Annotated in this window: 80 protein-coding genes, 4 tRNA genes and 1 CRISPR repeat array (1 of these 85 cut by a window edge); of the genes, 31 read left to right on the top strand and 53 right to left on the bottom strand. The window is 42.0% G+C overall.

What is annotated here, in order from left to right:
* Positions 1–5,556: direct repeats of the CRISPR family, unit length 28 nt; unit sequence GTTCGCTGCCGCACAGGCAGCTTAGAAA; it reaches 4,616 nt to the left of the window's first position.
* Positions 5,557–5,718: 162 nt separating this feature from the next.
* A complete protein-coding gene (locus B9T19_RS08145; RefSeq protein ID WP_094568128.1) occupies positions 5,719–7,110 on the bottom strand; it encodes an NAD-dependent succinate-semialdehyde dehydrogenase in 1,392 nt (463 codons plus the stop codon).
* 370 nt (positions 7,111–7,480) lie between these two features.
* On the opposite strand from B9T19_RS08145, the gene B9T19_RS08140 reads away from it, so the two are divergent.
* Positions 7,481–8,296 carry a class I SAM-dependent methyltransferase gene (locus B9T19_RS08140; RefSeq protein ID WP_094568127.1) on the top strand — a complete coding sequence of 272 codons (816 nt, stop codon included), beginning with the start codon at positions 7,481–7,483 and terminating at the stop codon, positions 8,294–8,296.
* Positions 8,297–8,411: 115 nt separating this feature from the next.
* On the opposite strand, the gene B9T19_RS08135 is transcribed toward B9T19_RS08140, so the two are convergent.
* Positions 8,412–9,113 (bottom strand): 5'-methylthioadenosine/adenosylhomocysteine nucleosidase, encoded by a 702-nt coding sequence (locus tag B9T19_RS08135; RefSeq protein WP_094568126.1) that lies wholly within the window; start codon positions 9,111–9,113, stop codon positions 8,412–8,414.
* Between the two features lie 427 nt (positions 9,114–9,540).
* Between B9T19_RS08135 and B9T19_RS08130 the strand changes: the two genes are divergently transcribed.
* Complete coding sequence (locus B9T19_RS08130; protein WP_094568125.1) at positions 9,541–10,926, top strand: amino acid permease; 1,386 nt, start codon at positions 9,541–9,543, stop codon at positions 10,924–10,926.
* A 978-nt stretch (positions 10,927–11,904) separates the two neighbouring features.
* Here the strand turns inward: B9T19_RS08130 and B9T19_RS08125 are convergent.
* The 3 genes from B9T19_RS08125 to B9T19_RS08115 form a co-directional block, all read right to left on the bottom strand.
* On the bottom strand, positions 11,905–12,525 hold the full coding sequence (locus tag B9T19_RS08125) for a DUF805 domain-containing protein (RefSeq protein WP_094568124.1): 621 nt from the start codon (positions 12,523–12,525) through the stop codon (positions 11,905–11,907).
* 127 nt (positions 12,526–12,652) lie between these two features.
* The gene (locus B9T19_RS08120; RefSeq protein WP_094568123.1) at positions 12,653–12,991 is read right to left on the bottom strand and encodes a hypothetical protein; all 339 of its coding nucleotides are present in this window, start codon (positions 12,989–12,991) and stop codon (positions 12,653–12,655) included.
* Between the two features lie 52 nt (positions 12,992–13,043).
* Positions 13,044–13,712 carry a DsbA family oxidoreductase gene (locus B9T19_RS08115; protein WP_094568122.1) on the bottom strand — a complete coding sequence of 223 codons (669 nt, stop codon included), beginning with the start codon at positions 13,710–13,712 and terminating at the stop codon, positions 13,044–13,046.
* A 94-nt stretch (positions 13,713–13,806) separates the two neighbouring features.
* Between B9T19_RS08115 and B9T19_RS08110 the strand changes: the two genes are divergently transcribed.
* Complete coding sequence (locus B9T19_RS08110) at positions 13,807–14,250, top strand: PaaI family thioesterase (RefSeq protein ID WP_094568121.1); 444 nt, start codon at positions 13,807–13,809, stop codon at positions 14,248–14,250.
* Between the two features lie 451 nt (positions 14,251–14,701).
* Here B9T19_RS08110 and rpsU read toward each other — a convergent pair whose 3' ends face one another.
* From rpsU to B9T19_RS08095, 3 genes are all read right to left on the bottom strand, one after another.
* Positions 14,702–14,917 (bottom strand): 30S ribosomal protein S21, encoded by a 216-nt coding sequence (rpsU, locus tag B9T19_RS08105; RefSeq protein ID WP_094568120.1) that lies wholly within the window; start codon positions 14,915–14,917, stop codon positions 14,702–14,704.
* A 133-nt stretch (positions 14,918–15,050) separates the two neighbouring features.
* The gene (gene tig, locus B9T19_RS08100; protein WP_233146824.1) at positions 15,051–16,349 is read right to left on the bottom strand and encodes a trigger factor; all 1,299 of its coding nucleotides are present in this window, start codon (positions 16,347–16,349) and stop codon (positions 15,051–15,053) included.
* Between the two features lie 113 nt (positions 16,350–16,462).
* Positions 16,463–16,546: transfer RNA gene (locus tag B9T19_RS08095), tRNA-Leu, on the bottom strand.
* Between the two features lie 649 nt (positions 16,547–17,195).
* Between B9T19_RS08095 and B9T19_RS08090 the strand changes: the two genes are divergently transcribed.
* Together B9T19_RS08090 and B9T19_RS08085 are read left to right on the top strand one after the other, a co-directional pair.
* Entirely contained in the window at positions 17,196–17,612 is a 417-nt protein-coding gene (locus tag B9T19_RS08090; RefSeq protein WP_094568118.1) for a DUF4878 domain-containing protein, read from the top strand.
* A gap of 296 nt (positions 17,613–17,908) precedes the next feature.
* Positions 17,909–18,565, top strand: coding sequence for a YiiX/YebB-like N1pC/P60 family cysteine hydrolase (locus B9T19_RS08085; RefSeq protein ID WP_158214386.1), 657 nt, complete (start codon positions 17,909–17,911; stop codon positions 18,563–18,565).
* A gap of 217 nt (positions 18,566–18,782) precedes the next feature.
* Here the strand turns inward: B9T19_RS08085 and B9T19_RS08080 are convergent, their stop codons facing one another.
* Entirely contained in the window at positions 18,783–19,682 is a 900-nt protein-coding gene (locus tag B9T19_RS08080) for an HRDC domain-containing protein (RefSeq protein WP_094568116.1), read from the bottom strand.
* 320 nt (positions 19,683–20,002) lie between these two features.
* Here B9T19_RS08080 and thiM point away from each other — a divergent pair, with 320 nt between their 5' ends.
* From thiM to B9T19_RS08060, 4 genes are all read left to right on the top strand, one after another.
* Positions 20,003–20,824 (top strand): hydroxyethylthiazole kinase, encoded by an 822-nt coding sequence (thiM, locus tag B9T19_RS08075; protein WP_094568115.1) that lies wholly within the window; start codon positions 20,003–20,005, stop codon positions 20,822–20,824.
* A 157-nt stretch (positions 20,825–20,981) separates the two neighbouring features.
* Positions 20,982–21,656 carry a thiamine phosphate synthase gene (gene thiE, locus B9T19_RS08070; RefSeq protein ID WP_094568114.1) on the top strand — a complete coding sequence of 225 codons (675 nt, stop codon included), beginning with the start codon at positions 20,982–20,984 and terminating at the stop codon, positions 21,654–21,656.
* Positions 21,649–22,440 (top strand): bifunctional hydroxymethylpyrimidine kinase/phosphomethylpyrimidine kinase, encoded by a 792-nt coding sequence (thiD, locus tag B9T19_RS08065; RefSeq protein ID WP_094568113.1) that lies wholly within the window; start codon positions 21,649–21,651, stop codon positions 22,438–22,440. The genes thiE and thiD overlap by 8 nt, the downstream gene beginning before the upstream one ends.
* 118 nt (positions 22,441–22,558) lie before the next feature.
* On the top strand, positions 22,559–23,179 hold the full coding sequence (locus B9T19_RS08060) for a flavin reductase family protein (RefSeq protein WP_094568112.1): 621 nt from the start codon (positions 22,559–22,561) through the stop codon (positions 23,177–23,179).
* Here the strand turns inward: B9T19_RS08060 and rsgA are convergent.
* From rsgA to serS, 6 genes are all read right to left on the bottom strand, one after another.
* On the bottom strand, positions 23,176–24,168 hold the full coding sequence (rsgA, locus tag B9T19_RS08055) for a ribosome small subunit-dependent GTPase A (RefSeq protein WP_094568111.1): 993 nt from the start codon (positions 24,166–24,168) through the stop codon (positions 23,176–23,178). The genes B9T19_RS08060 and rsgA overlap by 4 nt on opposite strands.
* A gap of 16 nt (positions 24,169–24,184) precedes the next feature.
* Positions 24,185–24,508 carry a ferredoxin FdxA gene (gene fdxA, locus B9T19_RS08050; RefSeq protein WP_094568110.1) on the bottom strand — a complete coding sequence of 108 codons (324 nt, stop codon included), beginning with the start codon at positions 24,506–24,508 and terminating at the stop codon, positions 24,185–24,187.
* A 263-nt stretch (positions 24,509–24,771) separates the two neighbouring features.
* Positions 24,772–25,974: a tyrosine--tRNA ligase gene (gene tyrS, locus B9T19_RS08045; protein ID WP_094568109.1), complete on the bottom strand. Its 1,203-nt coding sequence runs from the start codon at positions 25,972–25,974 to the stop codon at positions 24,772–24,774.
* A gap of 135 nt (positions 25,975–26,109) precedes the next feature.
* On the bottom strand, positions 26,110–27,423 hold the full coding sequence (locus B9T19_RS08040) for a L,D-transpeptidase family protein (protein WP_094568108.1): 1,314 nt from the start codon (positions 27,421–27,423) through the stop codon (positions 26,110–26,112).
* 41 nt (positions 27,424–27,464) lie between these two features.
* Positions 27,465–27,710 carry a YfhL family 4Fe-4S dicluster ferredoxin gene (locus B9T19_RS08035; protein ID WP_094568107.1) on the bottom strand — a complete coding sequence of 82 codons (246 nt, stop codon included), beginning with the start codon at positions 27,708–27,710 and terminating at the stop codon, positions 27,465–27,467.
* Positions 27,711–27,965: 255 nt separating this feature from the next.
* Positions 27,966–29,234 carry a serine--tRNA ligase gene (gene serS / locus B9T19_RS08030; protein WP_094568106.1) on the bottom strand — a complete coding sequence of 423 codons (1,269 nt, stop codon included), beginning with the start codon at positions 29,232–29,234 and terminating at the stop codon, positions 27,966–27,968.
* Between the two features lie 393 nt (positions 29,235–29,627).
* Here serS and B9T19_RS08025 point away from each other — a divergent pair, with 393 nt between their 5' ends.
* Positions 29,628–30,152, top strand: a complete 525-nt coding sequence (locus B9T19_RS08025; RefSeq protein WP_094568105.1) for a hypothetical protein — start codon at positions 29,628–29,630, stop codon at positions 30,150–30,152.
* A gap of 32 nt (positions 30,153–30,184) precedes the next feature.
* On the opposite strand, the gene B9T19_RS08020 is transcribed toward B9T19_RS08025, so the two are convergent.
* Both B9T19_RS08020 and B9T19_RS08015 read right to left on the bottom strand, forming a co-directional pair.
* On the bottom strand, positions 30,185–30,916 hold the full coding sequence (locus B9T19_RS08020) for a hypothetical protein (RefSeq protein ID WP_094568104.1): 732 nt from the start codon (positions 30,914–30,916) through the stop codon (positions 30,185–30,187).
* A 401-nt stretch (positions 30,917–31,317) separates the two neighbouring features.
* On the bottom strand, positions 31,318–32,757 hold the full coding sequence (locus tag B9T19_RS08015; RefSeq protein WP_094568103.1) for a cation:dicarboxylate symporter family transporter: 1,440 nt from the start codon (positions 32,755–32,757) through the stop codon (positions 31,318–31,320).
* 365 nt (positions 32,758–33,122) lie between these two features.
* Here B9T19_RS08015 and B9T19_RS08010 point away from each other — a divergent pair, with 365 nt between their 5' ends.
* Positions 33,123–36,572, top strand: a complete 3,450-nt coding sequence (locus B9T19_RS08010) for an AAA family ATPase (protein WP_094568102.1) — start codon at positions 33,123–33,125, stop codon at positions 36,570–36,572.
* A 24-nt stretch (positions 36,573–36,596) separates the two neighbouring features.
* On the top strand, positions 36,597–37,544 hold the full coding sequence (locus B9T19_RS08005; RefSeq protein WP_094568101.1) for an RNA methyltransferase: 948 nt from the start codon (positions 36,597–36,599) through the stop codon (positions 37,542–37,544).
* Here B9T19_RS08005 and B9T19_RS08000 read toward each other — a convergent pair.
* The 9 genes from B9T19_RS08000 to fumC all read right to left on the bottom strand — a co-directional run bounded on the left by B9T19_RS08000 (position 37,518) and on the right by fumC (position 51,274).
* Positions 37,518–38,429 carry a PfkB family carbohydrate kinase gene (locus B9T19_RS08000; protein WP_158214385.1) on the bottom strand — a complete coding sequence of 304 codons (912 nt, stop codon included), beginning with the start codon at positions 38,427–38,429 and terminating at the stop codon, positions 37,518–37,520. The two genes, B9T19_RS08005 and B9T19_RS08000, sit on opposite strands and share 27 nt — an antisense overlap.
* Positions 38,401–40,596 carry a pentapeptide repeat-containing protein gene (locus B9T19_RS07995; protein ID WP_094568099.1) on the bottom strand — a complete coding sequence of 732 codons (2,196 nt, stop codon included), beginning with the start codon at positions 40,594–40,596 and terminating at the stop codon, positions 38,401–38,403. The genes B9T19_RS08000 and B9T19_RS07995 overlap by 29 nt, the downstream gene beginning before the upstream one ends.
* Before the next feature lie 210 nt (positions 40,597–40,806).
* On the bottom strand, positions 40,807–41,997 hold the full coding sequence (locus B9T19_RS07990; protein ID WP_094568098.1) for an MFS transporter: 1,191 nt from the start codon (positions 41,995–41,997) through the stop codon (positions 40,807–40,809).
* A gap of 249 nt (positions 41,998–42,246) precedes the next feature.
* Positions 42,247–42,477 carry a hypothetical protein gene (locus tag B9T19_RS07985; RefSeq protein WP_094568097.1) on the bottom strand — a complete coding sequence of 77 codons (231 nt, stop codon included), beginning with the start codon at positions 42,475–42,477 and terminating at the stop codon, positions 42,247–42,249.
* A 363-nt stretch (positions 42,478–42,840) separates the two neighbouring features.
* Positions 42,841–43,104 (bottom strand): Txe/YoeB family addiction module toxin, encoded by a 264-nt coding sequence (locus B9T19_RS07980; protein WP_094568096.1) that lies wholly within the window; start codon positions 43,102–43,104, stop codon positions 42,841–42,843.
* Positions 43,097–43,354, bottom strand: coding sequence for a type II toxin-antitoxin system Phd/YefM family antitoxin (locus tag B9T19_RS07975; RefSeq protein WP_094568095.1), 258 nt, complete (start codon positions 43,352–43,354; stop codon positions 43,097–43,099). The genes B9T19_RS07980 and B9T19_RS07975 overlap by 8 nt, the downstream gene beginning before the upstream one ends.
* A gap of 625 nt (positions 43,355–43,979) precedes the next feature.
* The gene (gene putP / locus B9T19_RS07970; protein WP_094568094.1) at positions 43,980–45,575 is read right to left on the bottom strand and encodes a sodium/proline symporter PutP; all 1,596 of its coding nucleotides are present in this window, start codon (positions 45,573–45,575) and stop codon (positions 43,980–43,982) included.
* 334 nt (positions 45,576–45,909) lie between these two features.
* The gene (gene putA, locus B9T19_RS07965; RefSeq protein ID WP_094568093.1) at positions 45,910–49,113 is read right to left on the bottom strand and encodes a bifunctional proline dehydrogenase/L-glutamate gamma-semialdehyde dehydrogenase PutA; all 3,204 of its coding nucleotides are present in this window, start codon (positions 49,111–49,113) and stop codon (positions 45,910–45,912) included.
* Between the two features lie 766 nt (positions 49,114–49,879).
* Complete coding sequence (gene fumC / locus B9T19_RS07960; RefSeq protein ID WP_094568092.1) at positions 49,880–51,274, bottom strand: class II fumarate hydratase; 1,395 nt, start codon at positions 51,272–51,274, stop codon at positions 49,880–49,882.
* Positions 51,275–51,812: 538 nt separating this feature from the next.
* On the opposite strand from fumC, the gene B9T19_RS07955 reads away from it, so the two are divergent.
* Positions 51,813–52,367 (top strand): class I SAM-dependent methyltransferase, encoded by a 555-nt coding sequence (locus B9T19_RS07955; protein WP_094568091.1) that lies wholly within the window; start codon positions 51,813–51,815, stop codon positions 52,365–52,367.
* Here B9T19_RS07955 and lplT read toward each other — a convergent pair.
* Both lplT and aas read right to left on the bottom strand, forming a co-directional pair.
* Positions 52,343–53,590, bottom strand: a complete 1,248-nt coding sequence (gene lplT, locus B9T19_RS07950) for a lysophospholipid transporter LplT (RefSeq protein ID WP_233146823.1) — start codon at positions 53,588–53,590, stop codon at positions 52,343–52,345. The two genes, B9T19_RS07955 and lplT, sit on opposite strands and share 25 nt — an antisense overlap.
* Complete coding sequence (gene aas / locus B9T19_RS07945; protein WP_094568090.1) at positions 53,587–55,749, bottom strand: bifunctional acyl-ACP--phospholipid O-acyltransferase/long-chain-fatty-acid--ACP ligase; 2,163 nt, start codon at positions 55,747–55,749, stop codon at positions 53,587–53,589. The genes lplT and aas overlap by 4 nt, the downstream gene beginning before the upstream one ends.
* A 388-nt stretch (positions 55,750–56,137) precedes the next feature.
* Here aas and B9T19_RS07940 point away from each other — a divergent pair, with 388 nt between their 5' ends.
* Positions 56,138–56,722 (top strand): TetR/AcrR family transcriptional regulator, encoded by a 585-nt coding sequence (locus B9T19_RS07940; protein ID WP_094568089.1) that lies wholly within the window; start codon positions 56,138–56,140, stop codon positions 56,720–56,722.
* Positions 56,723–56,792: 70 nt separating this feature from the next.
* The gene (locus B9T19_RS07935) at positions 56,793–57,413 is read left to right on the top strand and encodes an outer membrane protein (RefSeq protein ID WP_094568088.1); all 621 of its coding nucleotides are present in this window, start codon (positions 56,793–56,795) and stop codon (positions 57,411–57,413) included.
* 129 nt (positions 57,414–57,542) lie between these two features.
* Here B9T19_RS07935 and B9T19_RS07930 read toward each other — a convergent pair whose 3' ends face one another.
* The 7 genes from B9T19_RS07930 to leuC all read right to left on the bottom strand — a co-directional run bounded on the left by B9T19_RS07930 (position 57,543) and on the right by leuC (position 69,588).
* Positions 57,543–58,670: an ABC transporter permease gene (locus B9T19_RS07930; protein WP_094568087.1), complete on the bottom strand. Its 1,128-nt coding sequence runs from the start codon at positions 58,668–58,670 to the stop codon at positions 57,543–57,545.
* 3 nt (positions 58,671–58,673) lie between these two features.
* Positions 58,674–61,424: a ribosome-associated ATPase/putative transporter RbbA gene (gene rbbA, locus B9T19_RS07925; RefSeq protein ID WP_094568142.1), complete on the bottom strand. Its 2,751-nt coding sequence runs from the start codon at positions 61,422–61,424 to the stop codon at positions 58,674–58,676.
* 107 nt (positions 61,425–61,531) lie between these two features.
* Positions 61,532–62,635, bottom strand: a complete 1,104-nt coding sequence (locus B9T19_RS07920; RefSeq protein ID WP_094568086.1) for an HlyD family secretion protein — start codon at positions 62,633–62,635, stop codon at positions 61,532–61,534.
* Between the two features lie 304 nt (positions 62,636–62,939).
* Positions 62,940–64,139, bottom strand: coding sequence for an amidohydrolase (locus B9T19_RS07915; protein WP_094568085.1), 1,200 nt, complete (start codon positions 64,137–64,139; stop codon positions 62,940–62,942).
* Between the two features lie 340 nt (positions 64,140–64,479).
* Positions 64,480–67,086 carry an alanine--tRNA ligase gene (alaS, locus tag B9T19_RS07910; RefSeq protein ID WP_094568084.1) on the bottom strand — a complete coding sequence of 869 codons (2,607 nt, stop codon included), beginning with the start codon at positions 67,084–67,086 and terminating at the stop codon, positions 64,480–64,482.
* Between the two features lie 420 nt (positions 67,087–67,506).
* Positions 67,507–68,163 carry a 3-isopropylmalate dehydratase small subunit gene (gene leuD / locus B9T19_RS07905; RefSeq protein ID WP_094568083.1) on the bottom strand — a complete coding sequence of 219 codons (657 nt, stop codon included), beginning with the start codon at positions 68,161–68,163 and terminating at the stop codon, positions 67,507–67,509.
* 18 nt (positions 68,164–68,181) lie between these two features.
* Positions 68,182–69,588: a 3-isopropylmalate dehydratase large subunit gene (leuC, locus tag B9T19_RS07900; RefSeq protein WP_094568082.1), complete on the bottom strand. Its 1,407-nt coding sequence runs from the start codon at positions 69,586–69,588 to the stop codon at positions 68,182–68,184.
* Between the two features lie 735 nt (positions 69,589–70,323).
* On the opposite strand from leuC, the gene proB reads away from it, so the two are divergent.
* The gene (proB, locus tag B9T19_RS07895; RefSeq protein WP_094568141.1) at positions 70,324–71,472 is read left to right on the top strand and encodes a glutamate 5-kinase; all 1,149 of its coding nucleotides are present in this window, start codon (positions 70,324–70,326) and stop codon (positions 71,470–71,472) included.
* A gap of 218 nt (positions 71,473–71,690) precedes the next feature.
* On the top strand, positions 71,691–74,459 hold the full coding sequence (gene secA / locus B9T19_RS07890) for a preprotein translocase subunit SecA (RefSeq protein ID WP_094568081.1): 2,769 nt from the start codon (positions 71,691–71,693) through the stop codon (positions 74,457–74,459).
* A gap of 168 nt (positions 74,460–74,627) precedes the next feature.
* On the opposite strand, the gene B9T19_RS07885 is transcribed toward secA, so the two are convergent.
* The gene (locus B9T19_RS07885) at positions 74,628–75,530 is read right to left on the bottom strand and encodes a hypothetical protein (RefSeq protein ID WP_094568080.1); all 903 of its coding nucleotides are present in this window, start codon (positions 75,528–75,530) and stop codon (positions 74,628–74,630) included.
* 533 nt (positions 75,531–76,063) lie between these two features.
* Here B9T19_RS07885 and B9T19_RS07880 point away from each other — a divergent pair.
* The 6 genes from B9T19_RS07880 (at position 76,064) to B9T19_RS07855 (ending at position 82,924) form a co-directional block, all read left to right on the top strand.
* The gene (locus B9T19_RS07880) at positions 76,064–77,263 is read left to right on the top strand and encodes an efflux RND transporter periplasmic adaptor subunit (RefSeq protein WP_094568079.1); all 1,200 of its coding nucleotides are present in this window, start codon (positions 76,064–76,066) and stop codon (positions 77,261–77,263) included.
* The gene (locus B9T19_RS07875; protein WP_094568078.1) at positions 77,263–79,275 is read left to right on the top strand and encodes a MacB family efflux pump subunit; all 2,013 of its coding nucleotides are present in this window, start codon (positions 77,263–77,265) and stop codon (positions 79,273–79,275) included. The genes B9T19_RS07880 and B9T19_RS07875 overlap by 1 nt, the downstream gene beginning before the upstream one ends.
* Before the next feature lie 147 nt (positions 79,276–79,422).
* Complete coding sequence (gene sdhC, locus B9T19_RS07870; RefSeq protein WP_094568077.1) at positions 79,423–79,812, top strand: succinate dehydrogenase, cytochrome b556 subunit; 390 nt, start codon at positions 79,423–79,425, stop codon at positions 79,810–79,812.
* A 9-nt stretch (positions 79,813–79,821) separates the two neighbouring features.
* Positions 79,822–80,223, top strand: a complete 402-nt coding sequence (gene sdhD / locus B9T19_RS07865; RefSeq protein ID WP_094568076.1) for a succinate dehydrogenase, hydrophobic membrane anchor protein — start codon at positions 79,822–79,824, stop codon at positions 80,221–80,223.
* A gap of 76 nt (positions 80,224–80,299) precedes the next feature.
* Positions 80,300–82,102 carry a succinate dehydrogenase flavoprotein subunit gene (gene sdhA / locus B9T19_RS07860; RefSeq protein ID WP_094568075.1) on the top strand — a complete coding sequence of 601 codons (1,803 nt, stop codon included), beginning with the start codon at positions 80,300–80,302 and terminating at the stop codon, positions 82,100–82,102.
* A 45-nt stretch (positions 82,103–82,147) separates the two neighbouring features.
* Positions 82,148–82,924, top strand: coding sequence for a succinate dehydrogenase iron-sulfur subunit (locus tag B9T19_RS07855; protein ID WP_094568074.1), 777 nt, complete (start codon positions 82,148–82,150; stop codon positions 82,922–82,924).
* A gap of 257 nt (positions 82,925–83,181) precedes the next feature.
* Here the strand turns inward: B9T19_RS07855 and B9T19_RS07850 are convergent, their stop codons facing one another.
* Positions 83,182–84,855 (bottom strand): hypothetical protein, encoded by a 1,674-nt coding sequence (locus B9T19_RS07850; protein ID WP_143436871.1) that lies wholly within the window; start codon positions 84,853–84,855, stop codon positions 83,182–83,184.
* 565 nt (positions 84,856–85,420) lie between these two features.
* On the opposite strand from B9T19_RS07850, the gene B9T19_RS07845 reads away from it, so the two are divergent.
* Both B9T19_RS07845 and murA read left to right on the top strand, forming a co-directional pair.
* Entirely contained in the window at positions 85,421–85,660 is a 240-nt protein-coding gene (locus tag B9T19_RS07845) for a BolA family protein (RefSeq protein ID WP_094568072.1), read from the top strand.
* Entirely contained in the window at positions 85,660–86,934 is a 1,275-nt protein-coding gene (murA, locus tag B9T19_RS07840) for a UDP-N-acetylglucosamine 1-carboxyvinyltransferase (RefSeq protein WP_094568071.1), read from the top strand. Before B9T19_RS07845 ends, murA begins: the two co-directional genes overlap by 1 nt.
* Before the next feature lie 155 nt (positions 86,935–87,089).
* On the opposite strand, the gene dsbD is transcribed toward murA, so the two are convergent.
* Positions 87,090–88,925 (bottom strand): protein-disulfide reductase DsbD, encoded by a 1,836-nt coding sequence (gene dsbD, locus B9T19_RS07835; RefSeq protein ID WP_094568070.1) that lies wholly within the window; start codon positions 88,923–88,925, stop codon positions 87,090–87,092.
* 336 nt (positions 88,926–89,261) lie between these two features.
* Between dsbD and B9T19_RS07830 the strand changes: the two genes are divergently transcribed.
* A tRNA-Gly gene (locus tag B9T19_RS07830) sits at positions 89,262–89,337 on the top strand.
* 152 nt (positions 89,338–89,489) lie between these two features.
* A tRNA-Gly gene (locus B9T19_RS07825) sits at positions 89,490–89,565 on the top strand.
* A 44-nt stretch (positions 89,566–89,609) separates the two neighbouring features.
* Here B9T19_RS07825 and B9T19_RS07820 read toward each other — a convergent pair.
* The gene (locus B9T19_RS07820; RefSeq protein ID WP_094568069.1) at positions 89,610–90,494 is read right to left on the bottom strand and encodes a class II glutamine amidotransferase; all 885 of its coding nucleotides are present in this window, start codon (positions 90,492–90,494) and stop codon (positions 89,610–89,612) included.
* 363 nt (positions 90,495–90,857) lie between these two features.
* Between B9T19_RS07820 and B9T19_RS07815 the strand changes: the two genes are divergently transcribed.
* The 4 genes from B9T19_RS07815 to B9T19_RS07800 all read left to right on the top strand — a co-directional run bounded on the left by B9T19_RS07815 (position 90,858) and on the right by B9T19_RS07800 (position 97,653).
* Positions 90,858–90,933, top strand: a tRNA-Gly gene (locus B9T19_RS07815).
* A 132-nt stretch (positions 90,934–91,065) separates the two neighbouring features.
* Positions 91,066–91,344, top strand: coding sequence for a SlyX family protein (locus B9T19_RS07810; RefSeq protein ID WP_094568068.1), 279 nt, complete (start codon positions 91,066–91,068; stop codon positions 91,342–91,344).
* 105 nt (positions 91,345–91,449) lie between these two features.
* On the top strand, positions 91,450–95,526 hold the full coding sequence (gene hrpA, locus B9T19_RS07805) for an ATP-dependent RNA helicase HrpA (RefSeq protein ID WP_094568067.1): 4,077 nt from the start codon (positions 91,450–91,452) through the stop codon (positions 95,524–95,526).
* Between the two features lie 657 nt (positions 95,527–96,183).
* Positions 96,184–97,653, top strand: coding sequence for a DEAD/DEAH box helicase (locus B9T19_RS07800; protein WP_094568066.1), 1,470 nt, complete (start codon positions 96,184–96,186; stop codon positions 97,651–97,653).
* A 536-nt stretch (positions 97,654–98,189) separates the two neighbouring features.
* On the opposite strand, the gene sstT is transcribed toward B9T19_RS07800, so the two are convergent.
* The 14 genes from sstT to clpP form a co-directional block, all read right to left on the bottom strand.
* Entirely contained in the window at positions 98,190–99,428 is a 1,239-nt protein-coding gene (gene sstT, locus B9T19_RS07795; protein ID WP_094568065.1) for a serine/threonine transporter SstT, read from the bottom strand.
* A 75-nt stretch (positions 99,429–99,503) separates the two neighbouring features.
* Positions 99,504–100,016, bottom strand: a complete 513-nt coding sequence (ruvX, locus tag B9T19_RS07790; protein WP_094568064.1) for a Holliday junction resolvase RuvX — start codon at positions 100,014–100,016, stop codon at positions 99,504–99,506.
* Between the two features lie 134 nt (positions 100,017–100,150).
* A complete protein-coding gene (locus B9T19_RS07785; RefSeq protein ID WP_094568063.1) occupies positions 100,151–100,798 on the bottom strand; it encodes a nitroreductase family protein in 648 nt (215 codons plus the stop codon).
* Positions 100,795–103,353, bottom strand: coding sequence for an aminopeptidase N (pepN, locus tag B9T19_RS07780; RefSeq protein ID WP_094568062.1), 2,559 nt, complete (start codon positions 103,351–103,353; stop codon positions 100,795–100,797). The genes B9T19_RS07785 and pepN overlap by 4 nt, the downstream gene beginning before the upstream one ends.
* Positions 103,354–103,714: 361 nt before the next feature.
* The gene (locus B9T19_RS07775; protein WP_094568061.1) at positions 103,715–104,248 is read right to left on the bottom strand and encodes a hypothetical protein; all 534 of its coding nucleotides are present in this window, start codon (positions 104,246–104,248) and stop codon (positions 103,715–103,717) included.
* Positions 104,249–104,309: 61 nt separating this feature from the next.
* On the bottom strand, positions 104,310–105,176 hold the full coding sequence (gene murI / locus B9T19_RS07770) for a glutamate racemase (protein WP_158214384.1): 867 nt from the start codon (positions 105,174–105,176) through the stop codon (positions 104,310–104,312).
* 26 nt (positions 105,177–105,202) lie between these two features.
* Complete coding sequence (gene mraZ / locus B9T19_RS07765; protein ID WP_094568059.1) at positions 105,203–105,703, bottom strand: division/cell wall cluster transcriptional repressor MraZ; 501 nt, start codon at positions 105,701–105,703, stop codon at positions 105,203–105,205.
* A 261-nt stretch (positions 105,704–105,964) separates the two neighbouring features.
* Complete coding sequence (locus tag B9T19_RS07760) at positions 105,965–108,031, bottom strand: FUSC family membrane protein (RefSeq protein WP_158214383.1); 2,067 nt, start codon at positions 108,029–108,031, stop codon at positions 105,965–105,967.
* 121 nt (positions 108,032–108,152) lie between these two features.
* Positions 108,153–109,472 (bottom strand): NCS2 family permease, encoded by a 1,320-nt coding sequence (locus tag B9T19_RS07755; protein WP_094568057.1) that lies wholly within the window; start codon positions 109,470–109,472, stop codon positions 108,153–108,155.
* Between the two features lie 62 nt (positions 109,473–109,534).
* Complete coding sequence (locus B9T19_RS07750; protein ID WP_304441098.1) at positions 109,535–110,584, bottom strand: TerC family protein; 1,050 nt, start codon at positions 110,582–110,584, stop codon at positions 109,535–109,537.
* Between the two features lie 257 nt (positions 110,585–110,841).
* Positions 110,842–112,410: a glutamate--cysteine ligase gene (gene gshA / locus B9T19_RS07745; RefSeq protein ID WP_094568056.1), complete on the bottom strand. Its 1,569-nt coding sequence runs from the start codon at positions 112,408–112,410 to the stop codon at positions 110,842–110,844.
* Positions 112,411–112,472: 62 nt separating this feature from the next.
* Entirely contained in the window at positions 112,473–113,144 is a 672-nt protein-coding gene (gene rnt, locus B9T19_RS07740; protein ID WP_094568055.1) for a ribonuclease T, read from the bottom strand.
* A 98-nt stretch (positions 113,145–113,242) separates the two neighbouring features.
* Entirely contained in the window at positions 113,243–114,556 is a 1,314-nt protein-coding gene (clpX, locus tag B9T19_RS07735) for an ATP-dependent Clp protease ATP-binding subunit ClpX (RefSeq protein ID WP_094568054.1), read from the bottom strand.
* A 165-nt stretch (positions 114,557–114,721) separates the two neighbouring features.
* Positions 114,722–115,330 carry an ATP-dependent Clp endopeptidase proteolytic subunit ClpP gene (gene clpP, locus B9T19_RS07730; RefSeq protein WP_094568053.1) on the bottom strand — a complete coding sequence of 203 codons (609 nt, stop codon included), beginning with the start codon at positions 115,328–115,330 and terminating at the stop codon, positions 114,722–114,724.
* Between the last annotated feature and the right edge of the window lie 13 nt (positions 115,331–115,343).

Raw genomic sequence — 115,343 nt, 5'->3', positions numbered from 1 at the left:
GATGAGGTTCGCTGCCGCACAGGCAGCTTAGAAATTTCTAATCCAACCGTTGCGCTCGTACATGCAGTTCGCTGCCGCACAGGCAGCTTAGAAATGATTTATTAACACTCTCAAGTTTACCCTTCCGTTCGCTGCCGCACAGGCAGCTTAGAAAAGTGACCGTTATTATAAGCATATCGTAATGTTGTTCGCTGCCGCACAGGCAGCTTAGAAATGATGTGAGAGTTATAAAGAAAGGCACGACAAGTTCGCTGCCGCACAGGCAGCTTAGAAATTTCTCATTATCCTCCTAAATCTCTTATGTAGGTTCGCTGCCGCACAGGCAGCTTAGAAATTTTACGGCGTGAAGCAGTTTTCAAAAGATGAGTTCGCTGCCGCACAGGCAGCTTAGAAAGTATATTATAAAGACAGACTTCATGACGTGTTGTTCGCTGCCGCACAGGCAGCTTAGAAATTGATAACAAGCTTCGCGTACGGTTCATTATTGTTCGCTGCCGCACAGGCAGCTTAGAAATGATGTAGTGGGTGATTTAAAAGAAGGGGAAAGTTCGCTGCCGCACAGGCAGCTTAGAAAATATCGTCATTCAAAATGAATTAAGAACCGTCGTTCGCTGCCGCACAGGCAGCTTAGAAAAGAAGTGGTGTATATCATAGTGCTGTAGACGAGTTCGCTGCCGCACAGGCAGCTTAGAAAAGTAAGCTCATTACGTACATTGCTGAATTTATGTTCGCTGCCGCACAGGCAGCTTAGAAAGATCAGCGCATTCCCGTCAACCTGTGTGATAAGTTCGCTGCCGCACAGGCAGCTTAGAAACGCTGACAAGTTTGTTTTAGATATGATTAGCTGTTCGCTGCCGCACAGGCAGCTTAGAAATTACTCATTGATAATACTCCTGCTACTTTTACGTTCGCTGCCGCACAGGCAGCTTAGAAAAAAGAAACCTGTGGGTTCGCTCGTCGGTACTTGTTCGCTGCCGCACAGGCAGCTTAGAAACTCTGCCTAATTTTGGAAGTTGTGTCGCAATGGTTCGCTGCCGCACAGGCAGCTTAGAAAGTTCAGATACCAGACAATCGCCGCCAATCCCAGTTCGCTGCCGCACAGGCAGCTTAGAAATTATATCTTCCCGAAAGCTTCTCTTTGACCTGGTTCGCTGCCGCACAGGCAGCTTAGAAAATCTTTAAACCGCCTGTGCGGCGAATCAACAAGTTCGCTGCCGCACAGGCAGCTTAGAAAAAATAACTCACGATCTCGATCGTTAGTTAAAAGTTCGCTGCCGCACAGGCAGCTTAGAAAAATTGGGTAAAAAACCAAAAAAAAAAATAATCGTTCGCTGCCGCACAGGCAGCTTAGAAATTTCAATTTCTCTTAATTAGGGAGTGCTTATAGTTCGCTGCCGCACAGGCAGCTTAGAAATTATTGATTTTGATTTATCTAGCGAGCGAGGAGTTCGCTGCCGCACAGGCAGCTTAGAAAGCTGTTAATATTGTTACTACTTGGAACCCTTAGTTCGCTGCCGCACAGGCAGCTTAGAAAAAAGGCGCAGAGCACGCCGGCTATGGTGCCTAGTTCGCTGCCGCACAGGCAGCTTAGAAATAAATAATTTTTAAGATCTGAAATTGTGAATTGTTCGCTGCCGCACAGGCAGCTTAGAAAAACAAAATTTAAAAAACGCAAGGTCGCTACTTGTTCGCTGCCGCACAGGCAGCTTAGAAATTGCAACTCAATTTCATTATCGAGTATTATTTGTTCGCTGCCGCACAGGCAGCTTAGAAATAACGTCAGAGTACTTCAAACACCTCAGTTTGGTTCGCTGCCGCACAGGCAGCTTAGAAAATCTTTACATGCGAACTCTTTCTTCTTAAAGTGTTCGCTGCCGCACAGGCAGCTTAGAAATCTTAAAAAATCTTCAATCTCTTTTTCTGTGAGTTCGCTGCCGCACAGGCAGCTTAGAAATTTTCAACAATTCTCTTCATGATCTTCTTTTGGTTCGCTGCCGCACAGGCAGCTTAGAAATTCTTTCATAGGAATTGATAATGGCATTACACGTTCGCTGCCGCACAGGCAGCTTAGAAATTGATGATTTCTTAAGCGATTATATGGAGCATGTTCGCTGCCGCACAGGCAGCTTAGAAATCGAGATTGTCAAGAATAAATGAGAGGGATTCGTTCGCTGCCGCACAGGCAGCTTAGAAATTTGGAGAATCTCATATAATCACCCCAAATCAGTTCGCTGCCGCACAGGCAGCTTAGAAAATTTGTATATTACTTAAACTCATTTATTATAAGTTCGCTGCCGCACAGGCAGCTTAGAAAATAATGCAAGAATTCAAAGAGATAACTAAAGAGTTCGCTGCCGCACAGGCAGCTTAGAAATAAAAAATTATTTTCTTTAAATCTTAAAACCAGTTCGCTGCCGCACAGGCAGCTTAGAAATTTCTATCTTTATAAAGTTTAAAAGCAGTGTAGTTCGCTGCCGCACAGGCAGCTTAGAAATTGATATACTGATTAGAGACAAACACCAGAAGGTTCGCTGCCGCACAGGCAGCTTAGAAAATAGAAGCAATCTTCACTGGCGTTTATAGCTTGTTCGCTGCCGCACAGGCAGCTTAGAAATTCTTGATCTGCTACGCTATAGCAAGCGATACGTTCGCTGCCGCACAGGCAGCTTAGAAAGTTTTCGTCTTTCTTCCACATATAAATAGCCTGTTCGCTGCCGCACAGGCAGCTTAGAAATTTTTTAGATGTTCGCTTACTTTCTGTATTGTGTTCGCTGCCGCACAGGCAGCTTAGAAAAAAAGCACGGGGCACGGAATAGTGTATGAGGCGTTCGCTGCCGCACAGGCAGCTTAGAAAATCACTAAAAAAGAGTTGTTGAGGGTATAAACGTTCGCTGCCGCACAGGCAGCTTAGAAATGATCAGGTTGGTGCGGTTGGTAAAATTGGTCGTTCGCTGCCGCACAGGCAGCTTAGAAAAAAGATTGTGGATGGTTAGATAAAAAAGCAATGTTCGCTGCCGCACAGGCAGCTTAGAAATGCCACACCTTTGGTTTCTTTAATATTAATGAGTTCGCTGCCGCACAGGCAGCTTAGAAAAAAATTGGCAGGTTAGTATTTCTCTTATGATCGTTCGCTGCCGCACAGGCAGCTTAGAAAAAAGCGAAATAAAAGAAATTAGAGAAAAGTGGGTTCGCTGCCGCACAGGCAGCTTAGAAATGTTTGTAACTGTGTGATAGATAAGCCTCGCAGTTCGCTGCCGCACAGGCAGCTTAGAAATTATGGGAAAAGATCGACAGCGAGAGGGCGCTGTTCGCTGCCGCACAGGCAGCTTAGAAAATTGATCCTGCTCGACCACTTCAAACTCTGGTGTTCGCTGCCGCACAGGCAGCTTAGAAATCGTTCTCCTGCTGTGTCTCCGTCTAGCCATATGTTCGCTGCCGCACAGGCAGCTTAGAAAATAGTTTGTTCGACTAGCTCATAGATAAAGTCGTTCGCTGCCGCACAGGCAGCTTAGAAAAATGTGTCGATAATCTCATCATCATCATTAAAGTTCGCTGCCGCACAGGCAGCTTAGAAATAAACCATCAGGCGATAATCCAAGATATATCGGTTCGCTGCCGCACAGGCAGCTTAGAAATGTAGTAAGACCTAGACCAGAGATATTAGGGGGTTCGCTGCCGCACAGGCAGCTTAGAAAAGTTCATGCGGTAAAGCAATTACAAATTCTCTGTTCGCTGCCGCACAGGCAGCTTAGAAATTTTTGATAACGCCGATAATTTGCTTTATCCCGTTCGCTGCCGCACAGGCAGCTTAGAAAACAAAACATGAAGGACCGATTGTTACTGAAGCGTTCGCTGCCGCACAGGCAGCTTAGAAAAGAAAAGTATAGTAATAAAGTCGATAAGGTTAGTTCGCTGCCGCACAGGCAGCTTAGAAAGTTCATTAATTTAATCATTTTTTCTCCTTACAGTTCGCTGCCGCACAGGCAGCTTAGAAACGCTCACCGGGTACGAATCAAAATAGACCACTTGTTCGCTGCCGCACAGGCAGCTTAGAAATTCGATATAGACTTGCGCCCCTTTTTTGAGATGTTCGCTGCCGCACAGGCAGCTTAGAAAAGTCTCTTACGTCAATGTGAGTGAAGTTTTTGGTTCGCTGCCGCACAGGCAGCTTAGAAAATGATGTCTTTAGCTTCGTTAGAGAATATTCGGTTCGCTGCCGCACAGGCAGCTTAGAAAATAATAACATCGCGAGGAGTAACACCAGATCTGTTCGCTGCCGCACAGGCAGCTTAGAAATCTGGTTTAGAATAAACCGAATAATAAGCCATGTTCGCTGCCGCACAGGCAGCTTAGAAAATGATTTCAAAAACGATACTAATTCTTTGTCGGTTCGCTGCCGCACAGGCAGCTTAGAAAATGGTGAAGCCATCCAGCTCCCCCGTGTAATAGTTCGCTGCCGCACAGGCAGCTTAGAAAAATATGTTGAAGCCGTTACCTCTCACAATATCGTTCGCTGCCGCACAGGCAGCTTAGAAAAATCAAGCGGCCGGCAGTGTAGAACGACTCCAGTTCGCTGCCGCACAGGCAGCTTAGAAATTGCCCGGCTCCTTGCCTAAGGCCGCGCTGTAGTTCGCTGCCGCACAGGCAGCTTAGAAAGTCGATAGTTTTAACTTACGCTTTCACAATGTGTTCGCTGCCGCACAGGCAGCTTAGAAATGACTATACAGTTGAATTAGATGAAAAAGAGAGTTCGCTGCCGCACAGGCAGCTTAGAAATACACACTTGACAATTGTTAATAAATGTGATAGTTCGCTGCCGCACAGGCAGCTTAGAAAACACTAAGATCGCAGGCTCTTTTTTTATATGAGTTCGCTGCCGCACAGGCAGCTTAGAAATTCCAGTTAATACGTCGACTTGCTAATAAGCGGTTCGCTGCCGCACAGGCAGCTTAGAAATATCAAATAAAGCTTGCGAATATCGAGGCGGCGTTCGCTGCCGCACAGGCAGCTTAGAAAAAAATTGGGATGGGTGGTCTCGTAATTAGCGAGTTCGCTGCCGCACAGGCAGCTTAGAAAAGTTGCATACTTCAAAAGTGTCTGCTTTAGGTGTTCGCTGCCGCACAGGCAGCTTAGAAATTTAGCCACCCCTGTAATTTTTCGATTTAACTGTTCGCTGCCGCACAGGCAGCTTAGAAAATTTTTGGTCCTTGTAAGATGATTCCCTCTTTGTTCGCTGCCGCACAGGCAGCTTAGAAACACTCTTGGAGCTTCTGGTAGATCGCTTCGTAGTTCGCTGCCGCACAGGCAGCTTAGAAATCAGATAAGATTCAAAACGCAACAATCTTCCCGTTCGCTGCCGCACAGGCGGCTTAGAAATGATAAGGCTACTACTTCCATCATATCTTGAGGTTAACCGTCGCACAGACAGCTTAGAAAACTGTTAGCTTCCTGTAATGACTGTAGATATAGTTAACCGCCGCATAGGCGGCTTAGAAATTCTATATTCTCTTTACGTTCCTTCTACAATTGTTCACTGCCGTATAGGCAGTTTAAAGTTTCGGCGGAAAAGGAGTCCGTAGATGCTTTGGTACAGTAGCATTTGGGGTAGCAGGTAGATAGAAAAAAGGCCGTTAATATAACGGCCTTCTTTTTAGGTTTAATCTGATATTTTTTATCAGAGATCAAGTCTTAATCAGTTATTAAATGATTAATGCTTGATTAGAATGGAGCGTCGATATCGACAACGTCAACGAGTTTGATATTAACGAACTCTTTAAGACCTAAGTCGATCAATTCACGACCATATCCTGAACGGCGGATACCACCGAATGGAAGGTCTGCTTTAACCATGGTTGGGTGGTTAACAAATACCATTCCTGTTGAGATTTGGTTTGCAACACGACGGCCACGCTCATTATCTGAAGTGAATACTGAGCCACCTAAACCAAATGGTGAGTCATTAGCAATGCGAATCGCATCAGCTTCATCTTCTGCTTTAATGATCATCGATACAGGACCGAAGAACTCTTGGTAGTATGCTGGGTTATCAGGCGTTACATTTGTTAAGATTGTTGGTTGAATGAAACAGCCTTGTTCTGGTACTTTCGGACCTACTTCAGTTGCAATCGCACCATGTTTTACCGCCTCTTCGATCTGTTTTAAAAGACCATCTTTCGCACGCTGTGAAGAGAGTGGTGCAAGTTGAGTTTCAGGGTCCATCGGATCACCAGCTTTTAATGCGGCAACGCCGGCAGTATATTTCTCTAAATACTCATCATAGATTTTTGCATCAAGAATCATACGTTTTGAAGAGACACAAACTTGGCCTGCATTCCAGTGACGACCAAATACACCCCAAGCAACAGTCTTATCGATATCTGCATCATCTAATACAACAAATGCATCAGCGCCACCTAATTCCATAATCGCTTTTTTAAGATGTTTGCCGGCAACTTGAGCCACCGCAGAACCTGCAAATTCAGAACCGGTTAAAGCAACACCACAAACGCGAGGATCTGCTAATACAAGCTCAACGTCATCATGTTCGATAAAGAGATTTTGGAAAACACCTTCAGGAAGACCAGCATCTTTCATCAATTGTTCAAATGCTAAAGCACATTGTGGAATATTCGATGCATGTTTGAGGATAAGCGTATTACCCGCAGAGAGTTGCGGTGCGAGAATACGTGCAACTTGATAGAAAGGGAAGTTCCAAGGCTCGATAGCAAGAAGAACACCTAATGGCTCATATACTAATTCTGCATCACCTTCTGCAGGATCCATAACAGGTAATTTACGTGGTTGTAATTGCTCTTCAGCATGACGGACATAATATTCTAAGATCTGTGCAGAGAGCTCAACTTCACCTTTTGCTTCTGCAAAGATTTTACCCATCTCAAGAGTGATCACTTTCGCATATTCATCAGCATTTGTACGAAGAAGATCAGCCGCTTTTTGAAGATAGACAACGCGCTCAGAGACCGGAAGTTTTTTCCAGTTTTGAAACGCTTGATCCGCAACGCCGATTGCCGAAACAATCTCTTCACGCGTTGCACTTTCGAAAGTTTTAATCACTTCATTGGTATAAGGGTTTACAGTTTGAAATGCCATAATTAATGATTCCTAATAAATTTTGAATGTAAAATCATTATAGACCTCGTCTCTATGCAATGCACCCATTTTACCAATAGGAATGAATAACATTTGGGCGGTTGTGAATCTTGATTTTTTATAACTTATTGATTCTATTCTTGTAAATAACAATTAAAGAATTTGTAAAATGTTGATCAATTTCTACCCAAGCTGATTTAGCTCACAAATTTTTATCTTTTCATAAAGTTATCTCCATCTGTTTTGCGCAAAAAATGTTGAATTTTGCAATTGCCATTTATGCTTATTGGTCTTTCTTGGGGCTATGTTAGGGTAGAGTCTGTACTAGATTGTTTGTATGAGATTTTTGATAGCAGGAGATAAGTGAGAGATGGATAAAGTGATGATGATTGATGAGATCGATTTTGGTGCGCTCTATAGGCAGCATGCGAAAGCTTCATTGCGCCGGCCTAAAACAGCAGCTGACTGGGATGCTCGGGCAGAGAAGTTGGCGGTGGAAGGAGAGGGTAGTAGTAGTGACTATGCAACAGTCTTTTTAGATCGGATGGAGCTCTCCGGCGTTAAAACGGTATTAGATGTTGGCTCTGGTAGTGGCACGATCGCGCTTGCAATTGCGCCTTATGTTGAACGAGTCTACGCACTTGATCATAGCCCCAAGATGTTGGCGCTTTTAGCGGAGAAGGCAGAAGTTGCCGGCATCGATAATATTGAAACGATTCTCCTTTCGTGGGAGGATGATTGGTCTGATGTGCCGGTCTGTGATGTTGCGCTCTCTTCTCGCTCTTCGATGGTCTCTGATCTTGAGGCAGCACTCGATAAGCTCAATAGTCGTGCAAAAAAGGCGGTCTATATGACAATGACGATGCGTCAAGGTTACATCAATCGGGAGTTTCTCGATCTTTTAGAGCGTGAATATATTGGATTTCCAACCTATATCTATGCCCTCAATCTTCTCTATCAACAAGGCTATAATGTTGGTGTTGATTTTATTACGGCAGATCATCGCCGGGAAAGAGAGGCCCCCTCTTTAGCACAGTTTATCGAAGAGATTGATCACGCTTTAGGGCCACTCTCACCTTTGGAAAAAGAGCGAGTTGAGCATTACTATTGGGCTAATCATGAGCGTCTTTTGCAACTTTATCACGATATCCGACCATGGGCTTTTCTCCATTGGGATCGTCGCTAATTGATTGCCGAAGAGAGACTCAAGGTGGATTAAGATTGATTCTTAATGTCTATTTTTAATACCTAAATGATTATTTTGATGTGCTATTTTCGGAGCTATTTCTGATAATCTTTTTCTAACCCTGAGCAGGAAGCGCCTCTAAGACTTTAAGGACGATCTGACTAGAGTTTTTAGCAGCAAGATCGAGATATTCAACAAAGCTCATCGGCATCTCCTTATCAGGAAGATCAGAGAGTGCGCGCATCACGATGAAGGGGGTTTGATAGAGATGAGCGACTTGTGCGATGGCGGCAGCTTCCATCTCTACCGCTAAAACATTGGGAAAGATCTCTTTAATCATAGCGACCTGTTTTTGATCCGCGATAAAGGCATCTCCTGTGGCAATAAGACCAATTTTAGAATTGATATTGAGCTCTGTAAGAACCTTTTCTACCAATGCGACAAGTTCAGGATCGGAGGGAAATGTTTTAGGGAGATCGGGAAGTACTGCAGGCTCTAAACCGATAGGGGAGAGATCGACATCATGATGCCCACTTTCACTAGAGATAATAATATCACCAATTTCCATCCCAGAAATGAGGCCACCGGCAGAACCGATATTGATAATCATCGATGGATGGTAGTGTTCATGAAGAAGCGTCGTTGCCATTGCGGCTTGCACCTTGCCTACGCCGGAGCGAAGAAGAACGACTTGATGACCTTGTAGCTCTCCCTGAATAAATTCAACGCCGGCAATAATGCGTTTTTCTGGGGAATTGATCATACTTGCTAAGAGAGCAACTTCTTGTGCCATCGCACCAATGATTCCGATCATGATATCTCTTCTATCCTCTTATCTAATGCTATTTTTTAAGTGGGCTTTACAGTTAACTTGTACAGTTAATTTGTACAGATGATTATTTCACAGATGATTATTTTATAACGATCCTCTATTTTTCGATTCTCTATTTTATATTGTGATGAATGGGAATGATAGGGGTATTGGTGACTTACTCATAATGATACATCGAGATATCAATGCTAGATCAAGATGACTCATGACTATCGTGACTGCCGGGAATGTGGATTCATATTTTGAAGTGCTTATTTTGAAAAGAGCGTCAAAAAAGTGGCAATTCTTCTCTTAGAAAGAAGCTTACACTCAGGCAAGGTAAAGTTGATATACTACCTAAGATTTAGCCCCATTCTCGATCAAGAAGAGATGGTGGCACTTAACATTGGGCATCAATTGAAGAGAGAAGGTCATGAGCCAAGTAGCAGGAAAGGAAGAAACAAAGTTAAAGCGGGGGCTTAAGAATCGTCATATACAGATGATCGCTTTAGGCGGTGCAATCGGTACTGGGTTATTTTATGGATCAGCTGAGTCGATTGCTTTGGTCGGACCGGCGATTCTACTCGCTTATCTATTGGGTGGATTTATTATCTATCTTATTATGACGATGATGGGAGAGATGTCGACTCATGAGCCTGTTGCCGGCGCATTTAGTCACTTTTCTTATAAATATTGGGGCGAATTCCCGGGCTTTTTAGCAGGTTGGAACTATTGGTTTCTCTATATATTGGTGAGCATGGCAGAACTTTCGGTGATTGGAATCTATATACAGGTCTGGTTTCCGGAGATTCCGCTTTGGGTCTCCTCATTGACGGTATTGATCATCATCACCATTATCAATCTCTTCTCGATTCGTATCTATGGTGAGTTTGAGTTTTGGTTTGCATTGGTAAAAGTATTGGCCATTATGCTTCTTATCGCTCTAGGTGCTTATCTTATTATCACCGGCACCGATGGTGCTTCCATTGCTAATCTTTGGCAGCATGGTGGATTCTTCCCTTATGGTGTTAAAGAGTTTCTTCTCTCTTTAGTCATTGTGATGTTCTCCTTTGGAGGGACAGAGCTTATCGGTATAACGGCAGGGGAGGCAGATGATCCTAAAAAGTCGATTCCTAAAGCGATCAAGCAGGTGATTTGGCGTATTCTTCTCTTCTATATCTTATCGATTGCCGTATTGATGATTTTGCACCCTTGGAATGAGATCGGAACGGATGGTAGCCCCTTTGTGATTATCTTTAAAGAGATGGGCTTTGGTATTGTGAATACCCCATTGGGTGAGATCAATATCCCGGCGACTTTCTTCAACATTGTCGTATTGTCGGCGGCGATCTCTGTTTACAATAGCGGGATCTATAGTAATGGGCGGATGCTCTTTGGATTAGCAGAGCAGGGCAATGCGCCTAAATTCTTTATGAAGCTCAATCGTAATTCCGCGCCGGTGGTGGCTATTCTCTTCTCATCACTTTGTACCTTGATTGCTGTTGTCATCAACTTCTTAGTGCCGGAGGGAGCATTTATGCGCATTATGTCTCTTGCGGTAGCGGCTGCAACTATCACATGGGGATTGATTGTGATTGTGCAATATAAGTTTAGAAAGCAGGTAGATGAGAAGAGCTTAACCTTCAAAGTCCCTTTCTATCCGATCAGTAACTTTATTGCATTAGCTTTCTTGGCGTTGCTTCTTGTGATGATGACGCAATCGGGCAGTATGGTTTATGCTGTGATTGTTATTCCGATCTGGATTATCGTGCTCTATATTGGTTTTAGGGTGAAAAAACGATTAGAGAAGCGTACGTGAGCATAAGCGTTGTTGAATGAGATTGAGTTAATGTCGGTTGATAGATAACAATTTAATAATCAGAACAGTCGCGTAACTTCTACTGAGTAGAGTGAGGCTGATATTTTAAGGGGTTATTCTCTTGAGATATCAGCTTTTTTATTTCAGAAGGATTAACCGTTCAGGTAGCGATACTTGCCGGCATGTAACTTTTGGAAGAATGCAGTGGTAATCTCCGGCAACTCATTAACCTTTGTTGTTTTAACAAACAAGAAGGATTATGGAAGGGCGGGAATCGACCATTCCGCTCTTTTCACCGGTGTATGCCCGTAGGTCGGCATCGATGATGCCGAGAAAATAGTATTAAATTGATGTTATTTGCCGGCGTGAGATCATCAACTGCCGGCGCATGATTTATGGAAGTACGAGATAGTAAGATCCGGCACCGTATCAGCTTTTTTATTTCAGAAGGACTAATCGTTCAGGTAGCGATACTTGCCGGCATGTAACTTTTGGAAGAACGCAGTGGTAATCTCCGGCAACTCATTAACCTTTGTTGTTTTAACAAATAAGAAAGATTATGGAAGGGCGGGAATCGACCATTTCGCTCTTTTCACCGGTGCATACCCGCCATTTGGTATTTTTAATGCCGAAAGTGATTCTCTTATAGATAAGAAGTGCCGGGACAATAATTAAATAGGGTTTAAACAGATCTTAAACAGTCTTTCAATATTATGTGAAGGCGATAAGAGATCGTCCATTGCCGGCGCGAGATTTATGAAAGTGCGAGATAGTGAGGGCCGGCAGTGTTCAGCCTATTTCTTTTGATTATTCATTCTTAAGAGGTTTATTGAAGGGCGAGAACCGACCATTTCCTTCTTTTCCATGATCGGGCATCAATGATGCTCATTGCCGGCACGCAACTTCTGAAAGAACGAGATAGTGAGATCCGGCAGCGCATCAGCCTTTTTTCTATTAATAAGCTATTAAACCGAGTTATTAAACCGCGGCATAGAGGAAAGTGATAGTGATTGTCTGGAGCGTAATATATTGATAGAGGAAATAACTCCCGATAGTCACAAAGAGGAGTAGGAGAATGAGTCCATAAGGCTTTCCTCGTGGAATCGGCATTCCATAACGATTAGCAACAGCACTTCCCGGCATAATAAAGGGGAAGAGTCGAATTAAGAGTGCTAAAGAGATTAGGATAAAGAAGAGTGTATAGTAGACCATTTTATCTAATGTCATCGGCATCATAATAATAATGAGTTCTAATGAGTAGGGGAATATAAAGAGGAGCGTCGCCCACCATCCCGAGAGATTGATATCATGCAGACGCATTACAACGGCACGAATATTAAGCAGAATAACCGCCCCAATAAAGCCGGCATGAAAGATAATTCGTCCTAATGTTTGTGTCATATCGATCGATTTATCCGCTGATTCCGTCAGTGAAAAGATCCCCTGTTCAATCACAAAGTAGTAGAAACAGTAGATAATAATCGCCAAAACGAGATAGGTTGCAAAACGGTTTGCGAACTCGAGTCGCCCAATTCTACCAGTGAAATTGATTGCAAAATAAGCAGGTGCCTTCTGCATCTTTTCATGGGATTTACTCATAGATCTCCCTCTACCTTCTATTAGTGTCGATATTATAAAGTAGAAAACCGAGATAATAATTTCTCGGCTTCTATTTTATGGTTAGTTCTTGAGATTTTACATCTCTTGCTAATTGAATCTACAGAATCTATTTTTTCTTCTCTTGATCGGCAGTGTCAGCAAATGTGAGATCTTTACCTCTAAAGACACGAATGATAACACCTTTGAAGACCCAGATATTGATAAGCCCCAAAAGAAGAAGAATGGTGATCACAGAGTAAGCAAAGTAGAGCTCTGACATATCTTTGATAGATGCGAGTAATCCGGTCTTAAAGTGAAGCACAATCAATGCAATGACGGCGACGACATAGACAAGAAGAAAGAGTGACATCCACAACTTTTTAACGCCCTCTTTCGTGAGAAGGAAGAGCGAAACGATGTAACAGATAATGAGAAGCGCTAATAAACCGATTAAAACTATTTCCATGTTATAAACTCCTTATAAGAGGTCTGTTGTATCAGATCGATATCGATTTTGCCTAAGCATCTAAAGGTTTGTTCTTTTTCTCTTCAAGATATTTCACAATAAAATCATGAAAATCCTCTACTTTTTGTGCGCCTTGAATCGCGATCTCATTATCGATCACAAAGAAAGGAACGCTCTGAATATTGATGCGATGTGCGATCTTTTCATCATCACGAACGGCATTTACATAAGTCTCATCATCTAAAGCTTTCTTCACATCGGTAAGATCGAGTTTTAGTTTATCGGCAATCTCAATCAGGGCAACGATATCACTCAGGTTAACGCCCTCCTGAAAGTAAGCCTTAAAGAGAAGATCCGCACAAGCCTTAATTTTACTAGGTGCTCTATTGGCAACATAGTGAAGAAGCTGATGTGCTAAAAATGTGCTTGTAGGAATGATTTTATCATTATTGATCGTAAGGCCAACGGTTGCAGCCATTCCCGCGGTATTGACCGTCATCTCTTTCGCTTTTTCAACCGTTGTTTGGTAGCGTTCAGCTAATACTTCAGCTAGAGATTCTTCAGTATAGAGTGGCGCATCAGGCGCAAGTTCAAAGCTACGATACTGAATTTTGATCATCGCCATCTCCTCTTCACTCAATTGCATGATGGCTTGTTCTAAATTGTGTTTACCGATATAACAAAATGGGCATGAAAAATCAGACCAAATTTGGATATTCATACGGGACCTTTCCTTGATCGACAAAAAATGAGATTATAAAACTTCTTGTTATTATAACAAACAAGTATCAAACAAGCAGATAAAAGGAGTAAATATGACTGGGGAAAGAACCGTAGAGAGTGTTAATGGCTATCAAGGTAAGAATCTATTAAAGACACTCGGTATCGAGATGGTTGAGCTAAGTGAGAAGTATGCTGAGGCAAAGATGCCGGTGACAGAGGCACTTCAACAGACGATGGGCTATCTCCATGGCGGTGCAACAATTGCATTGGCGGAAACTGTTGGAGGGATCGGCTCTTTTGCCATACTACCTCTTGATGAAGCTTGTGTCGGAATGCAGATTAGTGCAAGTCATCTCTCTTCGGCAAGTATAGGTGATACGGTGATCGCGAAAGCTGATCTGCTCCATAAAGGGCGTCGAAGTCATGTTTGGGATGTGAATATCTACTCAGAAAAGAGTGGTAAGTTAATCTCAACAATTAAAGTGACAAATGCGATTGTTCCGATCCAGAAAGCAAGACCCCAAAAAGAGGATTAGATAGAGTATCCAACGCCGATACGACCGTATAGATGGGGGCCAGCATCATTTCTCCCTTGGATAGATGCGCTCCCACCACTTGCAGCGCAGCCACTCAAGATAAGTAGGGTAACTATCATCATTACGGGAAACATTCGTTTGCTCTGCTTAATCCATTTAATCATTCTATCTCCACAATTAATGTCGGTGAGTTTTCAGTATTAACACTTCCAATATTAACATTTTTAATATTTTAGCCCTTTGTTCAATTCTCTCTGCTCAATTAGAGTATTATAACGACTTTTTAGTGCTCAATATCAAATAAATTTAAGTGATTTCAGCGATTTTAGCAGTTCAAGTTGATTATTTAAGTTGTAAAAAAGCCCTAGATAAAATATCTAGGGCTTTATCGTTACTCGATAATTTATAATATTGCTCTACTAGAGATCACTCTTTAGTAATGCATCATCAATTAGTAGTAACGGATTCTACGGTTAGATTCGCGCATTATACGTTTGTAATGGCGTTTCTGAGCCGCAGCCTTCTTGCGCTTTCTTTCAGCGGTCGGTTTTTCATAGTACTCACGTGCACGCACCTCAGATACGATACCTGCTTTTTCGCAAGACCGTCTAAAACGACGCATAGCAACGTCAAATGGTTCATTCTCACGAATTTTGACGGAAGGCATTGAACATCACCTCAATTATTAATAGGTTAAAATAAATTGCTCTTATACTGAATGTAGTCAGAGCACCAATCCACTAGTATAACCCCAGTTATGAAGAATTTCAATAATAGGGGCTATTTCATGAATGTGTTACTTATCTTTGAGCTTGATTCATAAGCTCATCGAAAGTTTTCTTCTCAGTAACAATCGCCGCTTTCTCTGCTAAGAGATCTACAACTTGATCTTCTAAAGCGATATTACGGATATTTTGCATACTGTTTTTATCTTTTTTGAAGTGTTCGATCACTTCTGCTGGATCTTCATAAGTTGAAGCAATAAGTTCTAAACGTTTATCAACGTAGCTCTCATCCGGCGTAATTTTGTTATCTTCAATAAATTTGCTAACAAGAAGGCTTAAACGAACTTTTTGTTCAGCTTGTTTTGAGAAGATTTGTGTGATCAATTCCATTAATTGATTCGCTTCTTCTTGGCTACGTGGCTGAGGGAAGTTTGATTGTTGCGCCATCGCTTGTGCTTCAGATACAACCATCACTTGTGGAACTTCTAATTCGTGATTTTTCTCAAGTGATTCTAAAACTGAAGATTTAAAGCGGTTATGGATAACGTTATTTAATTCACGCTCCATATTTTTGCGTAACTCTGAACGAAGTTTTTCAACATCGCCGTCAGCAATACCGAAACGCTCTGCAAATTGAGCATCGATCTCTGGTAATTCACCAACTTCTACACTGTTAACAGTGATATCGAACTCAGCTTCTTTACCTGCAAGATGTTCTGCTTGATAATCATCAGGGAAGGTGACCTTAATTGTTTTAGTCTCACCTTTTTTCATTCCAACGATCTGATCTTCAAATCCAGGGATCATGCTGTTAGAACCTAAAATTAATGGTGTGTTTTCAGCTTTACCACCTTCAAACTCTTCACCATCAACACGACCTACAAAGTTGATGTTGACGCGATCTTCAACTTTTGCTGCTTCATCGCTCTCTTTCCAAGTTTGGCTCTGCTTTTGAAGCGTTGTGAGCATATTTTCAAGATCAGCATCTGTTACTTCAGCTTCAAACTTAACCGCTTCGAGCTTGTCAAGGTTGTCTAATTTAACTTCGGGCATCACTTCAAACTCAGCGGTAAAAGAGTATTTGTTCTCTTCTGATGGGCGATCAATCACCGGTTGACCTGCTGGCTCTAGCTTAAGTTCAGTAATCGTTGCTTGATATTTTTTGCCAATCGCTTCGCCGATCACTTCATTTTCAACTTCAGCGCCATGCATATTGCGAACAACTTTAACTGGAACTTTACCAGGGCGGAATCCATCAACGCGAACGCGACGAGCTAACTCTTTAAGACGCGACTCAATATCTTTCTCAACTTGCTCTGCATCAAGCTCAATAACGACGCGGCGTTTGAGGCCTTCTAATGTTTCTACTGACATAATTATATACCCGATTCTAAGATTGAATTCTAAAATTGAAAATATAAAAAAAGGTGCTCATGCAAGCACCTTCTTCAACTTATTAAGGTGATCTCTATCACCATAACTCAATATGGTGCGAGCGGAGAGACTCGAACTCTCACGGATGAACCACTAGATCCTAAGTCTAGCGCGTATACCAATTTCGCCACGCTCGCATAAGCCGTAAATTATACATTGTCTTTATTGCTTGTCAAGACTTTTTGAGTTGCCTATTTTGCCTCTCTTGCTGCTTGAGCAATGCAATGAACTATGAGAAAAGATGATAATCTATTTCTGTAAAAACACAAGCATTTTTATTGCTAAAAAAATGAGCGTATCATTTATTACATTGATTCTTATCCATTTTAAGGGAGGGATCACTGAACGATAACTGTGTGATTACCTTTAAGTTACCACCCTGCAGTTATTATCTTTAAAAATGGTGTTTAAAAAATGGAGATAGTAAATAATCAGCTGATAGGAAGGTTTATAGAGGGCGCCATCGAGAAGATACTATAGCGGGCAGATTCTATATCGAGAAGATGCTATTAGAAAAGTGTCTATTATATTGACAATCTAAATTTTAAAGATCAGGCTATAATTGAAAATCAGTATGATATTTGCCCAAAGCAGAGCACTCTATACCTTCTATGTTGAGATACTGGTATTGAGTAACTTGATGTTAAATATATGTTAAGTATTAAATAATTCATGTTGAGTAATATTTTTACCATAGTGTGGTTCTTTGGCATCATCTAGAGATATCAATAAAAGGTCTATAACGATCTGCTTAATTTCTTTACCTTAATATTAAGGATTAATTTTATGAAAAAACTGAAGTATTTTTTTACTGCGCTGATTGTTGCACTCGTTGTGACCGCATGTTCTGCCGATAAAGATTCACCAGAAGGTGCTGTGCGTCAATTTGTTGAGATGTTTGCAACGGGTGATGCTTCTAATTGGACCAATGTTGTCTATATTCCTGATGAAGCTAATACGCCGGAAGAGGCGCTCGGCAAAGCTGTTGTTCAAGAGAAGTTATCACTTCTTGCGGAAGAGGGGAAAAACTATTATGACTCACAAGGTGGGCTTAAAGATATTACCTTCGATAATGTAGAGTATAATAAGAGCAAGACAGAGGCTACAGTACTTTTCCAAGTTCATTATAAAAATGGCACAAGTGAAGATCCAGAAGAGATCGAAACAATGAAAGGGAAAGAGGGTTGGAGAGTAAAGTTCTAATTGTTGATCTAATTGTTGAGCTTTCATCCAATTCATTCTAGATCTCTCATTTAGGTGATGTTGACATTTGATGTTGAGATTAATCTGAGAGATCAATAGAAGATCGATAGAGAAGAAGAACGTTAACAGCGTTCTTTTTTTATATGCTTTAGAAGCTTAGACTTATCCATTTTTTAGGGCGATCATTTATGCGCAATTATCCTAAACGCAATTATTTTAAAACTTTTCGCCCATTATCTGCTCTCTTATCGTTTGGGCGATTAGCTCAAGGGTATGTCAGAAGTATCAATCGGCGTGTGAGATTATTCCTTATTGTGCTATCTCTCTTCTGTATAACATTATTGATAGCGCTTATTGTCGTCTTAGAGATTGATCTCAATCCTTTTAGTGATCAGGAGTATTACCAACCGTGGGATTCGACCTATCGTGACCAATTAGCTGTAGGCGATATTGTCTTTCGTACGGCATATGGGAAGGAGAGTCGCTTTGTGCAGTGGATCAGTGGTGGGGAGTTTTCCCATATAGCGCTGATTACCGCTACAACGCCTGAGATTATTGTGACTCATGCCACAACAAATGATGAAGAGGCGCTTCCTAATCAAGTTTTAGCAACACCGATTGAGAAATTTCTCTCCCCAACATTTGCTAAAACTTATCTGATTGCGCGACCAGAATTTCTGCCTGATATCGATCGACTCTATTTTGCAGAGATGGTTGCAGCTAGGGTAGGAGAGCCTTATATCTTAAAGGGGCGTGAGGAGGAGAATCTCTACTGCACAACACTTTTAGAGATTCCATTACAACAATTTGCGCCACATCTTGCCACTCAGTTGAGTTGGCAGGTACTATCTTTGCCAGGAGTTGCCGGGGAATATCTCTTTCCAGATGCTTTTTTATCATTACCTGATATGCGACCGCTTCTGATTGATGATCAGTGGATAGAGGATCTGTGAAGCAATAAGGTAATAAAGCAATAAGAGAAGTTTGTAAAAAGTATTGAAGGTAAGCAATGTAGAAGAAGCAGTGCAGGAGAAGCAGAGTCAGTGATATAGAGTAATATTAATAAAGTGATCCTCTGATGAATCTGCTAAATTTATCCACTAAATCTATCTACCTATTTCACTTAATCCACTCAATCTTCAATCCACTCAATCTACTTAAACTGACTCATCACTCTTCATCCCCCTCTTCAGACTGAGATGTGGCGCCTTGCTGCCAGAAATTTTCAATTGTTCGAATTAATCTCTCCTGAATCTCTTCAGAATAGGAGCTGACAGCATAGTCGCTATAGAGCTTGTGATCCTTTTTGGCATAACTTTCAGCAATACGAATTAAAATATCATCCTTAATAATCCAACGTTTAGGGAGATTTTTCTGAATTGCGATCAATTCACGCATCTTCGCTAAAGCTTTTAGGAGCTGTTTAGATGCGCCTCTTAAACGCTTATATCCCTTCACTTTACGCCATGCTTGTTCTGGTTGTGGCTCATATCGTTCCCGTTCAGTTAGGGGGGTGAAATGGGAGCGTAGCTCTCCCTCTTTGCCGGCATCACAGATCTCTTTTTGAAGTTTATGATATGTCGGAATAAGGTAGTGAACATCATCGTAAGCATACTTTAGCTGTTCGCTCGTTAGAGGACGAAGATCCCACTGTGTACGGGTCTGATCGCGAATAAGATCAACATTACAATAGTGAAGAACAAGGTCATGATAGCTCATGCCGACCTTCTGCTGTTGTGTGATCTGAGCTGCAATCTGGGTATCGAATACCGGCGCGGGAAGAATATCGAGCGCATGAAGAATCGCCTCAAGATCTTGGCTCGCAGAATGGATAATTTTCGTAATATGTTCTGCTGTTAAGAGTGCTTTGAGGTGGGTAAAATCTTGAAGCGCTAAAGGATCGATACAGACTGCTTCTGTCTCTGTTGCAAGTTGAATAAGGCAGAGCTTCGGGAAATAGGTTTTAACCCGAAGAAACTCTGTATCGAGCGCTAACAGTTCAATCTCCTGGAGCTGCTTTTGGCACCACTGATCTAAGGCTTCTTGAGTATCGATGTAGAGGTCTTTCATATCTTATTCCGCAATATAGTGAGGGTCTTATTATACGGATTTCTTCTCTTTTTGGGTGAAATTGGTTAGAAATCGGGAACGAGATTGAATAATTGATGCAAAAATCGCTACTTTTTGTCCGATTTTTCACTGATGATTATCATGTTTACTTGGTACTTTCAGTGTAAGATAGAGAGTTTAAGCGTCAGCAGAGAGAAGAGAGTTGAAGTGAGATTGATTGACGTAAAACGTTTATGAAAAACGTTGATAAAGAGCGTCAATGAAGAATGCGAATAAAGAACGCGAATAAAGAACAGATTAAGATAAGTGAGGAGTTTTATATGGTTCCCTTTTCCGCCTTAAATGCGATCCCCTACTTGATGGAGTATCAAGAGAAATCACCATTAGTTCATTGTATGACAAATGATGTTGTCCAAAATTTTACGGCAAATCTACTCTTAGCGACGGGGGGAAGTCCGGCAATGATTCCTGATATTCAGGAGTGTGCAGAATTTACAGAGATCTCTAGCTCACTTCTAATCAATGTGGGAACTTTAACGCAGATACGAGCAGAAGCGATGCTCCATTCAGCAAAGCAGGCAATGGTTACGGGAACACCTTGGGTATTAGACCCTGTAGGGATTGGTTCAGCGCTCTATTTTCGTACGAAGATAGTGCATGAGTTACTCGCTTATCGTCCTACTGTGATTCGGGGAAATATTGCCGAAATAATGGTATTAGCCGGCATTGATGCTGTTGCTAAAGGTGTTGACTCCCATGAGTCGGGCAGTGATGTGGCTCAATATGCAGAGATGGTTGCCAGAGAATTTCAGACAATAGTGGTGATGACTGGCGAGGTAGATTATATTACCGATGGCAGTCGAGGTTATACCATCTCTGCTGGAACGACACTCTTAACGCGAGTGACCGGGACAGGCTGTTCGCTCTCTGCGCTTGTTGCCGGAATGATCGGTTCAACACCAGATACGCTAGAAGCCGCTGCGACAGCTTGCTATTTAGTTGCACTTGCCGGCGAATTTGCTGCTGAAAAAGCGACAGGAATGGGTTCATTCGCCCTTCAATATCTCGATGAGATCTCTAATATGACTCCTGAGAGATTATTAGAGATTGCAAAAAGGGAAGCCCCCGAGATTCAGTTTTAATAATTGAGTATTGAGTATTGAGTATTGAGTATTGGACAATCAAACGATCAAATGCCGTGCTTTAGGGCTTCAAAGTTTTAAGGCTATAGGATGAAATGACTATTAAGATGAGATGGTCACATTATTGATCGGTTAGTGAATATATAAAGGAGAAAGGATGGGATATCCGAAAATTCGTCGGGAGTTGAGCCGTACCTCATTTGATCTATCGCTCTATCTTGTGCTCGACCCTGAGCTCTGTGGTGGTATTGCAGGTATGGTCTCAACGGTTTATGAGGCCGTTGAACGAGGTGTTACCTGTGTGCAGCTTCGCTCAGAAAAAGAGGTTGATAAGCGTTATTGGTATGATGCGGGATTATTACTGAAAGCGCTTTTAGAAGATTATGATGTGCCGCTCATTGTGAATGATCATATCGATGTGGCGCTAGCTATTGATGCAGATGGAGTCCATGTAGGGCAGAAGGATTTGCCGGCAGATGTTGCACGTCGATTGTTAGGTCCTAACAAAATTTTAGGACTCTCTGTCGGCTCAATCTATGAGATGGAGCAGGTCAAACTGCAAGATGTCGATTATGTTGGAATTGGCCCTGTCTTTACAACCTCAACAAAAAAGGATGCGCGAAAGGCTCTTGGAGTTGAAGGATTGAGTATAATTGCCGCGCAGAGAGATATTCCTAAGGTTGCGATCGGTGGAATCAATATTGATAATGCCGCAAGTGTTATGAAGAGTGGAGTTGATGGGATTGCCGTTGTTTCTGCTATCTGTGGACAGGCAGATATTGCATCAGTTACAAGACGATTGGCATCGATTGTACGAGGTGAGAATGAATAAGATCTTAACAATTGCCGGATCAGATCCTAGCGGTGGTGCCGGTATTCAGGCAGATTTGAAGACTTTTTCAGCACTTGGGTGCTACGGGATGGCAATTCTCTCGGCATTGACGGCTCAATCTACACAAGGTGTTACCGGTGTTTTGCCGGTTCCTACAGAGTTTATTGAGAAGCAGTATCATACATTGATGGATGATATCGATGTTGATGCCGTTAAAATGGGGGCACTTGTCAATAGTGAGATTATTACAACGGTTGCAAAATTATTAACGGAGCGACCGATCCCTTTTGTTGTTTTAGATACGGTGATGATTGCAAAAGGTGGGCATCCACTATTAGTTGAGGAGGCCGTGACCGCTATTCGTGAAGCGTTACTTCCTTTAGCAGATATTATTACGCCCAATCTACCCGAAGCTGCGGCGCTTTTAGGGGTGAAGGAGGCGCAAGATCTTGAAGAGATGGCTGAGCAGGGAAGAGCGCTTCTCTCTTTAGGACCTAAAGCAGTCTTGATGAAAGGTGGGCATCTTGAGAGTGAGGAGAGTCCCGATCTTCTTGTAACCGCGACGGGAGTTGAGCTCTTTAATGCAACGCGTATTGCAACTAAAAATACGCATGGCACTGGATGCACACTCTCTGCTGCAATTGCCGCACTCTATCCTTCTCATGGATTAAAAAATGGTGTTCGTTTAGCAAAAGCCTATATTGAAGGGGCGATTGAGCATGCCGATCGACTAGATGTTGGGAAAGGTATTGGGCCAACACACCATTTTTACCGTTGGTGGTAATTTCGAAAGGTATCATAAGGTGTGCGATAAAGCGTCATAATATGTTGCGTCATAAGATGTTGTTTTATGCAGCGGCCTCTATTAGTGTGAGTGGTGAGATAAAAGGTGGGCGGTAGAGATGAAATATCATTTTCAAAATAGAGATCCTCAGTTGATCTATAAACTTTTAGCCTCTACGATTGTCCCGAGGCCGATTGCTTGGGTGACAACAGTTGATCAAATGGGTATATCTAATGCCGCTCCTTTTAGTTTCTTCAATATGATGGGGAGCGAACCACCGATTGTCGCACTCGGGATTCAACATTCGGCAGATGGTGGCGCTAAAGACACATTGCGTAATATTCGTGAACAAAAAATTTTTGGCATCAATCTGGTCAATAGAGAGGATGCTGAGCTGATGAATTTAACTAGTAGAGATTATGATGCAAGCGTTGATGAGCTCAAAGAGCATCAAATTGAAGTAATAGCCGGAGATCTCCTTCCTATCCCGCTGATCGCAACTTCACCTGTTAAGATGGAGTGTCGACTCTATCAAGAGATCCCCACGGGGGAGAATCAAGCAGTTATTCTCGGCGAAGTGGTGATGCTTCACTTGATTGACGAAGCTTTAATAGATGCTGATGCCGGCTACGTAGATGCAACGAAGTTAAATCTAGTCGCCAGAATGCATGGTAGAGGGTGGTATAGTGAGCCGGATAATCTCTTTGAGATGTTGCGTCCTGACTCTGAAACGCGCTAACGACGTCTTTTCCCACGACTTTGTCGCTCTTGCATCTCCGCAATACTTGTGCGAATTTGAAGATAACTCTCTAAACGTCGCGGAGAGATCAATCCTTCATGAATCGCATCTTGATAACGGCAACCGGGATCATCGGTATGGCTGCAGTTACTAAAACGGCAGGGTGTTGTAATCGCTTTTAGCTCAGGAAAGCCTTCATCAATTGCAGCGAGTGGGAGATGTTCTATATTGAAACTACGAACGCCGGGAGAATCGATAAGATAGCTCTCTGTCATCGGCAGATGGTAGAGGGTGGTTGTTGACGTTGTGTGATTCCCTAATCCCGTGGAGGCATTAATTTTTTGTGTTTGTAGCGCTAAAGAGGGGATGAGGTGATTTGTCAGTGAAGATTTACCGACGCCAGATTGGCCGACAAAGATCGATGTTTTCCCCTCTAACTCCTCTTCTAATTGAGTGATCAATTCGGGCTGGTAGATAGAGGTCTCAAAAATAGGAATAGAGAGCTTGCGGTAATCCTCTAAGAAGGAGAGATCGATAGAATTATCAATTTGGTCGATCTTATTGAGAATAAAGGAGACTTCAATGCCGAAGTAGTAGGCAGCGATCAGATATCGATCGATCAGTGAAGGGCTTGGCTCAGGTTTAGGGGCGATCACAATATAGAGTTGATCAATATTAGCGGCTAAAATCTTTTCAGCCCCGCCAAAAGCGATCCGTGAGAAGTGGTTTTCTCGTGGTAGACGAGCGATCACAACCGGTTCACTCTGCTCTAATTGATAGTAGACATAATCCCCACAAACAATGGTTCCAAGGCTCTGTCTGACAGCTGCTTTATGGAGATTTAGCTCGCCATCTTCGAGTGTCACATGTTGACCATGTTGTGCAATCACCCGACCGGGCGTTGCATTTTGTAGCTCTTCATTAGAGAGAAGCGCTTGTTGACGCGCTTCAATCACCCTTTTTTGTTGATTCGTAAGGCGGCGGCTCATCTTTTATTATCGCTCTCTATTTTTCAAGATGGGGGAGTTTATTAGGAACACCATCCCACTTCTCTGCATCGGGAAGAGGCGGTTTCTGTTCTGTAATAACAGGCCACTTACGTGCTAATTCCGCATTGAGTTCTAGGAAGACCATCTGATCTTCACTCAGATCATCATCTGCAAGGATCGCGCCAGCGGGGCACTCAGGTTCACAAAGTGTGCAATCGATACACTCATCAGGATCGATTACAAGAAAGTTTGGGCCTTCATGGAAGCAGTCAACAGGACATACCTCTACACAGTCGGTATATTTACATAAGATACAATTATCTGTGACGACAAATGTCATTTATAACTCTCCAAAGATCAGTTCGATTGTAGATTGATAAGGTGTTTGTAATTATGTTTGTAGTTAGTTAGCTTGAAATAGCTTTCTTTAAAACTTATTTAAGACTTATTGTGACGCTATTGAGAGATGATTACAAGTGGTAATCGCTAGCAAGTCTGATCGAAAGAAGAGCCCAGTTTCGATTAAGAGTAACATTGATCTCCTAACTCAACTGAGCTTCTTCTATCTGAGTCCTTCTAACTTTTTTCTAACTTTTTGCTAATCTATTTTACAATCACATTAGCAATACGACGTTTACCAACTTGGATAATGACATTATCCCCTTTAGCAAGCGTTAAGCCTTTATCTTCGATACGCTCTTGATTGATGCGAACCGCTCCTTCAGTAATCATTCTAAACCCTTCAGAGTTAGAGCTAACAAGGCCAGCATCTCGCATTGCTTGTGCAATACCGATAACACCATCCGTAGAAGTGACTACTTTCTCTTCAATATTTTCAGGCAGATTACCTTTCTGGAATCGCTCAATAAAGTTGCGCTGTGCTGAAGCCGCTGCTTCGGCATTATGATAACGGGTGATCAATTCATCACAGAGTTCAAACTTAACATCGCGAGGGTTACGTCCTGCAGCGACTTCTGCTTTTAGACGCTCGATCTCAGCATTTGAGCGGAAGCTTAGGAGTTCGAAATAGTTCCACATAAGATCATCTGAGATCGACATCAATTTACCAAATTGTTCATCTGGCGCTTCATCAACCCCGACATAGTTGCCGAGAGATTTAGACATCTTATTGACGCCATCAAGACCTACAAGAAGTGGCATAGTGATAGCACATTGTGGTTTGCTATTTCCATAAGCACGCTGAAGATCACGCCCCATTAAGAGGTTGAACTTCTGGTCTGTCCCGCCGATCTCAACATCCGTCTGAAGATGAACGGAGTCATATCCTTGCAATAATGGGTAGATAAACTCATGAATCGCAATCGGTTGTTGAGCTTTATAACGCTTTTCAAAGTCATCACGCTCTAACATGCGCGCAACTGTGTGGCGTGATGCTAATTGAATCATGCCAGCTGTACCAAGCTCGCCTAACCATTGGGAGTTGAAGACAACTTTGGTTAACTTAGGATCGAGCACTTTAAAGATCTGCTCTTCATAGGTTTTAGCATTTGCTAAGACCTGCTCACGAGTGAGCGGCTTACGAGTAACATCTTTGCCTGAAGGGTCACCGATCATGCCGGTGAAGTCACCGATTAGAAAGTTTACTTCATGACCGAGATCTTGAAAATGACGCATCTTATTGATAACGACGGTATGTCCGAGATGTAGATCTGGAGCTGTAGGGTCAAATCCTACTTTAATGCGGAGCTGACGATTCTCTTTCAATTTAGCGGTTAAATCTTCAATGGAGATCACTTCATCAGTACCACGTTGAATAATCTCTAGACTCTCTTCTATGGTTGCCATACTTTTATCCTAAATATTCTTAATATGCTTAAATGAGTTGTGAGTCATCTGCTCAATCCTTCAAGGGATGATTAATGACTTGTTAATAATGACGTCTCGCGACGTCTGTCATACTTTTACTATTCACTTATTTCATTATTGAAATGAGTTATTTTGCTGGCGCCGCTCTTCTGCTGAAGGGGGAAAGACAATCTCCTCCATCTCAATGGTCGGCTCACCTAAGCGACTCTCTTGAATGATCGTTCTCTTTTTCATCTTGAGGGTCGATTCTGGCTTATAAGTCTCATCGCGACGCTCTTTTGCAAGCTCTTCAGCTGTTGGCTGGAGGGGATTGCTGCTTGGTGTACTATTTAGTGTACTGTTGGGTGTCGCATTACTATATTCTGTATTGATACGAGTGCCGATACCATCGCTTCCTAAGCTACTCACCACTGGTGGCGCAACTTCTATCACCGGCATCTCAGGGCTAGACATCAGCTCAATAGAGCTGCTTGTTCCAGCGATATTTGCAGGTGATTTTGTCGGTATATGGGAGACTTTCTCACCGATGATAATGGGGATACCGGTCTGTTGCTGAACTGCTAAGTTCACCATATCGTAGTTGATCGATGCATTAGGATAGGGTTTGATAAACTCAGCAAGCTGCTTGAGTGCCTGCTCTTTAAGGGCGGGAACCGAGAGATTATCTTCCTCTAAAGGAGGATGAACCTCGATCATAATATCATTGCCCGAAAAGCCATATTTCACCGGCTGATTGAGGAAGGTGACCATGGTATTGGTGGGAACCATATCGTAAAGATGCTCGATATGTTGTGGATAGAAACGCATACAGCCATGGGTAACACGCATACCGATACCGGTTTCATCATTGGTTCCATGGAGCAGATAGCTAGGAAGGGCAAGGCGTAAAACGCGAGTCCCTAAGGGATTGTCTGGGCCTGCCGGAACAACACTAGGAAGAGTGCCACGCCCCATCTCGACATGCTCTCTACGAATTGATTCTGGTGGATACCATGCGGGATTCTCCTGTTTACGGGTAATCGACCAGGAGCCTAATGGTGTTTTCCAATCCATCCGACCAACGCCTACGGGGTAGACATAGACCTTATCTGAACCTTCTAAGAAGTAATAGGTTCGCATTTCAGGAATATTGGAGACAATTCCCGAACGTTTACCTTCTGGTAAGATAAATTGGGTGGGCAGTACAAGGGGTTGGTTCTCATTGAGCATCCAGGCATTAATCCCGGGATTTGCCCAGCGCAACTCATCGTAACCCATCTCATGACGAATCGTAAGATCCACAAGTGACTCATGTTTTTTAGGGGTGACATAGACGAGCTCACCAATAACATCATCACCCGCTTTGGGCTTTTGGTACTCAACATACTTTTGGGCGTATGCAGAGGATACGAGGAAACCAACGGCTAATAATATGCGCTTCAATTTCATATATTACTTCTCAGCAAGGTTAGATCGTGGAGGAAATCCTACTATCCCTGAAGCTTATGGAATTTCTCCATGAGCTCTTCTTGCGTCTCGACGCGATCAGGGTTTTTAGGGATACATTCAACCGGGCAGACTTCAACACATTGTGGTGTATCGAAGTGACCGACACATTCTGTACATTTATCGGGATCGATCACATAGATCTCAGGTCCCATTGAGATTGCCTCATTAGGGCACTCAGGTTCACATACATCACAGTTAATGCACTCATCAGTAATCATTAATGCCATTGCTTTTCTCCTAAAATGACAACGTTATTATGGGCTAATCATTATAGCTTCTCTACTCACTCTACGATAGAAAAATAGGGTGGTAGATCTCGGATTATAGATCTCACATTATAGATATCGATCAGATAACCATTAGAATTCTATTTGTGATCTCTTCACGATCTATTAGAGATCGATCGTAGAGGAGGTAAGAAGCTATCATATATATCATATATAAATAGATGGTAGATGAAGATAGATTGTATCCGATTGTAGTTATAGATACTCTCTATTTTGCATATAGGGTTTAAGTACTTCAGGGATGCGAATACGACCATCTGCTTCTTGGTAATTCTCTAATACCGCTACTAATGTACGTCCAACCGCAAGACCGGAGCCATTAAGTGTATGGATTAACTCAGGTTTGCCACTTTCGCTATTGCGGAAGCGCGCTTTTAGACGACGCGCTTGGAAATCTTCACAGTTTGAGCAGGAAGAGATCTCACGATATTTCTGTTGTCCCGGCAACCAAACTTCTAAATCATAAGTTTTTGCCGCAGAAAAACCCATATCTCCGGTACAAAGGACGACGCGGCGGTAGGGGAGTTCTAATTTCTCTAAGATCACCTCAGCATGGCGAACAAGACGTTCTAATGCATCGTAAGAATCTTCTGGTTTTGTGAAGTGAACCAATTCAACCTTCTCAAATTGATGTTGGCGAATCATGCCGCGTGTATCTCTACCATAACTTCCCGCCTCAGAACGGAAACAGTTACTATGTGCTACTAATTGCGTCGGAAGCGCACTCTCTTCTAAGATCATATCTTGCGCTAGATTTGAGAGAGGAACCTCAGCCGTTGGGATAAGATAGAAATTGCGCTCATCTTCTAACTTAAAGAGATCTTCAGAAAATTTTGGTAATTGTGCCGTACCATAAAGACTCTTTTGATTGACGACAACAGGGACATTCACCTCCATATAGTTATGCTCTTCAGTATGTGTATCGAGCATAAATTGCGCTAATGCGCGGTGAAGTTTTGCCATATTTGATTTAAGAACAACAAAGCGTGAGCCACTAATTTTAGCCGCTGCTTCAAAATCCATTCCTAAAGATTCCCCTAAAGCGACATGGTCTTTCGGCTCAAAATCAAATTCACGAGGCGTTCCCCAGCGTTTAATTTCAACATTATCATCCTCATCTTTACCGACCGGCACATCATTGTGTGGAAGATTGGGCATATCGAGGAAAATCTTTTCTAACTCTTCGCTGACAACATTGAGTTCAGCCTCAATTTTCGAGAGTTGATTACCTAAATCCGCTACAGAAGCCAAGATCTCAGAGGCATCTTCCCCTTTCGATTTTGCGATACCGATCTCTTTTGAGCGTTTATTGCGCTCATTTTGTAGTTCTTGAAGTGAGATCTGCAATGTGCGACGACTCTCTTCAAGTTTATTGAATTGCTCCGTGTCTAAGTTGTAGCCACGTTTTGCAAGTAGAGTAACAACATCATCTAAATTCTGTCTTAATAAGCGTGGATCAATCACTTGTATATCCTTCATGAAGAGTGAAAATTAACCCCATATTATATACGAAAAATGGTATGGCTTCCAAAGTAATATCAGTTCTCCTACCCGTTGAGAAGATTAGCGCTCTATTCCCATTACTTTAACAAGCTCAGGTAAGTAATTCAGGTAAGTAATAGCGTGAGATGATAAGAGGCTTCGATGAACTTCGATGAGCTTGATGGGAGTAGTGATATGATAGAGGGCGCTAATGGCGCGGAGGCATAGTCGATGGTAATAATCGATAGTAATGTATCGATAATAGCAATGGATCGATAGTCAATAATCGTGACTAATGACCGCTGATGATAACAGATGATATTATCTCCTAATGATGTTATATCGATCTTATATCGAGAGAAGGAATTGAGATAGATGAATAGAGAAGAGAGAGGAGAGGGGCGAGTTAAGCGCTTTCGCCGACTATTAATTGCTTGCACACTGCTGTTGACGGGATGTAGCTCTGTGATGCATTCTCAAAATGAGGCGATGGATCATTATCGATCAATAATCCTTGAAGAGGCGAAACTCGATGCTAAAGAGCGTGAGAAGCTCTATCAAACGGAAGGATGGTATCAAGAGAAAGTTTGGCAAAAGGGAAGTAACAGAGAGGAGATCCACCTCACTCCCGAAGCTTCAGCATTACGAACCCGGGACTTTGTAGAGTGTTTAGATGCGGCAAATGCGATTGAGTCAGGAATTAGTGAACGAATGGGGGGAAGAGATCCCATTCAGGTTATTCATGGCAGAGCGACGGTTGAGGTCTGTATGGTATCGCGAGGATATCATCTTCTTCCTTATACAACGCCCTTGATCTGTGAAACAGATCATTATGATGTTTTGCCAGTCTGCCATTTTGCGCGCCATGAGATCCTCAATTATCGGGATCAGCGGCGCTAAGAGCGCCGAAGAGCTCTTTTTAAGAACTCTTTTTAAGAAAAAGAGATTACGCGATATTTTTGTGCTAGAAAGATCGCGCTCTCCATCGATTTTTTAATAAGTGGCTGAAGATAGGCAAAGTTTTCATCTTCTAGTTTAAGGCAGTTGATAACCCGTAGAAGCGAAGCGAGCTCTGCTGTTACCGAAAGGGTGAGAAGATAGAGTGCCGGCGAGTGCTCTTTATCATCAAAACTATAATGTTGATCATAGTAGTAGAGAAGATCATTAAAGACTTTAATGGCATTGAGTCGCTCGGGGGTAAACTTCTCAATAAATTGCGTTTCAGAGAGAATAATTCGCTCTTTTGGGGCGGTAAGATTTAGATCCGCAAGATACTCTTCAGTCAGATAATGTTCTGATAAAAGATCAACTTTTCGGGAAAAGGTGAGCAACATCATCTGAAAGTGTTGGTTAAAGAGCTGCCTTTTCGCTTCCTCTTTCTGTTCCCGCATCTCCTCTCGCGTTCTCCCTAGTTCCTCACGATTAATAGCTAACTCTTCGCGATTGAGTTGTAAGTCCTCCCGCTGTAGGTGGAGAGAGTAGAGGACGCCGGTAAAAGCAACGCCGGTAAAGAGCGCCACAATCGCATCGAAAAAGATACTCTCATTGTTAGGGCTCTTAAGTGTTAGATAGATTGCGATTAACCAAGTCATTACAATAAAGGAGATGGTAATAACAAATAACCAATTGAAGGGTTCGCGTTGTTCACGTTTTTTGCGGCGCATAAGTTTTAGCTCCTAAAGAGTGTGACGTAATAGGATCAGTTTATTGATAGATGCTTCTTAGATACTCTGTCTGATAGAGGTTTGCTTTTGATATCTCTCTTTAGCCCTCTATTTAAGTTCTTTGATGGAGATCTTTTCTTAGGAGTCTCTCTAAATCTGCCTCTATTTTAGTCATTTTATAAAAAGAAGCTATAGCCGATCTTATATAAAAGAGTGTATAAAAGAGTGGATATAAAAAAGCGCTAGAATCTTTAGCATATTCTGCTTGAAAATCTAGCGCTTTTACTGATTTGAGCTGATGGTTGAGATCGTTGAGATCATTGAGATCTACCTGAATTCTTAATGATTGAATCGATCGAATAGTTCGAATAGATCAAAATAATCAGACGATCTTCTGTAGGTTATGATGCTTGCTCACCACTTTCTAAAAAGGCATTAGGATCTTGGAATCGCTCCTGATTGAGTAATCCTAACTCCTTATCGGTCACTACTGAAGCGGTTAGCGCACCTGAGATATTGGTCATTGTTCTACCCATATCGATCATAGGGTCGATAGCAAGCACCATACCGATTAAGGGGAAATATTCTCCCATTCCCATCCCTGAGAGAGCAATGGTTGCAGCAATCGTTGCCGTTCCTGGGACGCCGGCAATCCCGATCGATCCAATGACGATCACAATCAATAACATGATATAGAATTGAAGATCTGTCTCAATACCTACCATATGCGCTACCATCATCACTAATAGTGCAGGGAAGAAGCCGGCACAACCATTCATCCCCATTGTTGTTCCAAGGGAGGGGATTAAGTTTGCGGTACTACCAGAAACCCCCATTCGCTCTGTCAGAGTGGAGATTGCAAGGGGTAGTGTTCCTACAGATGAGCGGCTAGAGAAAGCCATCACTAATGTATCGCGTGATTTACGGAGAAACATTAATGGGGAGAGACCATGGCCGGCAACGATTAAGAGATGAATCATAATCATAATAAATGTCGCAACATAGATCGCAATAACAAAGCTTGAAACCTTGATCACGGCAGGAATACCATTTGTCATAATAGTACCGGCAAGTAGTGCGATAATTGCGTAGGGCATATATTTAATAATAGTCATGGTGATGCTCATAACGATTTTATGAAGTGCATCGATCAATTTTTGGAAAATTGCGATCGCTTCAACCGCTTTCGGGCGCATACGATTAGCTGCAACTCCCACTAGCGCCGAGAAGATCACAAGCCCAATGATATTGTTATTATTCATTGCCGAGATAATATTATTGGGTACAAGATTGACAAAAGTATCAACCAAAGTGGTATATTCACGCTCTTTTGCCGCCGTCTCAACTAATGCATCGCCATAACCTAAATTCATAATATTGGCGATAAAGATCCCTAGTAGGGCTGCAATACCTGTTGTAAAGAGCAGCCAGAATATTCCGCGACGCGCCACTTTTGTCAGGCGCTGATCTCCACCAAAATCTAAAATCACCTTAACAATGGAGACAAAAACAAGCGGAATAACGAGCATACGAATAAAGGCGATAAAGGTCCGACCAAAGAGTCCATACCATGTTGCCGTCTCTTTTAAGACAATATTGGCTTGATCGGGAAAGCCTTGCCATGCCTGAATTCCTAAACCAATGAGGGCGCCAAAGATGAGCCCAACAGACATGCGCATAAAGAAGCTTGATTTACGCTTCTGTAGACGGTAGATAATCCAAAAGGCGATCGCTAATATCAGTAGACCGATGATCGTCTCATAGCGGGAGATCGCTAAGAAGTTTTCAAAGAAAGCCCCTTGAAAAAGCGGGGTTTGTGGGGTGCCGATACTCTCAGGCATGATCTGCTCCTTCTCTTATAAGAATTGAATTGAGTACGCTTTATAGTTGCTTTTTTAGTCACTTTTTGTGATCGATTAGTGATCGATCAGATCATCTACTGCTCATTCATTTTGAGGAATCGATTCTTTTGACTGACTCTACTCTATGGTTAGCTTAAGATTAATTGTTATGAATCACAAGTTATGAATTATAATGGAAACTGATTATATATGATAAGTATGTTTTTGTCTTTCTCTTTTATTCATCTACTTTTCATCAATAAACGCTCACCAATAAGCGGGTAAAGAGGGAGTAAAGCGAGTAAAATTGTGCTAGATTATATCCTTTTTATTATTCCCCCAACTGAGTACGGAAAGAGTCACTTATGCGCTTAAAGAAAGTTAAACTCTCTGGTTTTAAATCGTTTGTTGAGCCGACAACTTTTGTTTTAACGAGCAAGCTAAATGGTATCGTCGGTCCTAATGGCTGTGGTAAATCCAATATAATCGATGCCGTTCGTTGGGTCATGGGAGAATCTTCCGCTAAACAGCTACGTGGGGAGTCGATGAGTGATGTCATATTCAATGGCTCTGAGCGTAGAAAACCTGCCGGCATGGCCTCTATAGAGTTGATCTTTGAAAATGATCAGGGGCGTTTAGGAGGCAAATGGTCAGAGTATCGAGAGATTAGTATTAGAAGAACACTCGATCGGGATGGAAAGAGTCAATATTTTTTAAACAATACTCGCTGTCGTCGACGCGATATTACCGATATCTTTTTAGGGACCGGATTGGGACCTCGCTCCTATGCCATTATTGAGCAGGGAATGATCTCTCGTATTGTTGAATCAAAACCCGATGAATTACGTATCTTTTTTGAAGAAGCAGCTAATATCTCAAAGTATAAGGAACGCCGGCATGAGACAGAGCAGAGGATAGAGCATACACGCGAGAATTTAGAGCGACTTAACGATATCCGCCTAGAGCTCGGAAAACAGCTCACAAAATTGGAGCGGCAAGCAGATGCGGCAAGACGTTATCAAGCCTTAAGAGAGCAAGAGCGAACGATTCGTTACTCGCAAGTGACGGAGCAGAAGAGAGCGATCGAGGCAGATATTGAGAAGCTTCATCAGGATCATGTTGGGGAGTATGAGCAGTTTCAAACGGTTTTAGCGCAATATCAGGAGATCAGTGCAGAAATCGTGGTACAAAAAGAGCACTTTGAAACACTTGAGGCGACTCTTGCGGAACGAAATCGTGAACTCTATCCCTATAAACAGGCGGTAGATCATCTTAATCATGAGCAGATAAGACTTCAAGATCTTCAAAAACAGGCGTTAGAGTCACAATCGGAATGGCAGGAGAATGGCGAGCGACTCTCTCAAGAGTTAGAGGTGACCACTACTGAACTTGCCACATTGGAGGAGAATCTAACGGAAGAGAAACTGACCTTAGAGTCCCTCGAAGAGCAGCTTTGGCAAGAGCGTGATCAGTTAATGACATTAGAGCAGTCGCTCGAGTCGGCAGAGAAGCGAACACAACAACTGCGTGATCAAGTAAAGCAGTTAGAGCAGAAGCTTCAATTGGCAAGACAGAGCCGGCAATTTCATCAAGAGCGCTTAACGCAAGTGATCGCAGAGCGTGAAACTTTAGAATTGCAAGATCTCTCTGAAGAGGCGCCGGAAGCTTCAGAAGAGTCTCGAGTGCTAGAAGCCTCATTAGTGACCTATCGTAAAGAGCAGAGTGAACTCAATACTCAAATAGAGGTTGGGGATAGTGAGCTTATTACCTTAAAGGCTGAGATTCGCGGTTTACAAGATCAGCAGCGACAAGAATTAGCCACAAGAAACCAACTTGCCGGCGAAATTAGCATGTTGCAGAAGATGCTCAATCAAGATGAGCAGAAATCACGCTCTCCACTCTTTGAACATCTCGTTGTTAAAGAGGGATGGAATAGTGCGGTGGATACTGTTTTACAACAATTTTTAATGGTAGAGACAGAGAAGCAGCGGGGAAGTAGCTATATGATTGGGGAGCATCCCTATCAATATGATTCTCATCAACTGGGATACTATATTGAGAGTGATATTGCGATGGGCTCACTGCTCTCACATCTCTATATCTTTGATGACTCCCATCTCGATCCTCTTGCGGTAGAGAAAGATGCCGGCTTCATGGCCCGTAGAGAAAAGTTAGCACTCTATGAGATGATCGTAACAAAATCGGGATTACTCTTCGGTCCTGATTGGGCGCTCTACAATACACAAGATGCCCAATTTGGGATCTTAGCACGGCAACGTTCTTTAGAGAATGCGATCTCGGAGCGTCAAGCGATCGATCAAAAATTGGAATTTCTCGATGAAACCCTCTATGAGAAAGAGGAGGCGTTGAAAGCGCGTCAACAGCTTCTTGATAGAGCGCGTATAGCGTTACAAAAAGTTAATCGGGAATATTATGATCTTGAGAAAAAATTGAGTCTGCTGCTACAAGCTGAGAGTCATCAAGCAGAGGTGCGTCATCGGGCAAAACGCCGCTTTGATGAGTTAGTTGAAGAGGAGCGTAAGCATCAAACACAACTTGCTCATCTTGCTACCGAAATAAGAGTTGCAGAAGAGGAGCAGATGCTTCTCCAAGAGCAGTTTGAAGAATCATTGCTTCAATATGAGATGCAGAAGAGTCACTATAGTGAGCAGAAACAGCAGATGGAGCAGTTGCGTGAAAGTCATCGCGCACGAAAAGGGCAAGTTGATCAATTAGAGCATCACTTTGTTCGTCTTAAAGAGCGTCACAATAGAGCTGAAGAGGAGTTAACGCTACTGCAGAAACGTTTAAAATCTCAAGAGAAAGTGGGAGATTATCAGGATCAAATCGCCGATCTTGAGGTGGAAAAGGTGATCGCCATTGAGCGACTTGTCACCTTTGAATCTGAGCTTAAAGCTTTAGAGCATGAGGTAGAGAAGGGGCGTATTGCACTCACCACACTTGAAGAGCGTCGCGATATCTTCAATAGCTCTTTAGAAGCGTTGAAGAAAAAGATGAATCAATTTTCGATCCGAGAGGCGGAGTTCAATACAAAACGCGCCATCATATTAGAGCAGTGGGAAAAGATTGTTTCGGAGATCTCAGATGAAGAGCTATTAATAGCGAAAGAGCATTATCAATCTGAAAAAGCAGAGGTATTAGAAGAGAAGTTAAAAGAGATTCAGAGCGCTATTCAGAAGATGGGAGCGGTTAACTTGATGGCGATAGCTGAGAGTGAAGAACTTCGGGAGCGTAAAGAGTATCTCGATACCCAACATGAAGATCTCGAAACTGCGTTATCGATGCTTGAAAAAGCGATTCGAGAGATTGATCAAGAGACGCGTACCCGATTTATGGAGACTTTTGAAGCAATCAATGATGATTTCTCAACCCTCTTTCCCCGTCTCTTTGGTGGCGGAAAAGCTTATCTTGAACTCACAGAAGCGGATGCATTAACGAGCGGGATCAATATTATTGCGCATCCTCCGGGTAAAAAGCCGGGGACGATCCATCTTCTCTCAGGGGGAGAGAAGGCTTTAACGGCGATGGCATTGGTCTTTTCCATCTTCAATCTCAATCCTGCACCATTTTGTATGCTCGATGAGGTGGATGCGCCGCTTGATGAGGCAAATGTTCGCCGTCTTGGAAAATTGATCGATGAGATGAGTGAAAAGGTACAATTTATCTTTATTACCCACAATAAGGCGACAATGACAATCTCCGATTCCTTAATTGGTGTCACAATGGCAGAGCCGGGCGTCTCCCGTCTAGTATCGGTCAATCTTCAAGATGCAATGGCTTTTTCGGAAGAGTAGAGTGGGTAGAAAGGAGAGATATTGATGAGAGAGATGAGATTGAAGAGTGTAGAAATTAGCTCCCCGAATAATCCTCGAGTAAAAGGGTGGCGGAAATTGGAGCAGAAGCGAGAGCGAGATCGTGAGGGGCTTTATCTTATTGAAGGATTTCATCTCCTCGAAGAAGCGTTGCTCAATGATGCGGAAATTGAGAGTATTCTTTATAGTGAAGGGATGGTTGCGGAACACCCTACTGATTGGCAGAAGATTAAGGCTGCTCTAGAGCAATATTTAGATCGGCATTCAGATCGGCATTCAGATCGAGATACAGATCGAGATTTCGGTCAATCTGGATCTATAAAGAAGCATGGCGCCTCCGATAGGGAAGGTGGAATATCACTCGAGGCGATTGTTGTGTCAGAGAGTATCATTAAATCATTAGCAGATACGGCAACTCCACAGGGGATTATTGCGCTTGTTCGACAGCCTAAGCGTACTTTAGAGGATTTTCTAATCGCGGGAGAGGGGCGACCATCTGCTCATCTTCTGTTGCTCGACAGCGTGCAAGATCCCGGCAATGTGGGAACGATGATTCGAACGGCAGAAGCCGCTGGTTTTCAAGGGGTTATCTTAGGTGAAGGATCTGCCGATCTCTATAATCCTAAAAGTATCCGAGCAACCCAAGGAGCGCTCTTTCAGATCCCAATTTTAACGGGAGTTTCTCTGCCTCAATTATTGCCTCTGCTCCATAAGGCGGGATATCACTCTTGGGTTACCACTTTGGAAGAGGCACAATTTTATAGTGATCTGCGCGTGCCTGCGCGTTGTGCATTAGTGATGGGGAATGAGGGGCAAGGTGTCTCCCCAACATTATTAGCGATGGCAACACAGAAGGTGAAAATTCCGATGCTTGGAGCTACAGAGTCTCTCAATGTTGGGGTTGCCGCTGGAATCTTGATCTATCATCTACTTGCCGGGAATCGCGGCGCGTAATTGAGGAAGATAGCGCTGAAAATAGACCTCATCAATTCTCTCTCGCGGGTATGCCTGCTCTTTTTCAAGAATAGTAGAGATCACTTGTGCTGCATGCGTCACAACTCTTTCTAAAGAGAGTTCAGGCTGATTAAGAAGGCTATTTGCGATCATAGCGGTAAAGATATCTCCCGTGCCGCCAAAATGGATCGGAATCATCTTATAGGGAATTTTAAAGTAGTGTTGTTCACGTTCGCTATAACCGAAGATGTAGAAGTGATCATCGATCTTCACACTGGTAATAAGGATCGATTTTGCCCCCATTTGGTGGAGCATATCGAGCCAGTGATAGACCTTCTCTTCAGTGACATGGTGATACTCTTGCGCTTCCCCTAAAATCAGTAATGCTTCAGTAAGATTGGGAATAATGAGATCGGAGAGCATAACGATATCCCGCATACCGGCAACAAGCTTGTGGGAGAGTCCACTATAGAGCTCACCCCAATCGCCCATAATAGGATCAGCAATCAGAAAAGGTCGCTTTTTCTGTGTCGCAATTAACTCTTTGATAAGAGCGACTTGAGCCTCTGAAAAGAGAAATCCGGTAATAAAGAGATCAAATTGGAATTGATGTTTTTGCCACATCGCTAAGCTCTGTGCCATATAATCTGTCAATTCATAAACGACCGCATCACCATAATCGAAACTATTAGAGACAACGGCAGTAGGAAGGTAGCTAAGTGTTCTATTCTCTGCTGTAAGAAGTGGTGTCATAACCGAAAAAGAGACCTTACCGACACCGGCAAAATCACCAATTAAGAGGATCTCATCTCCCTTTTTCCCGCTCTCTTTTTCGATCTTTTGGTAAGTAGTAGTACTACTGCTCATTTGGTTTTTTAGATCCATTTTTACGCTCTTTTTTCTGACTATCCAGACTCTCTCTATTCTCTTTGATCTCTTTGAACTCTTTAGTCTCTCTACTCTTCTTGATCTCATCTTGTGAGGCTGTTTTTATTTTTTCTCCCTCTTTCTCTACTTTTGTTGGCGGTGGAAGCTGTAATGGTGGTCTGTTTTTCTCATTTTGACGATTCTCCTCCTCTTTCGCTTCCCGACGTTGTGATTGATCAAAGTCGATAAACATCCGCGTTACAAGTCGTTTCTCTTTACGGTTAAGAGCATCATAGAAAGCTTGATATTGGCGATTCTTCTCCTTAAACATTCGATGAAAAACAGCAAGATATTCTCGGGTATTGATCTGCTCTAAACTACGATGACCACTATAAACTTCTCCCGGCTGAGGGTTAGAACCGCTTCGCATCAATGTTTCATGCGCCTGTCTTGCCTCGATAATTGGAATGCGCCATCGAGGTTGCTCTAATAAGCGTTGATATTGAATATAGAGATCGGGAATCTCTTTGATCTCTTTGATACTCTCCGGTTTGTTGGGATTGATATAGATGGGAAAGCTAAGCCCCTGATTTTTTTCATCTTCCGGATGGCGAGGATGAAGTTCTATAATCGCCTCTTGTTCAAGACTGGTAACATTTGCAAAGCCAGGAAGACCGTTGATCCCTAAGAATTCAATGCGATCCTCCATAAAGTCTTCAAGCGTAAAACGGGTATGCTGCATCGTTGTTCCATAAAAGTAGGCCTTATGGAAGATATGTTGGAAATTAGCACGAATACAGTTGGCATACTTGAAGGTGGTATTGGTAATTTGCGCCTCTTCAAAGCTCGCTTCTGTTAGATCAGTCATGGTGAAGCTTGAGATATTGAGGGTTGCATAATTGAAGTTGGTATCGAAGCAATTACTATTATCAAAAGTAACATAGTTGAGGCGCGCATAAGTGAAGTTCACATTACGCAGATTCATATTTTCAAGATCGGCATGATCACTGTAGACCCCTTTGAGGATCGAGCTAGCTAAATTGAGCTTAAAGTTGAGCGCACGAACAAGCGTCTTATCGTGACTATGCTCTTTTTTACTCAAGAGACGAAAGAGGATCGCAATCTCATTGCCAGGTTCCTCTTCATGCTGTCGAATCACTTTAGAGTCATCATCGTAGCGTTCTGCATAGGCTCTTGAAAATCGAGTCTTTGCAATAGAAGGGTAGTAGGTTAGAAGATACTCTTCACTATTGGTTAAAGTACGAATATGACCACATAGAATGCTCAAGACCTGCTCATGGAGTGAAAAAGCTTTGAGATAAGCTTTAATTTGCGATTGGTCTGCGGGATATTGTTGAAGATAGCGTTTCTTTAAGGAGGATTGTCCCTTTGTTTCAGCAGCTGAAAGCGGCTTACTCGTCATATAAGGAATAATGGGATAATCTTTATAGCGATGATAATAGACATTGTAGTAACGGCTATCGAGGTAAGGAAGCGCTTTTACTGCATCTTTCACAATCTCCCATAAGATATAGATCCCTCCTAAACGTACTGATTCATTCTTGTCCCCGAGTAACTTAATACCCTCTAACATTCGGCGATCGACTTCACTTTCACGATCTTTCTGCTGGGTATATTCAAGATGTTTCTCTGAGTGGCGCAGTGAGCGATGGCGTACTGAGGCCACATAGGCAGAGACACTAAATCCTAAGACGGCAAATGCGCCAAAGTAGAGTGAGGTCAGAAAGGTGTATTCTCCTCCGTAGAGCTTTGATGGGGGAACTTGGGCGATAAGTGAAACAATATCAACAAAGAGTAGTGAGAGAATCAATACCATTGGAATGGCAAAGATTCCCATTACAAAGAGGCTATGTTGGCTACTTAATCGCTTTAAAATGATCGATGCATTAGGCGTTTTCGCATAGAGGATAAAACGTTTAAGTCCCGTCAGTAGCGCATTGTAGAGCATACTAAAGATAAAGAGGGTCACCGGGACAATAAAGATCAGGCTAATAATGGAGATATTATTGTGGAAGGGAGAATGAACGGCTAACCATAATCCGACAGGAATAAAGGCTAATAGATGAGCCGCTATTCGTCGATTACGACGACTTTTGAGAGTCCATGTAATCAATCGATGAAGTTGTTGTTTAATACTTTTACCGTAATTGAGAAATTGCGTCATATCTTTACCAAAAATAATATTTCAGTTCTCAATTATGCCATTAATAGGGATAAACTGCATCAAGCCATTCAGTGATTCTCTCTTTTGCTCAATCTTCTTCGATCTTCTCTCGGCATTCTCTCATCCGCTTTTCCGCTCTTTTCTCGCCTCCTATTTAGGGCTCATTTATGCTCTCTTTTACTCTCTACCTAGAATTATCCCTTTAATGTTCTATTGCTGATCTTCTTTTTTCTCCTCTTTCGGGAGAAGGAAGGTTAAAAGCCCAATTATGGGGAGGAAAGAGGTCAATACAAAGACTGTTTGTAATGATGTGATATCCGCAAGCCAGCCTAAGAAGAGGGCGCCGATGCCGCTCATACCAAACATTAAGCCAAAGAAGATGCCGGCAATCATTCCGACACTGCCGGGAACGAGTTCCTGAGCAAAGACAACAATTGCCGAAAAGGCAGAGGCCAAAATAAGACCAATAATCACAGCACAGATCATCACTCCCATAAAGGGAAGATGGGGAAGCGCCAAGGTAAAAGGGAGTGTTCCGAGCATTGAAAACCAGATAACGGTTCTTCTGCCAATCTTATCGCCAATCGGTCCGCCGGCAAAGGTTCCCACTGCAATTGCGGCAAGAAAGAGGAAGAGGAGGATCACGGCATTTGAGCGTTCAATATCAAATTTTTCAATAAGATAGAAGCTAAAGTAGTTGGTAAAGTTAGCCATATAGAAATATTTGGCGAAAATAAGAATGCCTAAAATAATCAGTGCCCAAATAGTGCGTCTTTTACCATAAGGAAAGGTGATTTTTCTCTCTCTCACCTTCTGTTCATTGCGCTGATATTCCGCACCCCAATGACCAAGATAGCTAAGGAGGATAAGCGCGATAATACCAGCGATAACAAAGTAGAGAATATTCTCTTGATGAGCATATTTCACAATGATAATTCCGGCAATCAAGGGTCCAAAAGCAGATCCCATATTGCCACCGACTTGGAAGATCGATTGTGCTAGTCCAAAGCGGCCACCTGATGCGATGCGTGTTAGCCGAACGGCTTCGGGATGAAAGATGGAAGAGCCAACGCCCATCATCGCCGCGGCTATTAGAAGATGAGGGTAACTTGTTGCAAAGGCGAGTAGAGTGATGCCACTTGTCGTAATTAACATGCCAAAAGGGAGAAGGTAGGGCTTAGGATATTTATCGGTCCAAAGTCCAATGGCGGGCTGTAAAATAGAGGCGGTACATTGGTAGATTAGGCTAATAAGGCCGATTTTAGCAAAGTCGAGAAGGAAGAGCTCTTGCAGCATAGGGTAGATGGCTGTGAGCATCGATTGTATAAAATCGTTAAGCATATGGGCTGATCCTAACATCAATAGGATCGGTACTGCTGTCTGTAATGAGCGAGTCTGCATATTCCTCTCTATCCTCTTATGATCATTTCGATAGCGACTGTTATTGGTAGGGTCATTGCTATCGATTTTTGATCTATCTCTACTATATCTACAATTTAAGGGTGGTTATTATCTATATTATCTATTCTTATTATTTTTTTAAATCCCTCTAATATGGGGATTTAAGGTCGGGATGTAAGCGATAATTTCTATCTACTCTATTTGAAAGTATCAGAGTTTATCGGCGGACTCAATTGTTAGATTAGCAAATCAGATCTCTCTAATTTTCCCTACTCTATTTTTTATATTTGATTCCATAAGAGGACTTGTGGAAAGGCGGGAGAGAACAATTTCGTTCTTATCACGACTGCATGCCCGCAGATTGGCATCAATGATGCCGGGGGTAATATTGTTAAAGTAGCGATACTTGCCGGCGCGTGATTTTGAGAAGCATACGATGGTAAGGATCGGCAACTCATCAACTTTTTTTGTTTTGATCATTCATAATATTGTTCTTAAGAGAGTCTGTGGAAGGGCGGGAACCGATCATCGCGTTCTTTTTACCGTTGCATGCCCGCAGATTGGCATCAATGATAGCCGGGGATAAGATTGTTAAAGTAGCGATACTTGCCGGCGCGTGATTTTGAGAAGCATGCGATGGTAAGGACCGGCAACAGAAAGATTGCCATCTGTCGGCATGAGATTTTTGGCAGAACGGGATAGTAAGATCCGACAGCGTTCAGCTTCTCTTTAATCAATGATTCTTAAGATCATCACTTTGCCGGCATGAAGTTCTATTTGTATTCTATTTTTATCTGTTTTGATTGAACCTAAAAATTTTAATATAGACTTTAATCGCATCGGTTAATAATGGAATCTACATTGAACAATCGATATTCTCTTATCTGTTACTTCGTAGACTAATCGATGTTTTTCATCAATTCTTCGACTCCAAAATCCAGAAAGATTAGCTTTTAGTGCCTCCGGTTTGCCGGTACCCTCAAAAGGTGTTCTTTGACACTCCTTGATTAAATTATTAATGCGTTTAAGAGTTTTTCTATCTTGTGTTTGCCAGTAGAGATAATCCTCCCATGCGTGTATTGTCCATTCGATTGTTCTACTATTCATCCTCAATTAGATCTCTCTCAACTTTTTTACCGGAACGCAATTGAGCGATTGATTCAGTTAAGCGATTAGCATTATTGGGAGATGAGAGAAGATAGAGAGTCTCCATCAAACTATCATAATGTTCTTGTCCCATAATGACGGCATGACCCCCCTCTTTTCGAGTAATAAATGCAACATCAGCATCATTAACGACGGTATCTAAGACTGATTTTAGATTATTGCGGGCATCTGAGTATGTGAATATGTGCATATTTTTGCCTCCCATAAAAATGTTGATGGAATGAACTTATTGTACAGTTTGTTGTACAGCTTGGCAATAATAGAGATTCATTCGTAGTCATGGGGAATATTAGTCTCTCTGATGTTAGGTGAGAGCGAAGTAGTAAGATCTGACGACTTGACGGCAGATTCTATTTTCATTAATTGTTTCCATAAGAGAGTTTTTGGAGGGGCGGGAAAGGACTATTTTATTCTTTTAGCCACTGCATGCCCGCCTAATGGCATCTTCGTTGCCGAGAGAATGAATTTGTAGTGTCACTTAAATATGAAAGCGCCCAATTGCCGGCGCGTAATTGATAGAAGCACGCAGAGGAGCTCTCCGGCAATAGAAAGATTGCCATCTGTCGGCATGAGATTCATGGAAGAACGGGATGGTAAGATCCGACAGCGTTCAGCCTCTTTTGTTTAATGGATAAAAGAGGCAGTAGAAAGATTACCATTTTGCCGGCGCGTGCTCTTTGGAAGAGTGCAGGAGTAAGATCCGGCAACTCAACAGCTTCTCTTATTACTATTTTGAAGCAGATAAAAAAGGGTACTCGTTCATAGAGTACCCTTAATTTATGTTGTTTTTGCTAATCAAAGATGATTAGGGATAATTATGAGCGCATCGCCTCTTTATAGGCAACTGCCGTCTCATCGAAGCGATCCATAATTTTTTGTGAAGGACGGCTAAAGAGACTGACGATGACAATCGTGATTGAAGCGAGAACAAATCCAGGAACAATCTCATAGAGATTTAGAATGGGGAATTGTGCGAGGATATCGGTTACTTCAACATTACCACTTGCGGCTAACCACTCTTTAAGTTTCGGGAAGATAATAACGGTTAGAGCACCAACAATCATGCCGAAGAGAACCCCATTACGTGAAGTACGTTTCCAGAAGATAGAGAAGATTACCACAGGACCAAATGCTGCACCAAATCCTGCCCATGCATAGGAGACGAGCGAAAGAACTTTACTATCAGGATTGTAAGCAATGTAGATTGAGATCGCGGCAACAAGGAAGACCATCATACGACCAATCCAGACTAACTCACCATCAGTTGCTTTTGGACGGAGGAATCCTTTGTAGAGATCTTCTGTTAAAGCACTTGAAGAGACCAGTAATTGGCAACTTAAGGTACTCATAACTGCCGCTAAAACACCTGAAAGAACAATACCGGCAATCCATGGATTTAAGAGTACTTTTGCTAACTCCATAAAGATCGATTCAGCATTACCTTTCACCACTTCACCTGCAGCATTAATACCCCCTAAGACATTGATCCCCTCTTCCGGATGCTCTAAGAAATAAGCATAACCGAAGAAACCGACAGAAACAGCACCAATTAAGCAGAGCGCCATCCAAGTAATAGAGATACGGCGTGCCGCTGGGATTGTTTTTACAGAATCTGCAGCCATAAAGCGAACAAGGATATGAGGCTGACCACAGTAACCTAAACCCCATGCAAGGAGAGAAACAATGGCAATCCATGTTAATCCATGGGTGAAGTTGAGGTGTTTTTCGCTCTCATTACGTACCACTTCAATGGTATTCATAATGTCAAATTCCCCAAAGTTGTTCATCTTTAAGATGACAACAACAGGAACTAAGAGAAGAGCAAAGATCATCAATGTTGCTTGAACGGTATCAGTCCAACTAACGGCGAGGAATCCCCCAATAAAGACATATGCAATTGTAGCAATTGCACCGACCCAAATCGCAACATCATATTGCATGTTGAAGGTAGATTCAAAGAGTCTCGCACTTGCGACAACACCAGAAGCACAATAGATAATGAAGAAGAAGAGGATGATAATGGCAGAGATAATTTTAAGAATTTTACTCTTATCATCAAAACGGCTGTGGAAGTAATCAGGTAGTGTTAACGCATCATTCGCCTTCTCTGTAAACATCCGTAGACGACCTGCGACAAAGAGCCAGTTAAGATATGCCCCTAATGTAAGGCCGATGGCAATCCAAGATTCAGAGATACCGGCAATAAAGACAGCGCCGGGAAGGCCCATCAATAACCAGCCACTCATATCAGATGCTCCTGCCGAGAGCGCGGTGACGACACTTCCTAGGCTTCGACCTCCGAGGATATAGTCAGAAAGATCTTTTGTTGATTTATATGCATAAAACCCAATTCCAATCATCGCAATAATATAGATGAAGAAGGTTATATGCAGCGGTTGTAGTCCACTCATGTAATGCTCCTTTGATTCATTTTGGTGGTATGTAACGATCGATCACTTTTAGATTTTTAGTTAGATCTTTACCGTTTTAAAACGATCATCTTTAATCTCAAATCAAAGGGGAGAGTAACTCTCAGCCTAAGGGTTGAAATATTGATGCTAAAAGTGAGTCGTTATCTTCTCTTTTACTTTTCTTTTAAATAGATTAATAGAATAGATTTAATATAGATTAATTGAATATGATTAACAGAACTCATCTTGCAGAGCGATCCACCACAATGGAACAAAAAAGGATAATTATGCCATTTTTGCTCCAAAAGTGGGGATAAACTCTTTATGATGAATACTATTTAGACGAGGAGGATTCCTCTTTAGCCGGGTGGTCGCTCTGATTTCCCTCATCGACAGCATAAGCCTGGGTGAAGAGTGCTGCATCACCGCCAATGGCTGCTGTATTGATGGAGAGTGAGTGCTCACTCATAAAGCGGAGTAGGTAGTTAGGCCCACCTGCTTTTGGCCCTGTTCCTGAAAGACCCATACCTCCAAAGGGCTGTACTCCAACAACCGCCCCGACCTGATTACGATTGACATAGAAGTTCCCAATACGAGCGCGCTCTACAATATCATTGACGAAGGTATCATTACGGCTATGAATCCCCATCGTTAAGCCATAGCCTGAACGGGTCACCTCATCTAATAGGCGTGGAAGATCATCACGATGGTAACGAACAATATGGAGGATCGGTCCGAATTGCTCTTTTTCTAATTCTAGGATCGAATCGATCTCAAAGATTACCGGGGAGATATAGAAGCCATTTTGGCAAGGGCTTTCAGGTGCTTGTGCAATCAGTTTTCCTGCGGCAGTTAACTTCTCGATATGCTCCATTAAGCCTGCTTTTGCACGCGCATCAATAACGGTGCTTACATCGGTTTTTCGCTCGAAGGGGAGTCCGACAACATAATCGGCAAGCGCACCTTTGAGAAGCTCAATAATGCGATCCGCAATCTCATTTTGGAGATAGAGAACACGAAGCGCAGAGCAACGTTGGCCGGCACTGACAAAAGCAGATTGAAGAACGTCGCGCACCACCTGTTCGGGAAGTGCCGTTGAATCAACAAACATCGCATTCTGTCCGCCTGTCTCTGCAATTAACATCGGAATAGCCCCATCACGTTCAGCGAGATTACGATTGATCGCTTTTGCTGTTCCTGTTGAGCCTGTAAAGCAGACGCCAACGACGCGAGGATCTTTAGTAAAGAGATCTCCTAGTACTTTTCCATCTCCGGGAAGAAGGGCAATTACAGATTGTGGCAGACCTGCGTCAAAGAGAAGCTCTACAGCGCGATAAGCGATCATCGGCGTTGCTTCTGCCGGTTTTGCTAATACCGTATTCCCCGTCACAAGTGCGGCAACAACTTGACCAAGGAAGATCGCCAGTGGGAAGTTCCAAGGGCTAATACAAGCAATCACCCCTTTTCCACTATAGAAGAGCGTATTGCGTTCACCTGTTGCACTGCGGAAGAGAATCTCATCTTGATACTTCTTCGCTTCCATTGCATAGTAACGGCAAAAATCGACCGCTTCACGGACTTCATCAACACCATCTTGGATTGTTTTTCCCGCTTCTAAGCTACAAAGTGCAATGAGCTCTTCACGGTTTGCTTCTAATAGATCGGCAAATTTTTCAATAATTTCTGCACGCTTCTCAAAACCTAAAGCATTCCAATCAAACCATGCGGATTGCAGTGTTGTGATTGCAGCTTCAACATTTTCAGCAGTTGCGGTACTGACTTTACCCACAAAGCGTTTCTGATCAGCAGGGGAGTAACTCTCTACAAAGGGATTGCCAACAACATTTTTCCCACCAATAATGGGTGATGCTTCCCAATTTTTTTGTAGGAATTTCTCATAAGCTTCAGAGAAGGGATTCCAAGTTGAGCTAATATTGCTATTGAGGCCACGTGAGTTACGGCGCTTTCCGTAGAGGTTATCTGAATAGATTACCGCAGGGTTTTTGATCGAATCATATTGAGAGAGAAGAGTAATCGGATCTTCAACTAAAGATTCAATTGTTACCTCAGGATCGACTAGTTGATGAACAAATGAAGAGTTTGCCCCATTTTCGAGGAGGCGGCGAACCAGATAGGGAAGAAGGTCATGGTGCTTTCCGACCGGCGCATAGATACGGACGCTACAACCACGTTTCTCCATCACCTCATTGTAGAGAGCTTCTCCCATACCGTGGAGACGTTGGAACTCAAAATGAGGATTATTGGCCATATCACTAATATTGAGAATAGCGGTCACTGTCTGTGCATTATGGGTCGCAAATTGTGGTTTGATATGATTTTGCGCCATTGGTGAGAGGAGGTATTTTGCACAAGCGAGATAAGAGATATCGGTACTCTCTTTACGTGAAAAGAGTGGGAAGTTATTTAAACCACGAACTTGTGAATCTTTAATCTCGGTATCCCAATAAGCACCTTTCACAAGACGAACAGGGATTGTTGTCTTTTTCGATTTTGCAAGTAGAGTTGCCCAGATTAAGGTGGGAAGTGCATGCTTAGCATATCCTTGGACCACTAATCCTAATCCGCCCCATTGAGCGATCTCATTAACTTCAAGAAGCTTCTCAAAGAGTTCCAAGGAGAGCTCTAAACGATCGGCTTCTTCCGCATCGATACTGATCTCAACTTCTCGTTCCTTACCTAAAAGTGCTAACTCTTTAACACGCTCGAAGAGCTCGCTCATTACCAAATCTTTATTAGCCACATTGTAGCGAGAATGTAGCGCAGATAACTTAATCGAGAGTGACGGCTTAGGACTCTTAGGGAGCGGGCTCTCTTTTCCAACTGCGAGGAGCGCTTGTTTATAATCTTGAAAATAACGTTCGGCATCCGCTTCAGTCATCGCCGCTTCTCCGAGCATATCGAAGGTATAGGTATACCCTTTATCTCGGAGCTTTCTACCATTAGAGAGTGCTTCTTCAATTGTCTCACCTAAGACAAACTGTTTTCCCATCACCTTCATCGCCTGGTAAGTCGCCCGGCGAATAATCGGCTCACTCAATTTGTTACAGACTCGTTTAAAGATCCCGCTTGCTTCATTTACATCGATAATATTCCCGGTGAGGATCAATCCCCAGGTTGCAAAATTAACAAGGCTTTTATCACTATTTCCGCGATGGCTCTCCCAATCGATTCCTGTTAATTTATCTTTAATAAAGGCATCGGCAGAAGCTTTGTCGGGAATTCTTAGATACGCTTCTGCAAGACACATCAAGACTAATCCCTCTTTTGTGGAGAGATTATATTCACGCAAGAGTGCATCTAACGAGCTCTCAATATCGGGCTTACTACGAATATCCTGAATAAGAGAGAAGGTCTCTTGGCGAATCTTATTTGATGTGGTGGCATCAAACGTTAAACTCTCTTTCAATCTGTTAACACAGATATCCTCATCTTCAAGATAAGTCTTACCGATCAATGGAAAGAATTCCGTGGGGGATAATGCCGGTAATTGCTGATCTTGTAAAATTTTTGTGAGCATCACTCATTCTCCTCTGATGTGAAGATCAATCGATTTAATCTCGTGATTAAAATCCTTTGTTGACATTTTTTGACACTTTTGCGTTATTAGTGCTATCTGAATATTTGTAATGAACATTACAGCTCATTACGAAATCTGTTGAACCTAACTCTTTTGAACATATTTAGATTAGGTTATTTTAGGTTATTGAATCTATTCTCTTTTACTTCTCATATTTCTCATATTTTTGCGACGGCAATCCCATTTTGAGGGGTAGAAAATCATTGGTCAGGTCATTGATTAGGCTTTTACTAGATCGACACTGATTTTGGTTACTGATCTCTACTACCGCTCGAGATGATTGCCTCTATATTGATTTGTGATTTGCCTTATGAGATCGCCTTGTGATTATAGTTGGAGGTGATCATTTTTGGTGATTAACTTAATCATTAAAATAAATACTTTATTATCAATCACTAAGCGGCATTTATTTAAATATTTAAAAGATCTGTAAAGATATATCATTACTACTCAATAATAACAACCTATGGGGGTGCTTATAAATTGCACTTCTTGCTTTTTATCGACGTTTGATGGGCTGTTTTAGATAAAAAAACGCCACCTCTTTTTTAGGGGTGGCGTCTATATCTTGAAGTTCACTTCAAGATTTATTTCAATACTCAATACTCATTTCAATATTAATTAATAAATTAAGAGTTAAGAAATTAATAAATTAAGAGTTAAGAATGATTGAAATGGTTTTGAATCACTACTTTGATTACTTCGATTATTTTAATGATCCTACCATCTCTGAAGGAACAACCCATTGATCAAACTCTTCTGCTGTTAAGTAACCTAACTCTAATGCAGATTCTTTGAGCGTCGTTCCTTTAGCATGTGCATTTTTCGCAATCGCTGCTGCTTTATCGTAACCGATATGGGTATTGAGAGCAGTTACTAACATTAAGGAGTTATTCACTAATTCTGTAATGCGGTCACGGTTAGGCTCAATACCAACAGCACAGTGATCATTAAAGCTCTCCATTCCACCGCCTAAAATACGGACAGATTGAAGGAAGTTATTGATGATCATTGGACGGAAAACATTAAGCTCAAAGTTACCAGAAGCGCCGCCGATATTGATCGCAACATCATTTCCAAATACTTGCGCACAGCCCATTGTTAAAGCTTCAGACTGTGTTGGGTTAACTTTACCCGGCATAATAGAGCTACCTGGCTCATTTTCTGGAATAGAGATCTCACCAATACCAGAACGTGGACCAGATGCTAACCAGCGAACATCATTAGCGATCTTATTGAGCGATGCTGCAAGACCTTTAAGTGCGCCATGAGCCTGTACTATTGCATCGGTTGTTGCTAATGCTTCAAACTTATTGGGAGCGGTGATAAAAGGCTCTTTTGTGAAATCAGCGATCTCTTTTGCAACACGAACGGCATATTCTGGGTGAGTATTGAGTCCAGTTCCCACAGCAGTACCGCCAAGTGCAAGTTCATAGAGATGGGGAAGAGCAGCTTCAATATGCTTCTTACTATGCGCTAACATCGCTTCCCAGCCAGAGATCTCTTGCCCTAATGTTAAAGGCGTTGCATCTTGAAGATGGGTACGACCAATTTTTACGATATCTTTAAATGCTTCAGACTTCTCTTTAAATGTTGCATGAAGACGATCTAACATCGGTAAAAGTAGACGTTTGATCTCTAATACTGCCGCAATATGCATCGCAGTTGGGAAGGTATCATTGGAGCTTTGAGCTTTGTTCACATCATCATTAGGATGCACTAGTCGCTCTTCACCACGAACGCCACCTAATAGTTCACTTGCACGGTTTGCCAATACTTCATTCATATTCATATTGGTCTGAGTACCAGAACCTGTCTGCCAGAGAGAGAGGGGGAATTCTGAGTTATGTTTACCTGCTAAAACCTCATCTGCAGCAGCAATAATCGCTTCTGCTTTTTTAGCATCTAAAGCGCCTAGATCCATATTCACTTTAGCTGCAGCACGCTTAACAATTGCTAAAGCTTCGATCAGCTCTTTAGGCATTTTTTCAGTAGAGATCTTAAAGTTCATTAATGAACGTTGAGTTTGTGCTCCCCAGAGTTGATTACTAGGAACCTGCATCTCACCCATGGTATCTTTTTCAATACGAAAATCGGTCATCGGTTAATTACTCCTTACTATGTTTTAGTGATAAATAGATTGACTGCTAACTTTATTGTTTATTTGTATCTTCAAATTTGTATCTTCAAATTGTGCACTTAATTGTGCATCTAATTACATATCTCATCATGATGCCATAGAAAAAACTTTCAGACTACGTTTTAACTACATAAGGGCGCTTCCTAAAAACTCAAGGTAGCGCCTTTTTTTCTTTCAGTTTTCTTGTCACGTTTCTCTGAGTATCCGCTAAAATGGCGATTATCTTCAGGTTCCTATCAACATCTTATTTACATTATCATACATTATCAGCGATCCATTGCCGCTCTTATCGTAACCTCCTGGAGAACAAATGTGCAATTTTGGTCTTAAGATTTGATCTTAAGAAATGGTTAGAGGATGAAGATGGAGATGAAAAATGAGGGAAGTTAAAAATTTGAGATAAAAAACTGAGACAATTGATCAAGCATTAAACAACTACTTACCACGATTTGTTATAATGAAACTCTGCACTACCTAATAAAGGATAATCAAACAAGATATGGCATCTTCTTATAAGAAGCATCTCACCTATATACAAGGTTTTATTCAATCGCCTCGTAGTATTGGAACATTGATGCCCTCATCGCCGACACTCTGCCGGGCGATGGTTTCAGAATTAGATTGGAATCAACCCAATTTAAGAGTGGCGGAATTAGGTGCTGGTGATGGTGTTTTAACAAAGCATATACTTCATGCAATGTCTGCAGATTCAACATTGGAGGCATATGAGATCAATCCACTCTTTTTTGCCGACTTGGAAGGGATCAGTGATCAGCGCCTTACGCTCCATAAACATTCAGCAGAGCGGTTGAGTCAACCTTACAATATTATCTTCTCTTGTCTTCCTTTTTTATCCCTTCCCCTGCGCGTTTCCTTAAAGATTTTGCGCTCAGTCTTAGCGATTTTGCAACATACCGGTGGTGATTTTATCCTTTTCCAATATACCCAAAGAATGGAGCGTGTACTCTCCCGCTACTTTCAGTGGGAGCGAAAGCGGGTGGTTAAAAATTTCCCTCCTGCTTATGTCTATCATTGTCGTGCAAAGATTCGATAACGTCGCGCTTCAACAAAGAGCATCATGACACTTAAGAGAAAGAGTAGAGCAAAGAGTGCCATTAACCCTTGAATAGAGATGAGGGAAAAACTAGCAAGAGCACCGAAGAGCCCAATCATTAGAAGCATGACACTATTTTCACACAGATTTTGAATGGCGATGGCACTTCCTACACTTTTAAAGAGCGAACCGCGTGTCTGGAGCAGTGCATTGAGTGGAATTAAAAAAGCACCGCCACAAGCGCCGATCAAGAGCAGAAGAATAATTGTAAAGAGATAACTCTCCTGCAGAAGAAAGAGAAAGATTAAGAGCGCCATAAAGATCCCCGATAAGAGGCTAATAAAGAGCGTTCCACTACGAATAAAGAGTGCGGCAAAGAGTGTGCCGATAATAACACCGATGCCAACAATAACGCTCAGCTGTGATACCATCTCTGTACCGCCCCCTAGTCGCTCTCTTACCCAATCATTCAGGAGTAGCTTTAAAGTTGCAACGCCGGCCCAAAAGAGTGCAGTACCCATAATTGCAAAACGGGCACGATGATCCTTAAAGAGTATTTTGAGTGTGGTGATGAAGATGTGCCAAATTAGTGGGGGTGAGAGGGATTTACGATTTTTGACATGGATGGTGGGAATAAGAAGGTTAAAGAGTGTCGCAAGTAGATAGGCCGTTAATGTTAAGAAGATGGCGTAGTAGGGTGCTTTTTCAGCAAGAAAGCCACCAAGCGCCGCACCCGATAGAATCGCAATAATGGTAGATCCCTCGATTAAACCATTTGCTTTAATAAGTAATTTTTCTGTTACAAATTGACTTAAGATACCAAACTTTGCCGGAGAGTAGATCGCCGCCCCTAATCCAACAAAAGCATAACTTAGAAAAGGGCTAGCGCCGATAAAGAGTAGCAGTACGCCGACAATTTTTAGCCCATTTCCCCACATCAAGATCTTTGATTTAGCGATATTATCTGCCAAAAAGCCAACAATAGGCGCAAGCGCAATATAGAAGAGAAGAAAAGAGCCTTGAAGAATATAGCTACTCTCTCGACCATAGTGACTATGTTGCAAAAGTTCTAAGAGCGCAAAAAAGAGAGCATTATCGGCAAAGGCAGAGAAGAATTGAGCATTTGCTGTTGTGATAATGCCACGATTAAAGAGGCGCTCCTGCTTGAGGGGAGGAGCGGCATTGCTATTGTTAATACTGTTAGTACTGTTAGTCATCATCATACGGTAGACTCTTCTATAAGTGCATTGAGAGCGGGGTAATTAATTTTGCCACTACCTAGGCGAGGAAGATCAGGCAGAAAACGGCAATCTTTACTAATGGCTAATTCTGATAGCCCTAATTGGCGGGCTGTGGTTGCTAAGGCCTTGCGGTCAGGATCTGCAGGAATCGTTGAAAAGATCACAATCGCTTCCCCTTTAGCGCTATCTTTCCGAATAACGGCAGCATGTTGATAATCGGGATAGGTCTCTCGAAAGAGGCGCTCTGCAGTCTCTAGTGAGACCATTTCCCCGGCAATTTTGGCAAAGCGTTTAATACGCCCCTCAATCTTTAAGAATCCTTCAGAATCGATAGTGACGATATCGCCGGTATCATACCAACCATCATGTTGATCGAGATAGTCAGTAGAGAGTTCACCGGGAGTATCTGCAAAGAGATAACCCTTCATAATATTGTCCCCTTTCACTAAGAGCTTTCCACCACGCTCAATTCCCTCAACGGGTAGGAGCTTAGCCTCCATTCCGGGAAGAATCTTTCCTAAGCGATCAGCTTTATAATTACTTGGGAGATTGATTGAGATTACAGGGGCGCACTCTGAGGCCCCATACCCTTCTAAAATACGAATACCAAATTTTTTAAGCCAACTCTCTTTAACATGATCATTGAGCTTCTCGGCACCTGCGACCACATAACGGAGTGATGAGAAATCAAGAGGATGAGCATAGCGTGCATAATTTTGGAGAAAGGTAGAAGTTCCAAAGAGAACCGTTGCTTGTATCTCATAGATCATCTCCGGAATGATGCGATAATGTAAGGGTGAAGGGTAGAGAAAAGCTTTTGAACCAGCTAAGAGTGAGGTGAGAAGCCCTACGGTTAGGCCAAAGGCGTGAAAGAGAGGGAGCGTGACCATAAAGGTATCTTTGGGCGAGAAATCGGCAACAGTATGGAGCTGTTCAACATTGGTTAATAATGAACGGTTACTATGAACAACTCCTTTAGGAATTCCTTCTGAGCCGGAGGTAAAGATAATAGCTGCTTCCGCATCGGGATCTATCGTTGGAAGATGACGAAGGGGATGACGCCTTGCCCAAAAAGCCCAAACTTTATCACTAAAACGAATCTGTTTTTTAAGATCTTCCAGATAGAGCCACTGAATTTGAGGGAGTGCCGTGACGATCGATTCTAATTTAGCCTCTTTAAGGAAACGTCTTGAGGTGATGATCTGTTTAATATCTGCAGCAATAAGCGCGACCTTAATACTCTCTAATCCTGAAGTGTAATTGATAAGGGCAGCACTTCTTTGAATCGCATTGAGACCAAAGAGGGTAATGGCCGCAGCAGAGGTGTTCGGTAACATAAGACCTACTCGTTCATTCTTAACAGTTACGCGTGAGAAGAGACGAGAGAAGAGAAGAGAATAGGTGATCAATTGCTGATAGCTGATACTCTTGCGGGTAATATCTTCTAGAATGGGGCGTTTTTTACCAAATTTATCACGGGCAGCGATTAGGCTCGCAAAGAGGGTTGTCGGTTGAAAGGTCTGTAAGCGTGTATTCATTAAAATTTCCTGCGTCTTATTGGCAAGTTCATGGTGAGAGATTCTTCTCTTACGCTGAGAGGCTTGATCAGTTGCATGAGAAGCGGATTCAGGGAATGAGAGATATTGCGGCGCGTCAACGTCAATTGTAATTTTGGGAAAGGCGCGTTGTTTAATCACACCTTTTAAGCGGCTAAAGTAGCTCATCTCGGCCCCATTGAGGTAGACAGGAATAAGTGGTTTGCCACTCTTTTGCGCAATAAAAGCAGCGCCTTCATAAAACTTCATAAAGCTCCCGGTCAAGGTGATACGACCTTCCGGAAAGATCACAACACTCTTTCCCTTCTCAACATGTTGTAAAAGATGTTTAATTGCCATAGGGTGACGAGGGTCAACTGTTAAGTGGGGAACAAAACGGAGCAAGGGGCGAAAGTACCAGCGGGCAGCGATACGGCGATCGATCACAAATAGAGGCCGTTGAGGTAGATAGAGCCCTAGAAGGATTCCATCAAGAAACGATTGGTGATTACAGATAATCACTCCCTCTACCTTTTTGCTCTGCGGATCAATATTGAGCTCAACACGGTAGAGTAACTTAAATAGAAGATGTAAAAATCGACGCATATAGCCCTCTGTTTTTTTAAGTTTATAATTTTTATGTTTATAACTTTTAAGGTTCTAAATTTTAATCTCAAATCTTAAATCTCAAATCTCGCAGATTATGGAAGATGATCAATAAGGTAAACGATAGTTAACTTTTGCTAGGTTATTCTCTTCTTTGAATGAAGTCAAGAAAAAGTAATCGATCGTTAACTTTTAGATTCACTTTTAGATTTATCTTCATTATCGATCTCAATTGTATGATAGATAACGCCTAAATTATCTAGAATACCGATACTTAAAGAGAAGATTGTATAGCGAAGATTGTAACAGCGTTTAAGATGTTGCAGGCATAGAGGCCGATCTCTGCTATACTAAACGTTAACAATTGTTAGCTTTTAAGGAGAGAGATATGAAATTTGATTTTTCAAGTGAAGGGAGTAAAAGTCGTTATCTGATTGCGGCCTTAAGGCTCTTTGCTGAGAGAGGTTATGATCTTGTCTCTGTGCGAGATATCTCTAAGGAAGCAGGGACATCGGAAGCGGCGCTCTATAAGCACTTTAAGAGTAAGGAGGAGATGGCACTCTATCTCTTTCGCCTAATTTTAAAGCGCTATACTGCAAAGATTGGTGAGATTGCTCGAAATCAGACACTTACGACTATTGAGCGCTTACAAAAGATGCAACATTATACTTATGATCTCTATCACGCAGATCCTGCAAGTGTGCAATTTGCGCTACTCTCCCAATATAAATTTTGGACCTCGGTAGAAGATGAGTTAAAACCCCATTACTGGATGCAGAAATTATTACAAGAGGGACAAGCATGTGGGGAGATTGATGATCGTATTTCACTTGCGACGCTTGTGTCACTCTATACCGGGCTAATTTTAGAACCATTGATTCAATATCCCTATTTTGAAGAGGATCATGCCTCTTGGGAGCACTTTTCTGTAGAAATAAGATACACAATCAATAAGTTATTGCAGAAATCTTGACCCAGCACAAGAGACTTTACCGAGCTATGTTATAGTGATATTTCGTACAATCAGATTAGGATAATTGATTATGAAAAAGTTATTTATCGCATCAGTACTATCAACAATGGCACTCACCTCTTTCACTGTGGCGCAAGAGTATAATCAATACCTTTCGGCAAAAGGCGTTTGGAGTTATGCTACCGATAAATTTGAACTCAATGATTCAGGGAGCTTCAAAAAGAGCAAAGGGGTTGCCGGTATTCGAATCGCTTATGGGATGACTATTCCGCTTGAAAAGAATCAACTTCGTACGGAGTTAGAGTATGGCTACAATGGTAAAGTAAAGTTTACAATTGATGGTGATAATAGTGAAATGAAAGCGCAAACGGTGATGCTCAATGCATATTATGATTTCGATACAGGAACACAATGGCGCCCCTATTTAGGCGTTGGTTTGGGATATGCGCGTCTAAAAAATCAATTTTCTAATCATGAAGAGCAGCAATATGCTTCAAAGAGCAAAGGAAACTTTGCATGGAATATGAGTATTGGTACCACATATGCGATCGATAGAAATGTCGCCTTCGATCTAAGTTATCGTTTTACCGATTATGGGAAGGTATCGCAAGATAATCATACCTACTTTGATGTGAAAAAGACCAAGCAGCGCGCCAATGAATTAAATTTTGGGGTTCGCTATAGCTTCTAAAAGATTTTAACAATCTTCTAATGAGGCTTTAATTGAAAGGTTTAATTAGAGGATTTAATTAGAAGATTTAATTGCAAAAACGCCGCTCTCATCTGAAAGCGGCATTTTTTGTTATATCGTATCCATCTATTATGCCATCTGCCCAATCGTATTCTTAAAGCGGCGATTGGCGAAGAAGAAAAAGGCAACACCAATTAAGATTAGATAGAGCATTGAGGGCCAAACAATGGATAATCCTGCACCTCTAAAGAGAATCGCTTTACCTAGCTCAATAAAGTGAGTTGTAGGGGCTAATAGCATAATATTTTGGATCAGTTCCGGCATACTCTCTCTTGGCGTCATTCCTCCTGAGAGCATCTGTAGCGGAACTAATACTAGGAGTAAGAGCATACCAAACTGTGGCATATTGCGTGCAATTGTCGCAAGATAGATCCCAATAGAGGTGGTTGCAAAGAGATTGAGTGCCGCGCCTAGAATAAAGAGTAGAATAGAGCCTTCGATAGGAACATCTAAAGCACCTTGAACCACAAAGATTAAAGAGAGGCTCGATGCGATTAAAACCACTAAGCCCATCGCCCAAACTTTCGATAACATAATCTCAAATGGGGTTAAAGGCATCACAAGTAGATGCTCAATGGTTCCTCTCTCCCGCTCACGAATCACCGCAGCGCCCGTTAGGATGATAGAGAGCATCGTTACTAAGTTGATCACCTCATTAATAGCGCCAAACCAAGAGGCGGTTAAGTTAGGATTAAAGCGCATTCTTTCAACGATATTAACGGGGAGGTCCGCATCAATTCGCTCTCGCTTAAGATACTCTCTTACCTCTGCATTAATAATCTGATTGATAATCATATTTCCCGTAAAGCCTTGGGTCATACGTGTCGCATCGATATTAAGCTGGATTGTAGGCTCTCTTCCACCTAAAAGATGCTGTTGAAAGGAGGGGGGAATATTGAGAACAAAAGTATATCTTCCCCGATCCATTCCAGAGTCCATCTCATTGAGTGTGATCTCTTCAGGTAGTGTAAATTGCGGTGGATAGAAGGCGCTCTGAATTCTCTCTGAAAGGGTAGATCGATCTTCATCGACAATCGCAATTGCCGCATTTTGTAAGCCATCAGGGACAGCTGTTGCTGCTGTGTAGACCGAAACGGTAAAGGTAAATGCAATAAGAATAAGCAGCATAGGATCACGAAAGAGTGACCAAAGCTCTTTTACCCCTAAATTGTAGATATTTGCAAACTTTGTTTTCATCGTTTAGGAATCCTGTTTTTTAAGAAGAAGGACACTACAGAGCACAATGAGAGGACCTCCAATCGCTAAAATCATCATCTCTCCTGTCAGATCGTTGAAGTAGAGTGCTTTACTGAAGATTCCGCGAGAGACTGTTAACATGTGTGATGCCGGATAGATCTCCCCAAAGAGTCGAGAGAAGCCCTCCATTGAACTGACAGGATTGATCATCCCTCCAAATTGAATTGCCGGAATCATTGTCCCAACTAAGGTGAAGAACATCGCCCCAATTTGACTGCTAGTAAAACTTGAAGCAAAGAGTCCAAAGCCCGTTGAGAAGATGGAGAAGAGCAGGGCGGCGAAGGTTAAGGAGAGTAATCCTCCTTTAATGGGTACACCAAAAACAACGATCGCCAATATCACCATAATAAAGAAATTGAGCATAGCGATGCCAATATAGGGAATCTGCTTTCCTAACAGAAACTCAAATTTTGTGACCGGCGTGACATAGAGATTAAGAATGGAGCCAAGCTCTTTTTCCCGAACAACTGAGAGGGCTGCCAACATTGCCGGAATAATAAGAAGAAGGATCGGAATGACTGCCGGGACGATCGAGACCAAACTCTTCACATCAGGATTATAGCGATAGCGCATCTCAATATTAAAATCGTTAGGGAGGCTAACACCATGATTATACTTTGCTTCCTTCTTTAACCAATCAAGATGCATTCCTTGAACATAGCCACGTATTGTCTCTGCTCTTTGAGGCATTGCACCATCGATCCAGACACCGATAGAGACGGGATGCCCTTTAGAGACATCACGTGCAAAATTGGGTGGAATCTCAATGGCTAAAGCGATATCGGCATTCCGCATGCGCCGATCGAGCTCCTCATAATCGTAAAGAGGATCTTGTTCCACAAAGTAGCGGGAGCCGGAGATATTATTCGCATAACTATTGCTGAGCGTGGTTTGATCACGATCTAAGATGGCATAAGGAAGATCCTCAACATCGAGAGTAATACCATAGCCGATTGTTGCCATTAAAATTAGAGAGCCTAAAAGTGCTAATGTTGCTCGCACCGGATCGCGCCTTAGCTCTAGCGCCTCACGCCAGGTGTAACTTAAAAGTCGCTGGAGACTGAAGCGTTTAGGAGGAGTCTCATAATCAGGTTGATCAACTGCCTCTTTCAACTCAGCCTCTGCGATATGATTATCGGGGTTATCTGCCGGAATATCATCACCAGCGCCGGCATCGATGAGATACTTAATAAAGGCTTCTTCTAAGGTCTCAGTTCCCTGTTTGACAATAAGATTTTTAGGCGTATCACTATCTAATACTTTTCCCGCATGCATCATCGACATGCGATCACATCGTAATGCTTCATTCATAAAGTGGGTAGAGATAAAGATTGTCACACCATCTTTACGGGAGAGTTCTATCAATAATCGCCAAAAATTATCGCGCGCAATCGGGTCAACCCCGGAGGTAGGTTCGTCGAGAATCAGTAGTTCAGGTTTATGAACCATTGCAACCGCAAGAGAGAGGCGCTGGCGCATACCGAGTGGGATATCATCTGGTAGCTTATTGAGAACGGAGCGAAGATCAAATCGATTGACCATTTCAGCGACTCGTTCATCGATTCGCTCTTTAGGGACATGAAAGAGCTTTGCGTGCAGTTCAAGATTTTGTAAAACCGTCAACTCACTATAAAGCGAGAAGGCTTGTGACATATATCCAACCCGTTTTCGGACATTGATATCTTCTGAGTCGATGGGATTGCCGAAGAGCCAAGCTTCCCCTTCAGTTGCCGGCAATAGACCGGTTAACATCTTCATTGTGGTGGATTTTCCACAACCATTTGAGCCTAAGAAGCCAAAAATCTCCCCCTTTTGAATCTCAAAGCTGACATTATCGACCGCGGTAAAGCTGCCAAATCGTTTAGTTAAACCTTCTGCTTTGATCGCAACAGCTGTATTCTCATCAATCGTTAAAGGGGGAACAACAACAGGTTCATAGCCGGCACGCTTCTCCTCTGGCAGAAGCTTGATAAATGCCGCCTCTAATGATTGACTCTCTGTCCGCTCGAGAAGCTCTTTGGGCGTTCCTGTGGCTAAAATCTTTCCATCATCCATCGCTAAAATCCACTCGAAACGCTCAGCTTCATCCATATAAGCTGTTGCGACAATTACGCTCATCTCTGGGCGGTCTTTGCGAATTCGGTTGATGAGATCCCAAAATTGCGCCCGTGCTAATGGGTCAACCCCTGTTGTGGGTTCATCAAGAATAAGAAGATCGGGATCATGAATTAGCGCACAACAGAGTCCTAGTTTTTGCTTCATTCCCCCTGATAGTTTCCCGGCAGGACGATCGAGGAAGTTGTAGAGTCCGGTGCTTTTAGTCAGATCATCGATACGTTCCCGGCGCTCTTTTGCATCGTGACCGAAGAGTCGTCCAAAAAATTGGAGATTCTCCTCAACTGAGAGCGTGTGATAGAGATTTTTACCTAATCCCTGTGGCATATAGGCAATTCGTGGGCAGATTCGATCACGAACCTCTTTTTGCCGCATATCGCCCCCTAATACAATCACTTCACCTGTTTGTATCGAGCGAGAGCCTGAAATTAATGAAAGGAGTGTCGATTTCCCCACTCCATCGGGCCCAATTAATCCCATCATTACGCCTTGCGGTATCTCTATGGAGAAGTGATCTAAAGCTTGATTTTCGCCATAATTAAACGAGAGATCTTTAATGGTGACGACAGTTTCTTTCATACTCATTGAAGCATCCTTAACTACAAAAGTTAATTACAGAAGATGGAGAGAAGATGATTAAGGGGATCGATCAGTTGCTTTGATCATGCACTCTACTATGGCGCTTATTATGGCGTTTCTGATGATTCAGAATAATCCTCAAAGAGGGGTCCTTGAAGGAATTTTGGCCATTTTTTATCTGGATCGATCTTGATATATGCTTCGCCCGTTACCCCTGTTTTAATATATTTTTGATAACGCTCTAACAACTCATCATCAATTTTTGCTTTAACACGATACATCAATTTTTGACGCTCATTTTGTGTCTCAACAGTTTTAGGGGTAAATTGCGCTTCTGGTGAGACAAATGTTACACGTGCAGGGATAGGGGAGTCAGGGGCAACATCGAGAAGAATCCGAACTTCTGTCCCATCCTTTTCACCCTCTACCAATTTGCCGGTATATTCAGTAGGTACAAAGAAGGTCATATAGACTTTAGAGAGGTCGAGAAGGTTTAATACTTTTCCTCCAGCACCTAAAACTTCAGATGGCTCAGCGATACGATATTGAATACGGCCACTTACAGGGGCAATAAGGTTACTCTCCTCAATATCAGATTCAACCCGTTTAACTGTTGCTTCTGCTGCAGATACTTGTGACTCTGCCGCCACAAATTGTGCCTTTGCGGCATCAATTGCTGCTTGTGCGGCTAAGACTTGCGATTCTGTTGTAGCGATCTCCGATTTTAAGACGCGGGTATAAGCTTCTTGATCATCAAGGTCCTGTTCGGTAGCGGCACCTCGTTTTACCAATGTCTGAATACGCGCTAATTTGCGCTCTGCGGCATAAAGTTTGCTCTCTACTGCGGAAACAGCTGCTTTTGCCGCAACTTTATCACTCTCTCTCGACTTGATAATCGCTTCAGCTGAATTTGCTTGATGTCTTGCTTGTTCAAGATATGCTTTAGCCTCTGAAAGTTGCGCTTCAAGAGAGCCGAGTTGCATCACCGCTAAAAGATCGCCAGCATCAACATAGTCCCCCTCATCCACTAAAATATGGTCAACACGACCGGGAAACTTGGTCGCAATATCGAGCGGCGTAACTTCAATTCGGCCATTACTCTTGATAAATCCCGCCATCTCATCACGATTTAAGAACATATTGGCAATCACAATAAGGGCGAGGATGACAACGCCGCCGATAATATATTTTTTTCGATTATTTTTTTGCATTAGAACAAACCTCAGATCTATCTAAATTATAAGAATGTGAAGCAAGGAGGAGCCCTCAATAAGCTCCTCTTCTATTATCTCTATCTCTAAATTTTAACACCCATTTTACCTTAACGGGAAAATAAAAGAGAGCCTAAAAGAATAAGGGTTGTTCAGCGAGAAGAGAGAAAACGCATAACCTGCTTATTTATAAGATTTATTCATAATATTAAGCGTAACTGCTTTTTATGTAGAAATATAATTTTAAAAGTTAAGGGTTATGTCGTAGTTATTTTTCTATTTTTCTCTCTTAATAAGCGCTTGATTAGATCTTGAGTTTACTATTTTCGTCTGAAAAGTTATAAACGACATTGATAAACATCTGTAACCCATAGATAAAGGAATCTTCATCGAGCCCAAATTGAGGATGGTGATGAGGGTAGATATAACCTTTTTCTTGATTTCCGGCACCAATAAAGGCAAAAGTAGTGGGAAGAATTTCTGAATAAGCGCTAAAATCTTCACCACAAAGGTAGGGCGGATCGGCAATCACTTTAGCTTCCCCAATCATCTCGGCAATCTTTTTAACAACTTCCGTCTTATCTGCATCATTTTTTGTAATACCATAACCGATGGTGTAATCAATTTCACAAGAGGCATCAAAATCGGCACAGCTTGAGGTAATAATTCGCTCAATCTGCTGCTTAAAGAGAGCTCGCGCTTCTGGCGTTGTTGAGCGAACACTCCCACCGATCTCTGCATATTCGGGAATCACATTGAGTCCGAGGGGATTGCCGGCACGAATATAGGTATTGCTAATCACACCTGCTTCTAAGGGGGCTAATTGCCGGGAGACAATACTCTGTAATTGGCAGACGATTTGAGAGGCAATTAAGACGGGATCGATACAGTTTTGAGGCTCTGAGGAATGTCCTCCTTTGCCGATAATTTTTGCTTTATAGATATCGGTATTTGCTGTAACTGCGCCTATTTTAAGATCGATGACGCCGGTAGGAAGCATCGACCAGAGATGATGGCCATACATAAAATCGAGCTCATCTAAAACACCTAACGCCACTATTTCTCTAGCACCACCGGGAAGAAGCTCTTCAGCATGTTGGAAGACAGCCCAAACTTCTCCTATTAATTCCTCAAAATGATCATTAAAGTAGTGGCAAGCAGCCATTAAGATTGCGGTGTGAGCATCATGACCACAAGCATGCATTTTTCCGGGATTTTTAGAGATAAAATCACAATCGATTCGCTCTTCATGAATCGGCAGGGCATCAATATCAGCTCTCAGACCAATTTTAGGACCAGGCTTCCCACTTCTAAATTTAACTAAAAGTGACGTTTTAGTCAGAGGTAGGATCTCCGCATGTTGGAGCTTGGACATCTCCTTAGCAATAAATTGACTTGTTTCAAACTCTTCAAATGAGAGTTCAGGATATTGATGGAGATGGCGACGATAGGCGATCAGTTTTGCCTCATAAGGCTTTAATGCTTCTTGAGTGATAAGTTTCATAATAGTGAACATTTCCCTTGGTAATTGCTATTTCCACATCTATCTCTATAGATGCTTTTATGGATGCTTTATGGATGTTTTTATAGCTTTTTTTTATAGATAACTTGATACATCTTATCGTGCCGTCATCATCAATACCAAATAATTTCCATTGCCCCCATTACCTCATTACCTCATTACCTCATTGCAAGAGGGATTTCCTCAGAAGGGAATGGAAGAGGTCAATTGTGAATAAAAAAACGGTGCAATATCGTGATTAGATATGCACCGTTTCTATCAGTACTTACATACAGTATTTACAGTATTTACAGTACTTTCAGTATGTAAAAGCCTTTTTTATCTATAATAACTTCTCTTTAATAAAGGTCGTTGCAACTTCAATTGCTTTTTTGATGTGTGCAGGCTCACTACCGCCGCCTGTTGCAGAATCGGGACGACCGCCCCCTTTACCACCGACTTCTTGTGCTGCTATATTGAGAAGCTCGCCGGCTTTGATGCGATTAGTCAATGCTTTGGCGACACCACTGACTAATGCTACGCGCCCATCAACTTCAGAGAGCAGAAGCGTGATTCCCGCTGTCTCTGCCTGTAAGTTATCACAAAGCTCTCTCAGTGAGCGGTTATCCGCGCCTTTAATATCGGCAACTATAACCTTGATACCATCGATTTCGATAGCGCTATTGAGAATCTCATTACGACTTGCAAAGACCAGTTTTGATTGCAACGCCGCAATCTCTTTACGCAGTGATTTAGCTTCATCAAGTGCTTGATCAACACGACTCTCAATGTGTGCATGATCTGTCTTCAAAGTTGATGCTAAGTGATGCAATGTTGCGCTTTGCTGAAGCATAATCTCAACCGCCGCTCCACCGGTTATTGCTTCAATACGGCGAACACCTGCAGCGATACCTGTTTCTTGAGTAATCTTGAAGAGACCAATATCTCCGGTTGCAGAGACATGCGTTCCACCGCAAAGCTCAATTGAGTGACCCATCTCTACCACTCGAACCACATCACCATATTTTTCACCAAAGAGCGCCATGGCCCCTTTTGCTTTAGCATCATCGATCGGCATCTCATTGATATCGATCGGTGAGTTTGCACGAATCGCTTCATTAACGAGGCGTTCAATATTTTGCAACTCATCAAAGGTGACCGGCTTATTGTGAGAAAAGTCAAAGCGAAGGCGATCATCAGTAACAAGCGATCCTTTCTGCTCGATATGATCTCCTAAAACACTCTGTAGCGCATGGTGAAGAAGGTGAGTTGCTGAGTGATTCTTTCTAATCAGATCTCGGCGAGTTTGATCCACTTTTGCCGATACAATTGATTGCTCACTAATTTCACCTGATTTAACAACACCGATATGGAGGAAGATATCTTGCTGCTTTTTCGTATCTTTAACTAAGAATTCAAAGCCGTCGCAGGAGATGATCCCTGTATCTCCTACCTGTCCACCTGCTTCTGCGTAGAAAGGGGTCTCTGTTAAAACTAAAATTGCTTCCATACCTTCTGAAACGGCAGGAACGGCTTCACCATCGACTAAAATCGTAGCGATATTACTCTCTAATTGATGACTGTGATAGCCATGGAAGATTGTCTCTTCACTATTTTGCAGATCAAGAAGACGCTCTGCACCAAAGTTGCTTGCTGCACGCGCTCGCTCTCTTTGCTCCTCCATACAGCGCTCAAATCCTGCCATATCGAGGGTTAGATTCTGTTCTCGTGCAATATCATTGGTAAGATCTACAGGGAAACCATAGGTATCGTAGAGTTTAAAGATGGTCTCGCCTTGAATAATATCACCTTTGAGTTCGGCAATATCAGCTTCAAGAAGTTTAAGCCCATGCTCTAAAGTAGTTGAGAAGCGTCTCTCCTCATCTTTAATCGTATCGATAATAAATTGCTGCTTCTCTTTGAGTTGGGGATAAGCATCACCCATTTCTGCAACTAAAGTTGGCACAATTTTGTAGAAGAAGAGTCCTTTCTGGCCTAACTTATAGCCATGACGAATCGCACGGCGGATAATGCGGCGCAATACATAGCCTCGCCCCTCATTTGAAGGGAGAATTCCATCGGCAATTAAGAAGGAGACTGAACGGATATGGTCACTCAATACTTTTAATGAACTGCTCTCTAAATCTTGTGTGCCGACCGCTTGAGCAGAGGCTTCAATCAATTTTACAAAAAGATCAATCTCATAGTTGCTATGAACATTTTGTAATATCGCAGCAATTCGCTCTAAACCCATTCCGGTATCGATCGATGGATTGGGCAATGGGTGAAGCTCACCACTCTCATCACGATTAAATTGCATAAAGACGAGGTTCCAGATCTCAATAAAGCGATCCCCATCCTCTTCAGCTGATCCTGGAGGACCTCCCCAGATATGATCACCATGGTCATAGAAAATTTCAGAGCAGGGACCACAAGGACCGGTATCGCCCATCTGCCAGAAGTTGTCAGAAGAACCATCCTCTTTATCGCCGATACGGATAATCTTTTCCGCCGGGACACCGATCACCTCGTTCCAAATTTTAAAAGCCTCATCATCGGTATGATAAACGGTGACTAATAACTTCTCTTCCGGTAATTGATAGACCTTTGTCAAAAGCTCCCAAGCATATTTGATCGCATCGAGTTTAAAGTAATCTCCAAAGCTAAAGTTTCCAAGCATCTCAAAAAAGGTATGGTGGCGAGCTGTAAAGCCGACATTTTCAAGGTCATTATGTTTACCACCGGCACGGACACATTTTTGTGAGGTCGTTGCTCGTTGATAAGGGCGTTTTTCTAACCCTAAAAAACAATCTTTAAATTGATTCATTCCCGCATTGGTAAAGAGAAGAGTCGGATCATTAGCGGGAAGAAGTGAACTCGATGCAACTTCTTGATGGCCTTTACTGACAAAGAAGTCGATAAATTTACGGCGAATTTCATTAGTCTTCATGGATTGGTTTACTTTATTTAAATAATTTAACTAGTTGGTTGATGGGGTGATTAATATATTAATATCGAATATTGATGATATTGAACTCTTTTTATTCTGAGTCTATTTTGAGTTTCATCACCCAAAATATCTAAAAATATATCCTATCAATTTTATACGGCTAACGCACTAATTGGAAATGAATTGCGCTCAATTGTTCTCTATTGAGTTTTATTGATCCCTATTGAACCCTATTGACACCTATTGAGCTCTATTGATTTTAATAACAGTAGGAGTTTGACAAAAGTGTTAGCCACAAATTAATGGTAAATGGCAATCAATCACTTACTCTTTTTGTATAAAAATGCCGGCTCTTTTATGCCGGCATCTGATTCTATGTTTCTGCTTTGATATGTCTAGCGCTATATATCTAGCTCTATATTACTCTCTGAAGAGCCAAGGCGCTTGTTCCGCTCTCTTTTTCTCATAAGCACGAATCTCATCTTGATGCTCTAGGGTAAGGCTAATATCATCAAGCCCATTGACTAAGCAGTGCTTCCGGAAAGGATCGATCTCAAAATGGAAAGGTCCGGCAAGGATCTCTTCTCCCGATTTTGCCGTGACACTCTGGTTAGGGAGGTCGATTGCAATCTCAAGCGCTTCCACGTTATCTGTAAGTTGAAAGAGTTTTTCGACCTCTTCCGATGTGAGGCGGATGGGAAGAAAGCCATTTTTAAAACAGTTATTAAAGAAGATATCGGAATAACTTGTGCTGATTACAGCGCGAAAACCGTAGTCTGTTAAAGCCCAAACCGCATGCTCTCGAGAGGAGCCACAGCCAAAGTTATCACGAGCGAGAAGGATTGTTGCTGCCTCATATTGTGGCTTATTAAGGGGGAACTCCATATTGAGAGGGCGTTGACTATTATCCATTCCCGGCGCACCACGATCAAGATAACGCCATTCATCAAAGAGGTTGGGACCAAATCCCGTTTTATAGATGCTCGTTAAAAATTGTTTGGGGATAATCGCATCGGTATCCACATTTGCACGATCAAGAGGAACAACAATTCCAGTATGGGTTACAAAAGGTTGCATATATTTGACTCCTCAATCTTAATTAAATTCTCGAACATCAACGAAATGGCCTGCAATCGCTGCCGCGGCTGCCATTGCGGGGCTCACTAGATGGGTGCGGCCATTATTACCTTGACGCCCCTCAAAATTACGGTTGGAGGTAGAAGCACAATGCTCATATGGCTCTAGTCGATCTGGGTTCATCGCAAGACACATTGAGCATCCCGGTTCACGCCACTCAAAACCCGCTTCAATAAAGATCTTATCTAAACCTTCTGCCTCTGCTTCTGCTTTGACTAAGCCAGAACCCGGAACCACCATAGCTAACTTAACATTATCAGCCTTCTTTTTACCCTTAACAATTCGTGCTGCATCGCGAATATCTTCAATTCTTGAGTTGGTGCAAGAGCCGATAAAGACCTTATCGATCTTAATCTCTTTAGGGGATTGATTCGGTTTTAAGCCCATGTAATTGAGCGCTTTCTCTATACTCTCTTTTTGTACAGAGGAGCTTGCCTTTTCAGGATCTGGAATCAACTCATTAATACCGATCACCATCTCCGGGCTTGTTCCCCAGCTCACTTGTGGTTCAATTTTTGCAGCATCGATAGTAATCACCTTATCAAAATGGGCACCTTCATCACTATGAAGCGTCTGCCAATATTGAACGGCTTTCTCCCAATCGGCTCCTTTCGGCGCAAAGGGGCGATCTTTAACATACTCAATAGTTGTCTCATCGACGCCTACTAAACCGACACGAGCACCTGCTTCAATCGCCATATTACAGATCGTCATACGACCTTCCATAGAGAGATTGCGAATCGCTTCCCCGGAAAACTCAATTGCATAGCCGGTACCGCCAGCTGTACCGATCTTCCCGATAATGGCAAGAACAAGATCTTTAGCCGTCACATTAGGTTGTAACTCTCCGACAACCTCGATCTTCATTGTTTTTGATTTTTTCTGCACTAAGCAGCTTGTCGCCATGACATGCTCAACTTCACTAGTACCAATACCAAAGGCAATTGCGCCAAAAGCACCATGGGTTGCAGTATGTGAATCACCACAAACAATCGTCATTCCTGGAAGTGTTGCTCCCTGTTCAGGGCCGGCAACATGGACAATTCCTCGACGAATATCGCCGATGGGAAAATAGGCAAGATCATGCTCAGTTGCATTTTTGTGGAGTGTATCGACCTGAAGACGCGCAATGGGATCAGTAATATTATCGATATCACTTGTTGTCGGTGTATTGTGATCTGCCATTGCGACAATTGAGTTTTTGCGCCACAGCTTTCGACCTGCTTTCTCTAGCCCTTCAAATGCTTGCGCACTCGTTACCTCATGAATAATATGACGATCAATATAGAGAAGCGCCGTACCATCTTCTTCTGTTCGTACGACATGATCATCCCAAATTTTTTCGTAAAGTGTCTTTGCTGTCATCTATTTCTATCCACTATCTGCTTTAGTAAGTCATTCGCCAATCTGATTCAAATCTTATTTAAATCTTATTTTTATGGAAATTGGCCCTTTATTTATCTATTCACTGACTATTAATCATCAGTATCTAGTCATCAGTATTTAACCATCAATAATGTAACCATCAATATTTAATCACTACTATTTAATGATCGGTCCGATTTTAAGGTCGGAATGATGATTAGCTCTACATTGTTAACTCTGCACTGTTAACGCTAACATTGTCTCCACTACTTTTGCGCAATGGTCTTGCTCATTGACCCCCATATAATATCGATCCAATAGTATCGCAATACTATTGATTATGCGTTATAAACGGGCAATGAAATAATCGATCTATTTCAACGCTCTTTTGTGAAGAGTAGAAAAAGAGTCACTAGGGTATAGCATACTCTTTTAAATCGATATCGATTCCTTGTGGGAGGGGATTATAAAAAATGATCATTTTCGATCTACCGCTACAATAGCAGTAATACATTTAGATGATATTATCAAATAAATTGTGAGAGGGTGGTAGAATAGTTGCCACTTTTAATGGCTGTTTTTAATCGTCATTAGATTAGAGTTATTAGATTAAGAGCTATTAGATTAGAGAAGCATTTTAAGAGCAGAAATATAAGCGGATAGATATCGAAGCGTCCGAGTGGTGACTTGTCGTTACTATTAGGAGATATTGATTGAGAAGAGGATTTGATGGGTATGGCATCAGAAAATAATAGAAGAGAAGAGAAGCAGACTGAACAGGAGAAACAGGTTTGGGTCGTTAAGATCGGCAGCGCGATGATTACTAATGATGGGCAGGGAGTCGATCCTGAGAGGATCTATCATTGGTGCTCACAAATTAGCGCACTTCAGGCTGAAGGGATCGATGTTGTAGTTGTCTCATCGGGAGCTGTTGCAGAAGGAATGAAGCTTTTGCAGTGGGAGGAGCGACCTCAATTTCTCAATGAGTTGCAAGCTGCAGCCTCGGTCGGTCAATCTTCCTTAGTTAATGCTTGGATGAAGGGATTTAATGCCTTTGATCTTAATGTCGGGCAGATTCTTTTAACCCATGAAGATGCATCTGATCGTAAACGTTATCTTAATATTAAAAATACGATTCATACATTGATCGATTATAAAGCGATTCCCATTATTAATGAGAATGATACAGTCTCCTTTTCAGAGATTAAGTTTGGGGATAATGATACCCTCGGAGCGCTTGTTGCAAGCCTTATTGAGGCTGATGTCTATATTATCTTGACCGATCAAGAAGGGGTTTTTGAGAGTGATCCTAGAAAGAATCCTGATGCTAAGATGATTGAAGAAGCAGATGCGCATGATGAGCGATTATTAAGCATGGTAACGAGTGAAGGCGGTCGATTTGGTACCGGCGGCATGTATACCAAAATTATGGCTTCCCATATTGCGGCAACATCTGGAACAACCACCTATATTGTCAAAGGGGATCGAGAAAATGCCTTGCTTGGAATTGCAAGAGGAGAACGAATCGGGACAAAATTAAATGCCGATGGAACTCGTTTGACAGCTAAAAAACGGTGGATGCTTGGACAGAAACAGATCAAAGGACGAATTGTGATCGATGATGGTGCCGTTAAGGCGCTTTTGGAAGATGGTAAAAGTCTTCTACCGATTGGAGTCCTCTCTGTTGAAGGAGCTTTTGATCGAGGGGATATTATTCTCTGTCTTGATCAGCAAGGAGAAGAGGTAGGGCGAGGATTGACCAACTATCATGCAATGGAAGTAGAGTCGATTCTCCGCACCCCATCTCATGAAATTGTTAACAAATTGGGCTATATCATCGCCGATGAATTAATTCATCGAAATAACTGGGTTGAAACACAATAATTTACAACCATATTGATAGATAACAATTAAATTTTACGAGAATTTCAGGTACTATAGAGGGCTTGTAAATTAAACAATACCTTATCGTTAAGCCGATATTGTTATAGCACTAGAGGGCTACAGAGCTATGGAGCTATAGACTATAGACTATAGAAATATTGGTACAACAATATTTGTACAACATTACATACAACTTTTGATTTGGTTAAAGGTCTCAGATGATTAATAAATTGATCCGAAAAATATTTGGTACACGTAATGATCGCCTCATTAAGGAAGCGAGAGGTTATGTGGCGAAGGTTAACGCATTAGAAGAGCAGATGCGTGCAATGTCGGAAGAGGAGTTAAAGGGGCAGACCACGCTCTTTAAAGAGCGTTTAGCAAAGGGAGAGACTCTCGATGACCTTTTACCAGAGGCATTTGCCACAATGCGAGAAGCTTCAAGTCGAGTGATGGGAATGCGCCATTACGATGTGCAGCTTATTGGTGGTTATATGTTGCATCAAGGCCGTATTGCAGAGATGCGTACCGGGGAAGGTAAAACGTTAGTTGCAACATTGGCGGTCTACCTCAATGCATTAGCCGGCAAAGGGGTACATGTTGTAACGGTGAATGATTATCTTGCTCGCCGAGATGCGGAGTGGATGGGGAAGGTCTATAACTATTTAGGCCTCTCTGTAGGCGTTGTAGTCTCTAATCAGAGTCTTGAAGAGAAGAAGGCGGCTTATCAAGCAGATATTACCTATGCAACTAATAATGAGTTAGGGTTTGATTATCTACGCGATAATATGGTCTACGACATGAGTCAAAAAGTGCAAAGGCCCCTCTCTTTTGCGGTGATCGATGAGGTTGACTCTATCTTAATTGATGAAGCGAGAACACCGCTTATTATCTCAGGGCCGGTTGAAGGGGGAGCAGATCTCTATCATGCTGTTAATAAATTAATTCCTCATCTTCAAAAGCCAACGGAAGAGGGGCCTGTTGATTTTGAGATTAATGAGAAAGATAAACAGGTTAACTTAACAGAAGAAGGGCATCAGCATCTTGAATCACTTCTTGTTGAGGCAGGTCTCTTAAAAGAGGGAGATAGCCTCTATGATAGTAATAACCTTAAGCTCTATCATCATGTCGATAACTGTCTGCGTGCGCACTATATTTTCCAACGCGATGTTGATTATATTGTACAGAAAGGTGAGATCGTCATTGTTGATGAGCATACAGGTCGAACTTTGGCGGGACGACGCTGGTCTGATGGACTGCATCAAGCAATCGAAGTGAAAGAGGGTGTTGAAGTTAAGCCTGAAAATCAGACATTAGCCTCTATCACTTTCCAAAACTATTTCCGTATCTATGAAAAACTTGCGGGTATGACTGGTACTGCCGATACAGAAGCACCAGAATTTTTAGAGATCTATGGACTTGAAGTTGTTGTAATTCCAACGCATAAGCCGGTTCAGAGAAAGGATTACGGTGATCTAATCTATCTCACACAGAAAGAGAAATATGAAGCAATTATTAAAGATATTCTCGACTGTTATGAGCGTAAACAGCCTGTATTAGTGGGGACAGCTTCGGTTGAGGTTTCGGAATTGATCTCTGATCTTCTCAAAAAGCAGAATATTCCTCATGAAGTACTCAATGCTAAGCAACATGAGAGAGAAGCATACGTTGTTGGTAGAGCGGGTATTCCAGGAGCAATTACAATTGCGACTAACATGGCCGGTCGTGGAACAGACATTGTTCTAGGCGGAAATGTTAAGTTAGAAGAGCAACTCTTCTTAGAATCTAACCCAAATGCTACAGAGAAAGATCTTGAAGAGCTTAGAGCGAGAGCAAAAGAGCGTCAAGAAGAGGTGCTAGCATTAGGCGGCTTACATATTATCGGGACAGAGCGTCATGAGTCTCGCCGAATAGATAATCAGCTTCGTGGTCGTGCCGGACGACAGGGGGATGTCGGATCTTCTCGCTTCTATCTCTCACTTGATGACCATTTAATGCGTATCTTTATGAATCCTAAGATGCGTAATTTGATGGCGAGCTTAGGGATGGGGAATGGTGAAGCACTAGAGCATCGCATGATTACACGTTCTATTGAAAATGCACAACGTAAGGTTGAAGGTCACAACTTCGATATCCGTAAAAATCTTTTACAATATGATGATATTGCTAATGATCAACGTAAGATCATCTACCAACAGCGTGATGATATTCTTCGTGCAGATGATATCACCAACGCAATTAATATGATGCGTGAGCAGGTCTTTGGTGATCTAGTCGAGAAATATATCCCCCCTCAAAGTTATGCTGAACAGTGGGATCTTGCAGGATTGATGGATGTTCTTAAAAATGAATTTAGAATTGAGATCGATTTTGAAAAAGCGCTTAAAGAGAATCCCAACTTAACAGAAGAGGAGATCTATAACGCGATTATCGCCGAGAGTGAGCGTCAATATGCCGAGAAGAAGCAACAGGCGAATGCAGATGTTGATCCTTCCCAATTTAGACGTTTTGAGAAATCAGTCTTACTTGAAGTGCTCGATAGCCAATGGAAAGAGCATCTTGCAGCGATGGATTATCTTCGTCAAGGTATTCAGCTTCGCGCTTATGGCCAACGCCGTCCTGAACAGGAGTATAAGCGTGAATCCTTTATTCTCTTCGAAGCGATGTTAGAGCAAATTCACTACAAAACGATCCGTTTCTTAAGCAATATTGTGATCCGTGTAGAGACTCCAGAAGAGCTCTCAGAAGCACTATCAGCTCCAGAGAAATCAGAGAAGAAGGTGATTGAAGGTTCTGTGACAAATGCCGCTGATGTAGAGCGTTTAATCGATGAGATCGGAAATATTAGCGAAGAGAATATTGCAGAGACTGAAGCTGAGATTAAGGCTGATATCGATTCCGGGGCTTTTGCTCAGGTAGGCCGAAATGAGCCATGCCCATGTGGATCGGGTAAGCGTTATAAAGATTGTCATGGTAAGATCTCTTAAATTGAGAAATTACCAATGAGATTGCCAATAGCATGATAGAAGAAGACCTTGCAATTTAAACTGCAAGGTCTTTTTTATTATCTGAAATAGATTTAAATTGATCTTAAATGGATCTAAATACAAGACTTCTTTAAATCATAAATCATAAATCATAAATCATAAATCACATTAAAGCGCTTTAATATGTGTCGTAAGTTGTGCTCTAGCACTATCGACAGTTAAAGGCTCTTTAAAGAAATCCGGATTCATCACCTCAATTTTACTGTAGGGAATTTTATGCATCTTAAAGAGATGCTCAAGGCGATCTGTTGTCAATGCATAAGTTTTGTAGTCCTGTAGATAATCTTTCATCGCTTCATCGTAGATCGATGGGTGTGCAACATAGAGTGCAACTTCATCGAGCTTCCAATAGAGGATATGCCCACTTCCTAATTGATTGAGTTTCTCTGTCTGATCAAAGATAACCGCTTGCATAATCTCCCAGAGTTCTTCTAATCCAATTTGAATCAGTTGGGACGCAAAAAGACCATTGAGATCCGCTAAGGTCACGATAGACATATTGAGAATATCTTGCGCAAATGCATTTTGGAAATCGTTTACAATCGCCCCATTCAGATGGGCTTTTGTAATTAATTCAGTCTCCATTTTCTCAATAAAATCTGCCGCCTCTGGGGTATCCGGCATTACGACAGTAAAGGGGAGAACCTCTAGAACATCGGCAAATTCACTCAATTCTTTATTGAAATGAAAGACTTCAAATTGCTCTTCTGCCGTGCCGATACCGATAATAGAGGGCTTAAAGTTTTTCTCTCTAAAATGAATTTTAGAAAGCTCAAAGAGCTGTGTATAGATAGGGAATCCAGGTCTTATGATTTGATGGAGATGGTAGATTGAACCAACACCGATAAGACCGAAGTTTTGAATCTCCGGGAAATGGCTCGCAATATTTTGCCCAACACTCTGAAGAAGTTCAGTCGCGGCCTCTTTATCGAGGTAGAGTGCCTGATCTTCTGCTTTGGAAGTATGTTGAATGACCACTGCAAGATCAATTGTACGAAGTCTGTTATCCATAATATCCTTGCTAATATAAAAAATTAATTTCTTATTGTACGACCGACTAAGGGGGAAAAGCAAAGGATCTGCTCAATAAAGGGGAATTTGTACTTAAGATCTTTCAACTAGAGGCTTTCAAGCGAAGAGGGAGCGGAGCATCGATAAGATTGATGATCAAGGCTTATGAAATAAGACTATAAATGCACCATATTAAATGTACTCTATTAAATGCATTATATCTATACACTCTATATTTAGATATATTGTGTATAGTGGATCTTACTATGATAATTTTACGATGCGGTAGTAGAGAAAAATAGAGAACAGAGAATAGTAGAGAGATGCGAAGATCCTCCATTGATCTCTATTACTCTCTATTATTCTCTATTAATCTATTAAATCTCCATTAATCTCGAGATTCGTTGTACTATTTCATTGTACTAATTTGTACTAATATTAGATTGTTGATGATTGATTGTATCACTATCGACATTTCGCCTGATCACTCGATGCAATCACTCTTCTAAGATGGAAATAACAAAATAATTACTATGAAAAAATATCGAAAATACCTTATCGGTGCGTTTCTGATTCTTCTTGCTCTCTCTGCTTATCTCTATTTTGCACCAGAAAAACGAGTTGCCTATCTCACAACAGCTGTTGAGCGAGGGGATCTAGAGGTGAGTATTTTAGCTTATGGCAAAATGGAAGCATCTGATCAGATTGATGTGGGAGCGCAAGTCTCAGGACAGATCAAAAAGATGTATGTGAAATTGGGCGATCGGGTAGCGCGAGGCGATCTCTTAGTTGAGATTGATGACCTTCCACAACAAAATGCAGTCAAAGATAGTGAGGCTCGCTTAAAAAATATGATCGCTTCCAAAGCGGCTAAAGAGGCACAACTTCTCAATGCTCGAATCAATTTGGAGAGACAACAGAAATTGATCCGAAATGGTGCGACCACTCAAAATGAGCTTGATCAGGCAGAGGCTACTTTGAAGGTTTTAGATGCGGAAGTTGATGCTCTCATTGCACAGATAGCGCAGGCGCAAATAGCCCTTGATACTGCTGAGCTTAATCTCGATTACACAAAGATCACCTCACCTATTGATGGAATGGTTGTTGCGACCGTTGTTAAAGAGGGACAGACAGTTAACTCGACCCAGACCGCACCGACGATCGTTAAAGTTGCAGATCTTTCGACAATGACCATAAAAGCGCAAATCTCAGAAGCAGATGTTACGAAACTTCATCCTGGCATGAAAGCTTACTTCACAATCTTAGGAGAGCCTCATCAACGCTATGAAGCTGTATTACGTCAGATCGAGCCGGCAACAGAATCCTTTCAAACAACCATTGGTAATGTTGTTACCAATTTTAATGAGGCGGTCTACTATAATGGATTGTTTGATGTAGAGAACCTCAATAATCTCTTCTATATCGGTATGTCGACGCAAGTGCATATTATTTTGGAAGAGAAAGAGAATGTTTTGATGATCCCTATGGCGGCACTTCGCTTTAAGCCATCAACAATGCCGGCGGTAACCGCGGCAAAAGGGGAGCGAGTAGTCTGGGTCTTAGAAGATCAAGAGAGTGGAAAAATAGCTCCTAGGATGATCAAGGTTGGTCTTTCAAATAGCATTGCTGTTGAGGTTATCTCGGGATTAGAAGAGGGAGAGGCAATTATTACAGCAGAATCGACAGGTTACAATAATGCCGGCAGTATGGGAATGATGGGAAGAAGACGATAATGGGAAAAGAATCTTTGAGCCGACCGATCGGATCGCCACTCATTGAGTTGAAGGATCTTCGACGCTCCTTTCAATCGGGCGATCTCTCTGTTGAGGTTTTAAAAGGAATCACACTCTCAATTGAAGAGGGTGAGTTTATCGCGATTATGGGTGCTTCAGGTTCAGGAAAATCGACCTTGATGAATATTATAGGGGGATTAGATTATCTCTCTGCCGGGAGTTATCATTTTAAAGGGAGAGATATAGCGCACTATAGTGATGATGAACTTGCTGAGCTTCGCAGGGAGCATTTCGGCTTTATCTTTCAGCGTTACCACCTTCTTAATAGTTTAACTGCTAAAGGAAATGTTGAGATGCCGGCGATCTATTCGGGAATGCCGGGGTCGCTCCGCCATCAACGGGCAGAAGAGTTATTAACGCAATTAGGGCTCTCAGAGCGAGTCAATTACTATCCAACCCAACTTTCAGGTGGGCAACAACAGAGAGTCAGTATTGCGCGAGCTTTAATGAATGGGGGAGAGATTATCCTTGCAGATGAACCAACAGGCGCATTAGATAGCGAAAGTGGCGCGGCAGTTTTGGGGATTTTAAAAGATTTAAATCGTGCAGGACACACCATAATTATGGTGACGCATGATCCTGATGTCGCAAGTCATGCAGATCGTATTATCGAGATTAAAGATGGGTTGATTATTGGTGATGAGCGACAAATTTCCGCCCAAGATATTGCTCAAAATAATGCAGAATCGGAGAGTAAGGCGACTCAAAAAGAGCAGAAGAGCTGGAAGCGAGCTTCGGGGCTCTCCCATCTTGGGCTGCGTATCAGTAATGCCTTTAAGATGGCGATTCTCTCGATGTTGATGCAGAGACTTCGAACATTTTTAACGATGCTTGGGATTATTATAGGGATTGCCGCCGTTGTACTGGTGATCGCATTAGGTCGAGGATCGACAGATCAGATTATTGCAGATATTCGTCAGATGGGGACAAACACACTAACGGTCTATCCCGGCACAGGCTTTGGAGATCGGCGCTCTCAAAGCGTACAATCACTACGTCCTGCGGATGTGGAAGCGTTAAAGAAACTCTCCTTTGTGCATAGTGTTACTCCTGTAGTCTCCACTGTTGTCGAAGCTCGCTATGGTAATCAATCAGCGATTAATACCCAGATTCAGGGAGTGGGCGCACAATTTTTTGATGTGCAAGGCTATGAGGTTACAGAAGGAATTGCTTTTGATGAGGAGAGTGAAGCAGCGCTTGCGTTAGAAGCGGTCATTGATGAAAATAGTGTTAAAACCTTCTTTAATGAAGGGAAAAGCCCCATTGGTGAGGTGATCATTATAGGACAATTACCTGTCCGTGTGATCGGTGTTGCAACATCGAAGTCTCAAGGAATGTTTAGTAGTGATACTATGACGATCTGGATTCCCTACTCAAGTGCTATGCATCGCCTAACAGGGGGAACATCTTTTAGAAATATCACCGTAAGAGTCGATGATAATGTCAATATGGCATTGGCAGAGAATAGTATTACTGATCTATTGATGGATCTACATGGAAAAAAGGATTTCTTTATCTATAACGCAGATGCAATCAAGGAGATGGTAGAGTCAACAACGTTAATTATGCGGATTTTAGTCACAGCAATTGCGTTGATCTCATTACTTGTTGGAGGGATAGGTGTTATGAATATTCTTTTAGTCTCTGTTGCTGAGAGAACAAAAGAGATCGGGATGCGAATGGCAGTAGGCGCCCGTAAAAGTGATATATCTCAACAGTTCTTGATTGAATCGGTGTTAGTCTGCCTTATTGGAGGAGTAGTCGGTGTTGCTTTAGCACTCTCGACAGGGTTTATATTAAAACAACTAGGAGGAATGATCCCATTAAGCTTTTCGCTACCCTCAATTATCTTCTCTTTTATCGCTGCATTTTTAATCGGGATTCTCTTTGGATTCTTCCCGGCGAAAAAGGCAGCAGAGCTCGCGCCTATAGAAGCATTAGAGCGTTCCTAAGCTGAATCTATCAGCAATATGCGCAATATCTCAACAATATCTCACCTATTTATGAATGGGAGATTGAAATATTTGTCATAACTTGGCAAACTGATGCAACTTAGGTTTAATCTGTATGTCTTATTTTTTATTAATTGGAGTCTATCTATGAGTCAAAATAAACGGCCTTTATCGCCATTTATGCTCGGTAGCGGATACAAATGGCAAGTTACCTCGGTAATGAGTATTTTGCATCGTGCCTCGGGCGTTGCGTTGGTGTTAGTTCTACTAGTCATTGGTGCTTGGTTGGCGAGCTTAGCTGCTGGTCCAAGTGCATTTGCGACAATGACCGCTTTCTTAAAAAACCCTTTTGTTGTGCTCCTTGTGATCCTTGGAACATTTGCAGCTTGCTACCATTTCTGTAATGGTATTCGTCATCTCTTTTGGGATGCCGGGAAAGGTGTCGATATCGAATCAGCTAAGAAGAGTGCAAAAATCGTACAGATCGCTGCGCCTGTTTTGGCGGTTCTTATTCTTATTGTTGGTTTTGCAGCGTAGGGAAGAGTTATGAAAAAATATCAAACCCCACTAGGTCGAGTTAAAGGTTTAGGATCAGCTCATTCTGGTTCTGTCTCTTGGTTAGCACAGAAAGTCTCTGCTGTTGTATTAGCATTGCTCTTTCTCTGGTTCGCATTCTCATTTGCTAGCCTATATGGTAAAAGCTTTGAAGAGGTACTATTCTGGGTGGGAACTCCGATGAATACCATTCTTTTGGTTGTTTTAGTTGTTGCAGGAATTTATCACGCTATTTTAGGCCTTCAAGTTCTTATCGAGGACTATGTCAGTAAGACCTGTCAGCGCATTGTTATCTTAAGTGCGATGCGTGTCATCTTATCTGTAATTGGTATTGCAATTGTCTGGGCGATTATCCGTGTTGGATTTATCGTTAGCACTATGATGATGCACTAATATGTAGAATATATAGAAAAACATGTAGAAATTTGTAGAAATTTTACAGAATTAATAATTCTCGGAGTTTTAATCGATGAGTAACTTAAAAGAGTATAAAGATTATAAGATTCATGAGCATGTCTATGACGTTGTTGTTGTAGGTGCAGGTGGCGCAGGTCTTCGTGCAACGCTCGGAATGGCAGAAAAAGGTTTAAAAACCGCTTGTGTTACAAAAGTATTCCCAACTCGTTCACATACAGTAGCAGCGCAAGGTGGTGTTTCTGCTGCACTTGGTAACATGGGTGAAGATGATTGGCGCTGGCATATGTATGACACAGTAAAAGGTTCTGACTGGTTAGGTGACCAAGATGCAATCGAATATATGTGTCGTGAAGCGATCCCTGCGATTTTAGAATTGGAGCATTATGGCCTTCCATTCTCTCGTACAGAAGAGGGTAAAATCTATCAGCGTCCATTTGGTGGAATGACTACAAACTTTGGTGAAGGTCAAGCGCAGAGAACTTGTGCTGCCGCAGATAGAACAGGGCATGCGATGCTCCATACACTCTATCAGCAATCACTCAAACACAATGCTGAGTTCTATATCGAATATTTCGCTATCGATCTTTTAATGGATGAGGGCGAATGTCGTGGTGTTGTTGCTTGGGACTTAGCAGATGGCTCAATGCATGTATTCCGCGCACAGATGGTAGTATTAGCAACGGGTGGTTATGGTCGTGCATACTTCTCGGCAACATCAGCACACACCTGTACAGGTGATGGTAACGGAATGGTTGCTCGTGCAGGATTACCATTACAAGATATGGAATTTGTTCAATTCCACCCAACCGGTATCTATGGTGCAGGTTGCTTAATTACAGAAGGTGTTCGTGGTGAGGGTGGTTATTTAACCAACTCTAATGGCGAACGTTTCATGGAGCGCTATGCCCCTAACGCTAAGGACTTAGCATCTCGTGACGTTGTTTCTCGCTCTATGTTGATTGAGATTCGTGAAGGTCGCGGTGTCGGTCCTAAGAAAGATCATATCTTCCTTCACCTTGAGCATTTAGGCCCTGAAGTTATCGAAGAGCGTCTCCCAAGTATTGCTGAGAGTGCAAGAATCTTCGCTGACGTCGATGTTCGTAAAGAGCCGATTCCTGTTATTCCAACAGTTCACTACAACATGGGTGGTGTGCCAACAAACTACCATGGTGAAGTTGTTACTTTAAGAGATGGAGATCCTGATGCAGTGGTTCCTGGCCTTATGGCAATTGGTGAAGCTGCGTGCGTATCAGTACATGGTGCTAACCGTTTAGGTTCAAACTCCCTTTTAGACTTAGTTGTCTTTGGTCGTGCTGCGGCTAACCGTGCTGCGGAAATTTTGAAAGCAGGTGCTGCGCATAAGCCATTAGATGATCAAAAAGTGATCGATATCTTAGATCGTTTTGATAAAATTCGTCACGCTGATGGCAGTATCTCAACTGCTGAATTACGCGATAAGATGCAGCGCGCAATGCAGGAAGATGTTGCTGTATTCCGTATGCAAGAGACGCTTGAAGATGGTGTAAGACGTGTTGATGAAGCTTTCAAACAGTTTGCTGATATTAAAGTTCACGACAGAAGTCTTATCTGGAACTCAGATTTAGTCGAGACTCTTGAATTATCTAACCTTTTAATCTGTGCAGTTGCAACAGTAAAATCTGCAATTAATCGTACAGAATCACGTGGAGCGCATGCTCGTGAAGATTATCCTCATCGTGATGATGTTAATTGGATGAAACACACTTATGCATGGGTTGATGAAAATGGGGATGTGAAGATCGATTATCGTCCTGTTCACACCTATACGCTCACTGATGAAGTAGCTTACATTGAACCTAAAGAACGTACTTACTAATAGCAACAGATTAGTAAAGAAAGGTTAAATAGAAAGGAAAAGATTATGGCTGAATTTAAATTACCCGCAAATTCGGTTGTTAAAGAAGGTAAGTTCTTTAAAAACGAAAATGCGACCAATAAAAGAGTCTTCAAAGTATATCGTTGGAATCCCGATACAGGTGAGAACCCACGTTATGATCGTTATGAAGTGGATTTAGATGCTTGTGGTCCAATGATTTTGGATGCATTACTCTTAATCAAAAACACAATGGATCCTACATTAACGCTTCGTCGTTCATGCCGTGAAGGTGTGTGTGGTTCTTGCGCAATGAATATTGATGGTACTAATACGCTTGCATGTACAAAGGCAATTAGCTCTGTTAAAGATGGCGAAGTGACCATCAATCCATTACCGCATATGCATGTTGTTAAGGACTTAGTTCCAGATTTAACACATTTCTATGCGCAATATGCATCGATTAAACCATGGTTGCAGACAGATACAGCGACACCACCACGCGAGCGATTACAATCAATCGATGAGCGTCGTAAGCTTGATGGTTACTATGAGTGTATCCTCTGTGCATCATGTTCTACCTCATGCCCGAGCTACTGGTGGAACTCGGATAAATATCTTGGTCCTGCAGTATTACTTCAGGCATATCGCTTTATCTCTGACTCACGTGATGAGTACAAAGGGGAGCGTCTTGATATGTTAGAAGATCCATTTAAGCTCTATCGTTGTCATACAATCATGAACTGTACCAATACCTGTCCGAAAGGCTTGAATCCTGCAAAAGCGATTGCAGAGATTAAGAAGTTAATGGTTGCAAGACACTAATAATGATAGAGGATGATGAAGGTGTGAAATTGAAACACCTCCATTAAAAGCGTAAGCAAAATAGAAGTGCCGATCATTTAATCGGCACTTTTTTTATCGCTTTTTTATTACACTATCTACACTATCTGTTATTAAGTTATTAGTTATTAGTTATTTGTTGTTTACCATTTACCATTGATTATGATAATGAGTATTCAGCTTGATCTTAAATAATTCGATGACTTAAGTTTTAAGCTATCGAGCTATCGAGTGCTGGACTATGAGAGTGTTGCTGAGTGGGGTGTTACATCAATCACGCGATGATTGTTATCTCGCATCTCAATATTGGTAAAAGGCATACTCCAGCCCTCTTTTTGCGCACAACGAAGGCAAGCTTCTTGTAACAGCCTTCCTGACTGGAAGTAGTAGCCGGCACCTGAGCCTTTCATTGCCACAATTACGGTATAGACGAGAGAGATCCCCTCATTGATACGTCTAAATTCCACACTGATAGAGTTATATTGATCATGCATCCCTGTATGAGAGAGAAACTCTTCAATATAAGCTTTCAATTTTGTAAAGATCTCATCAACAGGTGTGGCAAAGTGTTTATAAGAGAGCCCAAAATCAGCAACTGCATAGTAACCATAAGAGAGGTTTGTCGGTGCTCCGGCAATAAAGTCAGGAGCAGGGTAGATAATCGTACTATTAAATGAGTTGAGATAGACCGACTCTGGCGTGATTCGTTTAACCTCTCCAAAGACACCTGTTGGTAAGATAAAGCTATCTCCCACTTTAGCGGGGAACCAGATCTCATCATTGAGCAGTGGCCGAGATGTTAAGGTCGCAAGCTCCGGTAACATTAGACGAATACGGCCATTATCGATTGCAGGATTGACAAGCGTTGCACTATAAAGCGTAATTCTTTCAATACGCCAGGGAATACCACGATAGATGACACGCTCTCCTTGTCGGGCTGATCCTAAATTTAAGAAGAGGCGAATCTCTGAAAAGTATTTTGGCACATAATTACGAAATGCAAAGATAAGCGCTAAGAGTATTAAGATCGCAATTCCAAAGAGGACCATATCGCCCATGGCGTGGAGAACAATAAGATAAGCGATAACAGAGACAACAACGGAAAAGACACGGTAGGCGAGTAGAAGTAGTCGCCCCTTTAAATTGACCCGTTGAATCATCCCTTGCTCTTTTTTAGCTCTTCTTGCAATCAGAAGATCCATCCCTTTTGTTAAGAGATAGAGTACTAAAATAAAGGTGGAAAAGGAGACGACAAGAATAAGCCCGCGACCTTTAATAAAATCGAGCAATCCATCTTTAAGTGACTCCATAAAGCTCTTATCAGTTGCCATCGCATCTAAAAGCGCTTGAGTCCGATCACGCTCTCGCAGAAGATCAGTTAAAAAGGTCTCCCAATTGCTCTGAATCACCTCTAATCGCTTTTGTGACTCGGGTGTAAGTTGCTCAAAAGGCGCTTTTTGTAAAAATTCCAATCCCTTCTCGAGTTGCTCAATTTTTTCATTGTAGAGAGCGAGGTCACGAGTTAGGGTATCGCGCTCACGGGAGTTTTGCGTTAATCTCTGAATCTCGGCAAAGACCGGCTGAACAATCTGGAGTAGCTCCGCCTGCCAATCGTAGTTGAGATCGGTAATATTCTCCTTCTCTTTAATATAGTGAAGATCAATTCCCCCTAAAGCATATTTCTCAAACTCATTTCTGGCCTGATTGAGACGAGATTGTAGCTGCTCAATCCGCTCTTTAATTGCGGCCGCTGATTCTTCAGAGTCGGCAGATGTAAGCTCTTTTTTAGCTTCATTGATCTTCTCTTGAGTGTCAATAATCGATTTTTCAGTCGCCTCTAAAACGGCATAAGCTTCATTTTCAGCAATTGTTTCTTGTGCAGAGAGATTGGTTGTAAAGCTCAAACTAATCAAGAATAGCAAGCTAAAAACAAGTCGAAAAAAGATAGTTGGGGAGGAAGTTTGAGAAGAAGAGTGTTGAGATAACGCTCTATATTGCATTGGATAATCCTTCATATGATTGATCTCTAAATTTCTGTTAGAGAGTTTGATCTAAGAGTTCAATGATTTCCCATGGTAACAAAAAATAGAGCGCTCTCCCTAATGATCACGCTATTATTGCTTAAAATTTAGGCATTTTTTGAGAATGTTTCCTCTTAGTAGAAGATTATCTCTAAGTATCATTAAAGATAGTCGCTAAAGGTGATCGCTCTTTTTGTGGTGTAACTATTTGAGTTTAGGATAAGGTTGATAAAGTAATAGGCAAAATAATTCTTTTGAGAGTGATCTCTCTTTTACAATCACTTCTCTGAGTCGTGGTTGAGAGTGGATAAAGAGTGCATTAATTTGATCGATATATGCCAATCATTGCCGGGAACATGGCATAATAGAGCACAACAATTTTCTAAAATTTGTGAGCAGAGAAGGTGGATAGAAATCACACTCCATCACATTTAATTCGGTATAAGGAATATTAAAGATGATGACTAAAGATAAAGTGAAAGCGCTTATTGAAGCAGGTCTAAAATGTGATTACATTGAGGTAAAAGGGGATGATGGCGTTCACTTTGAAGCGATAATTGTTAGTCCTGAGTTTGAAGGTCTCTCAATGTTAAAGCAGCACAAATTAGTTTACGCGACATTAGGCGATCGCCTTGAAACAGAAGAGATTCATGCGCTTGCACTAAAAACTTACAAGCCATCTGAGTGGAGTAAATAATGAGCGAAAAAGAGCGACTTCTAGTTGAAGGAAATGGTCCGCTAAGAGGCTCTGTGAGTGCAAGTGGGGCTAAAAATGCCGTTCTTCCCATTCTTGCTGCCACTATTTTAGCAACTGAACCTGTCACTTTAAAAAATGTTCCTAATCTACAAGATGTTATTGTCCTCTCTAAAATTTTGGAGGATCTTGGTGCTAAGGTGCATTTTGATGGATCAACATTAACGGTTGATCCTCGTTCTATTACAAAGACTCGAGCGAATCATGATTTAGTGATTCAGATGCGGGCATCGATCCTCGTCTTAGGGCCGATGCTGGCTAAATTTGGTCATGCAGAGGTCTCTTTGCCCGGCGGTTGCCCGATCGGTAGTCGTCCTGTCGATCAGCATCTTTTAGGGATGGAAGCACTTGGGGCTGATATCAAGATCGAGCATGGTTATGTATTAGCAACGGCAACGGATAAACGGCTCAAGGGAACACATCATACCTTTGATGTAGTCACAGTTACCGGTGTTGAAAATGTTTTAATGGCAGCAGTATTAGCTGATGGTGTCACTATTTTAGATAACTGTGCAAAAGAGCCTGAGGTGAGTGATCTTGCCCATATGCTCAACAGTATTGGTGCGAAAATTGAAGGCATTGGAACAGATCGTTTAACGATCACCGGCGTTGAGAAGTTAGGGGGCGGTGAATATAGTGTTATGCCTGATCGAATAGAGATTGGCACCTATATGGTCGCTGCGGCGATGACTTTTGGTGATGTCACTATTATTGATTGTATTCCAGAGCATCTTGAAGCTGTCACTGCGGCATTAAGACAAGCGGGCGCTAATGTCGAAGTAGGGGAATCTACCATTAGAGTCTATGCCGGAGAGCCGAAATTAAAAGCACTTCGACTTAAGACAGCACCTTATCCGCTCTTAGCAACCGATATGCAGGCTCAATTTATGGCGATGGCAGCGATTTCAGAGGGAACATCAACAATTACAGAGACCATTTTTGAAAATCGCTTTATGCATGCTAATGAGTTAGCCCGTATGGGGGCAGATATTAAGATCAACAATCGCTTAGCGCTTGTTGAGGGCGTTTCACGATTATCTGGAGCGAGTGTTACAGCAACAGATCTCCGTGCTTCAGCGGCATTAATTCTTGCGGGATTGGTGGCAGAAGGAACAACAACAATAGGGGCACTCCATCATCTCGATCGTGGATATGATTCTATTGAAGAGAAGCTGACCAATTTAGGCGCTAAAATTAAGAGAGTGATTATCGACTAAATCGATGCGCTCAAATGATGAGATCGACTAGTTTGAGTCGTTTGAGTGGCACATCAATAAAAATAAAATAGTAAAAGAAACAATAAAACGATAAAAAGCCTCAAAGATTCTACATTCTTTGAGGCTTTTTTGTGGCTATTTACGAGGAATCGTTCCTATTGAGGTGAACCATTATAGTGATTGATAATTGTGCGAAGATGATTTAAGAACTCCTCTTTTGGGACACTTCCCATCACTCTTAATTGCGGGATCTCCTCACCATTTGGGGCAAAGAAGAGCATCGCCGGCGGACCATAGATCTCAAAATGCTCCTGCAATCGCTGATCTTGGTGATCATTGGCTGTAATATCCGCAACAAGGAGATTAATTTTTGCCATCTCATTTTTTACTTCAGGGTCGCTAAAGACATATTTCTCCATCTCTTTACAAGCAACACACCAATCTGCATTAAACTCCAACATCGTCACGCGCTGATTATTATCTGAAAGAGCTTCATTAAGGCCAGAAATTCCTTTAATAGGGGTAAAGAGAGCGGTCTCTATCTTTTTCCCTGACTCATGGATGGAATGGATACCAAAGAAGAGGGTTGCTAATGCTAATGCTCCAAAGAAGAGGCGTGCTTTGGGTCCGCTCTCTACAACGGTGACCATTAGCCAGATAAAGGTTGCCAATGCAATAACGGCATAGAGCGTCTGCTCCCAATAGAAAGGCAGGGTTCTACCGATAAAATAGGCTGCAAGTCCCAATAGCATAAATCCAAATAATACTTTGATCTTATCCATCCAAGGACCTGCTTTAGGAAGAAGATGACCTGAAGATGCGCCTAAAATAAGGAGCGGCACGCCCATACCTAAGCTCATTGCAAAGAGTGCAGCCCCACCTAATAGGTAGTTTTGTGATTGAGCAACAAGGGTGATAATGCCAATGAGCGGCGCGGTAACACAAGGACCGACGATCAATGCTGATAACATCCCCATAATTGCTGTGCCTAGATAGCTATTCTTGTTTGATTGCTTATTACTGAGCGCACTCAATTTTGACTGGATGGCTGCTGGCATCTGGAGTTGATAGAGGCCAAACATCGAGAGTGAAAGTAGTACAAAAAGTGAGCCAAAACCGATTAAGACATAAGCATTTTGCAGGTAGGCAGCTAACCCTTTACCAAAGTAAGCGGCAAGTAGTCCTAAGAGGGTATAGACCAATGCCATCGCTAAAACGTAGACTAATGAGATTGTAAATCCTTTCTTAGGGGAGAGATTCCCACTTCGTGTCAATATGCCAGAGAGAATAGGAAGCATTGGCAATACACAAGGGGTAAAGGTTAAGAGTAGACCGAGTAGAAAGAAGAGGGGGATTGCTAAATACTCATTATCATGGAGATATTGCGTTAATCGATCATGTTCTGAGGTGATCTCTGGGATCGAGTCACTATTAGTAATGACTTCCTCTATTTGATCAAGATCTCTATCGATGGAAGGATCGATCTCTAACGCTATTTCATAACTTTGTGGCGCAAAGCAGTATCCGCTCTTTGCACACCCTTGTGCCTCAATATTAAAGTAACCGGTATTGATCCCATCACTTTTCACGGTAAAGGGAATAATGGTGGCACTATCATAGATCTCCTGTTGCCCAAAAAATTCATCTTCATGCTCAACCCCTTGAGGAAGCACAATATCGATGATCTCTCCATTGGTATTTTTAAGCTGTAGATCGATCTTCTCTTTATATAGATAGTAATCAGGATTGATCTCCCATAAGAGAAGAAGTTGATGCTCTCCTCCTGCCGGATCATTCTGTTGCAGATGAATTTTCGGTATGAAGGCTTCAATCGGCTTGAGCAGCTTTGTCGGATCGATACCAATCTTAGTGGTAGTAATACCTTGAGACTGATTGAAGAGTGTCTGTGCTGATATGGGCTGAAAGAGTATTCCAGTCACAATGAGCAGTAAGACAAACAACCAATTTTGAATTGTTTTGATTTTTAACATCCTTTTAGACCCTTGCGATAATCGTGTTACTTTCTTATGACTTTTTTATGACTTGCTTTATTGCTTTTTATTGTTTGTAGCTCTCTACTTATTCTAGCTTTATCTAAGTTTTATCTCGTTCTATTATAAATAGGATAATGAGGGCAAGATACCATAAGAGGGCAAGGGGGTATATCTCATTCTATCTAATGGTAGAGTAACTATTGCACATAATGCGATAGAGATAACTGATCTTAACAGTGATTCATTCACTCCTTGATGAGTTCCATTGTGTAAAAAATAGTCCAGTAATTGACACTATGAAAAAAAAGCTTATACTTATGCAATCATTGATTTGCGGGAATAGCTCAGTTGGTAGAGCACAACCTTGCCAAGGTTGGGGTCGCGAGTTCGAGTCTCGTTTCCCGCTCCAAAATCAATCTAGCGAAATCTTATGTGTCTGCATCTATTTCATACTTGAAATAATCAATCAGAGTCTACGACATAAAAAGTAGCTGAATAAAATCTCTACAGATAGCAAGATTGACAATGAGATTTCAAAGAGTATAATACTCACCATTCCTAGCGGGAATAGCTCAGTTGGTAGAGCACAACCTTGCCAAGGTTGGGGTCGCGAGTTCGAGTCTCGTTTCCCGCTCCAAATTTAAAAGCCTGATAACATAAAGTTGTCAGGCTTTTTTGATGCTACCATTTTTTCTCTTGTAGTGCAGCCGCGCCAACTTTCGCAGCTAATGTTAGCGCCTCCTCTACCGTGAAAAATTGATCAGGGTCGGGCGCATGACCTGCAATAATCGCACCCTCTTGAAACATCACAATCTCATCTTTTGCCAATTGATGCCAAACTTCATTGGTTGTCAGGGGAAGTGTGGCAATAATCGCAACCTTATCATAAGGAGTTGTCACTGCAGCAAAATTCACATTAACATCATCATCGAGGAGCGTTGCTTCTCCAAATGGGGCTTGCCGGATTAAGTAATGAAGTAGGGTGCTTGCATGGGCAACCATCCATTTACCATTGGTCAGAAGATAGTTGAAGATCCCTTTAGGTCGAATGATAGCGGTTAATTGTTTAATCTCTTGAAAGAGTGCTTCAGGAGATGGTTTGTGTGGGAATTTTCTCCGTAAAGCATTCAATATTGCGCAAAAGGCAGCCTCTGAATCGGTTGTTCCTACCGGTTGATAAAAATCATCCTCCCTTCTTTGGAAGAGTGGATGAGAGAAGAGACGCTGGCAATCGAGATGCCCATTATGAGCAAAGAGCCAATACTCTCCCCAAATTTCACGCATAAATGGATGGGTATTCGCAAGAGAGACCTGCCCATGAGTTGCTTTACGAATATGGGCAATCACATTTTTAGATTTAATCTGATAGCTCTTTACAAGATCGGCAACAGGGCTGGAGGCGCATGGTTTATCATCTTGATAGATACGAACTCCTTTTCCTTCAAAAAAGGCGATTCCGAAGCCATCAGTATGAATATCTGTTTCACCCCCTCGCTTACGAAATCCTTCGAAGGAGAAGAGGATATCAGTTGGTGTATTACAGTTCATTCCTAATAGTTGGCACATTGAATCCCCCATTTGCTCACTTATTGATAATTGTTCTGATAAGGTTATTGGCTCATTAACTATTGATCATTAACTATTCGATAGTCAGTTACTAAATAGTTTAAATCGTTGATTGCTAGAACGTTAAAGCATTGTACTCCTATAGGAGTTATAGGTATTTAATCTGTTATTCTAGCCTCAGCCACCATATAAGTCTATTTAAGAGCTTATTTTTAGAGCTTTATATTACTTCATTATAAAGTATATGACCTCCTATACCGCTCCTTATCTGCTCTTGAAGGGAACCCTTTAGGGTTGCTACTTTTTTCATCAAAGAGAGAGTTGACAGATTTTAATTTTGCCTTATAATTGTATTCCTCTTTTGCGGGAATAGCTCAGTTGGTAGAGCACAACCTTGCCAAGGTTGGGGTCGCGAGTTCGAGTCTCGTTTCCCGCTCCAAGTTGTTAAAAGCCGAACTTTTATAGAAGTTCGGCTTTTTTTATTCCATAATTTCTCCATCGTTCTTGCTATCATATCTCCATTAATTTGAGTGAGTGATCTTATAGAATCAGTAAAGAAGGGAATCAAAAGATGTCAGAGATATCAAAAGCTCCAGAGAAAAATGGGCGTAATGATCAAAGTTTAGAAGAGAGAATCGAAGATCTCACCGCTCGTATTGACGAACTGGAGAGTCGTGAGGCTTTTCATGAATATACGGTTGAGCTTTTAAATCAAACGATTATTGCTCAGCAGGAGATGCTCGATCGTTTAACGAGAGTCTCTCAACAATTGATAGAAAAGATGAAAGAGATGCCAAAGAGTGAAGAGCAGAGCTGGACGCCAGAAGAGGAGATACCTCCACACTATTGATCTATCAATGATTATCAATGATCTTAAAATGATCCATAGATAAGCTGCCAATGATCTGTTAACGAACTATCAACGAACTATTACCAATATATAGAAAAGAGCATAATGGATATTCCAAAAGAGATTGCGCAATTAGAAGCCCTTTTACCCTATATTCGTACTGAACGAGCACATCAGTTACGTCGTCAATTCTTCGCTTTAAAGCGAGAAAGATCTCCCTCAAAAGAGACGATTTTAAAGCTTAAAGAGCAGATTGTGCAATCAGCCTCAGAGACAGAAGCATGCTTAAATGCTTTTCCTGAACTTAATTATCAGACTGAACTGCCGATCTATCAGGCGCGAGAAGAGATTATAGAAGCGCTGAAATCACATCAAGTTTTAATTGTTTGTGGTGAGACAGGCTCCGGTAAAACAACGCAACTCTCCAAATTTTGCTTAGAGATGGGGTTAGGGGCTAGAGGGACTATAGGTCATACCCAGCCCCGTCGTTTAGCGGCGCTCTCTGTTGCAGAACGAATTGCCGAAGAGCTTGATACACCCCTTGGGGATTTTGTCGGCTATAAGATGCGTTTTAATGAGGAGATCAGTGATAAAACCGTCTTAAAGCTGATGACCGATGGAATCCTCTTAACTGAATTAATGCATGATCGTTATCTTAATCAGTATGAAGTGATTATTATTGATGAAGCGCATGAGCGCAGTCTTAATATCGATTTTCTTTTAGGAATTTTAAAGAAAATTCTGCCAAGAAGACCCGATTTAAAGCTGATTATTACCTCTGCAACCATCGATCCTGAAACATTTTCAAATTATTTTGGTGGGCCAAAAAAGGCGCCTATTATTGAAGTATCAGGCCGAACTTATCCTGTGGAGATTCGTTATCGTGATCTCCATCTTGATGAGGAGAATGATCCTATTGAGATGGAAGAGGGGATTATCGCTGCCGTTAATGAACTGCAGAGCGAAAAAGAGGGGGATATCTTAATCTTTCTACCCGGTGAGCGAGAAATCTTAGAGACGGCTGATCTGCTTCGTAAAGAATTTCGTCATTACGATATCTTGCCCCTCTTTTCACGCTTGAGTCAGGCAGAGCAGAAGAAGATCTTCTCTCCTAAAGGCAGAAGTCGTATTGTTCTTTCAACGAACGTTGCAGAAACTTCAATTACGGTTCCGCGTATCCGCTATGTCATCGATACCGGTGTCGCAAGGGTGAGTCGTTACAATGCTCGATCTCGAATTCAGAGCCTCCTAATTGAGCCGATCTCACAAGCTGCCGCGAATCAACGATCAGGACGCTGCGGGCGGGTTGCGGAAGGAATCGCTATTCGCCTCTATAGTGAAGAGGATTTCAATAGTCGTCCCCTCTTTTTAGACCCTGAAATTTTAAGGACCCACCTTGCTTCGGTGATCTTGCAGATGGGGCATCTCCGCCTTGGTCATCCAGAGGAGTTCCCCTTTGTTGAGATGCCGGAGATGCGGCAGATCCGAGAAGGATTTCAGACTTTAAAAGAGCTGAAAGCGGTTAATGATGAGGGAAGATTGACCCCATTAGGGCGGACTTTAGCCAAAATTCCGATCGACCCCAAATTGGGAGCGATGATTATCCAAGGTGAAAAAGAGGGGGTAGGCCATGAAGTTTTAGCGCTTGTGGCAGGACTCTCTATTCAAGATCCTCGGGAGCGTCCTTTAGAGTTTCAACAGCAAGCTGATGAGAAGCATCGCCTCTTTAGACAAGAGCGCTCCGATTTTATTACGTTACTCAATCTTTGGGCATGGTATCAAGATCGCGCTCGAAGAGAGAGCCAAAATCAGATGCGAAAAGTGTGTCGGGCTCACTTTCTTAACTTTATGCGTATGCGGGAATGGTACGATCTCTATCAGCAATTGAAGGGAATCTATCAATCATTATCCTTAAAATGGAACCCATTCCCTAAAAGTGAGGAAAAAAATCAGCCTAAAGGCGTTAAGGAAGGGGAGTATCTTTTCCCCTCTTTTAGTGAGGACCAGATTCATCGAGCAATTTTGGTCGGCTCTCTCGATCAGATTGGGGAGTTAGGGGAGGAGAAGCTCTACAGTGGTGCTAATGGTCGCAAATTTAAGATCTTCCCCGGATCTGCACTCTACCGTAAACCGCCTAAATGGATCATGTCGCTTGAGATCGTAGAGACAAGCCAAGTTTTTGCCCGCATGAATGCTGCTATCAACCCTGAATGGTTAGAGCGTTTAGCAGAGCACCTTCTCAAACGGGAGTATACAGAACCTCACTGGAGTAAACAGCAAGGACAAGCTGCGGCGTATGAGACAGTCCGCCTCTTCAATTTAGCGATTATTAAAAATCGTACAGTCAGTTTTGGGCGCATTAAACCAGAGATCTCTCGCGAACTCTTAATTCGAGAAGGTTTAGTGGAAGGAGAGATTCAAACGCGAGCTCCCTTTTATCGCGTTAACAGAAAGACGATCTCAAAAGTGGCTGAGATGGAAGAGAAGACGCGGCGCCGGGATATCTTAATTGAGGAGTGGAAGTTATTTGAGTGGTACAACGAGCGATTACCACAAGATATCTACTCTGTCGCATCACTTGAAAAGTGGTGTAAAAATCCTAAAAACAATCAATCACTGATCTTCAGCGAATCCGATATTCTAGACAATGATGAGCAACTCAATTTAGAAGACTTTCCCACCACTATCTCTTTTGGTCAGCTTCGCCTTAATGCAGTCTATCGCTTTGATCCTGCTGCTGAAGATGATGGAATGACCTTAATGGTGCCTTTAGCAGCGCTCAATCTACTCGATAAGACTCGTCTCGACTGGTTAGTGCCGGGATTATTGAGAGAGAAGATTACAGAGATCTTAAGATCTTTACCGCGAGCATTGCGTAAAAACTTTGTTCCACTTCCTAATGTTGTCGATGAGATGTTAGAAAAATTGAGTTTCGGTGAGGGGAATCTCTACTTTCAGATCGCAGCGTTTTTAACGCGACGATCCGGCATTAAGATTGAGCCCCATCTCTTCGATGAGAATCTTCTTGATAAGCATCTTCGAATCAATATCCGAGTGATTGATACTGGTGGCAAGACAATCGCAGAGGGGAGAGATCTTCAACAACTGACTCAAAAATTGAGAGGAAGAGCTGAAAATGCCTTCCAGCAACTTGCTTCAAGCTTTGGTGCCGGCAAAAAAGAGAAAAAAGCGAGAAACAGTGACGAGAAGGGAGCAAGAGAGGGTGCTCAGCTACGCTCTAGAAGGCGAGAGGATAACTCGATAGCATCCGATCAAGAGGCGAAAGAGCAGATCTACTTCTCAGTAGATCAGTGGAAGATTGCATCAGAAGAGCGCTTCGTCCGAAATGGTATCGAGCTTAAAGGGTATCCCGCACTCTTGATCGACAAAGAGCAGCCTTTAACGCTCCGAAAACAGCTCTATGATCGTCCTCATGCAGCTCAAGAGGTGCATCTCAACACATTAGTGACACTGATATTAAAAACACTCCATGAACAGGTAAAATATCTGCGCAGACAGTGGCCTCAATTTGGTAAATTAGCACTAATGTTCCGACAAGTGGGAAATGAAGAGCTTCTGCGAGAAGATCTCATGCGAGCGATTATTAAAGATCGACTTGAAGAATCTTCATCTCTACCTAGAGATGCCGCAGAATTTCAGAAGGTGATCGAAAAAATGCGCCGGGAGATGGTCTCTGATGCGACCGATCTTAGCCGTTTAATAGTCACTATTTTTGAGCGAGTTAATGAGGTAAGGGAAGCACTCAATCAGCTTCATCCGATGAATCGAGCGTTAGCAGAGAAGCGAATAAAGGCGGCTTTAGATCGTCTAATTTATCCTGACTTTATTAGTCAGACGCCCAAGATCTGGCGAGATGAACTTCCCCGATTTTTAGAAGCGATGGTTGTAAGAATTGAGCGTTTTCCTCAAAACATAACACGAGATAATGAGCAAAATGGTGTCATTGAGCAGCATTGGCAAAATTATCTTAAAGCGCAAAAATTCTTTGCTGATAGGGAAGAGTTGCCTGCGATGTTAGAAGAGTATCGCTGGATGATTGAAGAGATGGCTGTCTCCTTCTTTGCCCAACCGATGCGAACTAAGATGACGGTATCAGAGAAGAGGCTCAATAAGCTTTGGGATGAAATTGATCTTTTAATCAAAAATAGTAGTTATCATTAAATATCATTAAATATCATTAAGTGTCATTAAAGATAGAATCTCTCCCATAATAGGGGAGAGGCATTAATGGAGTCGCAACTAAGAAATAGGGCGTCAAAGGGTTAAAGGGTTAAGAGAATATAAATAATAAGTTATTAGGGCTGGGGCATTAATAGTGTTATAGTATTGACACTTGCTTAGCTTATGCTCATATTTAAGTCTCTTGTTTAAGTCTCTTGTTTAAGTCTTATATTAAGTCCCAGACTGATCTAGCCTGTAGTGGGAAATGATATGATCTATACGAGAATAGAGATGAATTAGAAATGAAATTCTGCTCTTAAATTCCTCTTATATTAGGTTTATCTAGGTTTATCCTCTCTTTTTTAAGAAAGGGTTCTTTAGGAAAGAAAATATAAGCAATGGTAAAGCATTAATAATGATGGGGTTATCCCCATTTTAAGCTATTTGCGTGAAAATAGATTGCAAAAAAATAGAAAGAGGGTATCATATTCCCTCTTCATCGCCCTGTTGGTTCATAGTTAAGAACTATGACATAAGTGTACTTGACGCTTATTTGAGATTCGGTCGATGCATGTTTTTGGCTGAATGTTCAAGCGCATTCCCTATAAATATTATATTAAAAGGAAATCCCTCTCTTAATTAGGGATCAGTATCTTTATGTCTCAATTTTCTGATTTAAATTTAAATCCTATTCTCTTAGCTGCCGTCCAAAAAATGGGTTATGACAGTGCAACAGAAGTGCAAACGCGTGTTATACCTGTTGCAATGGGTGGCCAAGATGTTATGGTCTCAAGCCAAACAGGTAGTGGTAAAACAGCAGCATTCCTCCTTCCTATTTTGCATCAAATTATGGATGCGAAAGAGCTAGAAGAGAAGAGCGCACCTGAAGAGCGTCCTGCACCTCGTAAAGGTCGTCGTGGTCGTCAACCTGCTTATAAGATGCCGGCACCCCATGCAATTGTGATGTGTCCAACGCGTGAGCTTGCATTACAAGTAGCGCAAGAGGCTATTCTCTTAAAAGGGGCTCATCGTGATTTCCGCGTTGCAACTGTTGTAGGTGGTATGCCTTATGGTCGTCAAATTCGCGAATTACAAAATGTCACGCTTTTAGTCGCAACACCTGGGCGTTTAATCGATCTTTATAAACAGAGAGAGATTAGCTTTGATAATGTCCACTTCTTTATTGCTGATGAAGCTGACCGTATGCTCGATATGGGCTTCTCTGAAGATTTAGAAACACTCCATAAGAGCTGTATCAATAATCGTCAAACATTGATGTTCTCTGCTACTTTCCCACCGAAAGTGATGAGATTAGCGGAAGGAATGATGAATCATCCTCTTCGTATCGAGATCTCACCTAAAGATACTATCAATAAGAATATTACCCAGATCCTTCATTGGGCAGATGGTCGTGAACATCAGAAGAAGCTCCTTTTCCATTGGTTGGAAAATGCAAAAATCGATCAAACTGTTGTCTTTGTTCCGACTCAGATTGATGCAGAAGAGATTGCAGATGAGTTAAAAGAGATGGGGCTCTCTGTCGATTACCTCCACGGTGGTATGCAGCAACGTGTTCGTAATCGTTGTCTCGATAATCTCCGTCGCGGTAAAATCAAGATTCTTGTAGCGACAGATGTTGCCGCTCGTGGTATCGATGTCGAGACAATTACTCATGTCTTTAACGTTGGTGTACCAAGACAGCCAGAAGATTATGTTCATCGTATCGGTCGTACGGGTCGTGCGGGTCGTGAAGGAACAGCTGTAACATTTGTTCACTTCAAAGATAAGCGTCTTCTTGATGCAGTAGAAGATTTCATTCAATTAGAGATTAAAGCGAATGTGATCGAAGGTTTAGAGCCTAAGAAAGAGCCATTACGTGGTGCACCAAGAGGTGGACGTCGTCGTCCTGGTGGCGGTGCTGGTCGTAGAAATGACTCACGTGGTGGTAGAAGAGAAGGTTCTTCACGCCGTACAGAGGGTCGTTCAGAAGGTCGTGGAGATCGCGATCGCAGTCGAGCACCACGTAGCGAAGGTCGTCGCAATGAATCTCGTAATGAGCGTCGTAGCACAACAGATCGTAGCGCACGCCCTTCACGTCGTTCATCAAGTCGCAGTGCCGCGGTCTAATTAATGGGCTGCAGATAGGTCATATTCAAAAAGAAACTTTTATCTCTTTTCTCCAATGATCAAAAAATAAAAAATATTGAACTCTATTAATATTCGATGAGATTCAATATTCAATAATCAAACTGAAAGATGCCCTCAATCCTCCATAAATCTATGGTTCTGGATTGAGGGTATTTTTATTTTTGTTGAATTGATTTTTCTAAATGCTTAAGAACTGTTTATTGAAACAAAAAACAACAGAAATTGATGAGGTGCCGGTTCTGACTATCACGTTTTTCCATGGATCACGCGCCGGCAGTGAATGATCTTATCGCTTGTAAATGGCATCAATTTGATACTATTTCCTCGGCATTGTTGATGCCCCGATCTGCAAGCATGCACCGGAGAAAAGAGCAAAATAGTTGGTTCTCGCCGCTCCAGATTCTTCTTAAGAATTGTCTATTGCAATAAAAAAGCGCCATCTTTTATTAAGATAGCGCTTCTATTGTGATGCATCATCATCAACCAATAGGTATCATGAATGATTATATGAATGATTATTTATTTGAAACTTCTTTAGGAACAATACCTGTTGCAGAGAAATCTGCTGCTGCCGTAAAGAGAACGTCGGTTGATGAGTTTAAACCGGTCTCTGTTGAGTCCTGAATGACCCCTACTACATAGCCAATGACAACTAACTGCATCGCAATATCATTGTCGATCTGAAAGAGAGAACAGGCAAGCGGAATCAGAAGAAGCGAACCGCCGGCAACGCCTGAAGCACCACAAGCACCAATTGTCGCAAATATGCTCAAAAGAAGTGCAGAGAAGAAATCCACCTCAATTCCTAGAGTATGAACCGCCGCAAGCGTAAAGATTGTGATAGTAATCGCAGCTCCCGCCATATTGATGGTCGCCCCTAAAGGAATTGAGACAGAGTAGGTCTCTTCACGGACACCTAACTTACGACTTAACTCGATATTAACAGGAATGTTGGCTGCAGAACTACGAGTAAAGAAGGCGGTCATACCACTCTCTTTAATACAACGTAATACTAAAGGGTAAGGGTTTTGACGAATAGCCCAATAGACCAAAAGTGGATTGACCACAAAAGCAACAATCCCCATTGCCACTAAGAGAACAACGACCAATTCAATATAAGATTTAATCCCTTCAAAACCAGTTTCTGCAATAGTGACAGAGACAAGACCAAAGACCCCGAGCGGCGCAATAAGAATCACTTTTTTAATAACACTTGTTACTAATTGTGCAAGGTCTTGAAAGAGATTGCGAGTTGACGCATTCGTCGATCTTAATGCAAAACCAAAGAGAACACCCCAAGAGATTAAACCGATATAGTTAGCAGTGACTAAGGCATTGACAGGATTATCCACCATATTCATAAAGAGTGTGCGAAGAACATCCGTAATATCTGCCGGTCCTCGTGCTTCTGCTGCCGGAATATCTAAAGGAACAACAACCGGATAGATAAAGCTGATAGAGACCGCCACTAATGCCGCAAGAAAGGTGCCAAAAACATAGAGAAGGATCACCTTCTGCATGGCCCCATTACCACTCTCCTGCTTATGGTAGTTAGAGATTGCTGCAATAATGAGGATAAAGATCAAAACAGGAGCAATCGCTTTTAATGCCCCAATAAAAAATTGACCAATAATACCGACCGATTGAGCAATATGAAGAGGGAAGAAGAAACCAACGATAACCCCTAAAATAAGGCCAACGATGATCTGTTGAACTAAACTAAATCGATTAATAAATTGAAAAAAAGTTTTCATCTGTGACGTGTCCTAATATGGTATGACATTTTGAGAATAGCGCAGGACTTACGGACTGACAAGCCCTGCGGCGGGTTAAATCTCTTGTTGTAGCCAACGCTCAACAATAATCGCTGCAGAGATCGCATCGAGTTGACCCTTTTTATGGCGCTGTGATGGCTTCAGATAGCGTTCACTCTCTTGTGAGCTATAAGCTTCATTGACAATAAAAACGGGGAGACCAAATCGACCATGGAGGCGATTGATAAATTTTTGAATAATCTTAAGATGTTCAGTAACAGTACCATCTTTTGTATAGGGCATTCCCACAATAAATGCATTAGGTTGCCACTCTTTGAGAAGTTTTTCTACCTCTTCCCAGCGAGGCTGATTATGGGTAACTTTTAAGATCGTTAAGGGTTGTGCCGTTTGAGTTAAACAGTTCCCGACAGCAATCCCTAAATTTTGGGTGCCAAAGTCAAATCCTAAGACGATCGAGGGTGCTTCCCCCTCTTTAAATGCCCCCAAATAGGGGCTATTATCATCTCTGTTATCTTCTTTCACGATTAATGATTGAAGCGAATGAAGTGATTGAGTGCTATTTTGCATAATTTCGTAGAGTTGATTAATAGAGTTTTGAGGCTAATCTGAACACCCCAATGATTGACTAGATCAATGATTAAATCGTTGACTCAATCTGTGATTTAATAATGCGCAGATTCAAATACGAAGTGCAACAGAAACTACTTAAGCTCTGTCACATATTGATCAAATTGCGGTTTAGGGAAGGGAAGCGGTCTCTTTTCAGGGTAGCCATACCAAAAGAGCCCTTCAATAACCTCTTCTTGAGGGTTAAGCCCAAAGATTTTATAGACTTCATCATTGAAGAGAAGAGAGCCTGTAGACCATTTAGTGCCGATTCCTTCTGCTGTTAATGAGAGCATCATCATATAGAGCGCGATGCTCAAGGTGGCATAATCTTCATGGGCAACCTTCTCCTTGCCACTCTTTTTTCGAGCCACTAAGATCCACCCAGGAATTCTCTTCCAACGAGCGAGTTTTGTTTCAGCAGAAGCTGGATCACGTTCAGAGAAAGCCTCTTTCGCATATTCGAGAAAACGAGATTTGATCTCTTTTCCCATAAGATAGAATCGATAAGGATGGGTATGGTGATGATTAGGGGCATAAACAGCAAGCTCTAATGCTCGTTTAACAGGCTCAAGCGGAACTTCAGTCGGCTCAAAATGATGAATTGTCCGGCGAGCAATCATCAATTGCGCTAGCTTACTCTGTTCGAAAAGATCCCCACGATCATGACTCTGCTCAAGACCGCTCTCTGACATTTCCCTTGATAAATTTGGGTCTACCAACGATTCATTTTTATTCATCATAATAAAATCCTCTTCAATTGATCTGATAAGTTATGAGAGATCTCCCCGATATTGAGCATCTCTTGGCAAATTGCTCTGACCTCTTCTTTTAAAGGTTCCGGTAATCGGGAGAGTTTGGCAAAAGGTGTAACAAGGCGTGCCGCTGTTACGGCATTAATCTTATCAACTTTTACAATCTCTGCCCCTATCCATCGGTAGAGGGGAGCGCCTATTCTGGCAAGAGCAATACGATTTCGCCCAATGGATCCCACAATTGCTCTTGCTCGATTAGGATTTTTAAGATCAAAAGCCGGGTGGTTACTGACCATCGCCACATCATCCATCGTTAAGTTCGGATTACGTCCTAGTAGAGAGAAGTAGCGATCTACGAGAAGCGCATCATCTTCATATCGATGATAGAAGCTCTCTAAAATCACTTTTGCTTTTGGATTTTGATTAGAAAGCAGTGCTGTTAATGCCGCATTGATATCGGTCATATTATCTGCTTTCTCATATTCTCTTACTGCTAACTCACTCTCATGGGGGAGACGACTTAGATAGTGCAACGCCACATTTTTAATCGCTCTTGCTGCAATAGAATCCTCTTGGAATCGATCATAAAGCGCTTGCCAATGTTTCTGGAAACGAGTAGCAAGACCCACTTCTACCTCTCTTTTGATTTGATAGAGTGGTAAGATCTCTTCACTTTCTAAGCGATCGAAAAGATGATCATTATCGGGCAAGGTTAAGAGTAGTGCGGCAAATCCAGGTTCTTGATAAGCATAATCAAATAGAGGTGCGAATGCATCACCTATCATCTTGATCTGCTCTTCTCGTGCCAATTCTCGGTTGAAAAGGAGGCGCTCTACTAATTTTTGAGCGGCATCCCACTTTGCAAAGTAATCACGCTCATATTGGATCAGGATTTTCAGATCATCGATCGATTGTGAATAATCGACCATAACAGGTGCAGAGAAGTCTCTCAATAGTGAGATCACCGGCACTTCATCAATATTGTGGAAGATTAAACATTGATGCGCCATCGTTAATGTGTAGGTCTCTTCAAGGAGCATCTCCCCTTGACGATTGAAGAAGGCATACTTAATGGGGATCGGTAATGGCTCTTGCAACTCATTGGTAACAGGATCAAAGAGGAATTGCTTCAATGAAAGACGCATCTCCCGTTTATCGGGGTAATATTCAGTGGCGACTTGAACCTTTGGTGTCCCTCTTTGAGAGTACCAGAGGGGGAAATTTTCAAAAAGACGGGGATTTTCCATCTTCATCGCTGCATAGAAATCATCAACAGTCACAGCCATGCCATCAAACTCTTTAATATAGCGTGCAAAGCCGCGATCAAAGCCTTCACGGCCTAAAATAGTTTGATAGAGGCGAATAATCTCCGCCCCTTTTTCATAGGTGGTTGTGGTATAGATATTCTCAATTGATCCCAATTTATCGGGGCGCACCGCATGCGCAAGAGGGCCTTGATCTTCAGGAAATTGATGTAGACGGAGAAAATTGACATCTTCAATACGACGAATGCCGGGTTCCACTTCTGACATAAATTCCTGCTCACGAAAGACCGTTAAACTCTCCTTTAATGAGAGGTTAAACCAATCTTGACAGGTGATACGATTTCCTGTCCAGTTATGGAAATATTCATGCGCAATGACTGCTTCAACAAAACGAAAATCGCGATCGGTCGCTTGCTCTTTTGTAGCTAAAATACAGCTTGTATTAAAGAGATTAAGCCCCTTATTTTCCATGGCGCCACTATTAAAATCATCCACTGCGACCACATTATAAAAATCGAGATCACATGCTAATCCAAAACGATCCTCATCCCAACGCATCGCTTTTTTGAGGCTTTCAAGCGCAAAGTCACAGGCACCAATATTCTCTTTAGATGCATAGATACGAAGCTGTACGGGGCGACCATCAGGACGAATATGTTGATCTTCGATAAATTGCAGATCGCCGGCAACAATCGCAAATAGATAGGTGGGTTTAGGATAGGGGTCCTCCCAAATGGCATAATGACGCGCTTCATCAAGAACTCCATTCTCTATCAGATTGCCATTAGAGAGAAGAATAGGATAGCATTGATCCGCTTCTAAAGTGACGCGACATTGTGTCATCACATCAGGGCGATCAGGGAAGAACGTGATGTTTCTAAAGCCTTGTGGCTCACAGTCCGAGCAGATAATGCCTCTTGAAAGATAGAGGCCACTTAACGCGCTATTCGCCGCCGGGGAGACACTATTTTTGATCTCAATCAGCTGCTCACGTGCATTTAAAGTTAATGATAGATTACCCGCCTCATCTAACAATGAGCTGATATCTTCCTCTTTCCCATCGATCTTCAATTGAATATCAAACAACATCTTTGACCCATGAAGCTTGATAGTATGGGGTAGATCGATATTTTTTTCTACAATCACCTTAAATTGAGAGCGCACTCTGCTAACCTCAGGGTCGAGAGAGAAATGGAGATCTAAATGGGGAATTATAAAGGTGGGAGCAAGATAATCTAAACGATAGATCTGCTGATCTGAACGGGGCGTAAATGGCATAGAGAGATCCTTTCTATCGGTCGCACGCTTTAGGAGGCAACCTTCAAACAACTAGAATAGTCACTAGAGTAAACGGTTATAGATAGACAGTTATATAAACAGTTATAGTAAACCGTTTCAGCAAACAGTTAGAGTAAAGAATGAGTTTATGACTTATGAGTATAAAGCATGGAATTAAATAGGTAATAAAACAGGTAATTAAACAGGTAATTAAATCATTGAGTACTCTTAATAAGAATCCGCTAATGCGTTACTACAACAGAAGGTTGTAGTGAAATATTACACAAATTAGCGGATCGAGATATTAAATTTTTCGAGAAATATTTCAATAATTCTTTCGGGAAATAGCGCCTATCGGGAGCTATTTTTTAAATTGAATACTATTAATGGCAGCTTCCGCCCCTTTTGTATCATTGGTAGTACCTAAGCAGATGGTGGTAATTTGCTCTTCTACCGCAATACGACAATATTCATAATAGGGAACGTTATTTAGACGCGTCTCAGCAATATAGTTGATCTGGGTATCACTCTCTTTAACGGGCATTACTTTAAAATCGACAATCTCATTAATCGCATCCATCTGCTCATTCATCACCTCTTCAAACTCAGGAAGTGTGATCACAACCCCTTCAGGAAGATCGATCGTGACAGCGTAGAGGATATCTTTCTCAATATCTCCCTCTTTAGCTTGAAGTAGTGTAATGTTCTCCGCAGGAGCACCCTCTAAACGGACGGCGACAATCGCATCTTTCTTATCCATTACATCTTGAAATTGCTCACTGACCTTCATCGTAAAGAGCTGATCCTCGGGGGAGAGGCTCTTTAGTGAGTCACCACATGCTGCTAAAATCATCATTGCGCCTAAGGCGATAGTTGCTTTTAATAATTTGTTCATGGTTAATCCTAGCATCTTTTGTCGATAATAGGATCGATTCTAACATATCTAGCGACAGTGGTTAAGTATCGATTTTTGCAATCTCAATGGGAACTCCTACCGCATCTAAAAGAGAGAGTTGTCTTTGAAAATCTTTAAGCTCCCCCGTAGTTAAAAGCTGTAATGTTTTAAGAGGTAATGCTTTAATGCTATGGCTCTTTTCCTTACTAACTGTAGTCTCCACATCGTTAACACTATAAAACGTCGTAATACGATGGGGGTAACGCATGGTTATTTGGCTATAACACTCTTGGACAATCGCATTTGCCGGATCGATGATAGTGACCTCTTTTGGAAGAAGTGCCTTAAGTGCCGGCATTAAGAAGGGAAAATGGGTGCAACCCAAGACCAATTGATCGATCGGGTATTGAAATAGCGGTTTTAATGTCTCTTCTAGAATCTTTTGATTATCAGCTAGCGTTAGCTTCTGTTTCTCTACCAAATCGACCCATTCCGAACCGATAATTTTATGAAGTGTCTGCGCTTTTGCAAAGCGCTCTTTAAGGCTCTTTAATCGTTCACTATGGAGCGTAGAAAGTGTTGCCGCAACCGCGATATGACCGCTCTTTGTCGCTGTTGCCGCTAACTTAATAGCCGGTTCAATCCCGATAATAATAAGATCGGGGTATTTCTCTCGCAATTTCTCGACACTGACCGCCGTCGCCGTATTGCAAGCAATCACTAACGCATCGATCTTTCGCGCTAACAGCTCCGCCGTTAAGCGCTCCATTCGCTCATGAATATAGTGATCACTCTTTAAGCCATAAGGAAGATGCCCTGAATCGGCAATATAGATAAATTGTGTCTGATTAAGGGGCTTCGCTGCTAAAAAAGCATTTAAGATAGAAAATCCACCAATACCGGAATCAATTAAACCAATTCTAATCACATCTAGCCTCACCTATCCCGGACAATCTATCGACGGCCTAAAGGAACCACAATAGAAGGGTCTAAGAGAGGCGCTTCTTCAACCTCTTCTTCTTTTGTCATCACCTCTTCAGCTAAGAGGGAGAAATCCTCTGGATCGATATCGAGCATCGTTTCATAAGTGGTTAGATCCCACATTTCAAAGAGATTACCATTTCCTAAGAGGATAAGATCACTCTCAATATTGGCATATTGCATCAATCTTTTAGGGAGAACCATTCGCCCTTGAGCATCTAAGAGAACTTCTGTTGCGCCACCTCGAACAAAGCGTGCAAAGTCACGCTCTTTTTTTACAAAAGGGTTTAGTTTTTCTAATTCTTCTTCAACTTGGCGCCAAGCTTCGATCGGGTAGAAGTTAAGACATTTATCGAGCGCACGGCTGATGACAAAATGGTTCATCCCATTAAACTGTTTTCTTAAGGCAGCAGGGAGCGCGATACGATTTTTCGTATCGACCTTTAACTCATATTCCCCTAAAAATTGGTACATATCTGTTACCTGCGCCTACCATTGAATATCCTACTGCCGGATATCGTCTACGACTCGATGCCGCTACTCCTCAATATCGATGAAAGAGTAAAGCGATTCTTTAATAATACGATTATCATCAATAAATGCCAACTCTTAATCGTCATAGTTATCAATTTTAGTCATCACTTTTAGTAATCAATCATTCATTTGATCGTAACCATTAGATCATAACTCCTCAGATCATAATTTATGTGATCGCATTGCTCTGTACGTATGGCGCTATTTAGGCTCCACTAGCCAGATAAGGGGCTTTAACTCACGCATCATAAATTTAGGGATACGATGGGAGCGGCTATTATGGATTTTGGGATCCATGCGGAACTTGATCACTTGGAAAATCTCCCTAAATTCCGGGATCTTTGTTGCATCTTTCCCCTCAAGTAGAGATGCTAAATAGGAGAGCTGAGAGAGCACAGATTGCATCTCAATCAACTCATCATTAATCGTTGAGATATCCCGTTCTCTATTCTTAATCGGCTCATCTTTCATCCGCTCTAGAGAATTTGAGAGAGAGACAATAGAGACTTGAGCCCGGCGGAGCGCTAATTTAAGATCAGCGTCATCCTCACTCTCTTTCGTAATTTGCCATTTCTCTATCTCTTCAATCACCGTAAAGAGATCTTTTCTCGCACTTTTAGTAAGTCGTGGAAGATTGACCTTCTCCCAACTTGGAAGAAAATGGCTAAAGCCGATCGCAATAACAGCGGCAATTAGGGTATCAATGATGCGCTCAATAGAGACAGATATCCCTTGGAACATCGTTAAATCTTTACTAATGTTGAGAATAATTAGGACATAGACTGTCGTAAAAGTGACGCTAAGTGGGTTATGGATACGAATTAAACCATTATTAAGAATAACCGAGACAAAGAGAATCGAGAGCAACCCTAAAGTTGAGATCTCCATGGAGATTAAGATCCCTCCAACGATACAGCCAATAATGGTGCCGATAATTCGATTTCTACTGCGCTCTTTAGTAAGACTAAATCCTGGTCGCATAAGACTTAAGAGTGTAAAAGCGATCCAGAAACCGTGAGAGAGAAAATCGGTCATGCTCACAATTGAGAGTGCGCAAAACATCGCAAGTGAAGAGCGAATTGCAAAACGTAGCACAGGTGATTGGAGAGTTAAATTCTGGGTAATATAATCTTTAGACCAATGCGACTGGGAGAGAAACTTTTTCAATTTATGTTTAGGGAAGCTTCCCTCAAGCGCAACATCATCGACTAAGAATGAGCGAATACGCTCTAAATTACGGGAAAGTGACCAAACTTTACGAAAGTGATTCGCTACAATTTGATAGGCCTCTAACGCTTCGCCCTCTAAATCTTGCCGGCGTAGAAGTTCTAATTCATACTCTAAAGCACGCAATTCTGCCTTAAAGCCGAGACGCTTTAACATATCGCCGGCACGTAAGGAGTACATCCCCATCTCTTCAAGGTTGATTCCCGCTTTTGAGAAGCTATCACGAAAGAAAATCTGCAGATCACTATTGGGATAATTCTCGCGAATAATCACAAAATCTTGCAATGGAATAGTTGCAATCTCACGAGTTTCTATCAGGAGTAGCAATTCATTGACCATCTGATTGAGGCGATGATCCTTCTCATAGTCGAGGCGAAAAAGAAGATCTCGCATCACCTGCAACTCCTCAAGTAGCTCAGTTTGAGAGTTGATAAAGTTTTTAAACTCTTTCTCAATCACTACATTTTGACGGTAACATTTTGAGAGTGCTTTAAGATAGCGCGAAAGGAGAAAGTAGATGCCGGAGAGATTCTGCCGCACAATATAGATCTGAAAAATCTTCGTCACCGCCATGCTAAAGGCAAAATAGAAAAGAGCCCCTAAAGAGAAGAAGAAGAGGTAGACCGCGGGAGTGGCAGCGCTATTAGATGCGGCAAGAAGGGCCGTAAAGCCCACGATAAATCCGAGAGCGATAAATTTAGCCTTAAAAGCATAGATGAAGGCTACGACAAATGAGATAAGTGAGAGTGAAACGATCTTTAGAAGATGGAGCCCTGGTGATTGAAAGATAAAGAGCAGGGTAATCAGGACAATCGCAATAAAGGTGCCTAGCATCTCATTGCGTTTATGCTTTAAGGTGCCGGTCTGATCGGCAATAGACATCGTTAAACTACCATAACCGGCAATCATTAAGATCTCTAGCGGAATTGAGAAGAGGGCTAACAGCGCAACAGGCAGGAAGATCCCTAGCGCCATCTTTACCCCCATGGCAAAGTCGCTACTAAAAAAGAATCGATACGTTGCTGTAATAAAATGATTCATACTTCTAAAACCCCACATTTAAAAACGCCATATTAAAGATCATGCTCTAATATGGCGTACTGATGCCTATTTCAATGCTCATCTCTAGGTTAGCATCTTTACCCGAGAAAAGGGGAAGATCCTAGAAGAGTGCAAATTTTACTAAAAATAGAATCGCAATGATATAGGTGGCAGGATGAATATCTTTTAATTTTCCTGTCCCTAACTTCAATGCAACATAGCTGATAAATCCAAAGGCAAAACCTTCTGCAATCGAGTAAGTAAATGGAATCCCTAATACTAAGAGTGCTGCTGGAATTGAATCGGTAGGGGAATCCCACTCAACTTCTGTTAACTCTCTTAACATCAAGCCTGCGATATAGACTAATGCCGGAGCCGTTGCATAAGCAGGAATTGAGTTCGCTAATGGTGAGAAGAAGATTGCGAGAATAAAACAAGCAGCAATCGCAAGTGCTGTAAGACCTGTTCGTCCTCCTGCTTGAACGCCGGCAGTACTCTCAACATAAGCTGTTACAGAGCTCGTTCCTAAAAGGCTTCCAGAAAGAATCGCGGTACTATCAGAAAAAAGCGCACGATTAAAGCGTTTTTTAGCATCTGGAACCTTTGTCTCATCGAGTAGACCACTCTGTTTTGCCACGCTCATTAGAACGCCGGTAGCATCAAAGAGCTCTACAAGAACAAGAGCGATTAAGATCTGTACGAAGCTGCCACTTAAGACTTTTTCAAAGCTTAATTGGAAGAATGTTGGCTCGATTGAAGGAGGCGTTGAGATCACACCTTTAAACTCTGTGTGACCTGTTAAGGCACTGATCACAGAGACAATCAAGATACTTAAAAGAATCGCACCTCTAATCTTAAAGTTATCTAACACTACAATTAAGAAGAATCCTAAAATTGCATAGAGCGCACCGTGAGATGAGAGATCACCTAAGCTTACAAGCGTTGCTGAATTCGCCTTGATGATGCCTACTTCAGGATTAGAAAGACCAATGAAAGCTAAGAAGAGGCCGATACCCGCACCGACAGCAGCTCTTAATGATTTAGGAATACCATTGATAATCCATGAGCGAAGCCCGGTAATAGTGAGTGCAAAGAAGATCACGCCGGAGACAAAAACAGCGCCTAAAGCTTCTTGCCAAGTATAGCCAAAACCACCCGCAGCAACGGGAGCTGCAATTGTAAACGCAAAGAAAGCATTCAGCCCCATTCCTGGTGCAAGTCCAACAGGGTAGTTTGCAACAAATGCCATCACTAAAGTACCAATTGCGGCCGCAAGACAGGTAGCCATAAAGACAGAATCGTGATCCATCCCTGTAGTTGAGAGCAGGCTTGGATTTACGAAAATGATATATGACATCGTTAAGAAGGTCGTAATTCCGGCAATGATCTCTGTTCGAGTCGTTGTGCCGTGTTCTTTAAGTTTAAAGAGTTTCTCTAACATGACGCGTCCTTTTTGCGAAGAGAAATGAAAAAAGTCTCGCAGGTAGTACGAGACTTATGGGGTTAAGAAGATCGTTTTTTAGGGGGGATCATCAGCGATAAGATGATCGAACCCACTAAAGTTCCTAAAATTATTGTTAAAGAGATCGTAATCGGAAAATGGTAGTCGAAATAGAGTACCAACATCTTAATACCGATAAAGATCAAGATAATCGCCAAACCATATTGTAGTAGATGGAAGCGTTCTGCCATATCTGCTAAGAGAAAATACATTGCTCTTAATCCTAAAATTGCAAAGACGTTAGAGGTCATCACAATAAAAGGATCAGCGGTGATAGAGAAGACCGCCGGCACGGAATCGACTGCAAAGATGATATCGGAAATAGTAATTAAAACTAAAACGATAAAGAGCGGTGTTGCGTAACGAACTCCCTCTTTGACAATAAAGAAGTGCTCTTTTTGATACTCATCAGTTGTCTTAACAAACTTTTTAGTCCATTTGACGATCTTATTCTCACTCAAATCTGCTTCATCATCATGACCAAAGCACATCTTGATCCCGGTAAAGAGGAGGAATGCGCCAAAGACGTAGAGAATCCACTCAAACTTAGAGATCAAGAAGCTACCGATCAACACCATCACAACCCGCAAAAAGACCGCGGCTAAAACGCCATAGACTAAGACGCGGCGCTGATAGATATTGGGAACTTTGAAGAAGCTAAAGATAAGCAGAAAGATAAAGATATTATCGATCGAGAGTGATTTTTCAACGATATAGCCGGTTAAAAACTCAAGTGCTTTACTCGTTGCATATTCACTCGTTGTGGCAAATTCACTAGGAATAAGGATCTCTGGTGGCAGCATATAACGAATATAGCCCCAGATTCCTGCCATAAAGAGTAACGCGACGGTGATCCAGATGAGCGTCCAGATCAAAGCCTCTTTTACGCTAACACGATGATCTCCACTTGCTTTGAGTGCAAACATGTCGATAAGGATCATTACGGCAACAACAATGGCAAAGATAGTATAGAGAAGGGGGGAGCCTAAGGAGTGAACCTCCTGCGCGATATGCGCAGTAGATTCGATTGTTTGTGCGACAACTTCAGTCACTGAGAAATACCTCTAAAAAAGGGTAGATAAATAAAGCGTAAGTTTATGGGATTTTGCTATCAAGGTCTATATCTTTAGTGAAAGGTAATTTAAGAAGTCCCTCAAGAGGTTAAAGCGCGCAATTAATCTCACTAATTGCGCGAAAGATATCTACCAAATTAACTGATAGCTACGTAGATAATTCTAGATTCAAATCTTTAGATCCAAACCATTTAAGTTATTTAAATTTTAGATTTTAGATTTAAATTGTTTAAACTTTAAGATTCAAATTGGAAATAGTGATCGAGATATTGCGCAAATGGGATTTGGGGTGAAGCTTCAATTGCTTGCTGTTTCTTCAGAGATTTGATGGCACTCTCCTCAAATGCAACGCGACTCTTCTCATCTAAAGGCTTGAGCTCTTTTTGATAGAGCTTTTTCGCCTGCGTTAAGAAAAATGTCTGATAAGGCGTACTGCTCTCTTTGAGCGCACTTAAAACCTGTTGTGAAGGGAGTAGGGAAGGATCTTCAACGCGTGCATACATCTTCTCAAGAGCTGCTTGATACGCTTCTCCTAATATGGGTGCCAAAGGTGTTAACCACTCTAATACCGCTAAAATAGAAGCTTTAAGAGTGCGAGTTGTTCCGGCAACATTAAATTCTTGAGCGAGATCTAATCCTCGCTTAGCAACTGCTTTCATATTTTTCTGATTATGCTCATACTCTTTTTGCGATAATTCCGGCGCATCGGTCAAGATAGAAGCTGTCATCAAGAGTTGTATAAAGCGCATCTCATCGATTCCAATACCTTCCGCTACGAGCGGGTTAATATCGATCGATCTCAACTCAATATACTCAATCCCACGGCGATTGAGCGCTGTTAAGAAGTTTTCACCAGGGCGCATAATCTGTTTCGGTCGAACGCTCGCGTAATACTCATTTTCGATCTGTAAAATGTGATTGTTGATCTGGTTATATTCGCCATTTTCTACCACCGGAATTTGCGAGAAGATATTGCATGGTGTGGTAATCGCAAATTGAATATTTTTGGTAAACTCTTCAATCGTATTGAATGAGACATCAAAGTGGCACTTATTGTTACCATAACCGATATCAGAAAGACGTAACGATTCCCCTTGGTCAAGATAGCTATCTGTTGCATTAAGCGACGCAAAAGGATTCTCTTTCCCACGAAGAAAGCTCTTATCCATTACCGGTGATGCCCCTAAAAGAAAAGGAATCACAAAGCCATAGCGAGAGATATTACGACAAGCATGGAGATAACGATCTGTCTTAAACTGCTGTAGGCTCATCTCTTTTATCTCTTGACGGTCAAATGCATTTTGAAATGCATCAAAGAGATGATCTTTTAAGGAGAAATTATAGTGAATGCCGGAGATAACCTGCATCATTTTGCCATAGCGAAGGCTCAATCCCTTACGATAGAGGGACTTCATCTTGCCATCATTTGAATTGCCATAATGACCAATTTCGATCTCATCTTCCGATTCAATGAACGGGGGCATAGAATTAGGCCAAAAGATCTCATTATCTAACTTCTCTAAGACAAATCGTTGAATCTCACTGAGGTCCGCCAATGCTTTTTCAGGAGAATCCACAGGATCCGTGACAAACTCAAGCAGAGATTCGGCGAAATCAGTGGTGATATTCGCATGCGTTAATGCCGATCCGATTGTCTCAGGATGCTCTTTATCACTAATCCTGCCTGTTGTCGGGTTAATTCGAAGAGTCTCTCTTTCGAGCCCAATATTAACCTCTTTTAGGGAGGATTGATGCTTTCCAAGGAGTGTCAGATTTTTCTCTAAACGGTCTAGTAAATTATCCATGCAAACGCTCTCTTATCGGTACTACGGGGTTGTTCATTCTGATTCTATTGCATCTATTGCGCCTATCGGGCATCAATAGGGTCATCATTAGGTTGAAACAGGGCGAGATTAAAGCCGACTTTCTCCTGCCATATATTGACTATATTACAAAATAACTCTGCCGTCTTTTCTGTATCATAGAGTGCGGAATGAGCTTGACTATGATCCCACTCAATGCCGGCAGCTTGAATCGCCCGTGCAAGCACTGTTTGCCCATAAGCAAGGCCTGCAAGGCTCACCGTATCGATGACGGAGAAGGGGTGGAAAGGGGAGTTTTTAATGCCGGTCCGCTCGATTGCTGCATTTAAAAATGCAAGATCGAAATGGGCATTATGTCCCACTAAAATAGCACGAGTGCATCCTTTCTCTTTCAACGCAGCACGAACAACAGCAAAGACCTTCTTTAGCGCCTCTTTTTCAGAGATTGCAAAGCGGAAAGGGTTATCGATCTTGATGCCGTTGATCTTCATCGACTCAGGATTGAGAAGAAGCCCTTTCTCTGGCTCAATATGTGCAGAAACACTCTCTGCCATGGTGAGTCTACCCTCATCATTCATATCGATCACAACAGCAGCGATCTCTAAGAGGGCATCTGTTCGTGGGTTAACCCCACCTGTTTCCACATCAATAACGACGGGAAGAAAACCACGAAAGCGCATTGAGATGGGGGGAGGGGATTGTAAATGATCTGCCATAATCTTTGAAGAGTCTCTTCTTCCTTTTCTATTAAATCTTTTAAGTCGGTTTGGATCAGTCTGAAATTGATTATCAACACTTGATCTAATCTGATAAGTTACTTCGATGAGGCGCTCTTTTTAGAGGAGCTCTCCGTTGAAATCTCTTTCTCATCACTCTTTTGATGATCTTTGTGAAAAATAATCTCAGGCGCAACACCTTCTGTCACACACTTCTCATCGACAATTACCTTAGCAACATTATCGAGTGATGGGAGTTCAAACATCGTATCTAAAAGTAGGTGTTCGATAATACTTCTTAAGCCTCGCGCTCCTGTTTTACGTGCTAACGCTTTTTTAGCGATCGCTCTTAAAGCAGATTCTGTAAATTCTAATGAGACATCTTCCATCTCAAAAAGATAAGAGAATTGCTTTGTTAAAGCATTTTTCGGTTCCGTTAAGATATTGACGAGCGCATCTTCATCCAACTCTTCAAGCGTTGTGATGACAGGAAGTCGGCCAATAAACTCCGGGATTAAGCCATATTTCGCTAAATCTTCCGATTCCACCTCAGATAAGAGTTGGGAGATATTTTTCTGCTCATCTTTCGCTTTTACCTCTGCACCGAAACCGATCCCCCCTTTCGATTGGCGCTGTTGCACAATCTTATCAAGGCCAGAGAATGCACCACCACAGATAAAGAGAATATTGCGAGTGTTAACATCAATGAGCTCTGCATTTGGGTGTTTACGTCCGCCGGTAGGGGAGACGGAAGCAGTTGTTCCCTCAATAATTTTAAGAAGCGCTTGTTGCACCCCTTCACCGGAGACATCGCGGGTAATAGAAGGATTTTCACTTCTACGGGAGATCTTATCGATCTCATCGATATAGATAATTCCAGATTCCGCACTCTCCACATCAAAGTCACAGTTTTGAAGAAGACGAAGAACTATATTTTCAACATCTTCCCCGACATAACCCGCTTCCGTCAGTGTCGTTGCATCAGCGATGGCAAAAGGAACATTGAGCGTTTTTGCTAAAGTCTCTGCAAGAAGAGTCTTTCCTGATCCTGTCGGACCGATGAGGAGAATATTACTCTTACTAAGCTCAACCTCTTTCGTATCAGAAAAACGCTCACTCTCTAGACGTTTATAGTGATTATAAACAGCGACACTTAAGGTGCGCTTTGCATCTTCTTGACCAATCACATACTCATCAAGGTGTGTAAAGATCTCTTTTGGGGTAGGAAGGCTCTCATACTCCGCTTCAAGCTCAGCTTTAACATCTTCTACTACAAGATTATTGCAGAGCTCAATACACTCTTTACAGATATAGACACCATTTCCTGAGATAAGGCGTTCTGCTTCGCTCTGATCTTTACCACAGAAGGAGCATTCGATACTTTTTGTGGGTTTATCAGTTTTATTACTCATTGTGTGAATTCACTCCAATTCTTTCATTTATCAACACTTGATATCATCATTCTTAAATATCGCATATCGCATATCGCATATCAGAGACTTCTTTATAGATCTGAATGACTCGATTTAACCCGATTGAGCTCAATTTAAGAGATATTTCTCATGATGTTAATCTATTTAACGCTTAGTGACGACCTGATCGATCAAACCATATTTCATCGCCTCCTCCGCGCTCATAAAGTTATCACGATCGGTATCTTTTTCGATCTGTTTAACTGTTTTGCCGGTATGATGCGCAAGGAGAGTATTGAGTTGCTTCTTAATTTTAAGCATCTCACGAGTATGGATCTCAATATCAGACGCTTGCCCCTGATATCCTCCAAGCGGTTGATGGATCATCACCCGTGAATTAGGAAGGGCAAAACGCTTACCTTTAGCCCCGGCAGTTAATAAGAATGCTCCCATACTGCAAGCCTGTCCTAAGCACATTGTTGATACATCAGGCTTAACAAATTGCATTGTATCGTAGATCGACATACCGGCAGTGACAGATCCTCCTGGAGAATTGATGTAGAGATGGATATCTTTATTGGGATCTTCCGCTTCTAAAAAGAGGAGCTGCGCCACAATTAGGTTAGCCATATGATCTTCCACCTGACCGACCATAAAGATAATCCGCTCTTTAAGAAGTCGCGAGTAGATATCATATGAACGCTCTCCACGACCAGTTTGTTCAACAACCATAGGCACTAAACGCGCCATTTCAGTATCGATAATAGAAGACATTACGAATTTTCCC

It is taken from the genome of Ignatzschineria sp. F8392, from assembly GCF_002252045.1.
Lineage (GTDB): Bacteria > Pseudomonadota > Gammaproteobacteria > Cardiobacteriales > Wohlfahrtiimonadaceae > Ignatzschineria.
Note: the sequence above shows the minus strand (reverse complement) of the source record. Positions and strands in the feature narration are given on the sequence as shown.

Coding starts and splice junctions, on each gene's coding strand:
- rsgA (WP_094568111.1), bottom strand. CDS start 24,168: ATGAGCCGCCGCCTTACGAATCAACAAAAAAGGGTGATTGAAGCGCGT.
- B9T19_RS07755 (WP_094568057.1), bottom strand. CDS start 109,472: ATGTTAGAGAAACTCTTTAAACTTAAAGAACACGGCACAACGACTCGA.
- B9T19_RS07930 (WP_094568087.1), bottom strand. CDS start 58,670: ATGAAAACAAAGTTTGCAAATATCTACAATTTAGGGGTAAAAGAGCTT.
- thiE (WP_094568114.1), top strand. CDS start 20,982: ATGGGATATCCGAAAATTCGTCGGGAGTTGAGCCGTACCTCATTTGAT.
- B9T19_RS07920 (WP_094568086.1), bottom strand. CDS start 62,635: ATGCAAAAAAATAATCGAAAAAAATATATTATCGGCGGCGTTGTCATC.
- gshA (WP_094568056.1), bottom strand. CDS start 112,410: ATGGATAATTTACTAGACCGTTTAGAGAAAAATCTGACACTCCTTGGA.
- mraZ (WP_094568059.1), bottom strand. CDS start 105,703: ATGTACCAATTTTTAGGGGAATATGAGTTAAAGGTCGATACGAAAAAT.
- B9T19_RS07885 (WP_094568080.1), bottom strand. CDS start 75,530: ATGGATAACAGACTTCGTACAATTGATCTTGCAGTGGTCATTCAACAT.
- tig (WP_233146824.1), bottom strand. CDS start 16,349: ATGTCAGTAGAAACATTAGAAGGCCTCAAACGCCGCGTCGTTATTGAG.
- lplT (WP_233146823.1), bottom strand. CDS start 53,590: ATGATGATGACTAACAGTACTAACAGTATTAACAATAGCAATGCCGCT.
- B9T19_RS08145 (WP_094568128.1), bottom strand. CDS start 7,110: ATGGCATTTCAAACTGTAAACCCTTATACCAATGAAGTGATTAAAACT.
- B9T19_RS07800 (WP_094568066.1), top strand. CDS start 96,184: ATGTCTCAATTTTCTGATTTAAATTTAAATCCTATTCTCTTAGCTGCC.
- B9T19_RS08080 (WP_094568116.1), bottom strand. CDS start 19,682: ATGAAAGACCTCTACATCGATACTCAAGAAGCCTTAGATCAGTGGTGC.
- B9T19_RS08040 (WP_094568108.1), bottom strand. CDS start 27,423: ATGAAATTGAAGCGCATATTATTAGCCGTTGGTTTCCTCGTATCCTCT.
- B9T19_RS07980 (WP_094568096.1), bottom strand. CDS start 43,104: ATGAATAGTAGAACAATCGAATGGACAATACACGCATGGGAGGATTAT.
- leuD (WP_094568083.1), bottom strand. CDS start 68,163: ATGCAACCTTTTGTAACCCATACTGGAATTGTTGTTCCTCTTGATCGT.
- B9T19_RS08060 (WP_094568112.1), top strand. CDS start 22,559: ATGAAATATCATTTTCAAAATAGAGATCCTCAGTTGATCTATAAACTT.
- B9T19_RS08125 (WP_094568124.1), bottom strand. CDS start 12,525: ATGAGTAAATCCCATGAAAAGATGCAGAAGGCACCTGCTTATTTTGCA.
- B9T19_RS08005 (WP_094568101.1), top strand. CDS start 36,597: ATGAGAGAGATGAGATTGAAGAGTGTAGAAATTAGCTCCCCGAATAAT.
- B9T19_RS07935 (WP_094568088.1), top strand. CDS start 56,793: ATGAAAAAGTTATTTATCGCATCAGTACTATCAACAATGGCACTCACC.
- B9T19_RS08140 (WP_094568127.1), top strand. CDS start 7,481: ATGGATAAAGTGATGATGATTGATGAGATCGATTTTGGTGCGCTCTAT.
- rnt (WP_094568055.1), bottom strand. CDS start 113,144: ATGGCAGATCATTTACAATCCCCTCCCCCCATCTCAATGCGCTTTCGT.
- clpX (WP_094568054.1), bottom strand. CDS start 114,556: ATGAGTAATAAAACTGATAAACCCACAAAAAGTATCGAATGCTCCTTC.
- pepN (WP_094568062.1), bottom strand. CDS start 103,353: ATGCCATTTACGCCCCGTTCAGATCAGCAGATCTATCGTTTAGATTAT.
- B9T19_RS07985 (WP_094568097.1), bottom strand. CDS start 42,477: ATGATCAAAACAAAAAAAGTTGATGAGTTGCCGATCCTTACCATCGTA.
- thiD (WP_094568113.1), top strand. CDS start 21,649: ATGAATAAGATCTTAACAATTGCCGGATCAGATCCTAGCGGTGGTGCC.
- sdhA (WP_094568075.1), top strand. CDS start 80,300: ATGAGTAACTTAAAAGAGTATAAAGATTATAAGATTCATGAGCATGTC.
- fumC (WP_094568092.1), bottom strand. CDS start 51,274: ATGACCGATTTTCGTATTGAAAAAGATACCATGGGTGAGATGCAGGTT.
- rbbA (WP_094568142.1), bottom strand. CDS start 61,424: ATGAAAGAAACTGTCGTCACCATTAAAGATCTCTCGTTTAATTATGGC.
- B9T19_RS07775 (WP_094568061.1), bottom strand. CDS start 104,248: ATGAACAAATTATTAAAAGCAACTATCGCCTTAGGCGCAATGATGATT.
- B9T19_RS08000 (WP_158214385.1), bottom strand. CDS start 38,429: ATGGATCTAAAAAACCAAATGAGCAGTAGTACTACTACTTACCAAAAG.
- B9T19_RS07995 (WP_094568099.1), bottom strand. CDS start 40,596: ATGACGCAATTTCTCAATTACGGTAAAAGTATTAAACAACAACTTCAT.
- fdxA (WP_094568110.1), bottom strand. CDS start 24,508: ATGACATTTGTCGTCACAGATAATTGTATCTTATGTAAATATACCGAC.
- putA (WP_094568093.1), bottom strand. CDS start 49,113: ATGCTCACAAAAATTTTACAAGATCAGCAATTACCGGCATTATCCCCC.
- aas (WP_094568090.1), bottom strand. CDS start 55,749: ATGCGTCGATTTTTACATCTTCTATTTAAGTTACTCTACCGTGTTGAG.
- alaS (WP_094568084.1), bottom strand. CDS start 67,086: ATGAAGACTAATGAAATTCGCCGTAAATTTATCGACTTCTTTGTCAGT.
- B9T19_RS08110 (WP_094568121.1), top strand. CDS start 13,807: ATGACTGGGGAAAGAACCGTAGAGAGTGTTAATGGCTATCAAGGTAAG.
- B9T19_RS07855 (WP_094568074.1), top strand. CDS start 82,148: ATGGCTGAATTTAAATTACCCGCAAATTCGGTTGTTAAAGAAGGTAAG.
- B9T19_RS07955 (WP_094568091.1), top strand. CDS start 51,813: ATGGCATCTTCTTATAAGAAGCATCTCACCTATATACAAGGTTTTATT.
- B9T19_RS07940 (WP_094568089.1), top strand. CDS start 56,138: ATGAAATTTGATTTTTCAAGTGAAGGGAGTAAAAGTCGTTATCTGATT.
- B9T19_RS07880 (WP_094568079.1), top strand. CDS start 76,064: ATGAAAAAATATCGAAAATACCTTATCGGTGCGTTTCTGATTCTTCTT.
- B9T19_RS07990 (WP_094568098.1), bottom strand. CDS start 41,997: ATGCAGACTCGCTCATTACAGACAGCAGTACCGATCCTATTGATGTTA.
- putP (WP_094568094.1), bottom strand. CDS start 45,575: ATGAGTGGACTACAACCGCTGCATATAACCTTCTTCATCTATATTATT.
- sstT (WP_094568065.1), bottom strand. CDS start 99,428: ATGAAAACTTTTTTTCAATTTATTAATCGATTTAGTTTAGTTCAACAG.
- B9T19_RS08115 (WP_094568122.1), bottom strand. CDS start 13,712: ATGAATATCCAAATTTGGTCTGATTTTTCATGCCCATTTTGTTATATC.
- B9T19_RS07820 (WP_094568069.1), bottom strand. CDS start 90,494: ATGTGCCAACTATTAGGAATGAACTGTAATACACCAACTGATATCCTC.
- B9T19_RS07915 (WP_094568085.1), bottom strand. CDS start 64,139: ATGAAACTTATCACTCAAGAAGCATTAAAGCCTTATGAGGCAAAACTG.
- B9T19_RS08130 (WP_094568125.1), top strand. CDS start 9,541: ATGAGCCAAGTAGCAGGAAAGGAAGAAACAAAGTTAAAGCGGGGGCTT.
- ruvX (WP_094568064.1), bottom strand. CDS start 100,016: ATGCAAAATAGCACTCAATCACTTCATTCGCTTCAATCATTAATCGTG.
- clpP (WP_094568053.1), bottom strand. CDS start 115,330: ATGTCTTCTATTATCGATACTGAAATGGCGCGTTTAGTGCCTATGGTT.
- B9T19_RS08035 (WP_094568107.1), bottom strand. CDS start 27,710: ATGGCATTAATGATTACTGATGAGTGCATTAACTGTGATGTATGTGAA.
- rpsU (WP_094568120.1), bottom strand. CDS start 14,917: ATGCCTTCCGTCAAAATTCGTGAGAATGAACCATTTGACGTTGCTATG.
- sdhD (WP_094568076.1), top strand. CDS start 79,822: ATGAAAAAATATCAAACCCCACTAGGTCGAGTTAAAGGTTTAGGATCA.
- B9T19_RS07875 (WP_094568078.1), top strand. CDS start 77,263: ATGGGAAAAGAATCTTTGAGCCGACCGATCGGATCGCCACTCATTGAG.
- B9T19_RS08120 (WP_094568123.1), bottom strand. CDS start 12,991: ATGGAAATAGTTTTAATCGGTTTATTAGCGCTTCTCATTATCTGTTAC.
- B9T19_RS08090 (WP_094568118.1), top strand. CDS start 17,196: ATGAAAAAACTGAAGTATTTTTTTACTGCGCTGATTGTTGCACTCGTT.
- B9T19_RS07785 (WP_094568063.1), bottom strand. CDS start 100,798: ATGATGAATAAAAATGAATCGTTGGTAGACCCAAATTTATCAAGGGAA.
- B9T19_RS08025 (WP_094568105.1), top strand. CDS start 29,628: ATGAATAGAGAAGAGAGAGGAGAGGGGCGAGTTAAGCGCTTTCGCCGA.
- B9T19_RS07810 (WP_094568068.1), top strand. CDS start 91,066: ATGTCAGAGATATCAAAAGCTCCAGAGAAAAATGGGCGTAATGATCAA.
- B9T19_RS08010 (WP_094568102.1), top strand. CDS start 33,123: ATGCGCTTAAAGAAAGTTAAACTCTCTGGTTTTAAATCGTTTGTTGAG.
- dsbD (WP_094568070.1), bottom strand. CDS start 88,925: ATGTTAAAAATCAAAACAATTCAAAATTGGTTGTTTGTCTTACTGCTC.
- hrpA (WP_094568067.1), top strand. CDS start 91,450: ATGGATATTCCAAAAGAGATTGCGCAATTAGAAGCCCTTTTACCCTAT.
- B9T19_RS08020 (WP_094568104.1), bottom strand. CDS start 30,916: ATGCGCCGCAAAAAACGTGAACAACGCGAACCCTTCAATTGGTTATTT.
- leuC (WP_094568082.1), bottom strand. CDS start 69,588: ATGACAGCAAAGACACTTTACGAAAAAATTTGGGATGATCATGTCGTA.
- tyrS (WP_094568109.1), bottom strand. CDS start 25,974: ATGGCAACCATAGAAGAGAGTCTAGAGATTATTCAACGTGGTACTGAT.
- B9T19_RS07845 (WP_094568072.1), top strand. CDS start 85,421: ATGATGACTAAAGATAAAGTGAAAGCGCTTATTGAAGCAGGTCTAAAA.
- B9T19_RS08015 (WP_094568103.1), bottom strand. CDS start 32,757: ATGCCTGAGAGTATCGGCACCCCACAAACCCCGCTTTTTCAAGGGGCT.
- sdhC (WP_094568077.1), top strand. CDS start 79,423: ATGAGTCAAAATAAACGGCCTTTATCGCCATTTATGCTCGGTAGCGGA.
- B9T19_RS07760 (WP_158214383.1), bottom strand. CDS start 108,031: ATGAATCATTTTATTACAGCAACGTATCGATTCTTTTTTAGTAGCGAC.
- B9T19_RS07975 (WP_094568095.1), bottom strand. CDS start 43,354: ATGCACATATTCACATACTCAGATGCCCGCAATAATCTAAAATCAGTC.
- thiM (WP_094568115.1), top strand. CDS start 20,003: ATGGTTCCCTTTTCCGCCTTAAATGCGATCCCCTACTTGATGGAGTAT.
- murA (WP_094568071.1), top strand. CDS start 85,660: ATGAGCGAAAAAGAGCGACTTCTAGTTGAAGGAAATGGTCCGCTAAGA.
- proB (WP_094568141.1), top strand. CDS start 70,324: ATGGCATCAGAAAATAATAGAAGAGAAGAGAAGCAGACTGAACAGGAG.
- secA (WP_094568081.1), top strand. CDS start 71,691: ATGATTAATAAATTGATCCGAAAAATATTTGGTACACGTAATGATCGC.